The 111,217-nt window shown below is 63.8% G+C and carries 114 protein-coding genes and 1 pseudogene (2 of these 115 running past the window's edge); 58 read left to right on the top strand and 57 right to left on the bottom strand.

Annotated features, from left to right (window positions below; translation table 11 throughout):
• The 4 genes from QA645_RS13790 to QA645_RS13775 form a co-directional block, all read right to left on the bottom strand.
• Nucleotides 1-1,040, bottom strand: partial view of an AHH domain-containing protein gene (locus QA645_RS13790; RefSeq protein WP_283050822.1) — the 5' portion only. Its footprint begins 601 nt before the window's first position; the window shows 1,040 of its 1,641 coding nt (coding positions 1-1,040); its start codon is at nucleotides 1,038-1,040; its stop codon lies beyond the left edge, outside the window.
• Nucleotides 1,041-1,526: 486 nt separating this feature from the next.
• Nucleotides 1,527-2,183 (bottom strand): DUF1629 domain-containing protein, encoded by a 657-nt coding sequence (locus QA645_RS13785; protein ID WP_283050821.1) that lies wholly within the window; start codon nucleotides 2,181-2,183, stop codon nucleotides 1,527-1,529.
• A 47-nt stretch (nucleotides 2,184-2,230) separates the two neighbouring features.
• Nucleotides 2,231-3,019 (bottom strand): DUF4261 domain-containing protein, encoded by a 789-nt coding sequence (locus QA645_RS13780; protein ID WP_283050819.1) that lies wholly within the window; start codon nucleotides 3,017-3,019, stop codon nucleotides 2,231-2,233.
• Nucleotides 3,020-3,313: 294 nt separating this feature from the next.
• Nucleotides 3,314-3,505, bottom strand: coding sequence for a hypothetical protein (locus QA645_RS13775; protein WP_283050817.1), 192 nt, complete (start codon nucleotides 3,503-3,505; stop codon nucleotides 3,314-3,316).
• A 202-nt stretch (nucleotides 3,506-3,707) separates the two neighbouring features.
• On the opposite strand from QA645_RS13775, the gene QA645_RS13770 reads away from it, so the two are divergent.
• Complete coding sequence (locus QA645_RS13770) at nucleotides 3,708-3,962, top strand: DUF3551 domain-containing protein (RefSeq protein WP_256561816.1); 255 nt, start codon at nucleotides 3,708-3,710, stop codon at nucleotides 3,960-3,962.
• A 499-nt stretch (nucleotides 3,963-4,461) separates the two neighbouring features.
• Here QA645_RS13770 and QA645_RS13765 read toward each other — a convergent pair whose 3' ends face one another.
• Nucleotides 4,462-4,629, bottom strand: coding sequence for a hypothetical protein (locus tag QA645_RS13765; RefSeq protein WP_283050815.1), 168 nt, complete (start codon nucleotides 4,627-4,629; stop codon nucleotides 4,462-4,464).
• A gap of 245 nt (nucleotides 4,630-4,874) precedes the next feature.
• Here QA645_RS13765 and QA645_RS13760 point away from each other — a divergent pair, with 245 nt between their 5' ends.
• Nucleotides 4,875-5,072 carry a hypothetical protein gene (locus tag QA645_RS13760; protein WP_283050814.1) on the top strand — a complete coding sequence of 66 codons (198 nt, stop codon included), beginning with the start codon at nucleotides 4,875-4,877 and terminating at the stop codon, nucleotides 5,070-5,072.
• On the opposite strand, the gene QA645_RS13755 is transcribed toward QA645_RS13760, so the two are convergent.
• From QA645_RS13755 to QA645_RS13740, 4 genes are all read right to left on the bottom strand, one after another.
• On the bottom strand, nucleotides 5,069-5,461 hold the full coding sequence (locus QA645_RS13755; RefSeq protein WP_283050812.1) for a VOC family protein: 393 nt from the start codon (nucleotides 5,459-5,461) through the stop codon (nucleotides 5,069-5,071). The two genes, QA645_RS13760 and QA645_RS13755, sit on opposite strands and share 4 nt — an antisense overlap.
• A 330-nt stretch (nucleotides 5,462-5,791) precedes the next feature.
• Nucleotides 5,792-6,040 carry a hypothetical protein gene (locus QA645_RS13750; RefSeq protein ID WP_254132868.1) on the bottom strand — a complete coding sequence of 83 codons (249 nt, stop codon included), beginning with the start codon at nucleotides 6,038-6,040 and terminating at the stop codon, nucleotides 5,792-5,794.
• A 112-nt stretch (nucleotides 6,041-6,152) separates the two neighbouring features.
• Nucleotides 6,153-6,401: a hypothetical protein gene (locus tag QA645_RS13745; protein ID WP_254132869.1), complete on the bottom strand. Its 249-nt coding sequence runs from the start codon at nucleotides 6,399-6,401 to the stop codon at nucleotides 6,153-6,155.
• 243 nt (nucleotides 6,402-6,644) lie between these two features.
• Nucleotides 6,645-6,905, bottom strand: a complete 261-nt coding sequence (locus QA645_RS13740; protein WP_254132870.1) for a hypothetical protein — start codon at nucleotides 6,903-6,905, stop codon at nucleotides 6,645-6,647.
• Between the two features lie 216 nt (nucleotides 6,906-7,121).
• On the opposite strand from QA645_RS13740, the gene QA645_RS13735 reads away from it, so the two are divergent.
• The gene (locus QA645_RS13735) at nucleotides 7,122-7,307 is read left to right on the top strand and encodes a hypothetical protein (RefSeq protein ID WP_254132871.1); all 186 of its coding nucleotides are present in this window, start codon (nucleotides 7,122-7,124) and stop codon (nucleotides 7,305-7,307) included.
• A gap of 72 nt (nucleotides 7,308-7,379) precedes the next feature.
• Here the strand turns inward: QA645_RS13735 and QA645_RS13730 are convergent, their stop codons facing one another.
• Entirely contained in the window at nucleotides 7,380-7,553 is a 174-nt protein-coding gene (locus tag QA645_RS13730; RefSeq protein WP_254194721.1) for a DUF3606 domain-containing protein, read from the bottom strand.
• Between the two features lie 279 nt (nucleotides 7,554-7,832).
• On the opposite strand from QA645_RS13730, the gene QA645_RS13725 reads away from it, so the two are divergent.
• Together QA645_RS13725 and QA645_RS13720 are read left to right on the top strand one after the other, a co-directional pair.
• Nucleotides 7,833-8,564: a Crp/Fnr family transcriptional regulator gene (locus QA645_RS13725; protein WP_254132873.1), complete on the top strand. Its 732-nt coding sequence runs from the start codon at nucleotides 7,833-7,835 to the stop codon at nucleotides 8,562-8,564.
• Nucleotides 8,565-8,747: 183 nt separating this feature from the next.
• On the top strand, nucleotides 8,748-9,995 hold the full coding sequence (locus QA645_RS13720; protein ID WP_283050807.1) for a divalent metal cation transporter: 1,248 nt from the start codon (nucleotides 8,748-8,750) through the stop codon (nucleotides 9,993-9,995).
• A gap of 138 nt (nucleotides 9,996-10,133) precedes the next feature.
• Here the strand turns inward: QA645_RS13720 and QA645_RS13715 are convergent, their stop codons facing one another.
• The gene (locus tag QA645_RS13715; RefSeq protein ID WP_254194725.1) at nucleotides 10,134-10,319 is read right to left on the bottom strand and encodes a hypothetical protein; all 186 of its coding nucleotides are present in this window, start codon (nucleotides 10,317-10,319) and stop codon (nucleotides 10,134-10,136) included.
• Between the two features lie 172 nt (nucleotides 10,320-10,491).
• Here QA645_RS13715 and QA645_RS13710 point away from each other — a divergent pair, with 172 nt between their 5' ends.
• Nucleotides 10,492-11,706 (top strand): mandelate racemase/muconate lactonizing enzyme family protein, encoded by a 1,215-nt coding sequence (locus tag QA645_RS13710; RefSeq protein ID WP_283050805.1) that lies wholly within the window; start codon nucleotides 10,492-10,494, stop codon nucleotides 11,704-11,706.
• Nucleotides 11,707-11,709: 3 nt separating this feature from the next.
• On the opposite strand, the gene QA645_RS13705 is transcribed toward QA645_RS13710, so the two are convergent.
• The 4 genes from QA645_RS13705 to rocF form a co-directional block, all read right to left on the bottom strand.
• Nucleotides 11,710-12,006 (bottom strand): hypothetical protein, encoded by a 297-nt coding sequence (locus QA645_RS13705; RefSeq protein WP_283053181.1) that lies wholly within the window; start codon nucleotides 12,004-12,006, stop codon nucleotides 11,710-11,712.
• A 101-nt stretch (nucleotides 12,007-12,107) separates the two neighbouring features.
• Entirely contained in the window at nucleotides 12,108-12,644 is a 537-nt protein-coding gene (locus tag QA645_RS13700; RefSeq protein ID WP_283050803.1) for a cytochrome c, read from the bottom strand.
• Nucleotides 12,631-13,902, bottom strand: coding sequence for a sulfite dehydrogenase (soxC, locus tag QA645_RS13695; RefSeq protein WP_283050801.1), 1,272 nt, complete (start codon nucleotides 13,900-13,902; stop codon nucleotides 12,631-12,633). The genes QA645_RS13700 and soxC overlap by 14 nt, the downstream gene beginning before the upstream one ends.
• A 160-nt stretch (nucleotides 13,903-14,062) precedes the next feature.
• On the bottom strand, nucleotides 14,063-15,040 hold the full coding sequence (gene rocF, locus QA645_RS13690) for an arginase (protein WP_254194729.1): 978 nt from the start codon (nucleotides 15,038-15,040) through the stop codon (nucleotides 14,063-14,065).
• Nucleotides 15,041-15,283: 243 nt separating this feature from the next.
• Between rocF and QA645_RS13685 the strand changes: the two genes are divergently transcribed.
• Nucleotides 15,284-15,544, top strand: a complete 261-nt coding sequence (locus tag QA645_RS13685) for a hypothetical protein (protein WP_254132878.1) — start codon at nucleotides 15,284-15,286, stop codon at nucleotides 15,542-15,544.
• A gap of 15 nt (nucleotides 15,545-15,559) precedes the next feature.
• Here QA645_RS13685 and QA645_RS13680 read toward each other — a convergent pair whose 3' ends face one another.
• Together QA645_RS13680 and QA645_RS13675 are read right to left on the bottom strand one after the other, a co-directional pair.
• A complete protein-coding gene (locus tag QA645_RS13680; protein WP_283050799.1) occupies nucleotides 15,560-18,304 on the bottom strand; it encodes an EAL domain-containing protein in 2,745 nt (914 codons plus the stop codon).
• 65 nt (nucleotides 18,305-18,369) lie between these two features.
• Entirely contained in the window at nucleotides 18,370-19,569 is a 1,200-nt protein-coding gene (locus tag QA645_RS13675) for a FecR family protein (protein WP_283050797.1), read from the bottom strand.
• Between the two features lie 129 nt (nucleotides 19,570-19,698).
• Here QA645_RS13675 and QA645_RS13670 point away from each other — a divergent pair, with 129 nt between their 5' ends.
• The 3 genes from QA645_RS13670 (at nucleotide 19,699) to QA645_RS13660 (ending at nucleotide 22,712) form a co-directional block, all read left to right on the top strand.
• Nucleotides 19,699-21,495: a POTRA domain-containing protein gene (locus tag QA645_RS13670; protein WP_283050796.1), complete on the top strand. Its 1,797-nt coding sequence runs from the start codon at nucleotides 19,699-19,701 to the stop codon at nucleotides 21,493-21,495.
• Nucleotides 21,496-21,643: 148 nt separating this feature from the next.
• Complete coding sequence (locus tag QA645_RS13665; RefSeq protein WP_254132882.1) at nucleotides 21,644-22,474, top strand: alpha/beta fold hydrolase; 831 nt, start codon at nucleotides 21,644-21,646, stop codon at nucleotides 22,472-22,474.
• Nucleotides 22,475-22,550: 76 nt separating this feature from the next.
• Nucleotides 22,551-22,712 carry a hypothetical protein gene (locus QA645_RS13660; RefSeq protein ID WP_283050795.1) on the top strand — a complete coding sequence of 54 codons (162 nt, stop codon included), beginning with the start codon at nucleotides 22,551-22,553 and terminating at the stop codon, nucleotides 22,710-22,712.
• 212 nt (nucleotides 22,713-22,924) lie between these two features.
• Here QA645_RS13660 and QA645_RS13655 read toward each other — a convergent pair whose 3' ends face one another.
• The 3 genes from QA645_RS13655 to QA645_RS13645 all read right to left on the bottom strand — a co-directional run bounded on the left by QA645_RS13655 (nucleotide 22,925) and on the right by QA645_RS13645 (nucleotide 24,455).
• Entirely contained in the window at nucleotides 22,925-23,266 is a 342-nt protein-coding gene (locus QA645_RS13655) for a phasin (RefSeq protein WP_194481422.1), read from the bottom strand.
• 146 nt (nucleotides 23,267-23,412) lie between these two features.
• Nucleotides 23,413-23,598, bottom strand: a complete 186-nt coding sequence (locus QA645_RS13650; RefSeq protein ID WP_027531907.1) for a hypothetical protein — start codon at nucleotides 23,596-23,598, stop codon at nucleotides 23,413-23,415.
• Between the two features lie 392 nt (nucleotides 23,599-23,990).
• Entirely contained in the window at nucleotides 23,991-24,455 is a 465-nt protein-coding gene (locus tag QA645_RS13645) for a hypothetical protein (RefSeq protein ID WP_283050794.1), read from the bottom strand.
• 196 nt (nucleotides 24,456-24,651) lie between these two features.
• On the opposite strand from QA645_RS13645, the gene QA645_RS13640 reads away from it, so the two are divergent.
• Nucleotides 24,652-25,008, top strand: a complete 357-nt coding sequence (locus tag QA645_RS13640; protein WP_254132884.1) for a hypothetical protein — start codon at nucleotides 24,652-24,654, stop codon at nucleotides 25,006-25,008.
• 45 nt (nucleotides 25,009-25,053) lie between these two features.
• On the opposite strand, the gene QA645_RS13635 is transcribed toward QA645_RS13640, so the two are convergent.
• Nucleotides 25,054-25,617: a hypothetical protein gene (locus QA645_RS13635; RefSeq protein WP_283050793.1), complete on the bottom strand. Its 564-nt coding sequence runs from the start codon at nucleotides 25,615-25,617 to the stop codon at nucleotides 25,054-25,056.
• A 49-nt stretch (nucleotides 25,618-25,666) separates the two neighbouring features.
• Complete coding sequence (locus QA645_RS13630; protein ID WP_283050792.1) at nucleotides 25,667-26,200, bottom strand: GcrA family cell cycle regulator; 534 nt, start codon at nucleotides 26,198-26,200, stop codon at nucleotides 25,667-25,669.
• A gap of 163 nt (nucleotides 26,201-26,363) precedes the next feature.
• Here QA645_RS13630 and QA645_RS13625 point away from each other — a divergent pair, with 163 nt between their 5' ends.
• Entirely contained in the window at nucleotides 26,364-26,972 is a 609-nt protein-coding gene (locus QA645_RS13625) for a S24 family peptidase (protein ID WP_027531902.1), read from the top strand.
• Nucleotides 26,973-27,073: 101 nt separating this feature from the next.
• A complete protein-coding gene (locus QA645_RS13620; protein WP_148776744.1) occupies nucleotides 27,074-27,349 on the top strand; it encodes a hypothetical protein in 276 nt (91 codons plus the stop codon).
• Nucleotides 27,350-27,388: 39 nt separating this feature from the next.
• Here the strand turns inward: QA645_RS13620 and QA645_RS13615 are convergent, their stop codons facing one another.
• A complete protein-coding gene (locus QA645_RS13615; RefSeq protein WP_254194736.1) occupies nucleotides 27,389-28,363 on the bottom strand; it encodes a quinone oxidoreductase in 975 nt (324 codons plus the stop codon).
• 224 nt (nucleotides 28,364-28,587) lie between these two features.
• On the opposite strand from QA645_RS13615, the gene QA645_RS13610 reads away from it, so the two are divergent.
• The 3 genes from QA645_RS13610 to QA645_RS13600 all read left to right on the top strand — a co-directional run bounded on the left by QA645_RS13610 (nucleotide 28,588) and on the right by QA645_RS13600 (nucleotide 31,269).
• Nucleotides 28,588-28,788 carry a hypothetical protein gene (locus QA645_RS13610; protein WP_057749711.1) on the top strand — a complete coding sequence of 67 codons (201 nt, stop codon included), beginning with the start codon at nucleotides 28,588-28,590 and terminating at the stop codon, nucleotides 28,786-28,788.
• A 147-nt stretch (nucleotides 28,789-28,935) separates the two neighbouring features.
• On the top strand, nucleotides 28,936-29,883 hold the full coding sequence (locus QA645_RS13605; RefSeq protein ID WP_254132889.1) for a MoxR family ATPase: 948 nt from the start codon (nucleotides 28,936-28,938) through the stop codon (nucleotides 29,881-29,883).
• 6 nt (nucleotides 29,884-29,889) lie between these two features.
• Nucleotides 29,890-31,269 (top strand): VWA domain-containing protein, encoded by a 1,380-nt coding sequence (locus QA645_RS13600; RefSeq protein ID WP_283050791.1) that lies wholly within the window; start codon nucleotides 29,890-29,892, stop codon nucleotides 31,267-31,269.
• Between the two features lie 20 nt (nucleotides 31,270-31,289).
• On the opposite strand, the gene QA645_RS13595 is transcribed toward QA645_RS13600, so the two are convergent.
• Nucleotides 31,290-31,475 carry a hypothetical protein gene (locus QA645_RS13595; RefSeq protein WP_254132891.1) on the bottom strand — a complete coding sequence of 62 codons (186 nt, stop codon included), beginning with the start codon at nucleotides 31,473-31,475 and terminating at the stop codon, nucleotides 31,290-31,292.
• Between the two features lie 352 nt (nucleotides 31,476-31,827).
• On the opposite strand from QA645_RS13595, the gene QA645_RS13590 reads away from it, so the two are divergent.
• Nucleotides 31,828-32,049: a hypothetical protein gene (locus tag QA645_RS13590; RefSeq protein WP_283050790.1), complete on the top strand. Its 222-nt coding sequence runs from the start codon at nucleotides 31,828-31,830 to the stop codon at nucleotides 32,047-32,049.
• A gap of 9 nt (nucleotides 32,050-32,058) precedes the next feature.
• Here QA645_RS13590 and QA645_RS13585 read toward each other — a convergent pair whose 3' ends face one another.
• From QA645_RS13585 to QA645_RS13575, 3 genes are read right to left on the bottom strand one after another with little or no spacing between them, the layout of a single operon-like run.
• On the bottom strand, nucleotides 32,059-33,450 hold the full coding sequence (locus QA645_RS13585) for an NCS2 family permease (RefSeq protein WP_283050789.1): 1,392 nt from the start codon (nucleotides 33,448-33,450) through the stop codon (nucleotides 32,059-32,061).
• Between the two features lie 14 nt (nucleotides 33,451-33,464).
• Nucleotides 33,465-35,330, bottom strand: a complete 1,866-nt coding sequence (locus QA645_RS13580; RefSeq protein WP_283050788.1) for an adenine deaminase C-terminal domain-containing protein — start codon at nucleotides 35,328-35,330, stop codon at nucleotides 33,465-33,467.
• Between the two features lie 8 nt (nucleotides 35,331-35,338).
• Nucleotides 35,339-36,007: a TetR family transcriptional regulator gene (locus tag QA645_RS13575; RefSeq protein ID WP_283050787.1), complete on the bottom strand. Its 669-nt coding sequence runs from the start codon at nucleotides 36,005-36,007 to the stop codon at nucleotides 35,339-35,341.
• 231 nt (nucleotides 36,008-36,238) lie between these two features.
• Between QA645_RS13575 and QA645_RS13570 the strand changes: the two genes are divergently transcribed.
• Nucleotides 36,239-37,252, top strand: a complete 1,014-nt coding sequence (locus QA645_RS13570; protein WP_283050786.1) for a formamidase — start codon at nucleotides 36,239-36,241, stop codon at nucleotides 37,250-37,252.
• Between the two features lie 35 nt (nucleotides 37,253-37,287).
• On the opposite strand, the gene QA645_RS13565 is transcribed toward QA645_RS13570, so the two are convergent.
• Nucleotides 37,288-39,084: an MBL fold metallo-hydrolase gene (locus QA645_RS13565; RefSeq protein WP_283050785.1), complete on the bottom strand. Its 1,797-nt coding sequence runs from the start codon at nucleotides 39,082-39,084 to the stop codon at nucleotides 37,288-37,290.
• A 174-nt stretch (nucleotides 39,085-39,258) separates the two neighbouring features.
• Here QA645_RS13565 and dctA point away from each other — a divergent pair.
• Nucleotides 39,259-40,577 (top strand): annotated as a pseudogene (gene dctA, locus QA645_RS13560) (C4-dicarboxylate transporter DctA).
• 101 nt (nucleotides 40,578-40,678) lie between these two features.
• On the opposite strand, the gene QA645_RS13555 reads toward dctA, so the two are convergent.
• A complete protein-coding gene (locus tag QA645_RS13555) occupies nucleotides 40,679-42,052 on the bottom strand; it encodes a hypothetical protein (RefSeq protein ID WP_283050784.1) in 1,374 nt (457 codons plus the stop codon).
• 97 nt (nucleotides 42,053-42,149) lie between these two features.
• Nucleotides 42,150-43,409, bottom strand: coding sequence for an allantoate amidohydrolase (locus QA645_RS13550; protein ID WP_283050783.1), 1,260 nt, complete (start codon nucleotides 43,407-43,409; stop codon nucleotides 42,150-42,152).
• Nucleotides 43,410-43,811: 402 nt separating this feature from the next.
• Here QA645_RS13550 and QA645_RS13545 point away from each other — a divergent pair, with 402 nt between their 5' ends.
• From QA645_RS13545 to QA645_RS13520, 6 genes are read left to right on the top strand one after another with little or no spacing between them, the layout of a single operon-like run.
• Nucleotides 43,812-44,924, top strand: coding sequence for a BMP family ABC transporter substrate-binding protein (locus QA645_RS13545; protein WP_283050782.1), 1,113 nt, complete (start codon nucleotides 43,812-43,814; stop codon nucleotides 44,922-44,924).
• The gene (locus QA645_RS13540; RefSeq protein ID WP_283050781.1) at nucleotides 44,921-46,033 is read left to right on the top strand and encodes an ABC transporter permease; all 1,113 of its coding nucleotides are present in this window, start codon (nucleotides 44,921-44,923) and stop codon (nucleotides 46,031-46,033) included. Before QA645_RS13545 ends, QA645_RS13540 begins: the two co-directional genes overlap by 4 nt.
• Nucleotides 46,033-46,959: an ABC transporter permease gene (locus QA645_RS13535; RefSeq protein ID WP_007612833.1), complete on the top strand. Its 927-nt coding sequence runs from the start codon at nucleotides 46,033-46,035 to the stop codon at nucleotides 46,957-46,959. The genes QA645_RS13540 and QA645_RS13535 overlap by 1 nt, the downstream gene beginning before the upstream one ends.
• Nucleotides 46,960-46,970: 11 nt before the next feature.
• Entirely contained in the window at nucleotides 46,971-47,654 is a 684-nt protein-coding gene (locus tag QA645_RS13530) for an isochorismatase family cysteine hydrolase (protein WP_254132901.1), read from the top strand.
• Nucleotides 47,651-49,183, top strand: a complete 1,533-nt coding sequence (locus tag QA645_RS13525) for an ABC transporter ATP-binding protein (RefSeq protein ID WP_283050780.1) — start codon at nucleotides 47,651-47,653, stop codon at nucleotides 49,181-49,183. Before QA645_RS13530 ends, QA645_RS13525 begins: the two co-directional genes overlap by 4 nt.
• A 13-nt stretch (nucleotides 49,184-49,196) precedes the next feature.
• Nucleotides 49,197-49,676 carry a nucleoside deaminase gene (locus tag QA645_RS13520; RefSeq protein WP_283050779.1) on the top strand — a complete coding sequence of 160 codons (480 nt, stop codon included), beginning with the start codon at nucleotides 49,197-49,199 and terminating at the stop codon, nucleotides 49,674-49,676.
• A 170-nt stretch (nucleotides 49,677-49,846) separates the two neighbouring features.
• Here the strand turns inward: QA645_RS13520 and QA645_RS13515 are convergent, their stop codons facing one another.
• Nucleotides 49,847-50,953, bottom strand: coding sequence for a hypothetical protein (locus tag QA645_RS13515; protein WP_283050778.1), 1,107 nt, complete (start codon nucleotides 50,951-50,953; stop codon nucleotides 49,847-49,849).
• A 572-nt stretch (nucleotides 50,954-51,525) separates the two neighbouring features.
• Between QA645_RS13515 and QA645_RS13510 the strand changes: the two genes are divergently transcribed.
• The 4 genes from QA645_RS13510 (at nucleotide 51,526) to QA645_RS13495 (ending at nucleotide 56,232) form a co-directional block, all read left to right on the top strand.
• Nucleotides 51,526-53,097 (top strand): ABC transporter ATP-binding protein, encoded by a 1,572-nt coding sequence (locus tag QA645_RS13510; RefSeq protein WP_283050777.1) that lies wholly within the window; start codon nucleotides 51,526-51,528, stop codon nucleotides 53,095-53,097.
• Nucleotides 53,081-54,172: an ABC transporter permease gene (locus tag QA645_RS13505; protein WP_283050776.1), complete on the top strand. Its 1,092-nt coding sequence runs from the start codon at nucleotides 53,081-53,083 to the stop codon at nucleotides 54,170-54,172. The genes QA645_RS13510 and QA645_RS13505 overlap by 17 nt, the downstream gene beginning before the upstream one ends.
• Entirely contained in the window at nucleotides 54,159-55,076 is a 918-nt protein-coding gene (locus QA645_RS13500; protein ID WP_283050775.1) for an ABC transporter permease, read from the top strand. The genes QA645_RS13505 and QA645_RS13500 overlap by 14 nt, the downstream gene beginning before the upstream one ends.
• A 79-nt stretch (nucleotides 55,077-55,155) precedes the next feature.
• Nucleotides 55,156-56,232: a BMP family ABC transporter substrate-binding protein gene (locus QA645_RS13495; RefSeq protein ID WP_283050774.1), complete on the top strand. Its 1,077-nt coding sequence runs from the start codon at nucleotides 55,156-55,158 to the stop codon at nucleotides 56,230-56,232.
• Nucleotides 56,233-56,332: 100 nt separating this feature from the next.
• On the opposite strand, the gene QA645_RS13490 is transcribed toward QA645_RS13495, so the two are convergent.
• A complete protein-coding gene (locus QA645_RS13490) occupies nucleotides 56,333-57,682 on the bottom strand; it encodes an 8-oxoguanine deaminase (protein ID WP_283050773.1) in 1,350 nt (449 codons plus the stop codon).
• A gap of 153 nt (nucleotides 57,683-57,835) precedes the next feature.
• Here QA645_RS13490 and QA645_RS13485 point away from each other — a divergent pair, with 153 nt between their 5' ends.
• Together QA645_RS13485 and QA645_RS13480 are read left to right on the top strand one after the other, a co-directional pair.
• Nucleotides 57,836-58,663: an FAD binding domain-containing protein gene (locus QA645_RS13485; protein WP_283050772.1), complete on the top strand. Its 828-nt coding sequence runs from the start codon at nucleotides 57,836-57,838 to the stop codon at nucleotides 58,661-58,663.
• On the top strand, nucleotides 58,660-61,389 hold the full coding sequence (locus QA645_RS13480) for a molybdopterin cofactor-binding domain-containing protein (RefSeq protein WP_283050771.1): 2,730 nt from the start codon (nucleotides 58,660-58,662) through the stop codon (nucleotides 61,387-61,389). The genes QA645_RS13485 and QA645_RS13480 overlap by 4 nt, the downstream gene beginning before the upstream one ends.
• Here QA645_RS13480 and uraD read toward each other — a convergent pair.
• From uraD to QA645_RS13460, 4 genes are all read right to left on the bottom strand, one after another.
• The gene (gene uraD / locus QA645_RS13475) at nucleotides 61,386-62,273 is read right to left on the bottom strand and encodes a 2-oxo-4-hydroxy-4-carboxy-5-ureidoimidazoline decarboxylase (protein ID WP_283050770.1); all 888 of its coding nucleotides are present in this window, start codon (nucleotides 62,271-62,273) and stop codon (nucleotides 61,386-61,388) included. The genes QA645_RS13480 and uraD overlap by 4 nt on opposite strands.
• 7 nt (nucleotides 62,274-62,280) lie before the next feature.
• Entirely contained in the window at nucleotides 62,281-63,216 is a 936-nt protein-coding gene (gene puuE, locus QA645_RS13470) for an allantoinase PuuE (RefSeq protein WP_283050769.1), read from the bottom strand.
• On the bottom strand, nucleotides 63,217-63,630 hold the full coding sequence (locus QA645_RS13465; RefSeq protein ID WP_027531871.1) for a DUF3830 family protein: 414 nt from the start codon (nucleotides 63,628-63,630) through the stop codon (nucleotides 63,217-63,219). It abuts the gene before it with no gap.
• A 99-nt stretch (nucleotides 63,631-63,729) separates the two neighbouring features.
• Complete coding sequence (locus tag QA645_RS13460) at nucleotides 63,730-64,005, bottom strand: hypothetical protein (RefSeq protein WP_283050768.1); 276 nt, start codon at nucleotides 64,003-64,005, stop codon at nucleotides 63,730-63,732.
• A 23-nt stretch (nucleotides 64,006-64,028) separates the two neighbouring features.
• Here QA645_RS13460 and QA645_RS13455 point away from each other — a divergent pair, with 23 nt between their 5' ends.
• On the top strand, nucleotides 64,029-64,469 hold the full coding sequence (locus QA645_RS13455; RefSeq protein WP_283050767.1) for a hypothetical protein: 441 nt from the start codon (nucleotides 64,029-64,031) through the stop codon (nucleotides 64,467-64,469).
• Between the two features lie 286 nt (nucleotides 64,470-64,755).
• Here the strand turns inward: QA645_RS13455 and QA645_RS13450 are convergent, their stop codons facing one another.
• A complete protein-coding gene (locus tag QA645_RS13450; protein ID WP_283050766.1) occupies nucleotides 64,756-65,151 on the bottom strand; it encodes a hypothetical protein in 396 nt (131 codons plus the stop codon).
• A gap of 329 nt (nucleotides 65,152-65,480) precedes the next feature.
• Here QA645_RS13450 and QA645_RS13445 point away from each other — a divergent pair, with 329 nt between their 5' ends.
• Entirely contained in the window at nucleotides 65,481-66,668 is a 1,188-nt protein-coding gene (locus tag QA645_RS13445) for an MFS transporter (protein WP_283053180.1), read from the top strand.
• Nucleotides 66,669-66,672: 4 nt separating this feature from the next.
• Here QA645_RS13445 and QA645_RS13440 read toward each other — a convergent pair whose 3' ends face one another.
• The 4 genes from QA645_RS13440 to QA645_RS13425 all read right to left on the bottom strand — a co-directional run bounded on the left by QA645_RS13440 (nucleotide 66,673) and on the right by QA645_RS13425 (nucleotide 71,380).
• On the bottom strand, nucleotides 66,673-67,992 hold the full coding sequence (locus QA645_RS13440; protein WP_283050765.1) for an alpha/beta hydrolase: 1,320 nt from the start codon (nucleotides 67,990-67,992) through the stop codon (nucleotides 66,673-66,675).
• A gap of 139 nt (nucleotides 67,993-68,131) precedes the next feature.
• Nucleotides 68,132-69,919, bottom strand: a complete 1,788-nt coding sequence (locus QA645_RS13435; protein ID WP_283050763.1) for a chloride channel protein — start codon at nucleotides 69,917-69,919, stop codon at nucleotides 68,132-68,134.
• Between the two features lie 8 nt (nucleotides 69,920-69,927).
• Nucleotides 69,928-70,581 (bottom strand): class II aldolase/adducin family protein, encoded by a 654-nt coding sequence (locus QA645_RS13430; RefSeq protein WP_283050762.1) that lies wholly within the window; start codon nucleotides 70,579-70,581, stop codon nucleotides 69,928-69,930.
• A gap of 172 nt (nucleotides 70,582-70,753) precedes the next feature.
• Nucleotides 70,754-71,380, bottom strand: coding sequence for a MarC family protein (locus QA645_RS13425; RefSeq protein WP_283050761.1), 627 nt, complete (start codon nucleotides 71,378-71,380; stop codon nucleotides 70,754-70,756).
• A gap of 150 nt (nucleotides 71,381-71,530) precedes the next feature.
• Here QA645_RS13425 and QA645_RS13420 point away from each other — a divergent pair, with 150 nt between their 5' ends.
• The 4 genes from QA645_RS13420 (at nucleotide 71,531) to QA645_RS13405 (ending at nucleotide 75,233) form a co-directional block, all read left to right on the top strand.
• On the top strand, nucleotides 71,531-72,100 hold the full coding sequence (locus QA645_RS13420) for a ferritin-like domain-containing protein (RefSeq protein ID WP_283050760.1): 570 nt from the start codon (nucleotides 71,531-71,533) through the stop codon (nucleotides 72,098-72,100).
• Between the two features lie 187 nt (nucleotides 72,101-72,287).
• On the top strand, nucleotides 72,288-72,671 hold the full coding sequence (locus QA645_RS13415; protein WP_148771077.1) for an Hsp20/alpha crystallin family protein: 384 nt from the start codon (nucleotides 72,288-72,290) through the stop codon (nucleotides 72,669-72,671).
• Nucleotides 72,672-72,679: 8 nt separating this feature from the next.
• The gene (gene lon, locus QA645_RS13410; RefSeq protein ID WP_283050759.1) at nucleotides 72,680-75,073 is read left to right on the top strand and encodes an endopeptidase La; all 2,394 of its coding nucleotides are present in this window, start codon (nucleotides 72,680-72,682) and stop codon (nucleotides 75,071-75,073) included.
• A 4-nt stretch (nucleotides 75,074-75,077) separates the two neighbouring features.
• Nucleotides 75,078-75,233 carry a hypothetical protein gene (locus QA645_RS13405; protein ID WP_283050758.1) on the top strand — a complete coding sequence of 52 codons (156 nt, stop codon included), beginning with the start codon at nucleotides 75,078-75,080 and terminating at the stop codon, nucleotides 75,231-75,233.
• Nucleotides 75,234-75,310: 77 nt separating this feature from the next.
• Here QA645_RS13405 and QA645_RS13400 read toward each other — a convergent pair whose 3' ends face one another.
• The 3 genes from QA645_RS13400 to QA645_RS13390 all read right to left on the bottom strand — a co-directional run bounded on the left by QA645_RS13400 (nucleotide 75,311) and on the right by QA645_RS13390 (nucleotide 78,061).
• Nucleotides 75,311-75,613 carry an HU family DNA-binding protein gene (locus tag QA645_RS13400; RefSeq protein WP_148771079.1) on the bottom strand — a complete coding sequence of 101 codons (303 nt, stop codon included), beginning with the start codon at nucleotides 75,611-75,613 and terminating at the stop codon, nucleotides 75,311-75,313.
• A 333-nt stretch (nucleotides 75,614-75,946) separates the two neighbouring features.
• The gene (locus QA645_RS13395) at nucleotides 75,947-77,179 is read right to left on the bottom strand and encodes an acetyl-CoA C-acetyltransferase (protein WP_283050757.1); all 1,233 of its coding nucleotides are present in this window, start codon (nucleotides 77,177-77,179) and stop codon (nucleotides 75,947-75,949) included.
• 240 nt (nucleotides 77,180-77,419) lie between these two features.
• Nucleotides 77,420-78,061 (bottom strand): general secretion pathway protein GspN, encoded by a 642-nt coding sequence (locus QA645_RS13390; protein WP_283050756.1) that lies wholly within the window; start codon nucleotides 78,059-78,061, stop codon nucleotides 77,420-77,422.
• Between the two features lie 432 nt (nucleotides 78,062-78,493).
• Here QA645_RS13390 and QA645_RS13385 point away from each other — a divergent pair, with 432 nt between their 5' ends.
• Together QA645_RS13385 and QA645_RS13380 are read left to right on the top strand one after the other, a co-directional pair.
• Nucleotides 78,494-80,299, top strand: a complete 1,806-nt coding sequence (locus tag QA645_RS13385) for a multicopper oxidase domain-containing protein (protein ID WP_283050755.1) — start codon at nucleotides 78,494-78,496, stop codon at nucleotides 80,297-80,299.
• Nucleotides 80,286-82,454 carry an alkaline phosphatase family protein gene (locus tag QA645_RS13380; protein ID WP_283050754.1) on the top strand — a complete coding sequence of 723 codons (2,169 nt, stop codon included), beginning with the start codon at nucleotides 80,286-80,288 and terminating at the stop codon, nucleotides 82,452-82,454. Before QA645_RS13385 ends, QA645_RS13380 begins: the two co-directional genes overlap by 14 nt.
• Nucleotides 82,455-82,615: 161 nt before the next feature.
• Here the strand turns inward: QA645_RS13380 and QA645_RS13375 are convergent, their stop codons facing one another.
• Nucleotides 82,616-83,533, bottom strand: coding sequence for an NADP-dependent oxidoreductase (locus QA645_RS13375; protein WP_283053179.1), 918 nt, complete (start codon nucleotides 83,531-83,533; stop codon nucleotides 82,616-82,618).
• Between the two features lie 249 nt (nucleotides 83,534-83,782).
• On the opposite strand from QA645_RS13375, the gene QA645_RS13370 reads away from it, so the two are divergent.
• Nucleotides 83,783-85,186 carry a PLP-dependent aminotransferase family protein gene (locus tag QA645_RS13370; RefSeq protein WP_283050753.1) on the top strand — a complete coding sequence of 468 codons (1,404 nt, stop codon included), beginning with the start codon at nucleotides 83,783-83,785 and terminating at the stop codon, nucleotides 85,184-85,186.
• A gap of 33 nt (nucleotides 85,187-85,219) precedes the next feature.
• Here the strand turns inward: QA645_RS13370 and QA645_RS13365 are convergent, their stop codons facing one another.
• From QA645_RS13365 to QA645_RS13350, 4 genes are all read right to left on the bottom strand, one after another.
• The gene (locus QA645_RS13365) at nucleotides 85,220-86,683 is read right to left on the bottom strand and encodes a GH1 family beta-glucosidase (RefSeq protein WP_254194763.1); all 1,464 of its coding nucleotides are present in this window, start codon (nucleotides 86,681-86,683) and stop codon (nucleotides 85,220-85,222) included.
• Between the two features lie 145 nt (nucleotides 86,684-86,828).
• A complete protein-coding gene (locus QA645_RS13360) occupies nucleotides 86,829-87,236 on the bottom strand; it encodes a hypothetical protein (protein WP_283050752.1) in 408 nt (135 codons plus the stop codon).
• Between the two features lie 141 nt (nucleotides 87,237-87,377).
• Nucleotides 87,378-89,846 (bottom strand): TonB-dependent receptor, encoded by a 2,469-nt coding sequence (locus QA645_RS13355; RefSeq protein WP_283050751.1) that lies wholly within the window; start codon nucleotides 89,844-89,846, stop codon nucleotides 87,378-87,380.
• A 168-nt stretch (nucleotides 89,847-90,014) separates the two neighbouring features.
• Nucleotides 90,015-91,373, bottom strand: coding sequence for a histidine kinase (locus QA645_RS13350; protein WP_254132931.1), 1,359 nt, complete (start codon nucleotides 91,371-91,373; stop codon nucleotides 90,015-90,017).
• A 193-nt stretch (nucleotides 91,374-91,566) separates the two neighbouring features.
• On the opposite strand from QA645_RS13350, the gene QA645_RS13345 reads away from it, so the two are divergent.
• The gene (locus QA645_RS13345; RefSeq protein WP_027534106.1) at nucleotides 91,567-92,187 is read left to right on the top strand and encodes a response regulator transcription factor; all 621 of its coding nucleotides are present in this window, start codon (nucleotides 91,567-91,569) and stop codon (nucleotides 92,185-92,187) included.
• An 82-nt stretch (nucleotides 92,188-92,269) separates the two neighbouring features.
• A complete protein-coding gene (fghA, locus tag QA645_RS13340; protein ID WP_283050750.1) occupies nucleotides 92,270-93,115 on the top strand; it encodes an S-formylglutathione hydrolase in 846 nt (281 codons plus the stop codon).
• Nucleotides 93,116-93,127: 12 nt separating this feature from the next.
• On the opposite strand, the gene QA645_RS13335 is transcribed toward fghA, so the two are convergent.
• The gene (locus tag QA645_RS13335) at nucleotides 93,128-93,631 is read right to left on the bottom strand and encodes a DUF3280 domain-containing protein (RefSeq protein ID WP_283050749.1); all 504 of its coding nucleotides are present in this window, start codon (nucleotides 93,629-93,631) and stop codon (nucleotides 93,128-93,130) included.
• Between the two features lie 127 nt (nucleotides 93,632-93,758).
• Here QA645_RS13335 and QA645_RS13330 point away from each other — a divergent pair, with 127 nt between their 5' ends.
• The 6 genes from QA645_RS13330 (at nucleotide 93,759) to QA645_RS13305 (ending at nucleotide 98,612) form a co-directional block, all read left to right on the top strand.
• Nucleotides 93,759-94,940, top strand: a complete 1,182-nt coding sequence (locus QA645_RS13330; protein WP_254132935.1) for an ABC transporter substrate-binding protein — start codon at nucleotides 93,759-93,761, stop codon at nucleotides 94,938-94,940.
• Nucleotides 94,925-95,908, top strand: coding sequence for a YVTN family beta-propeller repeat protein (locus QA645_RS13325; RefSeq protein ID WP_283050747.1), 984 nt, complete (start codon nucleotides 94,925-94,927; stop codon nucleotides 95,906-95,908). The genes QA645_RS13330 and QA645_RS13325 overlap by 16 nt, the downstream gene beginning before the upstream one ends.
• Nucleotides 95,905-96,711 carry an ABC transporter ATP-binding protein gene (locus QA645_RS13320; protein ID WP_283050745.1) on the top strand — a complete coding sequence of 269 codons (807 nt, stop codon included), beginning with the start codon at nucleotides 95,905-95,907 and terminating at the stop codon, nucleotides 96,709-96,711. Before QA645_RS13325 ends, QA645_RS13320 begins: the two co-directional genes overlap by 4 nt.
• Nucleotides 96,708-97,556 carry an ABC transporter permease gene (locus QA645_RS13315; protein WP_283050744.1) on the top strand — a complete coding sequence of 283 codons (849 nt, stop codon included), beginning with the start codon at nucleotides 96,708-96,710 and terminating at the stop codon, nucleotides 97,554-97,556. The genes QA645_RS13320 and QA645_RS13315 overlap by 4 nt, the downstream gene beginning before the upstream one ends.
• A complete protein-coding gene (locus tag QA645_RS13310) occupies nucleotides 97,553-98,179 on the top strand; it encodes a hypothetical protein (protein WP_283050743.1) in 627 nt (208 codons plus the stop codon). Before QA645_RS13315 ends, QA645_RS13310 begins: the two co-directional genes overlap by 4 nt.
• A 133-nt stretch (nucleotides 98,180-98,312) precedes the next feature.
• Complete coding sequence (locus QA645_RS13305) at nucleotides 98,313-98,612, top strand: copper-binding protein (protein WP_283050741.1); 300 nt, start codon at nucleotides 98,313-98,315, stop codon at nucleotides 98,610-98,612.
• Between the two features lie 174 nt (nucleotides 98,613-98,786).
• Here QA645_RS13305 and QA645_RS13300 read toward each other — a convergent pair whose 3' ends face one another.
• Together QA645_RS13300 and QA645_RS13295 are read right to left on the bottom strand one after the other, a co-directional pair.
• Complete coding sequence (locus QA645_RS13300) at nucleotides 98,787-99,344, bottom strand: PQQ-dependent catabolism-associated CXXCW motif protein (protein WP_283050738.1); 558 nt, start codon at nucleotides 99,342-99,344, stop codon at nucleotides 98,787-98,789.
• Nucleotides 99,341-100,174, bottom strand: a complete 834-nt coding sequence (locus QA645_RS13295; RefSeq protein WP_283053178.1) for a substrate-binding domain-containing protein — start codon at nucleotides 100,172-100,174, stop codon at nucleotides 99,341-99,343. The genes QA645_RS13300 and QA645_RS13295 overlap by 4 nt, the downstream gene beginning before the upstream one ends.
• A gap of 171 nt (nucleotides 100,175-100,345) precedes the next feature.
• Here QA645_RS13295 and QA645_RS13290 point away from each other — a divergent pair, with 171 nt between their 5' ends.
• Nucleotides 100,346-101,272, top strand: a complete 927-nt coding sequence (locus tag QA645_RS13290; RefSeq protein WP_283050736.1) for a quinoprotein relay system zinc metallohydrolase 2 — start codon at nucleotides 100,346-100,348, stop codon at nucleotides 101,270-101,272.
• 76 nt (nucleotides 101,273-101,348) lie between these two features.
• On the top strand, nucleotides 101,349-102,167 hold the full coding sequence (locus tag QA645_RS13285) for a quinoprotein dehydrogenase-associated SoxYZ-like carrier (protein ID WP_283050735.1): 819 nt from the start codon (nucleotides 101,349-101,351) through the stop codon (nucleotides 102,165-102,167).
• Nucleotides 102,168-102,218: 51 nt separating this feature from the next.
• Here QA645_RS13285 and QA645_RS13280 read toward each other — a convergent pair whose 3' ends face one another.
• Complete coding sequence (locus QA645_RS13280; protein WP_254132944.1) at nucleotides 102,219-102,578, bottom strand: hypothetical protein; 360 nt, start codon at nucleotides 102,576-102,578, stop codon at nucleotides 102,219-102,221.
• An 87-nt stretch (nucleotides 102,579-102,665) separates the two neighbouring features.
• On the opposite strand from QA645_RS13280, the gene QA645_RS13275 reads away from it, so the two are divergent.
• The 5 genes from QA645_RS13275 to QA645_RS13255 are packed head-to-tail and all read left to right on the top strand — an operon-like array spanning nucleotide 102,666 to nucleotide 106,332.
• Nucleotides 102,666-103,646: an ABC transporter substrate-binding protein gene (locus tag QA645_RS13275; protein ID WP_254194776.1), complete on the top strand. Its 981-nt coding sequence runs from the start codon at nucleotides 102,666-102,668 to the stop codon at nucleotides 103,644-103,646.
• Nucleotide 103,647: 1 nt separating this feature from the next.
• Entirely contained in the window at nucleotides 103,648-104,385 is a 738-nt protein-coding gene (locus tag QA645_RS13270) for an ABC transporter permease subunit (protein WP_254132946.1), read from the top strand.
• Nucleotides 104,375-105,115 (top strand): ABC transporter ATP-binding protein, encoded by a 741-nt coding sequence (locus tag QA645_RS13265; RefSeq protein ID WP_283050731.1) that lies wholly within the window; start codon nucleotides 104,375-104,377, stop codon nucleotides 105,113-105,115. Before QA645_RS13270 ends, QA645_RS13265 begins: the two co-directional genes overlap by 11 nt.
• A 48-nt stretch (nucleotides 105,116-105,163) precedes the next feature.
• Nucleotides 105,164-105,958 (top strand): pentapeptide repeat-containing protein, encoded by a 795-nt coding sequence (locus QA645_RS13260; RefSeq protein ID WP_283050730.1) that lies wholly within the window; start codon nucleotides 105,164-105,166, stop codon nucleotides 105,956-105,958.
• Between the two features lie 26 nt (nucleotides 105,959-105,984).
• Nucleotides 105,985-106,332, top strand: coding sequence for a hypothetical protein (locus QA645_RS13255; protein WP_254132949.1), 348 nt, complete (start codon nucleotides 105,985-105,987; stop codon nucleotides 106,330-106,332).
• Nucleotides 106,333-106,464: 132 nt separating this feature from the next.
• On the opposite strand, the gene QA645_RS13250 is transcribed toward QA645_RS13255, so the two are convergent.
• The 4 genes from QA645_RS13250 to QA645_RS13235 form a co-directional block, all read right to left on the bottom strand.
• The gene (locus tag QA645_RS13250; RefSeq protein WP_188104815.1) at nucleotides 106,465-106,674 is read right to left on the bottom strand and encodes a hypothetical protein; all 210 of its coding nucleotides are present in this window, start codon (nucleotides 106,672-106,674) and stop codon (nucleotides 106,465-106,467) included.
• 105 nt (nucleotides 106,675-106,779) lie between these two features.
• Nucleotides 106,780-107,691: a hypothetical protein gene (locus QA645_RS13245; protein ID WP_283050726.1), complete on the bottom strand. Its 912-nt coding sequence runs from the start codon at nucleotides 107,689-107,691 to the stop codon at nucleotides 106,780-106,782.
• Between the two features lie 24 nt (nucleotides 107,692-107,715).
• Nucleotides 107,716-107,796, bottom strand: coding sequence for a pyrroloquinoline quinone precursor peptide PqqA (pqqA, locus tag QA645_RS13240; protein ID WP_012029362.1), 81 nt, complete (start codon nucleotides 107,794-107,796; stop codon nucleotides 107,716-107,718).
• A gap of 171 nt (nucleotides 107,797-107,967) precedes the next feature.
• A complete protein-coding gene (locus QA645_RS13235) occupies nucleotides 107,968-108,360 on the bottom strand; it encodes a calcium-binding protein (protein ID WP_254132951.1) in 393 nt (130 codons plus the stop codon).
• A gap of 333 nt (nucleotides 108,361-108,693) precedes the next feature.
• On the opposite strand from QA645_RS13235, the gene QA645_RS13230 reads away from it, so the two are divergent.
• The 3 genes in view from QA645_RS13230 to QA645_RS13220 are tightly spaced (at most 21 nt apart) and all read left to right on the top strand, a layout consistent with a single transcriptional unit that may run on beyond the window.
• A complete protein-coding gene (locus QA645_RS13230; RefSeq protein WP_283050722.1) occupies nucleotides 108,694-110,358 on the top strand; it encodes a methanol/ethanol family PQQ-dependent dehydrogenase in 1,665 nt (554 codons plus the stop codon).
• 21 nt (nucleotides 110,359-110,379) lie between these two features.
• A complete protein-coding gene (locus QA645_RS13225) occupies nucleotides 110,380-110,724 on the top strand; it encodes a cytochrome c (protein WP_283050720.1) in 345 nt (114 codons plus the stop codon).
• Nucleotides 110,721-111,217, top strand: the 5' portion of a protein-coding gene (locus tag QA645_RS13220) for a transporter substrate-binding domain-containing protein (protein WP_283050719.1). Its footprint extends 430 nt past the window's final position; the window shows 497 of its 927 coding nt (coding positions 1-497); it begins with the start codon at nucleotides 110,721-110,723; its stop codon lies off the right edge, out of view. Before QA645_RS13225 ends, QA645_RS13220 begins: the two co-directional genes overlap by 4 nt.

The following is a 111,217-nucleotide window of genomic DNA, read 5'->3' as shown; positions in this document are numbered from 1 at the left end:
CCGGAAGCGGGTCGGACGACAGTGGACGCGGTAGCTCCGGCAAGAAGAGCAGCACCGATGGCCGCAACGTCCACACCAGGTATGAGTAGTGCTCCAGCTCCAAGAACGGCTATCCCTGCCCAGAGTGCGGCATCGTCGTCAACCGGTGCTGCAGGCCCCATCACCGGCGACAGATCAGAAAGCAATCTGAGCGGTTGGCCGGTTTCAGGGTGGAATTGCAGGACCTGCGCATCCGGGGGTTTGGCCGTACTAGGTGGAAGTTGCCAGCGTCGCTGCCAATCCGGATCTGGCAGCGGAAGTCCGGGTAGTCCAAAGCTGAGACGTGGATCAATCCGGGTGAACCCTTCGGGCCGGTTCAGATCGTCGGGCGAAGGAAGAGGAGACTCAGGCAGCGCTGGAAAGTCCCTCGGATTAACGGGTGCAAACCCTGGCGTGCGAGAGACGTACGGAATGGAGTCGATTGCGGTAAACTTGGACTGCCAAGGCGTGCCCCCCAAGTCCCGGTTTCCCGCCGTTATGTCGACACCTGGATTATTTGTGATTGCGCCGCTTAGTAGTTTCTCCCTTTCGCGATTGCCCAGGATCGCAGAAAGCTTCCGCAGGTTTGGATTTCCGGTATCGATACCCCTCTGCTCACGATCCCTCATCTCCTGAACTTGATTGGGACGCGCTGCAAGGTATCCATTGTAGTCCGCTAACAACTTCTCATTAATTTCTTCTGTGTCGACACCATTTCCGGGATCGTTGGCATAGAGGTCTCCGTTTGCGAGCCCAAGCCTCATCGCGTCTTGCAGATTTCTAATTTCAGCTTGGCGACTGACGGGATCGCTGATCTTTGCGATTCGATTGAGTGTCTTTTTCACGGCATAGTACGAACCCAAGTGTCCACCAGAATGGGGAGAAATTTCCATTTGAGCGGCAAGCTGCCTACTTTGTGGCAGATAAATGAGGTTCGACGGCGCGTCGATGTCTGTACCTACAAGGGCACGGTGACCTGCGAAGCGCTTGGGAATAATGTGATGTTCCCACAGTATTGCCATTGCATTCACTCCGGAGGACGTCAGGGAAATCGCGCTAGCCCGAATCTTGTGGAGGTAGGAATTCCGCTGCGCCGCGACGTCCACGTCTGTTTCTCGGGGGCCGCCTTGACGTGATGAGCAGTCGGCTTAAGAGGCGCGAGCGAAAGGGCTCTGCGATCACCGGACCACGGGACCAAACAGATCGATTGAGCGCGACGACGGGATGTGGAGAGGAGCCGTTCCTTGGCTAGGAGTGCCGGTGGGCACTGGCGCTAAGCAACTTGAGCCGTCATTTTCGACAGTCGTTCACAAGCGTTTAAATGCCGGCTTGCCACGCATCTCAACGCAAAACGACATTCCGATAGAATTGCGCATCAAATAGAATTGCGCGTCTACAAATTCGGGACGGTCCGCTGCATGGCAGTTTGAGGTGAGACGATCAGCCCAAAGCGGCAAACGATCGTTAGCTCGCACGATCATGCTATCGATGCGCGAAGGCCCACAGAACTAGAGATGTGACGCATCCCTGAACAGGATTCCTTTAACCCCAGCCGTCTTGCAGGCATCCTTGAGCACCTGATCGCAGATGATGGTCGCATCCATATGGGCCATCCTGAAAACGTGCGCGCTCGCCACCACGTTTTCTCTAAACACAAGCTTGGCGCCACCTGGGACCAGAGTGCTGTAGTACTTCAATCCAAAATCTCGGTACATCGGATCGTCAACAATACCGACCTTCAATCGTGATCGCGTTTCGTCGACCGCATCGAGGACACGAACGACGTTGCAAAGCCAATATGGGGGTCCGGTGTAGTGCCCCTGTGGTACGCGGATGTCACACGCGACAAAGGCAAATCCGGTCGGATCGACCGCTTCGAACAGCACCTTCATTCGATCCGAGACCAGCCAATAGTAGTGAAACAGCTCCATATCCAGCGGGGCAACCCCTATCTTTTTGTCAAACAAGAAACGGGGCGGCTCAGGATAATTCGGAAATCCTTGCCCTGGAGGTGACTCAAGCACCCCGGTATCAGGGGCGAGCACGTTCGCATTTTCCATAACGAATCCCGGCCGCCCTCCGAGACGATAGTTGGGGCACATGTCGTAAAACCTGCGCTTGATCGTCTTGGACCGCTTGATCGGCTCGGACTTTTCGTCACTCATCCTCGTGCGCCCTCCTGACGACCAGAGAAACGGCATCACTACCGCTCTTAAGATGCTGTGTTCGCAGCGCAGAACAGTACAGGCAAGCCCGCAAATCGCGCGGACAACCCTAAGCGCGCCGTGATGCGCTCGTGTTCGTCCCCGCCAAAGGTGTCGCCGTCTTTAACGACTGCACCATGCTCAACCAGATAGGCGGCAAGGCCCGCAATTCTTTCGATCATCACGGGAAGCGCAAGTTTGTTGGTCTCGAATTCAATCTCGCGCCCAGCAAATGCCGATAATCCCATTGTCACGGCGCCGATCTTCGCCACCGAACGGAATGGCATGATGTCGATCCAGAGAGTAAAGGGATAGTCAGGAAACGGCGCAAAGGATTGACGCGACATCTCCATCCAAAGCTTGGCGGGTCGCGCGACTTTGGTGTCCCATACCACCGCACAGCACTCCGGCATCGTGGCGATTAACGCGCCGATCACGGCAGTCAGGAGACGAGCGACCGGTAATGGTCGCAGATTCTGTCCCAGCACCGAAACGATCAGATGACCCCGATGGCGCGCCGCCACCGTCTCGCCCTCCGGCCACGTGGCAGCCGCGCGTGACCACAGGCCGGGATCTTGCGGAATGGGTGCCGGCATCGACATCACGGCGACCATTTCGTCGCCACAGCGGATGAGCGGCGAGTTCGCAGAAGATTGCCGAATGTTCGCCGCATCGCCGCCATCCACTACTTCAGGCGCCAGTTCGGGATACCTCGCGCGAAGCGCCTTGACGACCAGCACCATGTCCGGGGTAGCTGGCTTTTCCATTAAGACAAGGGCGAGGAAAGAGTCACTCATTGGCTATCTCGTCTAAACTTGACTCGCGAACATCCAGAGGTTGAGGTATAGAACAAAACAAGAACATAGTCAATATCAGCGCGAGGCTTCAGACTCAAACGGACGAACCCAAGCCATTTCTCGCGTGCGGACCATGCGTTTAACTGCGCGGTCCGGCAGGCCTACTTCTCAAACAAAAACCCGCGGCGAATAACTCCGCGCGGGCCGATCAGCCTATCTCGATGACGTCATTCCATCAGGGTTTTGGCCCGCCGTGTCAGACCTCGTTGCGATGTCTCTGCGACCAAACCAACATCACGCCTCGTTCAATCCCGCGCCGCGCTCCACCACGGCCGCTTCGCCCTTGGCGATGAGCTCGTAGGTGTCGCCATCCTTCTGCACGTAGCCGTCGACGATGAGCCGGAGCAGCTCGTCCCGCTTGTCATCGCTGAAGGCGATGGACTGGCCGATGTCGCAGAGCACGGCGATCTGGGTGTCTGTCAGCATGGAATCCTCCCGGCTGTAGAAGAGCCGAGGCCGTCGACTTGTTCCTCGGGGACGCCAGGCCGGACTGCGGAATCAAAAAGCCCGCGGCGGATTGCTTCACGCGGGCTGAACCAAACTTGCCGATGATGTGATCCTGCCGGTGTTTTGTCCGACGTGCCAAAGCCTATATTGAAATGGATTCGCACATCCCCGGAGTCACATCATGCGCGCGCTTCCCACTCTCCTGTTGATCGGGATCACAATGGCTGTGGCCGCTCCGGCCTCAGCGCAACGGTTCGCCGGCAATGCTCCGGTGTGCCTGCAGAGGTGGCAGTGGGGCGGCTCCAGCTACATCACGTGCCAGTACAATACGTGGGACGAATGTCGCGCGACCGCTTCGGGTCTTTCCGCCATGTGCCTGCAGAACCCTTATGTGCCGCAGCCGCCGTATCCGGAGCGCGGTCCGCGTTATCGATAGGGTCTTCCGACTGTAATCGTCGTGTCAGATTCATCGATTTAACTCTCGCCGCCGGTCCCATGCCGCGCGTGGACCGGTTGGAATGGGAATGGGGGCCTTGGCGCATGCAAGCGACGCCGGGGCCCTTTTTGATTACTCCCGAATAACCCTCTCGAAAAACGATCAAATCATCCGAGACCCTGCGGGAACAGGCCTGTCGGCACAGCATCCGATGACATGAAACAGGCCGCCAAACAGCCCTACCCGGGTCCGCCGATGAGCTTGTCAAAGCCCACCAAAGCGCCAAAGGCGATCCCGGTGACGACAATAAAGGCGGCAAAATACCAGATGCGGCTCATACGGGCATAACCCGCACGCAGCCGAATGGTTCTGGGGAGCAAGCTCTCCGCCCGTCTGGTGGTCTAGGCCGAGGTTCGGACGGAGAGCTGCGCGCCGGGCCCCCGTCGCATGACAATGCTAGGAACGTGCCATGACAGTCATATGAAAATGTCGGCGCAGCCTAGTGGACGTTGATCTTGTCCAGAGGAAGCCGAAGTTCGGCCGCGCGCTCCGCCTGATCCCTCTTGCGGAACTCGGTTTCGGTCTGTTCGAACCTGGCAAATTCCTTCTGCGCTGCCTCCAGGAGGCGATTGCGCCGGTCTGAATCACGCTGCGTGCTTTCCGACATGATCAGACTCCCCAAGCTACTCACAGGACCTGTCCCAGATAGACTGGACACCGCGAAAAAGGTTCGACGGAGATGGCGGATTTATGACGGCGCTCTATTGACTCATATGCCTCACGGCAGCGGAGGATGCGTCCCGCGCAGGCTGATCAAACTCTTCCGATGATGGCATTGTGCCGGTGTTTTGCCCGACGTGTCAAACGAACGAAGCCACACGGCCCGCGTTGACCGGTTCGAAAGGATCGGCCATGACATCAAAGCTGACACAAAAAACCTCACGCGACATGCCGGGACCCGAGCCGCGCAACGACAGCGAACGCGACACGCAAAAGGCGATCATCGAAGATGCCGACAAGACCGACGGCAACGACCGCGATCTCGTTCACGGCGACGGCGGCACCCTCGACATGCCGACGAAGCCCGGCGATCTCTCGCGGGACGATTAGCGTGTCGCCTCTGTCCGCGTCCGTGCGCGGAGACGGGTCGGCCAACCGACACGGACCAGCGTCTCGTCCGGATCGGAGAGCGCGAATTCGTACATTCCCCACGGCTTGTCTTCGGGTGATTGCCGGAATTCGCGCGCGGCAGCGTCGACGTCCTCAAGGTAGAGATAGAGCCCGAACGGATTCCTGCCCGGCGTGAGCCATCCCTCGACCGCGTCCGTCAGATGCAGATACCCGCCCTTCGCGTTCGCGAGCATGCGATAGGTATCGGGCTCTCCCAGAGCCGGCCTTTCGCTGTCCGGGCGCACAAAGCCCAGCCGATTGTAGAACCGCTCCGACGCATCGAGGTCATTGCACGGCAGGATCGCGATCAAGGCTCCGGAAGGGCTCATCCGTGCACTCCAAGTCAAACACTTCAAGTCAAACCGGCAAAATCACCGGCCATTCCAGAACCCGTTTTATCGCTTCGCGTCTGCCTGCGCAAAAAAGCCCGCAGCGGATTTCTCCACGCGGGCCGAACTCTTTCGATGATGCGGTTGTGCCGGTGTTTTGCCCGACGTGTCAACGCGACCGGACGGCCCCGGCGCGGACGGGGGGCTCGGGCGCCGGAGCCGCCATTCCAGGCCGGTCGATCGGCGGGAAGACCGGCCACATAACAAATTCGCGTCCGGAACCGAAAGTTCCCGGCGAAGGCACTATGATTTTAAGGACGCGACAATCGCTCACGCCGCGTGCGACATCGCCGCCGCGCGCCCTTCCCGTTCCTGCAGCATGGCGATCGAGGCGCGCAGATTGTCCCTGCGCGACCGCAAGGCCTGGGCCAGCATCGAATAGGTGGGACTGCGGGGGTCGGCATTGCCGGCGTTGCGCTCCTCCTCGGCAATGTCGCTGTCGAGCATCTGGATCCGCCAGCGCAGATCGGAGATCAGAGCGTGGAGCGCGGTCGCTTCGAAACGGGACGTTGACTGCATGGGATCGCCTCAATCTGAAACGGCTCGATGGGCCGGGCCGTGATGAAGACGTCATGCAGCAAGAGCGATGCCAGCTCATCCTGAGGGGAACCGGAGCAAGAGCTAGAGCCTCTCACTCCTCCTTCAGCTTCCGCTCGATGTAAGCATCCACCGTCTCGGCGAATGAGCGCTGCACGCCGACCGAGGTGACATGCAGCTCGAGCGCGTCCTGCTGGAGCGCGCGCAGGCCGCGGCTGCGCGCGCTGACCGGCGCCATCGCGACATAATCGTCGATGGCGCTCATCGCGAGCGGAATGCCCTTCGGGTCTCCTCGCGCGATCAGCAGCCGCAGAAAGCTCAGGCAATCGGCCAGGCCCGGCATGGGTCGTCTCTCAGCCTTGCTGCGATTTCGACTTCGGCTTCCTGACGGGCTGGGTATGGGTGCCGAACAGTGCCAGCAGCAACGCGACTTCTTCCTTCGAACCGACCTGGATCATGATGATCTCCTTTTCGCTCCGTTGGTCGGACCCAACGGCTCAGGCGTTCAGGACGATCTGGTTTCAGGAATGTTTCAGTTCTGTTTCGTCCTCAGGACCGGCCGCATCGCGCAAGACCGACGCGCGCGTCAGACGTTCGGCTGCCACCCGATAATCGCACCGACGAGGCAGAGCAGCGCGCCGAAGGCCGTGCCGACCATCTGCATCCAGTACCGGATCGGCATGGTGTCGCGGTAAAACTCCTGCCGCGACCAGCGCGACCAGTCCCACCAATCATCGCTGACGAACAGGATCTTCCGCTCGACATAGCCGTACCAGGCCTTGCGGGCGCAATAGATGCTGATCCCGATTGCAGCGAAGCGATAAAGGAGATCGAGCGCGGGGTTCATGCAAGCATCCGTTCGGCAGGCCGGGCCCAGAAGCCCTGGCCACAGCTCCGCCTGTCTTGGTGTCGCCGACGAGGATGCAGGTTCAATCGCAGCCATCGCCGGGCACAGGTTTTACCGGACGGGTCAAATTTTAATCGAATGCTTGGAAGCGGATTCGGCGGAACGAAATGTCTTCGCGCCATGCTGGCACACACGCGCCCCGAGGAGAGATGTGCGATGTATTACGTCGCCGCCGCATTGCTGGGACTGTCAGGACTGTTCTATTCCGCGAGCCATCACGAGCTCGGCCAGTTCGGCGCGAACGTGTGCAGCTATGGCGGCCCCTTCTGCGACAATCCGGTGGTTGTCTTCACCGGTGCCGCGCTCGCCGCCGCCTGGGGCATGTTCGTCAGCATCAAGTAGGCGTCCATCGCGGCCGGACCTGGTGATCGCAACCTGGTGATCGCCTGCGCCCCGCCTGACCGGCGGGCCTGCTCAGGTCGCCAGCTCCTTGCGGACGGCTGCGGCCGAATTGCCGACCTTGTCGACGGCCCGCTGCAGCTTCTCCCTGGAGACGCCGAGCGCGTGGGTCCAGTACTTGACCTCCCAGGCCTCGTGCATGTTGATCTTGCTGCGGTCCGGCTGCTCGCGCTTCGTCAGATGGTCCATCGCCACGTCCTCCCTCGCACAGAAGAACGCCACCCGGCACCCGCCGTTCCGAAACGGATCGGCGGCGCGGGGGCATCGCGCGCCGGGGATCGGGATGACCCGTCGCGCACACCGAGAGGTCTGCCGCGCTTAACATTTGTTGTGTTTGCGCCTTTCGCTAACTCCTCGTCCACAATGTTGAGAAGCCGGTCCGGCGTCACTTAACCTTTGTTGTCAACAGCACGGCGGGGTCTGTGCTTTTTGGCCATCACGCGTCCAGGCGCGTGGGGGTGAAGAGACGTGACAAGCGACAATATCTGGGCGCCGCTGTTTCAGCGCCTGAAGACGACGACCGGGGCAGACGACAAGGACCTGCAAGCTTTCGCGGCGCTGCCGTTCACGCTGCGTCACTATCGCGAAAACCAGACGGTGCTGCGCGACGGCGAACAGCCGAACGAATGCTGCCTGATCGCCGTCGGCTTCTGCGCCCGCTCCAAGACCATCGCGGACGGAAGGCGCCAGATCCTGTCGATCCACATTCCCGGCGACCTGCCCAACCTGCAAAACCTGCACTTTCCGACCGCCGACCATGATCTGATCGCGCTGTCCGATTGCACGCTGGCCTTCATCGCCCACAAGGCGCTGAACGACCTCATCGGCGCGCGGCCCGGCGTCGGCGTCATGTTCTGGCGCGACACGCTGGTGGATGCCGCGGTGTCCCGGGAATGGATCGTCAATGTGGGTCAACGCTCGACCCACAACCGGCTTGCGCATCTGATCGTCGAGTTGCGCGAGCGGCTGCGCCTGATCGGCCGCGTGATCGACAACACCTTCGCAATCCCGCTGACGCAGGAGCAATTCGGCGAAGCCATGGGCGTGACCAGCGTTCACACCAACCGCATCCTGCGCGAGCTGCGCATCGACGGCGTTCTGGAGCTTCAGCGCGGCACGGTGCGGATTCTCAACGAGCACAAGCTTCAGGAGCTCGCCCAGTTCGACGGCCGCTATCTGCATCTGTCGCCGTCGTCCTAGATCGGCCGACCGTCGGAGAGCGGCCACGGCCACGGCATGTCGCTGGCCCGCCCAGGAACTTTCCGGCTATGATCGCGCTTAGGCCTTGAATTCGCAATTTCCGGAAGGTCAGCCCTGTCGAACCGATCGCAACATCACCCCACCAAGCACGAGCGCACCGACGCGCCGGCGAAGTCCGCTCCGATGCTGCTGCAGCGGCTCGGTCCCGGGCTCATCACCGGCGCGGCCGACGACGATCCGTCGGGCATCGCCACCTATTCGCAGGCCGGCGCGCAATTCGGCTACGGGCTGCTCTGGACGATATTCCTGACCCTGCCGTTCATGATCGCGATCCAGCTCGTCAGCGCGCAGATCGGCCGGGTCACCGGCAAGGGGTTGGCCGCCAACGTGCTGCAGATCGCACCGCGCTGGATCGTGATGGGGCTCGTGGCGCTGCTCGTCGTCGCCAACACCTTCAACATCGCCGCCGACATCGCGGCGATGGCGGAGGCGCTTTCGCTGGTCATCGGCGGGCTAAATCACGAGCACGCGCTGATCTTCGCGGCCGGATCGACCCTGCTCCAGGTGTTCGTGCCATATCGACGCTATTCGCCGGTGCTGAAATTCCTGACGCTGACGCTGTTCGCCTATGTCGCCACCGCCTTCACCGTGAACATCCCGTGGAGCACGGCGCTGCTTGCCACGGTGTGGCCGAAGGCGACCGTCAACGCCGATTATCTCATGATGGTGGTCGCGGTCCTCGGCACCACCATCAGCCCCTATCTCTTCTTCTGGCAGGCCTCCCAGGAGGTCGAGGAGATGAACCAGGGCACGCGCGACAAACCGCTGCGTGACCTGCCGAACGGCGGCGATCCCGAGATCGCGCGCATCAGGGCCGACACCACCGTCGGCATGCTGCTGTCGAACGGCATCGCCTTTTTCATCATCCTGACCACGGCTTCGGTGTTGAACGCCAACGGCGTCACCAACATCAATTCGGCGACGGAGGCGGCCGAGGCGCTGCGGCCGCTCGCCGGCAACTTCACCTTCGCGCTGTTCGCGCTCGGCATCATCGGCACGGGCCTGCTGGCGATCCCGGTGCTGGCGGGCTCGGCGGCTTACGGCGTTGCGGAAATCTTCGGCTGGCGTGCCACGCTGGAGGCAAAGCCGGAGAAGGCGGTGGGCTTCTACACCATCATCGCAGCCGCGACCGTGATCGGCTTCGGCCTCGGCTTTACCGGCATCAGCGCAATCCACATGCTGGTGTGGAGCGCTGTGCTCAACGGCATCGTCGCCGTCCCGATCATGGCCATGATGATGTTGATCGTCTCGAACGGGGCCATCATGGGGCGGTTCAAGGCCCGGTCCTGGCTCATTGCGCTCGGTTGGCTCGGCACCGCGCTGATGGCGCTGGCCGTCCTCGCCCTGCTCGGCTCGTCCGCGATCGGTTAGAGCGGCGACAGCGCCGCCGAAATCTGCGACGCGATGACGAAGGCCGCGAACACGGCCGGCACGCTGATGAACCGCAAGAACTGGTCGACCGAAAGCATTGTTGTCTCCCCCAAGACAAGGCGCCCTCGCACGTGCGCGCTACTCCACCCCTTGCGCGACGTGCTGATCGGCTGTCAGCAACCGATCGGAAACGGCGGCTCCGCTGATCGTGAGGAGCGCCAGAACCGAAATCATGGCCAAGAACTGCATGCCCCCTTGATCGGTTCCGATTGTGGCCAAAAACGTCTGGGCTTGGCGCAATTTCGGGACGATCCAGAGAAACATTCATGATCACCCGGAATCCCCGGGCTTTCCGCCACACCGCCGAAAAACGACACCCGGCCAAGCGCTTGCAGGCTTCACGGCCGTCGGTCGTTAGCCTAACAATTGTGGCTGGGCCCGAGCTTGCGCCCGGACCACAAAACCAACAACGCCCGGCCGGGCGACAGGGAGCGACATGACAAAATCATCAAAAGCAACAAGTCTCGAAATCCTCGCTTGCGACGCCGGCTGGAGAAACTACCACTTCGTCAAGGTGACGACGGAAGACGGCATCGTCGGCTGGAGCGAGTTCGACGAAGGCTTTGGCTCGCCCGGCGTGGGCGCTGCGATCCAGCGCCTGTCCGCCCGCGTCATCGGCCAGAATGTCGTTCAGCACGAGCGCATCTTCGCCGAACTGTTTGCCGCCACCCGACCCGCGGCCGGCGGTGTCGTGGCACAAGCGCTCGGCGCCATCGAGAATGCATTGCTCGATGCCAAAGCGAAATGCCTGGGCGTCCCCTGCTACGAACTCCTTGGCGGCAAGATCCGCGACCGTGTTCGGGTCTATTGGTCGCATTGCGCGACCTGGCGGATCAATCATCCGTTCTGGTACAAGCCGCCGATCGAAAATCTCGACGGCGTCAAGGCGATGGGCCGCGAGGTGCGCGAGAAGAAGTTCACCGCGCTCAAGACCAACATCTTCTCCTATGACGACGGCAAACCGACCGGCTGGCGGCCCGGCTTCGGCTCGCCCTTTGCACCCGAGATCAATGTCGACCGCAAGATCCTGCGCGATTTGCGTACGCATCTGGAAGCGATCCGCGACGGCGCGGGCCCCGACGTCGACATCCTGCTCGACTGCAACTTCAACGCCAAGACCGAAGGCTATTTGAAGATCCTGCGCACAATCGCCGACTTCGACATGTTCTGGATCGAGATCGACAGCTTCAACCCGCAAGCCCTCGGCTTTATCCGCAGGCAGAGTCCGCATCCGATCTCGTCCTGCGAGACGCTATTGGGCCTGCGCGAATTCCTGCCCTATTTCCACGAGCAGGCGATGGACGTGGCGATCATCGACACACCCTGGAACGGCGTGTGGCAATCGATGAAAATCGCCTCAGCCGCGGAAGCCTTTGAGGTCAACGTCGCGCCGCATAATTTCTACGGCCATCTCTGCTCGATGATGAACGCGCATTTCTGCGCGGCGGTGCCGAACCTGCGCATCATGGAGATCGACATCGACCGCCTCGCCTGGGACCGCGAGCTATTCACGCATGAGCCGGAGATCCAGAACGGTCACCTGATCATTCCGGACCGTCCGGGCTGGGGTACCGAGCCGAATGAGGAAGCCTTGCGCGCTCATCCGCCAAAGACGACAGGCGGGCTCCTCAGCTACGGCCGCAAGAGCTGACGCTCACGGCGTTACAGGATTGACGGTCGGGGACGTCTTCGGCCCCGGCCGCTCCGGCTCGACCGGCGATTTTGGCTCGGTCGGAAGCACCTTGGCGCCCGCCGCGTGAGCGGCTTCACCCGTGGTCGCATACATTGCGACATGAGCCGGCTGCGTCTTGGCACGGCTCCACGGCCCATGGTCGACGACCAACATCGCAGCAATCGTCAAGGCGGCCACAATCATCGCGATCACGCCGGGATGGCGAAGCGCTGAGGACATGGAGTTTGCGAAGCGGTCAGTTGTCATCGAAAGACCCATCATTTTCCTCTCGCAGGTTAATTCAAATGCGGCCCACGAGTTCCGCGCCAGACTTAAGCAAGTTCCGAGCCAATCCCCGGAACTCGACCGTATCGCTTCGTTCACTTTACGTCGGGGCGCGCGTCACCAACGAACTTGTCGCGGTTCGGCATTTTGATCGCCGCGAGCGATTTGGCATCGAGCGTCGCATCCGCGCCGACCAATCCATTCAAGTTCAGGATGTAGGCTGACACTGCGTACACGTCTTCATTGCTCAGTGATTGCGGCGCATTCTGCGGCATGGCGCGACGGATGTAGTCGAACAAGGTCGGCGCATAAGGCCAGAAGCTTCCGACAGTGCGGATAGCCTTGGCGGTCGCGATTGTGCCCTGCCCGCCGACAAGGCGATCGCCGATGCCGCCCTCGCCCTTGTCGCCATGGCACGACGCACATTGCTGGGCGAACACCTCGCGCCCATGACTGACCGAACCGCTCCCTGTCGGAAGATTGCTGCCATCGCGCCCGACATCGATATTCCAGCCCACGATCTCGGCCGCCGTCGCCGGCCGCCCGATGCCATAACTCTGCGCCCGCGCGGCGCTCGCCGAAGCGCCGAGCAACATCGCGAGGACCACGCCGCAGATCTCACGCCAGCGCATTGGTCACCTCCCCGTCGGCAGCGACACGCCAGGGCCAGATCGCGTTGTTGTGGTAGAAATAACTCTCGCCACGTACCGCAAGCAGCTCGGCGAGCGTCGGCTGCACATAGCCGGTCTCGTCGATCGCACGGCTCTGGATCACCGCGGGCTTGCCGTCCCATTGCCATGGCAGGCGGAAGCGCGTGAGGGCTCGGGTCAGCACCGGCTCTTGCAATTGCGCGTCTTGCCAGCTCTTCCCATCATCGACGGACACCTCGACCCGCATGATCTTGCCATGGCCGCTCCAGGCGATGCCGGTGATTTCGTGGAAGCCGGGTGCGTTGAGACGCTGACTGCCCGAGGGACGCGTGATGATGGACTTCGCCTCCATGTAGAAGGAAAACTCGCGTGCCGTACCATCTGGTAGGAGATCGGTGTACTTTGAGGTCTCCTCGCGCGAATAAGCGGGCTCGGCCGTCACGTGCAGGCGCCTCAACCACTTCACATTCATATTGCCTTCAAAACCCGGCAGGAGCAGCCGCAACGGATAGCCCTGCTGCGGGCGAAGCCGCTCGCCGTTCTGGCTATAGACGAGCATGGCATCCTCAAGACACTTCTCAATCGGAATGCTGCGGGTCAGCGCGGCGGCGTCCGCGCCTTCGGCGATGATCCATTTGGCTTCCGGCTTCAGCCCGGCCTCCTGGAGCACCAGCTTCAGGCTGACACCGGTCCATTCGGCACAGCTCAGCAGGCCGACGAGGTCTGACGCTGTCTTGCCGTAAGGCTTGGTGTAACCGGGATTGCCCGAGCACTCGAGAAAGTGGATACGCGACTCCGACGGGAAGCGCCGCAGATCGTCCATGGTGAAGATCAAAGGCCTTTCGACGAGGCCGTGCAGCATCAGTCGGTGCTGCGCCGGGTCGATGGTGGGAACACCGCCGTGATGACGCTCGTAGAACAGGCCGTTCGGCGTGATAATGCCGTCGAGTTCCTGCAGCGGCGTCCGGCCGGACGCGGAGATGTACTGTTTGAGGCTCTTCGAGATGTTCTTGACGACGCCCTTCTCGAAGGGTGACGGGGCTCCGTAGGGCTGGCTGCCCATCGGCTCACCCGGCGCTTTCATCCAATCCGGAACGTTGGGCGGAAGATTTTCGCTCTCCGCGGCGGCTGATGCACCGGCTCCCAGGACGACGCCACCAGCCACGGCACCACTCCCTTTCAGGAAGCGACGACGTGTGGTCGTTGCGGATTCGTCGCTCGTGTCGATCGTGCTGCTCATAGCGGACCCTCGGATGAAGCTCGGCCCGCATGAAACCTTTCGCGACGCGCATTTGCAATTCGCGTGCATTTCAAAAACAGGCGATTTCGATCGGGACTGACCTAAATCCGCCAGCTACGACAGCAGTTCCATTCTTTGCGATGCACAAACGGCTCGCGCGTCACTCACCGGGCGCGATTGCGTTACTGGGGGTCGGCCGATCTGTGATCTGCTGGCCGAACAGGCTGCCGATCAGTTCGACCGCGGTGCGTGCCGTGCGGCCGCGCTCGTCCAGAAACGGATTGAGCTCGACGATGTCGACCGATCCCACCACGCCGGAATCGTGCAGCAACTCCATGATCAGATGCGCCTCGCGATAGGTTGCCCCTCCCGGCACCGTGGTGCCGACCCCCGGTGCGACGCAAGGGTCGAGAAAATCGACATCGAAGCTGACATGCAGCACGCCGTTGCTCGCCTTGACGCGTTCGATGACGCGCCGGATCAGCACTGCGACGCCGAACTCGTCGATCTGGCGCATATCGACAACCCTGATCCGGCGTGCACGCATCAGCTCCTTTTCGAGCTTGTCGATTGAACGCGCGCCGAACAGGTCGAGCCGGTCCGGATCAATCGAGGCGCGCGGATCGTCGCCGAGCAGGCCGTCGAGCCCGGCCTCACCGCACAGGAACGCCGCCGACATTCCATGCATATTGGCTGTGATCGTCGTCTCCGGCGTATTGTAATCGGCATGGGCGTCGAGCCAGAGCACGAACAGTTCACGGCCGCGCTCCTGCCAATATCGGGCCATGGCATTGACCGACCCCATCGACAGCGTGTGATCGCCCCCGAGAAAGATCGGCAGGGCACCGGTTTGTGCGATCTCATAGCCGCGACGACTGAGTGTGCGCGTCCAGCGCTGGATTTCGCGATAGTGATTGGCCTTCTCCGGCGGCCTGTCCGCGAGATCCCCGACCTCGGCGACGGAGAGATCGCCGTAATCGACGACCTCGAAATCCAGGCTTTCAAGCAACGTTGCAAGGCCCGCAGTCCGCAGCGCCGCAGGACCCATCAAGGTGCCGCGCTGTGAAGCGCCCATATCGATGGGCGCGCCCAGCAACGCGATGCGCCGGGCTCGATCCGTGCTGGTTCGATCGGTCACGGCAATCTCCTGAGATCAGCAAGGCTGCACCAGCGTAGCAGAGATTCGCATCCGTCGTTTCACGGGGGGAGCCGGAACAAATTCCCGCCCGCCGCATTTTCCCTGCAAGGCCGGCACCCGCCGTTCAAAACGGCGCCTGTCGCGGATAGCCAAAGGTCTTCGGGCCCGCTGTTCAAAACGAGCGCACGCGCGGATAGCCAAAGGTGCCGGCCTCAGTTTCGTCGTCTGGTCTGGAGATCGTACTTGAGCACGGACATACCGCAGCCCAATCCTCAGCCAGGCATGGCCGAGCGCGCCATCGATGCGGCGACCGACGTGTCCCACACCATCGGCGAGGTTGCAGGAGGTTTGCGTGCCGCCGTCGATCGCCTCACCTACGCGATCGATGAAGCGCGAAAGCCCGGACGGCCGCTCGCGACAGTCGCGGCGATCACGCGCGAAGCCCCCTTAGCCAGCCTGTTTGTCGCGTTCCTCTTTGGCGTGGCGGTTGCGCGCCGGCGCTAGGATCAAAACAGGCACTCAGGCCGCGCTGACCGTTTCCAGCCGGTTCACCAAAAATTGCTTCTCGAACGCGTCTGCTGGCATCGGACGGCCGAAGAAGTAGCCCTGCCCCTCCTCGCAGCCCATGCTGACGAGGAAATCCGCCGTCGCGCGATTCTCGATGCCTTCGGCAACAACGGTCAGACCGAGTTGCCTGCTGAGGCCGATGGTCGAGCCGACGATCGCCGCGTCGTCGGAATCCGCGAGCAGATCGAGCACGAACGAGCGGTCGATCTTGAGGCCATCGAGCGGAAACTTCTTCAGGTAGCTCAGGCTTGCATAGCCTGTTCCGAAATCGTCGAACAGAATGCGGACGCCGAGCTGCTGGATCCGCTTGAAGATGTCGAGCACCCGGCCCTCGTCATGCAGCAGGATGTCCTCGGTGACCTCGATCTCGAGCAGCGAGGGGGTCAGCCCCGTCGCTTTGAGCAGCTCCGCGACTGAATGCGCGAGATCACCGGAGTCGAGCTGCGACGGCGAGAGGTTGATTGCGACGCGGACGGCGTTGCCCGACAGCTCCCACGCACGCGCCTGCCGGCCGGCCGTCTCCATCACCCAGTTCGCGATCCGCTCGGACAACGCCGAGGTGTTGACCACCGGCATGAACTCACCAGGCGAGACATAGCCGCGCACCGGGTGCCGCCAACGGATCAGCGCTTCGGCCCCAATCAGGCCACCGTCTATCAGACGAACCTGAGGTTGGTAGAACAACTCGAATTCGCCGCGGTCGGCGGCAAGCGCCAGTTCGCTCTCAAGCGTCAGCCGGCTCTCCAGCTCCTGCCTGATCGCGTTTTCGAAGATCACATGGCTGCCACGCCGGGTCGCCTTGGCGCGGCTCAGCGCCAGATGGCCGTTGCTCAGGAGATCGTCCGCGCTCTGTCCACCCTCCGGATAGACGGCGACGCCGACGCTGATCTTGACGCGGTGCTGGCGCGAGCCCGTCACAAGCGGCGCCTCGAACGCGCGCGCAATCCGCTCGGCAAACGCGGCAATCGGCTCGTCGCTCGCCGCGCAATCCAGCGCCATCGCAAACTCGTCGCCACTGAGCCGGGCGACCACCGCCCTGCCGTCGGCCTCAGTCCGCAGGCGCTCGGCGACCGCCCGCAGCACGAGATCGCCGATCGCGTGTCCAAGCATGTCGTTGATCTGCTGAAAGCCATCGAGGCCCAGCACGAGCAGCGCGACCTCGGAGGACCGCCGCTGCGCCACGGTAAGCAGGCTCGCAAGCTTGGTGTGGAGCGTATTGCGGTTGGCAAGACCGGTCAGCGCGTCATACTCGGCGAGATATCTGACACGTTCGGCCTCCCGCTTGCGCACGGAGATGTCGCGGAGGATCGCGCCATACTGGAAGCCCTCCGTCCCCTGCCAGCCCGAGAAACTCGCCTCGACCGGGAAGGTTTCGCCATTCTTGCGCCGGCCCTCGAACTCGACGACCACGGCTCCGCCGGGGACCAGAAGCGCCTGGCGCGCAGCGTCGCGTATGGCGAAGGTTTTCGAGCCGTCCTCTGTCGGCATCGCGCAAAGCGTCTCGAACGGGCGACCGATCATCTCGGTTGGCATGTAGCCGAAGATGGCACTCGCGCCGGGATTCCAGACCGTGATCCGGTGATCTTCGTCGGTGCAGACCAGACCATCGCCGAGCGACATCGCGATGCGATGAAAGCGGCTTTCGGCGATGCGGCCCAGCAGGCTACGGAAATCGATCTCGTCCAGCGCGATCGCCGTCAGATAGGCGACGATCGCGATGTGGAACAGAGACGTGTCGATGACGAGCGGCCAACGTTCCTGCACAAGCGCCGCAGTCAATTCGATGCCGGCTCCGGCTGCGACCAGGATCGCGACGCGGACACCCGGTGCGACACGGCGCCATGAGTACATCATCAACAGGCAGATCAGGCCCAGGCCCATGATCATGCCGGCATTGGACGTCCAGCGCAGCATGCGGTTCTGAAGGACCGATTCGGTCGCCAACGCCTGCAGGACAGGCCCCGCAACGATGCGGCCATTCGGGACGCTGAACCGGTCGCCCAGCTCCAGTGCCGTGGCACCGACGATGACCTTCTTGTCCCTCAGCTTGTCGAGCGCTGCCGCATCTCCTCGCAGCACGTCGACATAGGACACGATCGGAATGGAAGCAGCACGAATGCTGAAGTCGATCAGGAAGGGTGGCCGGCGATTGGCGTCCTGACCGGCCAGCACGACGGCCATCGACGGCATCTGCGCGTCGCCCAGCTTCTCGCCGACCGGATAGCGGCGGACGAGGCCATCGGATTCGACCGCGACATTGACGACGGCCGGCCACGACTGGTTGCTGAACGGCTTCAGCGGACGATTGACGTGAGCCGCACCACCATTGGGTGTCGGCTGCTTGAAGGACGGCAGGATCGTCGAGCCGCCGACTTCCCGAAGCGCGGTGAGAAAGGCGTCGTCGGAGGCCGAATCCGACGGCGTGCTGAAATCGATGTCAAAAGCGACATCCTGCGCACCGGCGGCTTCGAGCCTGTGCAGGAGGTCGGCGTGCAGGCTGCGCGGCCAGGGCCACACGCCGATCCGATCGATCGAGGGCGCATCGATGGCGACCACGACCACGTTGCCGCTGGCCGCCCGCGACTCCCAGGCGAAGCGAAGGTCGGTGAGCGCGTTGCGGAGCGAGCCGTGCCAACCCGTGGACAGCACGACCGCCAGCGCGATCACGACAAGGATATGTGGTCGATAGCGTTTCACCTTGCTCCCCCGCACTGGCGACGCTCGCCGCCAAGTGCCCCCCGCATTATTCCGACAGCACGGCCCTAGTGATGCTTGTACCAACCGTAGTGGTTGCCGTTGTTGCCGCTGTTACCGTTTCCATTGCCGTTGTTGCCGTTGCCGCTATTTCCGTTGCCGGTCGCACCGCTCACACCACTTATGGTTCCCGAGACGCTGTCGGTCGCGTCCTTGGTCGACTGGGCGATGGGCGCCACTGTCGTCGTTGGACTCGAAGCTGTTGATGCCGCGGTAGAAGCGGAGGCACTGCTGCTCACGCTGACGGCCGTCACGGTTGTGCTATTGGCGGCTGTAGTCGTCGTGCTCGACTTGCTGTCGCTCCACACCGTGTCGGTGCTGGCGTTCGCGTTACGCACCCGCCCCGGCGCGACGGTGTCGTGGGCGAGCCCGTGCGTAACCTTGTGGAAGTTCAGCTTGACCTCGCCGAGCGAGCTCGAGATGCGCACCACGCCGGCCTTGGGCGCGCGGGTCTCGTTTGCCTGGCGCGATTGCGCTGGTACGCCGGCTGTCCTGGTGCCCTTGTCGATCGCACCAAGCGCATGGATCGCATGGCCGTTCGCCGCATTGCGCGGCACCGAGAGGCCCGACTTCGGCACGGGAATGCGCTCGATCGTGGAAGCGCGAGGCTTGCCTTGCTCGATCGGATTGAGCGTGCCGGAACCGCTGAGGCTGAGACCGGGCTTGCCGTGCTCGAAGGCGGTGGCCACTTGCCCCGGCATGACCTGGGCGATCTGGCCAGTCTTGAAATCGGAGACTTCAACCTGGCCGCGGAGCACGCCAACCTTGGTGCTGTCGGCGCCCACCGTGACGCTGAAATGCGTGCCCTTGACCACCGCGGCGAGATACGGCGTCTCGACTTCGAAATGCTTGACGTTGCGCTTCTCGACCTCCAGCAGGATCGAACCCGCCTGCTGGATGATGGTGGTCGAAAGCCCATCCTTCTTTTCGGCCGGCACGCCGACCACCGAGTTGGGCGAGATCAAGATCGTCTCTTCACCACGCACGAGCAGCACGCGTCCGTTGCGCCCGGTGCGAATGGTATCGCCCGGTTTCAGGGTCTCCTGCTGATTCAATGACACCTGCTGGGCGCCGCTGGTCGCGAGCCAGACCTCGCCCGACGACTTGCTCACCGACCAGACGCCGTCGTCCGCAGCGGACGCACCAAACGCAGTTCCCAGGATCAGCGCTGCCATCACGGCGCACTGCATTCCAATTCGGACGAACATGATGACCCTCAGCCTGAGTAACTGCGAGCCTGATGCGTATCCGAGATCACTCAAGATTGGCTTAGCGGGAACCCGCGACTCCGGGGGCCGCATTAACCAATCGTTGACCATAAAAACCTATGAAAAATCATGTGGCTACTGAATTCTTACCGGCGCCTGGAGACCTCTCCGTCAAACTACGGAGAACGGTCCGCGCTTGGCGCGGCTGGACGGTATCTTGCTGCCGTGCTGGCACTGCTCGGACCGACGCTTGCGGGAAATCCTCACGCGTTCGCGCAGCAGGCGAACCAGCCGGGGTTCGATCCGCGCCAGCCAGAGAAGTATTTTGAAAACCAAACCGAGCAGGAATCTCTGAGCCGGCCTCCGGTGAAGTTACCCTCGGTCGGCCAGCCCAATACCGGCGGCGACACCAAGCCACAATTTGTCCTGCGCGGCATCAACGTCAGCGGCGCCCATGTCATCCCTCAGGATCGCATAGCCGCCCTCTATCAGCCCTATCTTGGCAAGAAGGTCTCGCAAGCCGACCTCGCTGCGATCGCCGGCGCAATCAGCGATCTCTACCGTGCCGACGGCTTCCATCTCAGCCGGGCGATCGTGCCACCGCAGGACATCGCCGATGGCCGCGTCCGGATCCAGGTGATCGAAGGCGCCATCGTGCAAGCCGATCTGAAGGGTGACGGCGCCGAGCAGTTCGGCGTGAGGCCAATGCTCGGGCCGGTCCTGGCCGAGCAGCCGTCGCGGCTGTCAACGCTCGAACGCCAGCTCTTCCTCATCAACGGCAGGCCGGGCGTGCGGATCACCGATACCGCACTGGAGGAGATCGGTGGCGCGACCGGTCGTTTCCGCCTCACCGTCTATCTGAAAACCTGGCACGTCTTCACGTCGTTCGGCCTGGACAATCTCGGCTCGTCGTCGGTCGGCCCATGGCAGACCTACGCTACGGGCGCTTTCAACTCCTATCTCACGCCGGGCGACACGCTCGCGGTCAACCTGTCGACCATTGCCAACGATCCGCGCGAGCTCGGCTTTGCGCGACTGTCCTATGACGCGCCAGTCGGCGTCGACGGCGTGCGCCTCGGCGCCTCCGTCCTCTACAGCGCAGTCCGGCCGGGAGATGCGCGCCGTCTCGACAGCGACATCACCACGACCGAGGCTTTCGAGGTACGTGCGAGCACCGTGCCCTTCATGTCGCAATCGTCCGGACTGACGCTGACCATGGCCGGGACTTTCAGCAACGTATCGGAGCACGATCTCTACGGCCCCTGGTACAACGACCACATCAGGACCGCGAGCCTCACGGCCGATTACCGCCTCCAGGATCGCTTCGGCGGCACCAACTACACGACGATGACCTTCCGCCAGGGCCTCGACGTCTTCGGCGCTTCGCATTTCGACGACGATCTGTTGTCGCGCGACGGCGCGTCCTCGAATTTCTCGGTGCTGAATGTCTGGTTCACGCGCTACCAGACTCTCACTGACGCCTGGTCACTCAAACTGTCTGCGGCGAGCCAGACCGCATCGCGACCATTGTTTACCTCGCAGCAGTTCTATCTCGGCGGCGCAGCCTTCGGCCGCGGCTACGGTGCGGCCGAGATCAGCGGCGATAATGGCCTTGCCGGCTCGCTCGAAGTTCGCTTCGACCAGAAGCTCAACTACCGCTATTGGAGCGGCTACCAGCTCTACGCTTTCGGCGACGCCGGCGCAGTCTGGAACCACGGCTACCGTCTGAGCGACGGCCTTGCGCTGACATCGGCCGGTGCCGGCATACGGTTCTTCCTGCCGCAGGATTTCCAGGCAGATCTGGGCGTCGCCGTGCCACTGAGCTATCGGGCGCCCGACAATGAGCGGCGCAGCGCGCGCTTCCTGTTCACCCTGTCGAGCGCGTTCCGGCTTTGCCCCGAACGCGGCAGGCCGAACTGCCTCTAATCTTGCGCCCCGGCGACGCCGGCACGCGGGCCGTTTTGGGGCCCCTTCTCGCAGACTTGCCTAAATTTAATCCCGTAATGTGCTCACGATTTCTCGATCTGGGCGTTTTCAATGGCCATGTTCAGTCAAAAGTGATTGAGACGGAACAATGAAAAGGGTTTTTGCAATTCTGGCTTTTCTGTGCGTCCTTGCGGCGGGCCAGTATGTCGTCGTCAGCAAATTCGCGATCCGTCACGAGATGCTGTCCTTGTTCGACGCCACGCGTCAGCGGCCGATCTCGGTCGAAATCGCGGTGCGGCGCGATTACGAGACCAAGGCCAATCTCGGGCTTTGGAAGCTTCCGGTCGCCATCATCAGCAACGGCAACACGGTCAAGGCCACCGAATATTCGTTCCTCGCCAACGTGCTTGCCGCGCGCGGCTATCTCGTTGCCAGCATCCAGCAGGATCTGCCGAGCGATCCGCCCCTGATGACCCGTGTCGGCCAGCAATATGTCGGCCGGCGCGAGGTCTATATGCGTTGCGAGGCCAACATCCTCTACGTGCTGACCACGTTGAAGGGGCGGCAGGAGAACGCTGACTACGATCACATCACGCTGGTCGGTCACTCCAACGGCGGCGACGTCTCGATGTATGTCGCACAGCAGCATCCCGAGTTGGTGTCGAAAGTGATCACGCTCGACAATCTCAGGGTGCCCTTCGTGCTCAACGACCGCATGAAGATCCTGTCATTCCGCTCCAAGGATCCGCATTTCCAGACTGACCCCGGCGTGCTGCCGACGCCGGAGGAAGCCAAGGCGCGCGGCATCGACATCATCCACACCGGTGCGCAGCATACCGAGATGAGCGATCGCGGGCCCGACTCGGTCAAGGAGAAGATCCAGGCGACGCTCGATCGCTTCCTGCGCGACAGCGCCAGCAGCGCGCTCGCGCCGGCCGATACGACCTCCCCGATGATCATGAATCCCGGCGACTACTAATCGGGATCCTTTGCGGCAGATCAACGCAGTTCCATGCCGGCCGCGATAGCAGGGCGGTACAGCATGGGAGAGGCAATTGTCGCACCATCTCGAAAGGCTTGATACGGCGAGGCTTGGCCTGCCCCCGGCGCGGTCGCCCGGGCTCGTACGACATATCTACCGCTCGACCCGCAAGCTGCTGCGGTCGATCATCGGCCGCATCGACCTCTCGCAATTTCCGGGATCGTGCTGCGGCTGAGTTTTGCGCGGAACGCGGCAACAAGCCCTTGAAATGCAAATCCCTGCCGGAAGAACCGACAGGGATCAGCAGAAAGGATGACGGACGGCGAATGAGGTTCATCCGGTGGCCCATCATGGACCTGCACCGGAATTGAAATGCGCAGCGCGTCCCTGCGCAAGATCAATTTGTAAGCACACGCGCGTGGCGCGAGAAATCAGAACTTTCCCTTGTCAGGACTTGCCCTTGCCGGGCTGCATGAAGTTGCCGGTCATCTGGCGCATGTGATCGCCGGCATTGGTGAACTGGCTTCGCAGGAACTCGGACTGGATTCGCATCGCTTCCTGAAGGTCGGTTGCGTGAACCAGCTTACGAGCGTGTTCGAATGCCGCTTTCATGTTCTGCTCGGTGAAGGCGAGCGCCTGCTTGGATACGTCCGCGCTTGCTCCGGGAACGGACGACATCGATTTGGTGGCGGCATCGAAAAACATGCCGAATGCCTTCTCGGCCTGGTCGATGGTCTTCTCAGCCAGGTCGCGCAGTTCGGCCGGAACTTCGAGCTTCGGTTCGATCATGGTCGCACTCCTCCCTCTTTTTCCTGACTGATTATCACATTTGCCGCACCGCCTTCCAGCGGCCAAGCGCCGGCGACGGACGCCATCTGGCGGTCCGTTTTCCGGCCTGAAAGGTGGACAAAGCGTGATTTCGGCCCGTGGCCGGCTCAAGACAGCGGATGTTCGGGGATGGTTTCGTCGGTGACGAGGTCTTCGACGAGCTTGATGACCTCAAAGCGCTGCCGGGGAGCGAGCTTGAGAAAGGCGCGCAGCAGGCGGAGACTTTCGACGGTACCGTTCGCGGGGGCGCCGAGCTTGAGATGCAGTTCAGCCGCGAAATTGAGGTTTTTCATCTCGCACCTATCACAGGATTCGGCCCTTCGGTGTCGGGCATCGGGAGCCCGGTCGAGAACCGTATGCCGTTACCGAACATCATGGCGACGGCGAACTCTAGGTCGGAACACCCCAGCAGATTGACATGCTGAGCTGCATATCTGGAGAGACTCGGCCCGACCCGAGAAGTTGTAATTATGGCAAGGAACAACCCCTCGAGCAAGCCAAACCGTTGGGCTTAGCGATGCTTCGTCGGCATCGTGGCACGGCAATTCCGGATAACAGGAATACGCGCTGCCGTCACCCACCTGCGTCAAGAAGCAGCAATCAGTCACCACACGGCCCCGATCGCTGTCAATTAGACCTGCGTTTCATCTTGTTTCCCGTGTGAACCGCGATTGGCAGCCACGGACTAACGCTTCTTGAGCGTATACACGTAATCGTTGAGCCCGATTTCGGCGGTTGTATCGTCCACGAAATGAACGTCGATCTCGCAGCCGGTCTCGAGCGTCCTGATATGAGCCGCGGTGAAGCCGAGCGAAACGGCAAGGGCCTTGGGATCCACCTTCTTGTCGGCGCGCTGCATCTCGTCGAATGCGCCCTGGAAGAGCATTTCGGGACCGTAGTCCATCACCTTGTACTGTGGCTTGGCGCAGGCAAATGGACGCGGACCGGAGATCTCCCTGGCCTTCAGGACCACCGTCTTGCCCATCAGCCGCGTGCGCTCGGCATCGTCTGGCTTGCGGTGCGGATCGGCCCATGGTGCGACCACGGCCGTCGTCAGCGTCCAGCTGCCGATATAGAAGGGATCGGCGGCCACGGCAGGGCCAGCCATCGCGATCGATGCGAGCAGACAAATCGTGCGGGTGAATTTCATCCAACGAGTCCCCTTGATCTCCTGGCTTGGACTCGCCGCCCCGCGTCGGGGTTCATCGCTCCCGATATTTCTCGCTCCATGAACCGTTGTTCAAGATCGTACGACCAAGCGATTGCGAAACGGCCACGCAGATCACGGGCGCCATGGCTGATGGACTGTCTGATTCGGGCGCGCGTCAGCACCAAAGGACGACGGCATGCTTTCTCGCTGCGATCTCATCAAGGGCGCCGCGGTTGCGCTTCTCACACTCTCGACACAGGGCGCATGGGCGCAGGAGACCAAGATGAACCTTTTCAAGATCGTCACCATCAAGGACGAGATCATCATCGGGCTGTCGCCCGAGGAGCTTCAGGCGCTCGGCGGCAATGACGCGAGCGCGATTGCGCACGCGTTGGCGCAAAAGGGCGACCTCACCGTCTGGCAGTACAACGTGCATCGCGGACAGAACGGAGAGATGCAGCAGGCGCCCACTGCCAAGATCGGCCTGCTGGCCAACGCCTCGCTCCGTGTCGAGCCCTACACCACGCCCTACCAGATCATGCCGCATCCGTAAGGAGAGACGGAAGAACGCCGGCGGCGCAAGCCGCCGGCGGCCACTTCAGCGGCGCCGCGCCGATGCGTTGGTGGCAAAGCCGTAGATCAGCGCCAGCCGGTCGAGACATTCGCGAAAACGCCGTGCAAAATAGTCGTTCCAGCGCTGGGTGCGGACGGCGCGTCGCTGTCCGATCTGATCCATCGTCAAACCAAGCACCAGCACGTCATGCACCAGCGCGGCGCCGTCGGTGCCGAGCTCGCGCTCGACCCGGTTCAGCCGCAATACGGCTTGACGCTGGCTCTCGGTGATGGGCTCGCGGGAGCGCGTGCCGTCGACATGTTCGCGGGTCGGATCCATGGCCTGAGGGCCCCGCTCCGCCCTCTCCCAGTCGCTCTGGTAGGCGCGGCCACCCCGATATTGCGCCTCGTCGATCTGGTGATGCGAGTGCAGCCGGCCGAGCGGATCGTTGCGGATCGACCGGACCGCCACGATCTTGTCGTCCTGATCGAGCGCCAGGGGATTGTCGACCTTGACCTCCGCCAATTCTGCATTGAACGGCAGGTCGCGCGACCGGCGGTCGTGGAGCCCGGTCAATTTGTAGGACATGTTGCGTCTGGCACGTGCCACTCGGAGACTCCTTGCGAATTAAGATCAGAAGGAATGCTGGCCGCGCCGGTCAGGCGGTGGAGACCAGCCTCAGCACGACGGCACCGGCGGTACGGCCGGACACTGCTCCGGGACCGCGGGTCAGGTGCGCATGCGGCGCGCAATAGCTCGAACCAGGCTGACGCGGGTGACCGCAGAAGCTGATCTCCTCTCCCTCCCCGTCACCACCATAGGGATAGCGGCAATCGCCTCGCTCGAGCTCGAGCAGCGTGATCAGTCGCGGCTGGACACCGACGCAGCGCAGTTTGACCGGATTGGCCGGTCTTAATGCTGAAGGCGGCGGCAGGTTCAGGCCGGGTATTGCAACACGAGGCGGCGAGAGCGGACCGGGCTCGCCCGGCAAGGACGGTACGATCGATGGACTCGTCATCCGTTCGGGCTCGGCGAGCCCAAGCCGCTTGGCACGACCGATCACCGCATTGCGCGTGTAAACTGTTCCAAACCTTGCGTTAATCTCCCTTCCGATCTCCGCATATGACAGTCCCTTGAAAAAATAGTCGCGAAGCGCGTCGGAATGCTCCGACGACCAGTGGCCCGGTTCCATGCTGCTGTCCTGTGATGCGCCCCGATCGCACGATCCTGAGGCGGAACGCACATTCCGTTATTCCGAAGACAAAGTCAAGCGCGAATTCTGATATTCATAATTGCATCAATTCCGAATTTCGGATTACAAGAGGCGGAGCCAATCGGCAATCGAGGGAATCACCATGTTGGACGTTGCGATGATCGAGCGGGGCCTGGAGAAGACGGGCAAGAGCAAGGGCGGGCTGGCCGCGGCAATGGGCGTTCGCCCGGGCGCGGTGTCGGAGATCCTCGGTGGCGAACGCCTGGTGAAGGCCTCTGAAATCATTCCGATCATGGAATATCTTGAGCTCAATCTCGCGCCGATCATGGGGCGCGTCGGTGCCGGCGCCGTGATCGAGCCAGATGTCGAGCAGGTGCCGCCGGAGGGGCTCGGCGATATCGCGCTGCCGTTCCCGATCATGGAAGAGACCGTGGCCTTCGAGATCGTCGGAGATTCGATGCTGCCCAAATACGAAAGCGGCGACGTGATCGTGGTCTACAAGGACCAGCGTCATCCACTGTCGAGCTTTTACGGCGAAGAGGCCGTGGTCCGGCTCAAGACCGGTGAACGCTATTTGAAGACCATCGAACGCGGGAAATCTCCCTCCGTCGTCAATCTCAACAGCTTCAACGCCAAGCCGATCGTCGGCGTCAAGCTCGACTGGGTCGGAGAGATCTGCCTCTCGATGCCCAAGGGCCAGCTCGAACGGCTGCGCGCGAAGTCGGCCCGCCCCCGCAAGAAGGGGCGATAGGCGAGAATTTCCGATTTTTGGAAATTGACCTTGACTTAATTCCGTTTTTCGGAAATAATCTGCCGCGCCCTCGACGATTGGGGGTGCGGCAGGATCGCTTCATGCAGTATTTCGTCGTGATGATCGACTACGGGCGGCGCGGTCGCGAGGCGATCGTCGACCCCGAGATCACAAGACGCGAGGTCATCTCCCGCGTCACTTCCGGCGAATACCAGAACATCTCGTTCATCCACGAAATCGCAGAGAATTCGGTCGAGGACGTCACCGAGGCCATCCTGGCCGAGGCTGCCCTTCCCCAGATCCCGCCTGAAGATGTCGACCTCCAGGCCATCCGCCACGATCACGCCCGCGACCTGCGCAAGCACGAGAAAGCGTGACGCAGGCCCAGGCGGCTTGCGCCACGATTGCGTTGGAGATCACACCGTCAGAACGGTCGATCCCGTGGTCTTGCGCGCGGCGAGATCGGCGTGCGCCTTGGCAGCATCCTTCAACGGATAGGTCTGGCGCACCTCGATCTTGACCGCCCCGGACTTGACGACGTCGAACAGCTCGTTCGCCATCGCGACCAGATTCTCGCGCTTGGCGGCGTAAGTGAACAGCGTCGGGCGGGTGACGTAGAGCGAGCCCTTCTGCGCGAGCAGGCCGAGATTGAGCGGCTCGACCGCACCGGAGGACGCACCGAACAGCGCGGCAACGCCGAGCGGCGCGAGGCAATCCAGCGACTTCAGGAACGTGTCCTTGCCGACGGAATCATAAACCACCGGCACCTTCTTGCCGCCGGTGATCTCGTCGACGCGCTTCACGAAATCCTCGCGCGTGTAGATGATGACGTGGTCACAGCCGTGCGCCTTGGCGAGCTTTGCCTTCTCGTCGCTGCTGACGGTGCCGATCACGGTCGCGCCGAGATGTTTTGCCCACTGGCTCAGGATCAGCCCGACACCGCCGGCCGCCGCATGCAGCAAAATGGTGTCGCCAGCCTTCACGCGATAGGTCTGCCGGATCAGATACTGCGTCGTCAGCCCCTTCAGCATCATTGCGGCCGCCGTCTTGTCGTCGACACCGTCAGGCAGCTTCAACAGCCGGTCGGCCGGGATCAGCCGCGCCTCGGAATAGGCGCCGAGCGGTGATGCACCATAGGCGACCCGATCGCCCGGCTTCAGATCGGTGACACCTGGCCCGACCTCCTCGACAACGCCCGCGGCCTCACTGCCGAGCCCGCTCGGTAATGGCGCCGGATAGACACCCGAGCGGTTGTAGATGTCGACGAAGTTGAGACCAACGGCAGTGTGGCGGATGCGCGCCTCGCCCTGGCCGGGCTTGCCGACATTGACCTCCTCCCAAACCAGGACTTCCGGACCGCCGGTCTTGTGAAAGCGAATGGCATGCGTCATGGGCGTTGCTCCCTTATCGTTGCAGTGAAGGTGCGAGAACCGGATCGGCCTGTGAAATAGGCATTTGGTCCGCCCGTTACAGTACAGAGACGTAACAAGAATGTCACAGCGAACGACAAACGCTCGCCGTTCCGCCTCTGTTCGAAAGAGTTGATGACGGCATCGACGCAACCGGCAGTAGCCTTTGCGCGGGGTTTGGTGGTCGCCTGCGAAGGAGAGCCAAGATGCCAGCCTATGTACAGCATCATCAGGACATCGAAATCGCGCCTGTGATTTGCCCGACATGCATGGGGTTCCTGCCGATGTACGTGCGCGAGGTCGAGCCGCACTGGAGCCTCGCCAAGATCGACTTCGTCTACGAGTGCGCCGATTGCGGCGCTGAGGTCCGGCAGACCATCCGCAAGCCGGAGCTGCTGCGGCACTGACCGCACCGTCGATCGCCCCTTAAGTATTTGCGCTGAACGGAAAAAGCGGCCGTCGGCGCGGATCAGGCCCGTCCCAAACGAGGCTTGTTCTTTGCCGGGAACGCAGGCAGAACAAGCCTCAAGCAAGACCTTTGGGAGCGCCCTTTCGTGGCTGAACAGAAGGCCTCGACCTCGATCGAGGCAGTGGAGAGCGGCCTCGCCGCGCAAGGCTATATCGCGAGCCGGCAGATCGCGACCGCCGTCTATTTGTCGCAACAGATCGAAAAGCCGATCCTGGTCGAGGGCCCTGCGGGCGTCGGCAAGACCGAGCTCGCCAAGGCAATCGCCGCCTGGCGCGGCATGAAGATGATCCGCCTGCAGTGCTACGAAGGCCTCGACGAGGCCAAGGCGCTCTATGAGTGGAAATACGCCAAGCAGCTGCTCTACACGCAAATCCTCAAGGACAAGCTCGGCGAGGTCCTTGGCGGCGCGCAGACGCTGCACGCCGCGCTCGAACAGCTTCATGATTTTGGCGACGTGTTCTTCTCCAAGGAATTCGTCGAGCCGCGTCCTTTGCTCCAGGCACTGGAGCAACCGGGCGGCTGCGTGCTGCTGATCGATGAGATCGACAAGTCGGATGCCGAGTTCGAATCGCTGCTACTGGAAATCCTCTCGGACTTTCAGGTCACGATCCCCGAACTCGGCACCGTCTCGGCGATCACGCCGCCGACGGTGATCCTCACCTCCAACAGCGAGCGCGATCTCGGCGACGCCTTGAAGCGGCGCTGCCTGCACCTGCATATTGGCTTCCCCGAGCAGCGGCTGGAAGAGCGCATCGTCGAGAGCCGTGTCCCCGGCATCTCGCAGACGCTGCGCCGGCAGATGGTCGGCTTCATCCACGAAATCCGTTCGCTGGATTTGAAGAAGCTGCCCTCGGTGAGCGAGACGATCGACTGGGCCCGCGTGCTCGTGTTGCTGCAGGCCACCGAGCTCGACACCGAGATCGTCAAGGACACCCTCAACGTGCTCCTGAAATACGAGGCCGACATCGAGGCAGCTCACCCGCAGATCACGACCTTCATTGCCAAGGCGACCCGGTCCAACGTCTTCGGTTGACGCCCGATGCGCGAGAACCTTCATCGTTTCTTTCGAGCTGCGCGGGGGGCGGGCGTCCACGTCTCGCCCGCCGAAAGCATCGATGCGATGCGCGCCGTCGCGCAAGTCGGTCTCACCGACCGCGCCATCCTGCGCGACGCGCTACTCCTGACGCTCGCCAAGTCGCAAGACGAGAAGCTCGCGCTCGGCGACTGCTTTGATCTGTTCTTCAGCCAGCCCGAGCCTCGACAGGATCAACCCGAGGCCGACGACAGCGACGACGCTTCGCAAGACCCGGATCAATCGCCGTCCGCAAGCTCGGCCAGCGACGCGGGCGAAGGACAGCCTCCGGAAGGATTGGGCCCGCTTGCACAGATGCTGATGTCGCAGGATCGCAATGCGATCTCAGCTGCGATCGCCAGCGCCGCGGGTGCAGCCTCGCTCTCCGACATCCGCTACTCCACCCAGCGCGGCATCTTCTCCAGCCGTATCCTCGATGCCATGGGCCTTCAACGCCTGCGCGACGATCTCGACGAGCTGACCGCGACGAACCCGGCGCTCGCCGAACGCCTGCGCGCCGCGCTCGATGGCTTGCGCGAGGCGGTGCGTGATACCGTCTCGCAAGGGCTTGCGCTCTATGCCCGCGAAGAAGCCGAAAATCTCCGCAACGAGATCCTGCGCAACGCGCCGCTGGCCCGCATCGAGCGGCGTCAGGTCGCGGAGATGCGGGCGCTCATCCGCCAGATTGCGCGCCGCCTGCGTGAGCGCTACTCCAAGCCGCGTAAGCGCCAGCGCCGTGGCCATCTCGATGTCCGCCGCACGCTGCGCCGCAACGCCGCCTGGGGCGGCGTACCGTTCCTGACCGCGTGGAAACGCAAGCACCGCGATCGGCCAAAGATAGTGGCGATCTGCGACGTCTCCGGCTCGGTGGCTCAGGTCTCGGACTTCTTCCTGCTCCTGATCCACTCGCTGCACGAAGTCGTGGACGACGTCCACTCCTTCGCATTCTCGTCACATCTGATCGAGGTCAGCGAAATCCTGGAGAAGAAGTCGCCCGAAGAGGCGATGGCGGAGATCATGTCGAAGGTCGGCTTCGGCTCGTCGGACTACGGCTCTTCGCTGGTCGACTTCGAGCACGACTTCATGAGCACGCTGACGCCGCAGACCACGGTGATCGTGCTCGGCGATGCCCGCAGCAACAACCTCGACCCGCGTGCCGACATCCTGCGCCGCATCTCCGAACGCTCGAAACGACTGGTCTGGCTCAACCCCGAAGGACGGCTCGCCTGGGGCTTTGGCGATTCCGAGATGCCGCGCTATGCGACCTTTTGCAGCGTGGTGCGGCAATGCGCCACCGCGCAGCAGCTCGAGCGCGCAGTCTCGGATATCGTTGCGACTTACCAGTAAGTCCTCAGTTCAGGCCGACGTCAGCTTCGCGCAAGCTCGACGTGGTGAACGGCATTGCACTCGCGAAAGTGATGGGCAATTTCGTCGAGTGCGCGCTGTTCCCATTCCTGCGCTTGCGTCAGCCAGAAAACCCGGCGCTCAAAATCGAGCGCGGCGCGCTCACGGCACAGGGATTCCTGACTGCGAATTTCCACCAGCCTGTTCATGCACTCACACTCCTTGTCGTGTGAAGCCATTCCCTAGGAATCAGCGTAGCAGAGTCACGAACCCAGCGTCTCACCATTTCTGTGCATAACGCGACGCAGAATGAGACAGCAACGCTTCCCGTGCACTGCGGCCGTCGCAGCGCAACATCAAATGAAGATCATCAATTAGTGATAGGCGACCGGGACGATAATCGTGTCCGAGCGATCTTAACTATTGTGGCGCAACAGACTGCGGCAATTCGTGAAGAGAAGTTCTAAACAGCGCACCGAATTCCCGACTCATTGTCGTCGCATGGTTTTCATGCAGCGCCGCTAACAGGGGCGCACGAACGTGACTATCGCTTGAGGCAACATGAACGACGATTTCGAACTCGATCTTTCGCCGGATCAATGGGCAGCCCTGCGCACACTTCGTAACCCCGTAGCGAACAATCGCCTCGCGAAGGCCTATCTCCTCCACAGCCTCGTCAAGCTTGGTCTCGTTGTCATTGATGACGGCGTGCCCGCCATGACCCCCATCGGACGCAAGGTGCTGGTGCGCGGATCGTGCCGGCTGCTGGACCTCGCGGCCTGACGACCCGCGTCAGAAGATCTGTGCGATCACGATCGCGTATGCGACGAACACGACCCCGAGCCCCCACACCATCGCCGGAATCTGCGACCGGCGACCGACCGCCACTTCGAGAGCGATGTAGCTCAGCGTCCCCAGCGCCATTCCGTTGATGAGGTTATTGGTCAGCACGGTGATCAGCAGCGTCAGCACGATCGGAACCGCGTTGGCCAGATCGGTCATGTCGATGCGGGCAAGTCCCTGCATCATGAGCACGCCGACGAGCACCAGCGCGGGCGCGGTCGCTTGCGCCGGGATGATGACGAAGATCGGCCAGAAGAACAACGCAAGGAAGAAGAATCCCGCGACGGTCAACGAGGTCAGGCCGGTGCGACCGCCGGCCTGCACGCCGGTGATGGATTCGATATAGGCCGTGACGACGGAGGTCCCGAGCAGCGGCCCGACGATTGAAGCCGTCGCATCCGTCGCGAATGCGGCGGTGGCATTCGGGATCGAGCCGTCCGGCTTGCGCAAATTAGCGGCCCCTGTCACGCCGATCAGCGTGCCGAGCGTCGAGAAGAATTCGGCGCACAGGAAATAGAACAGCAGCGGCAGCGCGACGACGAAATGGCTGAAGAGATAGCCGATGTCGAGCGCCATGAAGGTGCTGGTCGGCCAGCGCGGCCATGCCATGATGGCCGATGGCACTGACGTCACCATCTTGCCGTTGGCGCCTGGAACGAAAAAGCCGATCAGGGTGAGCACCGCAATCGACAGAATCAGCGCAGCCGGCACCCGGCGCACCACCAGCACCGGCGTGAGCAGGAGACCGAACAGCGTCAGCAGCACCGGCGGGCTGCGCAGGGAGCCCATGGCGATGTAAGTCGACGGATTCTGGACCACGAATCCGGCGCCCCGTAGCGCAATGAAGACGATGAGGGTACCGACCGCCGCCTGGATGCCGATCTTCAGCGCTTCCGGCACGTCCTTGGCGACTTTCTCACGCAGCTTCGACAGGCTGAGAATCAGGAACAGCACGCCGGTGAAGGCGACCATGGCGAGTGCGCCCTGCCAGGGCATTCCCATCTGCTTGACGATGACATAGGTGAAGATGACGTTCGAGCCCATCGCGGGCGCCACCGCAAGCGGCAGATTGGCCCACAGCCCCATCATCACCGAGCCGACGATCGCGGCGAGCGCCGTGGCGCTGACGAGATCGGCACGGTCCATCCCGGCGTTGGACATGATCGCGGGATTCACCGCGATGATATAGGCCATCGCCGCGAACGTCGTCGCGCCGGCCATCACCTCGCGGCCGACGCTGGTGCCACGCTCGGTGAGGCCAAAAGCACGATCAAGCAGCCCCGAGGCTGCGGGTGGTACTGGCTCCGCGGGAGCGGCTTGCGGCTTCGTCATGTCGTCCATCCCCAGTCCTCCCCCTACCAAACCACCGGATGCGCTTCGCCGGTCTGCACGTTGATGAATCCAAGCGGCGCCTGCTCGCACGGTGCCACCAGCACCCAACTCCAGGGCGCGCAGGTCAGCGTCGCAAACATGAGCCTCTCCGGAAATCCCGGATACCAGCGCGGCCGGAACGTCGGCTCGTACATCCAGTCGACCTTGCGACCTTCCGCATAAAGCGCCTGCATCTCGGCATCGAGTGCTTGCGCCGAACGACAGCTCATCAGCCCGCCGACCTCGAAGCGCACCGTGGCGACGAGTTCGCCCTCGCGCACCAGCGCCCAGCCGCCCTGAAGCTCGATCAGCGCGTTGACCGCCTTTGCCATCGCCGCATCGGACGAGCCGACCACCCAGATATTGTGCTTGTCGTGCGCCACCGAGCAGGCAACGGCCGTCTCCGGCGTGCGCGGGCCACAGCCGCGCCAGAACATCTTTGCGACACGCCCATCGCCGGAAAACCGATCGACGATGGCGAATTTAGTGATGGCCTCGCTCTCGTCGCGCTGTACCGCCCCGTCACGCACCGGCAGTTCGAGGGTGTAGAATTCGGGATGCCAATGGAAGGGACGGATCACCGCCGCGTTCATCGTGGTACGGCCCGGCTCGGCCGGCAGTTCGAAATCCTGAGGTTTGATCGAGCGCTTGATGTTGACCGTCTTGGTGGCCCAATCCGGCCACTGGATTTCGGGCACCTGCCCGAGATAGCGCTTGCCCTCGGAGACCTGCGCGCCATCGGCCCACACTTCGGCGATCGTAAGCTTGGTGACGTCCGAGAGCAGCACGACATCGCCGAAACGTCCTGGAGCCAGGCTCCCGACGAACGGCGTGATGCGCATATGCCGCGCCGGGTTGATGGTGAGACACTGGATTGCGATCTCGGGCGCGAGACCCGCCTCGATCGCGACCCGCGCATTGTGATCGCTGGCGCCGAGCTCGAGCGTGTGGCTGGCGCTGCGGTCATCCGTCGTGAATGCGATCTGCGACCAATCCTGCAGGCCCTTCGCAAGCAGCCATTTCACGATCTCATCCATCGCGTAGACGCGCAGCTCGACGAACAGGCCGCGGGTGAGCTTGTCCCAGGTCTCCTCCGGCGTCTGCACTTCGTGATCGGAGGCGAGCCCCGCCGCGGCAAAGGCATTGATGGAAGGCAGGTCCCGTAAGCCGGACGCGTGGCCCTCGACGACGCCGCGCGCCGCGAACGTCGCCTCGATCATGCCCCAGAGCCGCTTGTAGGAGGGATTGTCGGGATTCCACACGGCCGGCCAGTCCATGACCTCGTCGAGACCGGTGACCATCAGGCTTTCGGCCATGAAGCCCGCCTGCTCATCGCGGCCATACCAGCCGCCGCCCCATTCGTAGGCCGTGGGTGGCACCGCCGAGCCCGGCTGCGGGAAGATTTTGAGCGGCGAGCCGCGGCGGCGCGCCTCGAACCAGAACTCGAGATTGCGGGCGCCGTTGACGTTGGAGAACTCGTGGCTCGCCTCGCAGGTCCAGGTATTGCCGTGCGGCAGCACCAGCGCCGCCTCCCATTCCGGCGTCAGATGCGAGCTCTCGATGTGCTTGTGCACCTCGCCGAAGCCGGGGACCGCCGCAAGATCCGGCCGATGCACGCGCTCGCGGACCTCGCCGGGATAGCTACCGGCCGGCCCGACCCAGGCGATGCGCCGGCCCTTGAAGACGATCTCCTGATCCTCGCTCCAGGTGCGGCTGTGCACGTCGAGCAACCTGCCGACCCGCAAGGAGCGATCGGCCGGGCGACGGCCGAGCGCCGTCAGCACGAGGTCCTGACGGATGCGAACCTCGTCGGGGGCGTTGATCAGGAGGTCGTCGGGAATCGCATTCATGGCCTGCCTCACTCTGCAGCGGTGTTTTCGCGCGCCGGGGTTCGCTTGCGCGGCGATTTGCCGACCTTGCCGCTGCGCGCCGCGGCGGCGTCGCGCTGACGGACATCGTTCAAAAGGGTCGTGAGCGCCCACTCGACCGTGTCGGCGACCTCCGCGCTGGACATGCCAAAGTCCTCGCGCATCGCGTTCCAGGCCAGCACGTTGTTGAGGTAGGAGGCGAGCGCCTCCGCCTGTCGGACCTCCTTTGCGGGGAGATGCCGCACCAGCGGCGCCATCGCCTTGCGATGCTGGTCAATCAGATGCCGTCGGAAACCGGCGCGCACCCGGCGGCCCGCCCGCGTCATCGCGATGGCGCGCGCCAGATGCGGGTGACGGTCGAACCGCTTGCACAGCTTGCGGAAAATATCCGGCAGCTCGTCGGGCGAGGTGAAAGGAATGTAGCTGAAGACGTTGTCCTCGATCCACTCGCCGGCCGCCGCAAACAGCTCGGCGCGGGTCTTGAAGTGCCGATAGATGGTTCGCTCGGCCACCTTTGCCCGCTTGGCGACCGCGGCCATTGAGATGTCGTCGGCCGCCTCATCCTCCAGCGTCTCGACGAAGGCCGCGACGATGCGCTGTCGCGTCATCTCGGCATATTCGTCGCGAAGGCTGGCGATATGTCGCTTTGCTGTACTCATGTCATAAGTCTGACATCAGGCGGATTGGAGGGTCAAGCCGAGACTTGAGGCACGCCGCGCCGCGACAATGGGCGCCTGCACGCTCCGGGGCGGCGACCCAGGCGAGCACGGCTATCGCCTGCCGCCTGAAAAATGGACTTTTGCGCGTCGTCAAAATCGGATTTGCTCGGCCGAGAACTGCGCGCAACGGCGTCGCGCGGACGGCAAGGGAGCCGACGGAGGGAGCTGATCATGAACGGGCTTGGCGGGCTGAACAAATCGCCTGAGGGTGTGGTCATCGGGCTGGTGCAATTGCAGTTGCCAACCGTCGTGACCAAGGCCGATCTCGCCAGGCAGACCGAGCGTATCGTCTGGATGGTCGGCAAGGCCCGCCGCAATCTTTCCACCATGGATCTGGTGGTGTTCCCCGAATACTCGCTGCACGGCCTCTCGATGGACACCAATCCCGAGATCATGTGCCGGCTCGATGGGCCGGAGGTCGCGGCATTCAAGAAGGCCTGCATCGACAACAAGATCTGGGGCTGCTTCTCCATCATGGAGTTCAACCCGCACGGCAATCCCTACAATTCCGGCCTGATCATCGACGACCACGGCGAGATCAAGCTCTATTACCGCAAGCTTCATCCCTGGATTCCGGTCGAGCCGTGGGAGCCCGGCGATATCGGCATTCCCGTGATCGAAGGCCCGAACGGCGCCAAGATCGCACTCATCATCTGTCACGACGGCATGTTCCCGGAGATGGCGCGGGAATGCGCCTACAAGGGCGCGGAGATCATGATCCGCACCGCCGGCTACACCGCGCCGATCCGCAATTCCTGGCGCTTCACCAACCAGGCCAATTCGTTCCAGAACCTCATGGTCACCGCCAATGTCTGCATGTGCGGTTCGGATGGCTCGTTCGATTCCATGGGCGAAGGCATGATCGTCAATTTCGACGGCAGCGTGCTGGCGCACGGCACCACCGGCCGTGCCGACGAGATCATCACTGCCGAGGTGCGCCCCGACCTCGTACGCGAAGCCCGCATCAACTGGGGTGTCGAGAACAACATCTACCAGCTCTGGCACCGTGGCTATGTCGCGGTGAAGGGTGGCGCGATGGACTGCCCCTACACCTTCATGCAGGACATGGTCGCGGGCACCTACCGGCTGCCATGGGAAGACCAGGTCAAGGTCACCGACGGCACCTCCTGCGGCTTCCCGGCACCGACACGGATGTTCGGAAAGACGGCAAGGGCTGCCGAATAAAGGTCTGCGCCCGAGAGGCGGCAGCAAACGAATTGCTACGCAAACCGCTTAACTTTGGAGTCGATCGCGCGGATTTCATCCGCGGCGATCCCCGCCAGATCCTTTAACTGCGCCAGCTGATCCTCGGACATGTCCCGCGGGCGGGTGTCAAGCAAGCAGAGCGTACCGATACAGGTCCCGTCGGCCAGATTTAACGGATAGCCGGCGTAAAACCTGATCCGCGGCCCGCCACGCACCAGTGGATTGTCGGCAACGCGGTCATCCCGGAGAGCATCGGACACGATGACCGGCTCCCGATGATAGACGACGTGGGCGCAGAAGGAGACGTCGCGAGGATTCTCTTGCACAGCAACCCCTCGCCGGGACTTGAACCATTGACGGTTCTCGTCGATGAAAGTGATGGTTGCCATCGGCACGTTGAACAGAGCCACCGCAAGGCGCGTAATCCGATCGAACCGTTCCTCCGGCGGGCTGTCGAGAAGTCCAAGTTCGCGCATTGACGCCAGCCTTTTCTCCTCATCCTCCGGCACCGGTGCCCGTACCCAGCGACAGGCTTCCCGCAGAACCCACGCGCGCATCTTCGTGCGCGCATAGCTCTCCGTGAACGGCGTGATGAGCCAGTCTTTGACGCCATCCTCGGTATCCTCATCTCCGGCAATCGCTACAACCGGGAGGTTGTCGTCGTTCATCCCGCGGATCGCCTCGCAAATGCCCCGACTGTCTCGAGCTGCATCGCGGTCGATAATTGCCAGTGACGGCGGGTCCCTGGAGATGATCGCTTGCGCGGCCTCGGCGCTTGCGCAGAAATTGGCACGAAGGCCTTCGGCGCGCGCTGCGTCTGTGAGCGCCGTGGCAATCTTGGGATCGGTCACGCTGATGAGTATTGAGCGTTGGACCAGTGCCGGCTCCAGGGGCGTCAGGGCGCTGAATTCCTCGCCAGCCACGTGCGGCGCACGGGCGTCTGACGGCTCCAGGGAAATGACCTCCCCTTCAGCCGACGCTGAGACAACGAGCGCCGATCCGTCAGCGCGCAGATCAGCTCTCAGCTTTTCGACGATGCGCTCGACTGCGTCATCGTTTCGGATCGGGTCGTGATGTGCCAATGCAACACGCTTCACATGGGCCCGCTGCGCCAATTTGACAACGAACTCACCGGTGCTGTGGCCCCAGCCGACTTTCGAGGGATACTCCGCCGCGGTGTATTGCGCATCGTGGATCAGCAGATCCGCGCCTTCGATGAAATCGGCATGCCGCTGATCCAGAGCGGAAAACTCCCCATTCCCGTCGGCAAGGGCGCGGGAGAATGGCTCATGGTCACAGCAGTACACGACCGTGACGCCGTCGGCCTCCAGGCGATAGCCCAAAGTCAGGGCAGGATGGTTCAAATACTGCGTGGTCACCTTGACGTCGTCGATCTCGAAGGTGCCCTCCACCAGGTCGTGATAGCGGATCGTTGCGCCAAACTCGTCGGTGGTGACCGGAAAATACGTGTGCTGCATCTGTCCTGCGAGCGTCTCCCGCAGTGATTGGTTGAGCCCCTTCGGTCCGTAGATGTCCCATTTGGTTCCTGGCACGAAGAACGGGACAAAGAACGGAACGCCTTGAATGTGATCCCAATGCGTATGGCTGATCAGGATATGGCCGGCGAGATTCTTGACGCCTCCGGACATCAGCTTGAGGCCCAGGCCGTGGAGACCCGTCCCGCAATCGATGATCACGAGCGTCCCACGCGCCGTCCTGACCTCGACGCAGAGCGTGTTGCCCCCATAGCGGATGGTGGTGGGTCCAGGCTTTGGTATCGAACCGCGTGTGCCCCAAAACTGAACTTGCATCAGTTCCTCCGAGCCATCGTACCTGGAGCGGTATCCTATCGGTTCTGCCGCTCGACGGGACCAAAATCGGCGTACCGGCGGCAGGATCGGCCGGTCGCCAGCGCCAAATCGTGACAATCTGGCACGGTTGTTGCTCCTTTGTGACGTTCTGAACGCCAAAACGGGGGAGTCATCATGTCGACCATTGCCGCGGCCCCGGCCGCAGAGCGCAAGCCACTTTACGCCTCGCTGTTCGTCCAGGTGCTGGCGGCGCTGATCCTGGGCATCATCCTCGGCGTGGTCGCCCCGGACTTCGCCATCAGCCTCAAGATCCTCAGCGACGCCTTCCTGAAATTGATCTCGATGATCGTGGCGCCGATCGTGTTCTGCGTCGTCGTGCACGGCATTGCCGGCGCCGGCGATCTCAAGAAAGTCGGCCGCGTCGGCGTCAAGGCGCTGTTGTATTTCGAAGCGATGACGACGGTGGCGCTCGTGGTTGGCCTTATCCTGGCCTACGTCTTCGGCCCCGGCCACGGCATGAATATCGATCCTTCGACACTCGATGCCAAGGCGCTCAGCACCTATGCCGATAACGCCCACAAGCTGCAGGGCGCGGGCATCGGCTCTTTCCTGATGAACGTGATCCCGACCACTTCGTTCGACGCGTTGTCGCGCAACGACGTGCTCCAGGTGCTGTTCTTCGCCGTGTTGTTCGGCGTCGGCCTCGCGCTGGTCGGCGGCGAGAAGGGCGCGCTCGTGACCTCGATGATCGACGCGGCCTCGACGGTGCTGTTCCGCGTGATGGGGCTCATCGTTCGCGTTGCCCCGCTTGGCGTGCTCGGTGCGGTCGCCTATACCGTCGGTAAATATGGCGTCGGCTCGCTGAAACAGCTCGTCTCGCTGGTCATGCTGTTCTACGTCTCGGTCGGCATCTTCGTGCTGGGCGTGCTCGGTGGCGTCATGGCGCTCGCCGGCATCAACATCCTCAAATTCCTCGCCTACCTGCGCGAAGAGCTGATGATCGTGCTCGCGACCGCCTCCTCCGACGCCGTGCTGCCGCAGATCATGAAGAAGCTGGAGCGGATGGGCGTGAAGGATTCCGTGGTCGGTCTCGTCATTCCGACCGGCTATTCCTTCAACCTCGACGCCTTCTCGATCTACCTGACGCTTGCCGTCGTCTTCATCGCGCAGGCCACGAACACGCCGCTGTCCTTTGGCGATCTCCTGCTGGTCCTGGGTGTCTCCCTGATCACGTCAAAAGGTGCGCACGGCGTACCGGCTCGGCGATCGTGATCCTCGCTGCCACGCTGAATGCGGTGCCGAGCATTCCCGCGATCGGCCTCGTGCTGGTGCTGTCGGTCGACTGGTTCATCGGCATGGCCCGCGCAGTCGGGAACCTCATCGGCAATTGCGTGGCGACGGTCGTCGTGGCCGCCTGGGAAGGTGACCTCGATCGCGCCAAGGCGGCCAAGGTTCTCGAGGGTGGCGAGCTCGTGGATGTGACGGCGGGCTAGAGCATGATCCGGAAAAGTGCGCAGCGGTTTTCCGAAAAGATCATGCTCAAACAATAACCCAGGCGCGATGACGATTCGTCTCATCGCGCTTTGTCCGCAGGTCAGTCATTCCACTGGAGGAGCGGCGTTCCATACGCCCTCCTCCAGACCGACAGGAAGCGTGGAAACCAGGAATGGGCGACCGCGCCCTTGTAGGCCCAGGTGCGGTATTTCAGGCCCTGCTCGGAGATCAGCTCCTGATAGCCACCGTGGACTTCGGTCGCGGTGCGAATGTCCTTCAATATCCCTTGCGCGCAGGCGCGGTAGGTCTCGCTGCCTGAGGCCTCGTCGAAGTCCAGCATGCGATCCGCGAACTCAACGTTGAACGTCGGCCAGGACGAGCGCCCCTGATAGGCCGGCGCCGCGATCTTGTGAATCATCTTGTTGCGCGGATTATCCGCCGACACCAGGAAGTGGAATGTGCTCGGAATGCGGAAGCGCGGCTCGGCAATGATCAAATCCGTCGTGGCCGCAAACGAGGCGCGCTCGCGCGCATCGTTCATGTCCCAGAAGCCGCGATGCACGCCGACGAAATCCAGCGCGACCAGGGACACCGGCGTGCCCGCCGGTCCATCCAGCGAATGCCTGATATAGCCGTCCTTGCCGAACAGGCGGAGCAGGTCCCGCTTATACTGCCTGAGGTCGCGCCCGAGCAGGCGCTTCAGCTCGTTCTCGTCGACCACACCGAGCTGCACGCCCCACACGAAGGTCGTGTAGACGCAGGCATTGGTGACAAAACGCCGGCGCTCGGCGCGCGTGTCCGTTGCCGCAGAGCGAGGCCCGCTGGCGTCGCACAGCAAATATCGGACGCCGTCAACGTCGAACGGCTCGAGCTCGCCCGCGAGCTTCAGGATCGCGCGCTTCAGATCGCCGCCGTATTCGGCCAGCAACAGCCGACCGGCATGCGCGCATTGCGACATCGCCAGATAGGACGACGCCCGCTCCTCGGCGGAGAGCATCTGCTGGAGACCGGCGAGAATGCCGAGCAGCGTATCCGAAGGACGCGAGAAATAGTTCACGCCGAGATACCGGCCGCGTCCCGCTGGAACGATGGTCGTCGTGACGACGTCGGCGCGAACCGCCTCCAGCAACAGGCGCACGCTCTTTTCGAGCAGCCGCGCCCGGCGCACCGCGTCCTGCGCATCCATGATGGTCTCGGGGTCGAGAACGTCGGGATAGAACCAGGCGAAGTCGCGCGGGTAGTAGGCGGAGGCGTGCGGCGCGCCCGTGACGAGGAACGCCTCGGTCACCGAAAAGGCGCTGTCCATCGAGTGCCGGTAAAGGTCCTCGATCGCCGACAAGGAATGATGCGACTGTCTCAGGAAACGATCACCGAGAAAATTGACCGCCTGAAGCGCATTGGCGACAAAGGTCGCGGCCATGCCCTGGTAAAACCGGTTCTCTCGATGGGCTGGAAAGGAAATATCGCTGTTCATTCGCTTACGTCGGCTGATGTCTGGTGATCCCGCGGCTGGGCAGTCGCTATTTTAGCCCTGTCTGATTCGTATCTCTACCCGGTGACTTGCGGGGGCCTTAGCCCTCCCGCGGCCTGAAATTCTCGATCACCCGCAGCAGCACCCGCGCGCCGGCGTCGACGTCCGCGAGCTCGACATGCTCGTCCGGATGATGGCTGATGCCGCCGCGGCAGCGGACGAAGATCATGCCGACATCGGCAATATCGATCATCGCCATGCCGTCGTGCCCTGCTCCGCTCGGCAGTTCGAAGGCGGAAAAACCTTCGGCGGCGATGGCGTGCGCGATCTGATCCTTCAGCCAGGGCGCACACGGTGCGGTGCGGTTCTCATGGGTGACGTCGAGCTGAAGCGCCAGTTGCCGGCGCTTTGCGATGGCCTCGATCTGCCGGACGACGTCGGCGACCGCGCGCTTGCGATGCATATCGGTCGGCGCGCGCATGTCGATGGTGAACGATACGTCGCCCGGAATGACATTGGTCGCGCCGGGCCTCGCCTGGATATAGCCGACGGTGCCGACCAGGCCGGCCTCGTCGGTCCGGCAAAACTGCTCGATCGCGCCAATGCATTCGGCCGCGCCACTGAGGGCGTCACGGCGCAGTGCCATGGGCACGGTGCCGGCGTGGCCTGCCATTCCGGTGAGCCGAGCCGCCAGCCGCGTGGCGCCCGCAATCGCAGTGACGACACCGACGGGGAGATTCTGCGCTTCGAGCACCGGCCCCTGCTCGATGTGCAGTTCGACATAGGCCAGCAGCTCGCGCCGGGCGCGCGCCGCCGCGCCGATATGGTCGGGGTCGAGGCCAAATTTGACGAGTGCTTCGCGGATCGATACGCCGTCGCGGTCGCGCGTGTTCAAGACGCTCTCGTCGAAAGTGCCGGCGACTGCGCGGCTACCAAGCAGCGTCGAGGCGAAGCGCACGCCCTCCTCGTCGGCAAAGCCGACCACCTCGAGCGCAAACGGCAGGCGCTCGCCACGGCGGTTGAGCTCGGCGACGCAGGCAATCGCCGTGATCACACCAAGTGGTCCGTCCCATTTGCCGGCGTCACGCACCGTGTCGTAATGCGAGCCGAGCATCAGACAGGGTGCTCCCGGCCGCTCGCCTTCGTAGCGGCCGCAGACATTGCCGATCGCATCGAGATGGGCGCTCATGCCGGCCTCGCGCATCCAGCCGAGGATGAGGTCCGAAGCCGCGCGCAGTTCCTCGGTGAGATAGATGCGGGTGAGCTTGCCGTCTTCTTCCGAGATCGCCGCGAGCTCGTTGATCCGACGCACGATCTCCTCGCCGAGCGATGCATTTTGAACGGCGGTCACGGCAGCCATCTCGATCAAGCTTTCATTCTGGAGACCGCGCGGGCGGTCGCAACCCTAACCGATACAAGTTCGGTGCCAGCGAATTCAGGCAGCCGGCGCACTTCAAGCCAGCGCGTGGTTAGCATGAATGCGGGTGATCGGCCGACCGTCCCAGTCCCATCATGCGCACGTGAGAGCCGGTTAAGGCTGCTTAACTACCTTGCATACAATCAGAAGATACTGCCCATAATTTAATCTGCTGATTTCCTGATCAGGACTCCAACTTCGATTATATCTGATATTTTTCAATATCTTACGAGGAAATGCCCGCTCCGCAGCCTCTGGCACGAAGCTTGCGACATCCTATCCCGGGCTCCGCCAGACCGGCGCGGCCGCGAGATTAAGGCGGTTCATCCGCCAAGGGAGCAACCAATGGACTTTGGCAGGATTTCACGACGGCATTTGTTGCAGGGCGGTGCCGCCCTCACCCTCGGCGCGGCGACCGGCGCCCGTCCGGCCTTCGCGGCCGACACGACCATCGGCTTCATCTATGTCGGCTCGCGCGATGACTACGGCTACAACCAGGCGCACGCGCAAGGCGCTGCGGCGCTGAAGAAGATTCCCGGCCTCAAGGTGGTCGAGGAAGAGAAGGTGCCGGAGACCGACGCTGTCGAGAAGACGATCGAGTCCATGATCAACCTCGACGGCGCCACGCTGATCTTCCCAACCTCGTTCGGCTACTACAATCCGCACATGATCAAGATGGCTGCCAAGTACCCGAAGCTGCGCTTCGAGCACTGCGGCGGCTTGTGGAGCGACAAGGACCCGAAGAACGCCGGCAGCTATTTCGGCTATATCGACGAAGCCCAGTACATCTCCGGCATCGTCGCGGGCCTGACGTCGAAGAGCGGCAAACTCGGCTTCGTCGCAGCCAAGCCGATTCCCCAGGTGCTGCGCAACATCAACGCCTTTGCGCTGGGCGCCAAGTCCGTCAATCCGAAGGCCACCACGCAGGTGATCTTCACCGGGGACTGGTCGATGCCGGTCAAGGAGGCCGAAGCCACCAACAGCCTGATCGACCAGGGTGTGGACGTGCTGACCTGCCACGTCGACGGCCCCAAGACCATGGTCGAGAACGCGGCGCGACGCGGCGCCTTCGTCTGCGGCTATCACACCAACCAGTCGGCGCTGGCGCCCAAGGCCTATCTCACTGGCGCCGAGTGGAACTGGGAAGCGCTCTATCCGAAGTTCGTCAAGATGATCGCCGCCGGCGAAGGCATCCCGAATTTCTACCGCGGCGGCCTGAAGGAAGAGATCGTGAAGGTCTCGGCCTATGGCGAGGCCGTCTCGGCCGAGGCGCGCAAGGCGGCAGACGAAGCCAAGGCCAAATTCCTGTCCGCGGACGGGTTTGCCATCTTCAAGGGCGGCCTCGTCGACAACAAGGGCAAGACGGTGATCGCGGCCGGCACCGATCGCGGCCAGAAGGATCCCGAACTCGAGAAGATGGACTATCTCGTCGAGGGCGTGATCGGAGCGACTTCGTGACAGCGGAAGCAGCGGATTCCGCCGAGGCGGTCGGGGCAGTTGTCCCGGCCGCCAAGCCGGGGTTTCTCCAACGCCACGGCGGCACGATCGAATATGTCCTGATCCCGGGCGCGGCGCTCGCCGGCGCGCTCGTGGTGTTCGGCATCTTCGTCATGCTGTTCGGCAAGAACCCGCTCGACCTCTATTTCTACATGTATTACGGCGCCTTCGGCACCTGGTTCTCCTGGCAGAACACGCTGACGCGTGCAGCGCCCCTTATCCTCACCGCGCTCTGTACGGCGCTGCCGGCGCAACTCGGCATGGTCATCATCGGCGGTGAAGGCGCATTGCTGATCGGCGCGCTGTCGGCGACGAGCGCCGCGCTGTTGCTTCAGGGCATGCCCCCGCTCGTCGTGCAGATTGCCATGGTCATAGCCGGCGTCATCGGCGGTGGATTGTGGATCATGCTGGCCGGCGCGCTTCGGCAGTATCGCGGCGTCAACGAGACGATCTCGAGCCTGCTGCTCGTCTACATCGCGCTCGCCATCCTCAATCACCTCGTCGAAGGCATGATGCGGGATCCCGCGAGCCTCAACAAGCCGTCGACACGCGAGATCGGCGCCGCCAACATGATCGGCACGATCCCCGGCACCGACGTGCATTGGGGGCTCGTCTTCGGCCTGATCGCCGCGGTCGCCGCCTACATCCTGATCTATCACACCGTGTTCGGCTTCGCCGCGCGGGTTGCCGGCGGCAACATCCGCGCCGCCAAGATCGTCGGCCTCGGCGTCAGCAAGCTGATCCTGACCATCTGCTTCCTCGCCGGCGGCGCCGCTGGTCTTGCCGGCATGGTCGAGGTTGCCGCCGTGCAAGGCCGCACCAACGCCAATCTCGCGGCAGGCTATGGCTTCACCGGCATTCTGGTTGCCTTCCTCGCCCGACAAAATCCGCTTGCGATCATTCCTGTCGCGATCCTGCTCGGCGGCATCAGCGCCAGCGGCGGTCTGTTGCAGCGCCGCCTCGGACTGCCGGACGCGTCCGTGCTGGTGCTCCAGGGCATCATCTTCGTCTTCGTGCTCGCCAGCGATGCGCTCTACGGCCGCATCGGTTTCCTGAAAGGCAAGTCCTGATGGCAGACGGATCGATCGGACTCTGGACCGTCCCGCTCGCCGTGCTCGGTGGCGCCATCCGTGTGTCGACACCGTTCCTGTTCGTAAGCCTGGGTGAGTGCATCACAGAGCGCTCGGGGCGCATCAATCTTGGCCTTGAAGGCACGCTGGTGATGGGCGCGATGAGCGCCTACGGCATCTCCTATCTCACGGGCTCGCCATGGTTAGGGGTGCTCGCCGCCGGCATCACCGGCGCGCTTCTCGGTGCGCTACATGCCGGCATCTGTTCGTTGCCTCGCGTCAACGACGTTGCGGTCGGCATCGCCCTGATGCTGTTCGGCACCGGCCTCGCCTTCTATCTCGGCAAGCCGCTGATCGAGCCGACCGCGCCAAGGCTGCCCGCGATTGATTTCGGCTGGTGGAGCGACATCCCGCAGGTGCGCGCCGCGCTCCGCGTCAACGTCCTGTTCCTGATCGGCGTCGCGCTGGCACCGATCCTCTATTGGGCCTTCCGCACCACGCGGTGGGGCCTTCTCATCCGCACCGCCGGCGAGAGTTCGGATGCTGCGCGCGCGATGGGCCATTCCGTGCTGCTGATCCGCCTGCGGGCCACCATGGTCGGCGGCTTCCTCGCCGGCATCGGCGGCTCGTTCCTGTCGCTGTTCTATCCCGGGAGTTGGAACGAAGGCCTCTCCTCCGGCCAGGGCATCACCGCCGTGGCGCTCGTGATCTTCGCGCGCTGGGATCCCCTGCTCTGCCTGTGGGCCTCGCTCGCCTTCGGCGGCGCGGCGGCGCTCGGACCGGCGCTGCAATCGGTCGGGGTCACCTCCGGCTATCACCTCTTCAACGCCGCGCCCTACATCCTGACGCTGGCGATCATGATCATCACCTGCTCGCCGAAACGCACGCTGACCGGAGCCCCGGCCGAATTGTCGATCACCCGCTAGAGAGCCCAATCATGCCCGAGCGCTATCTCAAGTCCGAGCCCTACGCCTGGCCCTACAATGGCGATCTCCGCCCGCAGAACACCGCGCTCATCATCATCGACATGCAGACCGATTTCTGCGGCGTCGGCGGCTATGTCGACAAGATGGGCTATGATCTCTCGCTGACACGAGCGCCGATCGAGCCGATCAAGAGGCTGCTCACAGCTATGCGCGCCCAAGGCTTTCACATCATTCATACCCGCGAGGGCCACCGCCCCGATCTCTCGGATCTTCCCGCCAACAAGCGCTGGCGCTCACGCCAGATCGGCGCCGGCATCGGTGATCCCGGCCCGTGCGGCCGCATCCTGGTGCGCGGCGAGCCCGGCTGGGACATTATCGAGGAGCTCGCGCCGCTGCCCGGCGAGCCCATCATCGACAAGCCCGGCAAGGGCTCGTTCTGCGCCACCGATCTGGAGCTGATCCTGCGCGTGCGTGGCATCGAGAACATCGTTCTCACCGGCATCACCACCGATGTCTGTGTCCACACCACCATGCGCGAGGCCAATGACCGCGGCTTCGAATGCGTTCTGCTGCACGATTGCTGTGGCGCGACCGACAAGAGCAACCACGATCACGCGCTGAAGATGATCAAGATGCAGGGCGGCGTGTTCGGCGCCGTCTCGACGTCGGATGCCTTCATCGGAGCGATTTCGTGATCATCGGCGAGCCGCCTCCGCTTGTCGGCGCCTTCGGCGTCGACGCCATCGCTATGACCATGCGCTTCGGCGATTTCCTGGCACTGGACAATGTCGAATTGAAAGTGCGGCCCGGATCGTTCCACGCGCTGCTCGGCGAGAACGGCGCCGGCAAATCGACGCTCGTCAAATGCATCATGGGCTATTACCACGCGACCGAAGGCGACATCCTCGTCGGCGGCCGCGAGCAGGCGATCGCCAATCCGAAGGATGCTCACGCGCTCGGCCTCGGCATGGTCTATCAGCATTTTACGCTGGTCCCGGCCATGACGGTCGCCGAAAACCTCGTGCTGGCGCGCGACGACGTGCCGGCGGTGGTGAACTGGGCGAAGGAGATGAAGGAACTCGAAACGTTCCTCGCGCGCATGCCCTTCAGGGTGCCGCTCTCTGCAAAAGTCTCCGACATCTCGGCCGGCGAGCGGCAGAAATGCGAGATCCTGAAGCAGCTCTATCTGAAGCGTCGCTTCCTGATCCTGGATGAGCCGACCTCGGTGCTGACGCCGGCGGAAGCCGACGAGGTGCTCGGCATGCTCCGCGACATGGTCGTCAAGGGCGAGCTGACCATTTTGATGATCACGCACAAATTCCGCGAGGTCATGGCCTTCGCCGACGAGGTCACGATCCTGCGCCGCGGCAAGCTTGCTGGCGCCGGCAAGGTTTCCGAGCTGACACCGGATACGATGGCGCGCACCATGATCGGCGCCGAGGAGCTGACCGTGCAACCACCGCGAACCGGCGAAGCCGGCAAGCCGCGCCTGGAGCTCGAAAAGCTTCGCGCGCTCGACGATGCCGGCGCCACGGCGGTGCACGACGTCACCCTCACGGTGCGCGCCGGCGAAATCGTCGGCATCGCCGGCGTCTCCGGCAATGGCCAGCGCCAGCTGGTCGAAGTCCTGGCCGGCCAGCGCGAAGCGGAGGGCGGCGAAATCCGCGTCGCAGGCGATCCCTATCATGCCAGCCGCGAGGAGATGCGGCGCCACAAGATGTCGCTTCTGCCCGAGGAGCCGCTGAAGAACGCCTGCGTCGGCGGTATGAGCGTCGCCGACAACATCGCCTTCCGCGAGTTCGACCGGGCGCCCTTCGCGAGCGGCGGCTGGTGGCTCAATCGCGGCGCCTTCCGCGACGACGCGAAGAAGAAGATCGGCCAGTACAAGATCAAGACCCGCACCCCGGATACCCCGATCTCGGCGCTCTCGGGCGGCAACGTGCAGCGCGCCGTGCTCGCCCGCGAACTCGGCAGCGCGGTAGAGGTGCTGATCGCGGCCAATCCCTGCTTCGGCCTCGACTTCGCGGCCGTGGCGCAGATCCACGCCGAGATCATGGCCGCGCGCAACCGCGGCGCCGCGGTGCTGCTGGTCAGCGAGGATCTCGACGAATTGCTCGAATTGTCCGACCGGCTGGTGGTGATGTTCCACGGCGAATTCGTGTATGAAGCACGGACCAGCGAAGCCGATCTCACCGAGGTCGGCCGGCACATGGCGGGGCATTGAACGCGGAGGCGCAATGAACGGCGAGCGCGACGAGCACTTTTTGCGTCTGTCGTTCGCGGTCGCCCGCCGATCCCTTACCCATGGCAACCATCCCTTCGGCTGCATTGTCGTCGATGCCGACGGCAAGGTGCTGATCGAGACCGAGAACGGCTACATGCCGGACCACGACGGCACCGCGCATGCAGAGCGCCTCGCCGCCACGCAAGCATGCCGCACGCTTGGCCGCGAGGTGCTGGGGACGGCCACGCTCTATTCCTCCGCCGAACCCTGTGCGATGTGCGCCGGCGCGATCTACTGGGCCGGGATCGGCCGCGTGGTCTACGGGCTCAGCGAGCACCGCCTGCGCGGCGTCACCGGCAATCATCCGGAGAACCCGACGCTCGACCTGCCCTGTCGCGAGGTGTTCGCGAGCGGCCAGCGGCCGACCGAGGTCGTGGGACCGCTACTCGAAGACGAAGCCGAAGCCCTGCACGACGGCGTGTGGACGAAGTAGGTATCCAGCAATCAGTATCGTAGGGTGGGCAAAGGCGCCCTTGCGCCGTGCCCACCATCTAGAAGTCGCGGGCACGCTTCGTTTTGCCCACCCTACGGCAGCGTCGCTCACCGCAAACACGAATGGCGCCACGCATCCCTGCGCGGCGCCATCCGGAGATCGTCGTCCAATCAGAACTTCACAGTGATACCACCGTAAACCGTGGACTCGGTGCAGCTCTTGGTGCTCTGGCCGGTGGCGGCGACCGTGCAGACGCCGGGCATCGCATTGTGGTCGAGGCCGAACTTGTTCTGCCAATAGCGATAGGCGACCCAGAGATCGACGAAGTGCGAGTACTTGTCACCCCAAGCCGCCTTCGAGGCGTCGAAGGTCAGACGGATCGGTTCGCTGTTGAGCTCGGTCTTGGACGCGGTCGAGAACCGGCCGATGCCCGAGAGCGCAGGGAGTCCATTGGAGTCGCCCTTCGGGCCGTACCAGCCGGCGCGGCCGCTGATCGACCAGAACTGCATGTTCGGCGGCAGGAAACCCAGATCCATGTAGTAGTTGACTTCGACGGCCCAGGTCGGGTTGTAGCTGACATTGCCGTCGGAGTTACAGGTCACGCCGGGCGTACCCGCGCCGAACAGACCGCACTGCGTGAAGGAGTTGTGGTTCGAGAACTCCCAGTACATCAACGGAGCGACGTTGATATAGCCCTTGTAGGGAAGGTCGAAGGCGAACTGGAGACCGGCGACGACGTCACGCTTGGCGGGCGCGAGGAAGGTGTTCTCGCTGTTGGCGTCCATACCCACTTCGAACGAGATGTTGTGCAGCGGACCCATGGTGAAGGTCTTAGTGTTGAACAGCTCGTTCCAGCCCAAGGTCGAGCGGAACAGGCCGTAGATCTCGGTGGCACCAGCGCAATTGCTGGCGGTGCCGTTGATGTTCACGCCAGGTGCCGTACAGGGCGAGGCCGGGTCATTGTGACCCGACTTGAACATCGAGATCGTGAAGAAGTTGGTGCCGTAGGCCCAGAGGTCGAAATGAGTGAAGGAGTAGACCTGCTTGGCGGTGGTGCCGTTGATGCTGCCGTCGGGGCGAACGCTCCACATGCCGGGATCGGTGCCCTTGGGCATCCAGGAGAACGACACGCGGTTATCGATCACCAGGAAGAACGGGAGGTCAGCCGCCTTCTTCGGCGCCTTGACCTGCATATCCGCCGCGTGAGCCAAGCCACCGATGGCCAGCGTAGCAAGTGACAGCGCCGTTGCTGCAATTGCCTTGAAACGAAACGACATCGTGAATACCCCCAAGTTTGGACACGTAAAGATGAATGTCCCTTGGGTGCGACACTTGCGCTGAAGTCCTGAGGTGAGAAGCCTCAACTTTTTTCAAGGCATGCCGCTTGTTTCGGCAGCGCACCGCGCTTCACTGTGGAATTTTGCAGAGTTAGATGCTGCACCGTCGGCGGCCGTCGACAACGTCTTGCCGAACATTCCCGTCTGATTCTGTTTGGCTTTTGCGTCGACGCGACAACCCGAGCGCGACTGTCGAAGACGCCTGTCGTGGTCACGGCGGAATGCATACGAGCGCTGGCGCGACTTTGCTCAACTTCACGTCAAGCCTGCATAGCGGGTTCCGATTTGGCTTGTACCGTCACAAATTTGCAACAGCCGCCATGCGCGGCGCGCGACCGCAAGAGCCGTGCAAGGGGCCGTCGGTGACGTCCGACGGCTGAAAACGGCCGCGACTCACGCGGACGGCCGCCTGCCGAAGCGTTAAGCAAGGGATGACGCTTTTTCACACCTTACGCGGCGGTTCAAACTAGCCCACTATTGAGGCACTTCATCCCATGCAAGCGCATCAGCGAATGTTAGATCCGACGCCTAACGGCCTGCATTCCGGCGAGTCCCCGTTGCTTCAAACGGTGGGGCTCACCAAACGCTATGGGGATTTCCTCGCCAACGATTCCATCGACATCGACATCTGGCCGAAGGAAATCCACGCGCTGCTCGGCGAGAACGGTGCCGGCAAGTCGACACTGGTGAAGGCGATCTATGGGCTGATCCAGCCCTCTGCCGGTGAGATCCGATGGCAGGGCGATCGAATCGTGCTGTCCGGCCCGTCGGAAGCGCGCAGCCGCGGCATCGGTATGGTGTTCCAGCACTTTTCGCTGTTCGACAATCTCACCGTCGCCGAGAACGTCGCGCTTGGCCTCGACGGCAAGGAATCCTTCAAGGACATGTCGGCGCGGCTGGAACAGGTGTCGAGGACCTATGGCCTGCCGCTCGATCCCAGGCGCGAGGTCTGGCAGCTCTCCGTCGGTGAACGCCAGCGCATCGAGATCGTTCGCGCGCTGATGCAGGACCCGAAATTCCTGATCCTGGACGAGCCGACCGCGGTGTTGACCCCGCAGGAGGCCGACCAGCTCTTCATCGTGCTGGAGCGGCTCAAGGCCGAAGGCCGCGCCATCCTCTACATCAGCCACAAGCTCGAGGAGGTGAAGCGGCTCTGCGATACGGCCACGATCCTGCGCGGCGGCAAGAAGATCCAGACCTGCAATCCCCGGCTCGAGACCGCAGCATCGCTCGCACGCATGATGGTCGGCGGCGAGATCAAGGAGGTGAAGGCGCCCGCAGGCCGGCAGACGACGATACCGCGGCTGGTCGTCAACGACCTCTCGCTTGCGCCGGACGAGGCACATGGTGTGCGGCTCGAGCATATCTCTTTCGAACTGAAGGGCGGCGAAATCCTCGGCATCGCCGGCGTTGCCGGAAACGGCCAGGACGAGTTGTTCGCAGCACTGTCCGGCGAGCGGCTGTCGAAGGATCCCGGCACGGTGGTGATCGAAGGCATCGCCGCCGGCCACCTCTCGATCACCAAGCGGCGCAAGCTCGGCGCCGCTTTCGTGCCCGAAGAGCGGCTCGGCCACGGCACCGCGCCGCGCATGAAGCTGTCGGAGAATGCGCTCCTGACAGGACACGCCGCCAGCGGCATGGTCAATCACGGCTTCATCGACACCGCGGCCACACTGAAGACCGTCGACAAGGCGACCGAAACCTTCGACGTGCGCAAGGCCAAGCGCGATCCGGAAGCGGCATCCCTCTCCGGCGGAAACCTGCAAAAATTTATCGTCGGCCGCGAGATCCTGCGCAACCCGGCGGTGCTGGTCGTGAGCCAGCCGACCTGGGGCGTCGACGCGGGTGCTGCCGCCGTCATCCGCCAGGCGTTGCTGGATCTCGCGAGCGCAGGCGCCGCGGTGCTGGTGACCAGCCAGGATCTCGACGAACTCGCCGAGATCGCCGACCGCATCGCCGTCATGTTCCACGGCCGACTGTCGGAACCGCTCGCCACGCGCGACGCGACGCGCGAAAAGCTCGGCCTGTTGATGGGCGGCAGCAGCCTGGAGCCGAAGGAGGCCGCGCATGCAGTTGGTGCTTGAGAAGCGCGCCGAGCGCTCCAACGCGATCGCGCTGGTCTCCCCGCTCATCGCGATCGGCCTGACCATCGTGACCATGACCATCCTGTTCGCGATCCTCGGCAAGAATCCGCTGCTCGCCCTGCAAGCCTATTTCATCGCGCCCCTGACTGACGGCTATTCGCTGCAGGAGATCGCGGTGAAGGCGACACCTTTGGTGATGATCGCGATCGGGTTGTCGCTCTGCTATCTCGCCAACGCTTGGAACATCGGCGCCGAAGGGCAATTCCTGATCGGCGCCGTTGCCGGAAGCTGGATCGCAGTGAAGACGCAGGGCACCGACGCCGGTGCATGGGTTCTGCCGGCGATGCTCGTGCTCGCCGCAGCCGCGGGCGCGCTCTATGCGCTGATCCCGGCGATCTGCAAGGTGAAGTTCGGCGCCAGTGAAATCCTCACCAGCCTGATGCTGGTCTATGTCGCCGACCTCCTGCTGGACTATCTCGTCCGCGGCCCCTGGCGCGATCCGAACGGCTTCAACTTCCCGACCACGGCCGAGTTCGATCCTGTCGCGACAGTGCCGCTGCTGATCGAAGGTGGCCGGCTGCATCTCGGCTCGATCATCGCGCTGCTGGTCGTTGCGGCGGCTGCGATCCTGCTCGGGCGCACCATCAAGGGGTTCGAGATTCGCGTCGTCGGTGCCGCGCCGCGCGCGGCACGGTTCGGCGGCTTCTACGCCAACCAGCTGATCATCCTGACCTTCGCGGTGTCGGGTGCGCTGGCGGGCCTTGCAGGTATCATCGAGGTCGCCGGCCCCGTCGGCCATTTGCAGCCCGGCATCTCGCCCGGCTACGGTTTCACCGCGATCATCGTCGCCTTCCTCGGCCGACTGAATCCGATTGGAATATTAATTGCAGGCCTTTTTCTCGCACTGACCTTTATCGGCGGCGAGCAGGCGCAGATCGCAATGAAGATCCCGTTGGACGTCACCAAGGTCTTTCAGGGCATCCTGCTGTTCTACGTGCTCGCCTGCGATTCCCTCATTCTCTACCGCTTCAAGCTGGTCTTCCCGAACCGTCAGGTGACCCGTGGAGCTGGTTGAAGCCATCATCCTGTCGGTGCTCGCTGCATCGACACCACTGTTGATCGCGGCGACCGGCGAGCTCGTCACCGAACGCGCCGGCGTGCTCAACCTTGGCGTCGAGGGCATGATGATTGTCGGTGCCGCTTGCGGCTTTGGCGGCGCGTGGCTCACCGGATCAATCTTCATCGGTGCCCTGTTCGGCATCATCGCGGGAACATTGATGTCGCTGATCTTCGCGCTGATGGCGCTCAGGCTTGCCGTCAATCAGGTCGCGACCGGCCTCGCACTGACCATTCTCGGCGTTGGTCTCTCCGGCCTGATCGGGGCCGGATTCGTCGGCGAGCGCATCACTCCGGCCGCGCATCTTTATATTCCCGGCCTCACCGACATTCCGCTGGTCGGCCGCGTACTGTTCGGCGAAGACGCCTTCGTCTATTTCTCGATCGCACTCATTATCGGCGTCTGGTGGTTCCTTTATCGCACGCGCGCGGGATTGATTCTCCGTGCCTGCGGCGACAACCACGTCTCCGCACATGCGCTCGGCTATCCCGTGCTGCGCATCCGCACCCTCGCCGTGATGTTCGGTGGGGCCTGCGCCGGGCTTGCAGGCGCCTATCTGCCGCTCGCCTACACGCCGTTCTTCATTCCCGGCATGACGGCGGGCCGCGGCTGGATCGCGCTGGCGCTGGTCGTGTTCGCATCCTGGCGCCCGGGCCGGCTGGTGGTCGGCGCCTATCTGTTCGGCGCGGTGACGATCCTGCAACTGCATGCGCAAGGCTGGGGTGTCGGCATTCCCTCGCAATTCATGTCGGCGCTGCCTTACCTCGCGACCGTCATCGTGCTGGTTCTGCTCTCCCGCGCGCGCTCCGGTGGCTCGACTGCACCGGCCGCGCTCGGCACCGTGTTCGTGCCTGACCGCTAGTGTGTTCATTTCCGCGGCGTGCGCGATGGGGCGCACACGTCGCGGATCGTGGCTTTCCCCTGATGTTTGGAGATTGATGATGAGGAAATCACTTCTTGCGCTGGCTGCCGGCCTTCTGCTTGCCGGGAGCGTCGGCGCAGCCTCCGCCGCCGACAGGCTGAAAGTCGGCTTCATTTACCTCGGCCCGATCGGCGATCTCGGCTGGACCTATCAGCACGAGCTCGCTCGCCAGGCGCTGGTGAAGGAGCTCGGCGACAAGATCGAGACCACCTATCTCGAAAACGTGCCCGAGGGTCCCGACGCCGAGCGCGCCATCGAGCAGCTGGTCCGCGCCGGCAACAAGCTGATCTTCACGACGTCGTTCGGCTACATGGACCCGACGCTGAAGGTCGCCAAGAAATATCCGAACGTGCATTTCGAGCACGCCACCGGCTACAAGCGCGACAAGAACATGTCGACCTATTCGTCGAAATGGTACCAGGGCCGCTACATCCAGGGCCTGATCGCGGCCAAGATGTCGAAGTCCGGCGTGCTCGGCTATATCGGCTCGTTCCCGATTCCGGAGGTCGTCTCCGGCATCAACGCCACGATGATCGCGGCGCAGACCATCAACCCGAACATCAAGGTCAAGATCATCTGGGCCAACACCTGGTTCGATCCGGGCAAGGAGGCCGACGCCGCCAAGGCGCTGATCGACCAGGGTGCCGACGTCATCATGCAGCACACGGATTCGCCTGCAGCGATGCAGATCGCCAGCGAACGCGGCAAGTTCGCCTTCGGCCAGGACTCCGAGATGATCAAGTTCGGGCCCAAGACCCAGCTGACCTCGATCCTCGACACCTGGGGCCCCTACTACATCGAACGCGTCAAGGCCGAGCTCGACGGCACCTGGAAGTCCGAGGACAGCTGGGGCGGTCTCGACAGCCACATGTTCGCGATGGCGCCGTATACCAACATGCCTGACGACGTGAAAAAGATGGCCGAGGATGCCCAGGCCGCAATCACCGCGGGCAAGCTGCATCCGTTCAAGTGCCCGGTCGTTGGGCAGGACGGCAAGGAGATCGAGTGCAAGGGCGGCGCCAATCTCGCGGACGGCCAGATCCTCGGCATGAATTTCTACGTCAAGGGCATCGACGACAAGCTACCGGGCAAGTAGCACGCTTCTTGCATTGGCTAAAACACCTGCTCCTCCCGGAGGAGGTTCGGAGGGGGTGGCCAGAAGCACCCGGCACTTGTGGTCGCCCCCTCCTTCTATTTCACCCCGCGTGCATCGCCCGCGCCGCGGAACTATGCCGGCGGATGAGGTCCGGGACGTCCAGTCCCGGGATCGCGCCGTCGACCACGGCCCAATTCCCCGCCACCATCACCCGATCGGCCCGATGAGCCCCGCACAGCACCAGTGCAGCCAGGGCATCGCCGTGGCCGGAAAAGCGCAGCTCGTCCAGCCTGAACAGAGCGAGGTCGGCGGCTTTGCCGACCGCGATCTCGCCGAGCTCCGGCCGACCGACGCACGCGGCCGAGCCCTTGGTGGCCCAGCGCAGCGCATCCTTGTGGCTGACCTTGGTCACGCCGTAGCGCGCCCGCTGCAGCAGAAAGGCGGCACGCACCTCCTGCATCAGATTGGATCCGTCGTTGGACGCCGAGCCGTCCACGCCGAGCCCGATCCCGACACCGGCCTCTTCCATCTCGCACACCGGGCAGCAGCCGGAGGCCAGCAACTGATTGCTGCACGCGCAATGGCTGATGGTGGTCTTCGCCTTGCCGAGGCGCTTCATCTCGTCGGCGTTGAAAAAGATGCCGTGAGCGAGCCAGGTCCGCGCATTGAGCCAGCCGCATTGCTCGAGATAGTCGAGCGGACGACAGCCATACATCTGCTGGCAGAATCTGTTCTCGTCCTCGGTCTCGGCGAGGTGGGTGTGCAGGCGCACGTCGAGCTTGTCGGCAAGGTCGGCGGTGGCGCGCATCAGCGAGGTCGTCACCGAGAACGGCGAGCAAGGTGCCAGCGCAATCTGCACCATCGCATCCGCACCGCGCTGGTGATGCTTTGCCACGACGCGCGCGCTGTCGGCGAGGATCGTGTCCTCGTCCTGCACGACGCTATCCGGCGGCAGGCCGCCATCGCGCTGCGACAGGTTCATCGAGCCACGCGTCAGCAGCACGCGCATGCCGAGCCGTTTGGCGACGCCGACCTCGATGTCGACGGACTCTTCAAGCCCTGCCGGGAAGACGTAGTGATGATCGGTCGTGGTGGTACAGCCCGAGAGCAGGAGTTCGGACATCGCAACGGTGACGCCGAGTTCGAGTCGCTCCGGCGTCAGCTTCGCCCACACCGGATAGAGCGCCTGCAGCCAGGGAAACAGCTCGCGGTCCATCGCCGCCGGCAGCGCCCGCGTCAATGTCTGATAAAAATGATGATGGGTGTTGATGAGGCCCGGCAGCACGACGTGCTCGCGCGCATCGAACACCCCGACATCGGCAGTTGCCGGTGTTCCGCCAGCCGGCACCAGTTCAACGATACGGCCATCCTTAACGACGATGCCGCCTGCGGCGCCGTCGGCGAGGATGGCCAGGGGATCCCTGATCCAGATCGGCTTTGCGTCGCTCATGAACCTGTTTCTCCTCGCCGTCGTTAACGAATAGCCTGCAAGGCAGAGGCCATCCCGAAGGCGTTATTGCTGCGACTTGTTGTTGCCACTTGGCGCTGGTCTTGCAAGACTTTCCCTTGGACAAATTCACCCGGCGCAGGCGTCGTTGCAGCCATGGACTTGAATACCATCACAGCGGTCGCCCATCCGCAAACGCGCGGCGACTTGCCCGTTTGGACGCCAGGCGATGCTTGGCTCGCGGGCGGCACCTGGCTGTTCTCGGAGCCGCAAGTCCACCTCACGCGACTGATCGATCTCACCGACCTGAAATGGCCGGCGCTGGCGATCACTGAGAGCCATCTCGCCATCGCCGCCACCTGCACCATCTCGCAACTCGATGCGCTCCCCTGCCCCGCCGACTGGCTCGCGGCACCGCTGATTAGCCAATGCTGCCGCGCGTTTCTCGCCTCCTTCAAAATCTGGAAGACGGCGACCGTGGGCGGCAATCTCTGCATGTCGCTGCCGGCAGGGCCGATGATCTCGCTCACCGCTGCACTCGACGGCGTTTGCACGATCTGGAAAGCCGGCGGCGGCGAGCAGAGGATTCCCGTCGCCGAATTCGTCACGGGCAATCAGCGCAACCGCCTGTCGCCGGGCGACCTGCTGCGGCAGATCGACATTCCGCTTGCTGCATTGAAACGCCGCTCCGCGTTTCGCCAGATCTCGCTCGCGCTGGTCGGCCGCTCCGCGGCCCTTCTGATCGGGAGCCTCGATGGCGCCGGCGCACTGAAGCTGACCGTGACCGCATCGACCGTGCGCCCCGTCCTGTTGTCGTTTCCAAAGCCGCCCGACGCGGCCGCGCTTCGCACAGCGATCAGCGAGGAGATCACCGACGATCTCTATCACACCGACATTCATGGCAAGCCGCTCTGGCGCAAGCACATGACGCTGCGGCTCGCAGAGGAAATCCGCGCCGAACTCCTGGGTGCAACGCCGCCATGAGCGTCGAGGTCAATGGCGCGAAATTCCTCCAAGTGCCGCGCGCCGGCCAGTGCCTGCGCACGTTCTTGCGCGAGCTCGGTCATTTCGGGGTGAAAAAGGGCTGCGACGCCGGCGATTGCGGCGCCTGCACCGTGCTGCTCGACGGCGAGCCCGTGCATAGCTGCCTGATCCCCGCGTTTCGCGCGGAAGGCCGTTCGGTCACCACCATCGAAGGTCTCGGCGGCGAACATGGCACGCACCCGATGCAGCAGGCCTTCCTCGACGCGCAGGGGTTCCAGTGCGGCTTTTGCACCGCCGGCATGATCCTGACCTGCGCCTCGCTGAACCAGGCACAGCGCACCGACCTCGGCGCTGCGCTGAAGGGCAACATCTGCCGCTGCACCGGCTATCGCTCGATCGAGGATGCGATCGACGGCAAGACCAATGTCGAGGACAGCGTCGAGGCCGGCGGCGCATTCGGCCGCAGCCTGCCGGCGCCCGCGGGCCCGGACGTCGTCCGCGGCAAGGCGCGCTACACGTTCGACACAGAGGTCGACGGCCTGCTGCACATCAAGCTGCTGCGCTCGCCGCACGCGCACGCACGGATCGTCGCAATCGACAGATCGGTAGCGATGACGGTGCCTGGCGTGCACGCGATCCTCACGCACGAGGATGCACCGTCGGTGCTGATCTCGACGGCGCGGCACGAGAAGGACTGGATGGACCCCGAGGATACCCGCATCCTCGACGACGTCGTCCGCTTCATCGGCCAGAAGGTTGCCGCCGTAGTCGCCGAGAGTGAGGGGGCTGCCGAGGAGGCCTGCCGTCGGCTGAATGTCGATTACGAGATCTTGCCTGCGCTGATCGACCCTGAACAGGCGATGATGCCGGGCGCGCCTCTCGTTCATCCCGATCGCACCACGGCGAACCGGGTCGCTGATGCCCAGCGCAATCTCGTCGCGGAGACGCATGGCGAGTTCGGCGATGTCGCTTCCGCCCTCGCCACATCCGCAGTGACCTACGAGGCCACCTTTCACAGCCACCGCGTGCAGCACGCGGCGCTGGAGACCCATGGCGGCCTCGCCTGGCTCGACGATGCAGGCGTCCTCAACGTTCGCACCTCGACACAGGTGCCGTTTCTGACCCGGCGCGCGCTGTCGGACATCTTCCAGCTTCCCATGGACAAGGTCCGCGTGTTCTGCGAGCGCGTCGGTGGCGGTTTTGGAAGCAAGCAGGAGATGCTTGTCGAGGATATCCTGGCACTCGCCGCGCTGAAAACGGGACGACCCGTCAAGCTCGAGCTCACCCGCGAGGAGCAGTTCATCGCGACCTCGACACGGCATCCGATGCGGGTCCACATCAAGGCCGGCGCCGATGCCGACGGCAAGCTCACCGCGCTGCAGCTCGACGTGCTCTCCAACACCGGGGCTTACGGCAATCACGGCCCCTCCGTGATGTTCCACGCGGTGTCGGAATCCATTGCGGTTTACAACTGCCCGAACAAGCGCGTCGACGGTCACGTCGTCTATACAAATACGGTGCCCGCCGGCGCGTTTCGCGGCTATGGCTTGCCGCAGACCGTGATCGCGGTGGAAGCCGCGATCGACGAGCTCGCCAGGCAGCTTGGCATCAGCCCTTACGACATGCGCCGCCGCAACATCGTCAGGCCCGGCGATCCCATGCTGTCGCCGCCCGAATCCGAATATCACGACGTGCTCTACGGCTCCTACGGGCTCGATCAATGCATCGACCTCGTCGAGCGCGCCATGCGGGCCGATGGCCCGCAGCCCGAGTTGTCGGCGGACTGGCTGACCGGCGACGGCGTCGCGCTGACCATGATCGACACGGTGCCGCCCGCCGGCCACATCGCTGACGCCATGATCGCACTGAACCACGATGGCGGCTTCGATCTCACCGTGGGCACTGCCGAGTTCGGCAACGGCACCAGCACCGTGCACCGGCAGATCGCCGCGACAATTCTCGCAACCACCGTCGACAGGATCCGCCTGCGCCAGTCCGATACCGCCCACGGCGGCCACGACACCGGCGCCTATGGCAGCACCGGCACGTTCGTGGCCGGCAAGGCGACGCAAGCCGCGGCCGTGCAGCTTGCGACCGAATTGAAGGCGGTCGCTGCCAACGCGTGGCTTTGCGACGCCGGGACCTGCACCCTCGAAGGTGAGTTCGTCGTCAGCGGCGTACGGCGAATGTCCTTTGCCGAACTGGCGAAGTTTTCGCGCGAAGCCGGTCGTCCTCTCACAGCGCAGGGCAATTCAGGCGGAACGCCGCGCTCGGTCGGCTTCAACGTGCAGGGCTTTCGCATCGCCGTGAACAAGGGCACCGGTGAGATCAGGATTCTCAGGAGCGTGCAGGCGGCTGATGCGGGCGTCGTCGCCAATCCCATGCAGTGCCGCGGCCAGGTCGAGGGCGGCGTTGCGCAGGCCCTCGGCGCAGCGCTCTACGAGGAGATGGTGATCGACGCGAACGGCCGTGTCACCAATCCCAAGTTCCGCGATTACCATCTGCCGTCCTTCGCGGACGTCCCACGCACGGAAGTGTTGTTCGCCGAGACGTCCGACACGATCGGGCCGTTAGGGGCGAAGTCGATGAGCGAGAGCCCGTACAATCCGGTCGCCGCCGCGCTCGGCAATGCGATTGCCGATGCCACGGGCATCCGCTTCACCGCACCGCCGTTCAAGCCGGACCGGCTGTTTCCGGCGCTACACGACAAGTTCGGCGACGACTAGCTCCCGCGATACGTCGAATAGCTCCAGGGTGTCACCAGCAGTGGCACGTGGTAGTGCGCCTCCGGCTCGCTGATCGCGAAGCGCAGCGGGATCTCGTCGAGGAACGGCGGATCTGACAGCGGCACGTTGCGCTCGGCGTAATATGTGGCGACGCGGAAGCGGAGCTCGTAACGGCCGATCGGCAGCGGGCGACCGCCGATCAGCGGTTGATCGGTACGGCCATCCGCATTGGTGACCGTGCGCGCGATGACGCGGCTCTCGCCGAGCGCAGCGAGCTCGACGAGCTCGACCGGAATGCCCGGCGCGGGCTTGCCGGCGTGATTGTCCAGCACGTGGGTCGAGAGCCGGCCGTGCACCTTCAGCTTGTCGTCGGCGACGACGAGCTGATCGAGCCGCAGCGCCGAGATGCGGCCGATCTCCTCGATCGCGCGGCGCGTCTCGGTCTTGGCAATGTTGCGCAGGCGCACCTCGAAGTCGCTCAGCACCGAATCCTTGGTGTGACGGCGCACGCAGACGATGTAGGGGATGCCGAATTTCTCGCGATAGGCGTTGTTGACGCGCTCGAACGCGGCGTACTCCGCCTCCGACAGCCGGTCGAGGCCGGCGCTGTTCTGCTCACTGGTCGATTCCGCCGTCAGGCCCGCCGCGCGCTGGGTCTTGTTGGCGAGATCGGGATGCGCACGGATCAGTGCCAGTTGCACATCGGGTTCGGCGGCCTGTATCGCCGAAATCAGTGCTGCATGCAGCTGGTTGACGCCGGCAAACGGCCGCTGCGCTGCGAGCTGCTCGGCGATCCAGGGCGAATATTCGACGACGTTGGCGAGCGCGGCGACGAAGTCGGCCTTGCTTGCGGCGTTGAGGTCGGCGAGCGAGATTTGCGCCATCGTGACTTTACCCGATCCCGAACGCATCGGCGGCAAGATGCGCATGCTTGTCGTGCCAATGCTGCGCGATCTGCAGCCGCGTCGGCACCCAGACGCGCTCGTGCTTGCCGATATAATCGAGAAAGCGGATCAGGCCAGCAGCGCGACCGGGCCGGCCGGCGAGACGGCAGTGCAGGCCGACCGACATCATCTTCGGCGCGGTCTCGCCTTCGGCATAGAGCACGTCGAACGCATCTTTGAGATAGGTGTAGAACTGCTCGCCTTCGGCAAACCCTTGCGGGTTGATGAAACGCATGTCGTTGGCATCGAGCGTATAGGGAATGATGAGCTGCTTGCCGTTCGCGCCCTTGACCCAATAGGGCAGATCATCGGCATAGGAATCGCAGAGATAGAGGAAGCCGCCCTCTTCCATCAGCAGCCGATTGGTGTTGATCGAGGAGCGCCCGGTGTACCAGCCGAGCGGACGCGCTCCAGTGGCCTCGGTATGGACGCGGATCGACTCGGCAATCTCGGCGCGCTCCTGCGCTTCCGTCATGTCCTTGTGCTCGATCCATTTCAGGCTGTGGCTCGCGATGTCCCAGCCGGACTCCGTCATGGCAGCTACGATTTCCGGATTGCGCTTCAGCGCCGTGGCGACACCGAACACGGTGGTCGGCCACTTCCGCTCGCTGAACATCCGCCACAGCCGCCAGAAGCCGGCGCGCGAACCATATTCGAACATGGATTCGATATTGGCGTGGCGCTGGCCGGGCCAGGGCTGCGCGCCCAGCACGTCGGACAGGAACGCTTCCGATGCACGGTCTCCGTGCAAAATGTTGTTCTCGCCGCCTTCCTCGAAATTGACGACGAACTGCACCGCGACCCGCGCGTTACCGGGCCATTGCGGATGCGGCGGATTGCGGCCGTAACCGCGGAGATCGCGCGGGTAGCTGCTATCAGTCACTCAGACTTCCTCGAAGCGGATCGGCAGCGCGCCCTTCCACAGCACGCTCTTGCCCAGCGTCGCCAGGTTCTCGAGGCCCGAGGTCACCGTGATGAAGTGATTGCCGGCGAGCTGGCCCATCTTGCTGGCGAAGTGGACGCCGCCATAGGCCATCAGGATCTCGGTTTCGCTGATGCCGCCGGGATAGAGGATGATCTGGCCCGGCGCGGGATAGCTGGTGTGGTTCTCGTAGCCGACGCCGAAGTCGAGATCGCCGAGCGGCATCCAGACGCCTTCGCCGCTCCAGCGCACATGGATGATGTGGCTCTCGAACGGCAGCGCCTTGCGGAACGCCGCGACGGTCTTGGGCGCCGCCTGCTCCTCGAAGCGGGCGTCGAAGGTGAAATCGCCTGCGCGGATAACGAGTTTGCTCATCTCATCTCTCTGGATCGGGGGCCAAGGGATCGGAGGCCCACGGGGAACCTGCAAGCAAAGAGCATTCCGGCGGGCTTCGCGCAAGTGGCGCCGAGCCCCTCACCTGCGGTCGTAAGACCAGCCGAACAGTCCGCTCCGCCGCACCTCCGGCTCGGGCTCCGCAGCCGGTGCGGGAGCCTCCTTCAGTTCCGCCTGCGGCGGCGGCGCGGGCGCCGGCAGGTTCTCGCATTTTATGGAATAGACCAGCTTGCCGTCGGCCGTGCGCCCGATCGGCGCGCAGGGGTCGGGATGCGCCGCCGAGGTTTTCGGAGTCAATTTGACCTGCGCCGCAGCCGGCGCCGCGATCAACAGCAGGATCAGCAGATATTTCGACATCGTTGTCGGGCCTTAAACCGTCATTGACCCCATTCAACCGGATTGCGCGGGTCAAGTCCATCGGGCCCGGTGGGGCGATTGCCGAATATTTAGCCTGGACCAAAAAACTTGCTCGCCCCTTCGTGAAAGCGGCGCGACCGATCGTGAAGCCAGCGCTGCTGATGCCGGGCGGCCCGCATCGCCATGTGAGGCGTGACGACGATGACACTTCTGACAACCGGGACGTCGTCACGGGAGAAACAACCATGGAAAAGACTTCCACGATTCTCAGCGCCGCTCTGATCGCTGCCGTCACCGTCCAGACCGCTGCGGCGAGCGACCGCCATCATGTCCGCAAGGCGCAACCTGCCCCCATCAGCCAATCGGCGCGCGACTCCAACGCAGCGATGTGGCCATCGCAACCAACGGCCCCCGACTGGTCGCGCTACGCCAACGGCGCAATGTCGGCGCCGGCGGGACGGTGATGGTGGAGGCGTAGAGCGGCTGCAACGCGCAGTGCCGTAGGGTGGGCAACGGCGCGAAGCGCCGTGCCCACGATTCCGGTGATGAAACGCAAAATGCGTGGGCACGCTTCCGCCCTCGCTCTTCGAGCTACGGCGGACAAGTCGCTTTGCCCATCCTGCCCGCACCTCTCGTGCCGACGCTGCCGCGTCCACTGCAAGCCCGGCTCGCGATCAGTGACAACGTACGATCGCCCCTTACCGGCGAAGGTTGACAGGCCGTGCAGGTGTTTTGCCCGTTGGGCAACCGTCAGTACGGATTGTAGTAGCGTGGCCCGCCATCGTAGCCGTAGCCCGGCCCATAATAGCCCGGGCCGCCACCATAATAGCGCGGGCCGCCATAGTAATAATTGTCGTAGTAGTCCTGGCGCCGGCTCTCGGCGATCGCGCCTCCGATCAGGCCGGCCGCGGCGCCCATGAAGGCAAGGCCGGCGGCGCTCGGTCCGCGCCGATAATAGCGGTGACGTCGCGCGGCGCTGAAATCGGTGGCGTTGGATGAGCCCTGACCTGCCGCAGCCGAGGCTTTGGCCGCTGTGGAGGACGCAGCGGCCGACGGCGATACGGACGCCGCGACCAGGGCGAGAGTGGCGAATGCGGCGAGCGCAGTGCTGCGGCCGACCTTCGAATTCACGGACTTGTCACTCATCTGAACGTCCTCTGTTCGCGCCCAAAAAAGAGATATGGAAACAATAGATAATGCGCAAAGCACTGAAATGGTTTCGTGATCGCGGCAATCTGCCACGCTTTGAACGATTGTAAACTGAACCGCCCAATCCAGCTTGCTCCATTCAACCTGAGCGGATAATGAACAGGCGCGCCGTTTTTCGGCTGCCGTAAGCGTTCACGTGAACCAACGCATCAACCGACGCCGTCGGAATCGATGCCATTTTTTGGGTTCAACGTGACTGACGCGTCCTGCCATGAATGCCTATTCCCTTGGATCAAGCTTCCACATTTTCGTCTTCACCGGTCGCGCTGTCGCGACACCCACCACTGCTGCTCTATATCGCCTCGCGCACCCTGTCGGAATTCTCCTATCAGGTCGCCACGGTCGCCGTGGGCTGGCAGATCTATGCGCTGACCGGCAGCGCCTTCTATCTCGGCCTCGCCGGTCTGGTGCAGTTCATTCCGAGCGCGCTGCTCGTGTTCGTCGCCGGACACGCTGCCGACCGCTACGACCGCCGCCGCATTGTCCAGCTCTGCGAGCTGACACAGGGCCTGGCAGCCGGCTACCTCGCCATGCGACTGCTCACGGGGACGTTGATCGCGCCCGAGATCTTCATCGTACTCGGCGTCTTCGGACTGTGCGGCGCCTTTGAGGCTCCGGCCTCGTCGGCGCTGCTGCCGGCTGTTGCACCTGACGGCATGCTGCAACGCGCGACTGCACTGTCGACCGGCACCTGGCAGGTCGCGACCATCGGCGGCCCGGCCGTTGGCGGCCTGGCCTATGCATTGTCGCCGAGCGCGCCGTTCACGCTGATGGCAGTGCTGTCCCTGATCGCCTGCGGCCTCAGCGGTCTGATCCGTGTCGAGCGAACGGCGTCTTCCGAGCACGAAAGCATCGACGGACTCTTCGCCGGCCTTCATTTCGTGCGCAACAACCCGGCGATCCTCGGCACGATCTCGCTCGACCTGTTTGCGGTCCTGCTCGGCGGCGCCACCGCGCTGCTGCCGATCTATGCCAAGGACATCTTGCAGGCCGGTCCCTGGGCGCTCGGCGTGATGCGCGCAGCGCCCGCGGTCGGCGCGCTCTGCATGACCGCGGTGATCGCACGCCATCCGATCGCTCGGCGCGCAGGTCTACGAATGTTCCAGGCGGTGATCGCCTTCGGGCTCGCGACCATCGTGTTCGCGCTGTCGCGCAACATCTGGCTCTCGGTGATCGCGCTCGCCGCGATGGGTGCGGCCGACACCATCAGTGTCGTCGTCCGTGTCGCGCTGGTGCAGCTGGCGACGCCCGATGCGATGCGCGGCCGCGTCGGCGCCGTCAACTTCCTGTTCATCAACGCCTCCAACCAGCTTGGCGAATTCGAGAGCGGCATGGCGGCGGCGCTGCTCGGCGCGATGCCGGCCGCCGCGCTCGGCGGCCTCGGCACCATCGCGATCGCGCTGCTCTGGATGAAGCTGTTTCCGGTGCTGCGCGAGGTGGACAAGCTGGAGTGAATTTCTAGGCTCTGTAGCTCCAGTACTTTCGGAGCGCATCGCCTGAGGCCTGGAGGTCGAAGCGCTGGTCGGGCGCGAGCTGCTGCACGATCAGATTGAACATGTCGTTGAGGATCGAACGCTTCTCGCCGAAATAGGAGTGATGCAGGCCGACCAGGCTGGTGTCGACCAGCGACGCATCGATCGTATCGATGCCGTCGACCACCGTCAGGGCATCGCCGGCCTCGCCTGCCCGGGGATAGCCGTGCACGAATTTCGAGGCCAGCAACGCCACATCGCGGGACGAGGCATAGAGCGTGACACGCGCCGCGCAACCCTTGAATTTCGCGGCGAGCTGGACGAAGCGATCGCGGTCGATGTCGGGCGCGGCGAAGATGATCTGGCCGAGCTTTGCGGCGCCGGCCGGCAACTGCCAGGAGGTGACGCGTTCGAGCGTGTTGATGACCGCGCGATTGCCCATGCTGTGGGCGATGATGTGAACCTTGCCGGCCCCGACCTCGCCAAGCACGAGTTGGAGGAACGCCTCGAAATGATCGCGCGACCAGTCGATCGTGCTCTCGTCCACGGTGTATTTCTTGGTGTCGGCCGCCGACGCCCAGCTGTACAGCAGCGTCCGGCCTGCAAATTTCAGATCGACTGCAAGCTGCCCGGCCCGCCGCGCCGCATCGTCGAACGTCACGTTGTAGCCGTGCACGAAGATCAGGACGTCATGCTCGCTCGCAGCGGCAAGCGAGTCCTTCAGGCTCGTGACGAAGGCATCCCGGCCAAGCGCGGCGACAGTTTTGAGAATCACGTGCTTTTCGGGATTGGCCGAGAGTTCGAGACGCCACCAGCTCGGGCTGGTGAGTTCGCCGAGGTCGCGGCCGCGCGTGGGCACGCTGACCTCTGCGACGCCCAGGGACAGCGTGCCTCGCGCGCCGCCGAAATAATGCGCCGGCGTGTCGTCGCCTCTGGCGCGATCGGTGCCGTAGAAGACGGGGATGGTGACGACGCCGGTTGTCTCATCCGTGGTCGGCCGGACGGTATCAAGGACGACGGGCGGCGACACGCGGCCGCGACGGGTCACGGTCTCCCTGGTGGCAACGGGCGCTGCCATGTCTGCCATCACGCGTTCGACGAGTTCCATCGCCGGGGGTTCGGCGAGCAGCCGCACGACCAAGAGATCGAGCGACTGGCGAAGCTTGGCCGGATCCTCGCCCTGGCCGGCGCGCGCGGCGAGCTCCTGCAATTCCTCGCCGTAAGCGGGCCATTTGTCGCCCAGCAGATCCTTCAACCGGGGCCCGAGTTCGAGCAAAGCAAGCAACAGGCGAAGCGTGTCCGACATCGCACGTCCCTCGTCGCTGAATGCGGCCAAGGCACTGGCCCGGCCGTCCATCCCTAGCCTAGAGGTTGTGAACGATCTGGCAAGTCCGCTGCGCGTGCCAGCGTCAACTTGCCATCCTGATCTGTCTGGGGCGCGCGCTTTATGACAACGCGCCCAGCACGCCGCGCGTGGCCTTGTCGATCTCCTCGACATAGCGGCGGCGGGCGAAGGTCTCGGTCAGGAAACCGACCACCTTGCGGCTGTCGGTGGAATCGACCACCGCCAGCATTTCGGCTTCCGCCTCGTCGAACACCGCCATCGCGCTCTTCACGTTCATCTCCGGGATCAGCACGATCTCGGTCAGGCGCGCGAGCTCGATGACCTGGATGTCGTCGGCGATGGTGTCGAGATCGCTGGAGAACAAATCGGGCAGCAGCACGAGGCCGACATATTCGTCAGCATTGTTGACGATGACGATGCCGGGCCGCGATCCCAAGGCGAACTCCCGGCGCGTCGCGGCGATCGTGGTGCTCGACGGCACCTTGCCGACGTCGGAGCGCATCAGCCGCTCGACGGTGAGGTTGCGCAGCCAGCCGACGTCGTTGGCGCTGCGGATGGTCTCGCCGCGCAGATGCAAGCGCCAGGTCGAGAACGAGTGGCCGAACATGAAGCGCACGCAGATCGAGGTGACGATGCAACCGGCCAGCACCACGGCGGTGACGTCGACATTGCGGGTCATCTCGAGCACGAGGAACGACATGGTCAGGGGACCGCCGACGATGGCGACGCCGAGCGTCGCCATGCCGGTCAGCATCGCCACCAGCGGATTGATCACGAAGTTCGGACTGATCAACAGCAGCACCGCCGAGAAAAACTTCCCGATCAGGCTGCCGACGAACAGCGAGGCGAAAAAGAGCCCGCCACGGAAACCTGATGCCAGCGAGATCAGGCAGGCCGTCACCTTCAGCGCGATGATGATCGCGATCAGGCCGATCGTCATCTCGTGGAAGAGGTCGAGCACCATGGCGCCGTGGCCCGCCGCCAGCACCTGCGGCGTGACGATGGCGAAACCGCCGACGATGAGGCCGCCGATCACCGGGCGCAGCCAGACCGGCAGCCATTTGAACAGCCGTTCGAACATCGAGGACGAGCGCATCACGGCGATGCCGACGCCGCTGGTGACGAGCGCAAGCCCGATCAGCGCCAGATATTGCTCGACGCCGACGGCGCTGACCTTCGGGATTTCGAGGGAGTAAGGCGCGCCACCGAGCCATTGCGCGGTCAGCGCGCCGGCGAGCGAGGCTGCCAGGATGGGGGCCGCGCTGCCGACCGAATAGACGCCGACGATCAGCTCGCAGGCGTAGAAGGCGCCGGTGATCGGCGCGCCGAAGGCCGCCGCGATCGCCGCCGCCGCGCCGCAGCCCACGATCAGGCGCAAATCGTTGCGCCGGAGATTAAAGAATTTGCCAAACAGCGAGGCGATGCCCGAGCCGATCTGGGTGTAGCCGGCCTCGAGTCCGACCGAGGCACCGCAGCCGTTCGAGATCAAGGTCTGGCTCGACACCACCACGCTGTCGCGCATCGACAGATTGCCGCCGCGCAGCGCATTGGCCTCGATCGGGTCGACCGCGCTGGAGATCTTCCACCGCCGCCGCCACCATTCCATGATGCCGAGCACGAGGCCGCCAAGCGCCGGCGCGATCATCGCCGCCCAGGGGTTGATATAGGTGTTGGCGGAGAGGCGCACGTCGATCGGGATGCCGTAGATCACGACATGGGCGATCTGCGCGATCTCGGCCATCAGCGTCACGATCGCGCCGGCCAGCGTGCCGATCACGAGCGCCAGCGGGATCAAATAGAACTCGTTGCTGCGCAAAAGGGCGCGCAGCCGGACCATGGTGCGGTTCGTCCCCTTGCCGTCGACGATATGCCTGATCCGCGCGAACACCAGCCGCCCTACCCGTCCGACACGCCGTAGCCGGCCATGCGCTGGCGGACCCGCTCGATTTCGGCGCTCGACAGCAGCGGCGGTTTGCCGATCTGGAGACAGCCGTGATATTGCCGCGCCAGCGTCTCGACCTCGACGGCGAGCCACATCGCCTTGTCGAGCGTCTTGCCGACCGCGATCATGCCGTGATGGTCAAGCAGGCAGGCGAGCCGGCCGACGAGCGCGCGCACCGCGTGCTCGGACAGCTCTGCCGTACCGAAAGTGGCATAGGGCGCGCAGCGGATGTTGTCGCCGCCGGCGGCCGCGATCATGTAGTGCACGGGCGGGATGTCCAGGCCCATGATCGCCAGGATGGTGCAATAGGTCGGATGGGCGTGCACGACGGCGTTGACGTCGGCGCGCGCCTTCAGGATGTCCAGATGGAAGCGCCACTCGCTGGACGGCTTCTGGCCGGGGGCATGCGAGCCGTCCTTCGCCATGAAGACGATCTGGTCCGGCGTCATGGTGTCGTAGGGCAGGCTCGTGGGCGTGATCAGCAGCCCCTCCCCGTGTCGCAGGCTGATATTGCCTGACGTGCCCTGGTTGATGCCGAGCGCATTCATGCGGCGGCAGGCGTCGATGATGGCCTGTCTCTTGTCGAGCTCGTCCGCTGTCATCGACATCCCGATTTCATCTCGACCTTCTTGGCGATGGGCGCTTCTTGAGAGGGGAAGTACGTCAAAGCAATGTGGCAGTGCAAGCGAAAGCGGACCTGTTCAGGCGCCGTCTTGCCGGCGGACCAGCCACATCATGAATTAGATCGTAAAATCAACAGATTAACAGATTACCGCAGCCCTATGACAGGCTGGCCCGGACGGCCGCAATCCCGTTGATCACGAACTGCACCGAATAGGCCGCGAGCAGCATGCCGAGCACGCGTGACAGCACGGCATTACCGGTGCGCCCCAGCGTCCGCGCGATCAGGTGAGCCGAGATGAAGCAGAACATGCAGATCAGGCAAACGGCGAGGACGACCGCGATTATGATCGCAAGCCTCGGCCCATAGCCGGCATTGCCCGTCAGCAGCAGCGTGGTCGCGATCGCGCCGGGGCCGGCCATCATGGGAATGGCCAGCGGAAACACCGCGACATCGGAGGCGTGCTCCGCGGTCGCCTTGTCGGCCTCCCGCGCCTCGCGATGCGGCCGGTCGCCGAAGATCATCTGGTAGGACACGCCGAACAGCAGCAGCCCGCCCGCGATCTGGAACGCGGGGATGCCGATCCCGAGCTGGCGCAGCAGCCAATTTCCGACGAGCGCAATCACGACCAGGATCGAGGCCGCGATGAAGGGCGCGCGCAACGCCACCGTCCGCTTGATCTTGTCGGGCATGCCCCCGGTCGCAGCCAGAAACGCCGGCGCAAGGCCGACGGGATCGACCACCAGCAACAGCGTCACGAAGGCGGACAGGGCGAAGTCGAGCATGGGCTGGGCGTCTCGGGCGAGCGTGGTTGTCGCAGCCAGCCATAGCGGCTCGCGGGAGCCTTCGCGAGGAACATTTGCCGATCCCGGTTCTTGATCGCGTGAGGATTGAGGAAGGGCATGCCTTCCCGTGTCACCTCATGAGGAGGATCCATGGCTAAGAAAGCAAAGAAACGTGCATCTAGGAAAAAGACCGCATCGCGGCGCCCGCGTCAGGCGCCTAAGATGCTCAGCGACCTGTTTCTGGAAACGCTGAAAGACATTTATTTCGCCGAGAACAAGATCATCAAGACGCTGCCGAAGATGGCCAAGGCCGCCCATTCGAAGGACCTTGCCGCCGCCTTCAACAAGCATCTGCGGGAGACGCAGGGCCAGGTCAAACGGCTCGAGCAGATCTTCAAGATGCTGGACAAGCCGGCGCGCGGCAAGCCGTGTGAGGCGATCAACGGCATCACCGAGGAGGGCGCCGAGATCATGAAGGATTTCAAGAACGCCCCTGCCCTCGACGCCGGCCTGCTCGCCGCGGCGCAGGCTGTCGAGCATTACGAGATCTCCCGTTACGGCACGCTGCGCACCTGGGCCGAGGAGCTCGGCATGCCCGAGGCGGCAAGGCTCCTCCAGGATACGCTGGACGAGGAAGAGGCCACCGACCACACCCTGACCGAGCTTGCCACGTCGGTCATCAACCTCAAAGCGGAGGCCGAGTACCGCGAAGCCGCCTGATTCCGACCATTCCGCCTAATTGTTGCCTCCGGCGCCGCGGAACATCTCCGCGGCGTCGATGCGTCTGAGCGCAAGGGCCTCGTCTCGATCGAGGGCCAGACGTGCCGCAAACGCGCGATGCTGGAATTTGCGGGAACCATCACCATATCCCCGTTTTCCAACCGCAGCGCCTTTCCCGAGTTTTGCCATGCAACCCAAAAATCCCTTCGACTGGATGCTGTCCGAAGCCCTGGACCAGCTGACCCGCGGCGAACGGCTGCGCCAGCAGTTCGGCCGTCAGGAAGCCTGCTGGGAGCCGCCGATCGACGTGCTCGAGACCGAGCATGAGCTTTTGATCCTGGTCGCGCTTCCCGGCGTCAATCCGGACAATGTCGAGACGGTGATCCAGGACGGCGTGCTTATCATCTCCGGCCAGCGCACGCTGCCGCCAGAGCTTCGCAACGCCCGCATCCACCGCCTCGAACTGCCGCAGGGGCGCTTCGAGCGCCGCATCGCATTGCCCCTTGGCCGCTACGCCATCAGCCGCTTCGTGATGGACGGCTGCGTCGCACTGCGCCTCGCCAAATCCTGAGGTCGATCATGGCCACCGAACAGATGAATACCGCACAGACCAATCCAGACGTGAAGATCCCCGACGACGCGCTGATCATCATCCCCGTGCGCGAGATGGTGCTCTTCCCCGGCGCCATCGCGCCGATCGCGATCGCGCGGCCGAAGTCCGTCGCCGCCGCGCAGCAGGCGCTGCGTGAGCAGCGGCCGATCGGCATCGTCCTGCAGCGCAGCCCCGAGACCGACGAGCCCGGCCCGGACGATCTCTACAAGGTCGCGACCATCGCCAACATCGTGCGCTACATCACCGCGCCCGACGGCACGCATCACATCGTCTGCCAGGGCGTGCAGCGCGCGCGCATCATCGACTTCCTGCCGGGGACGCCGTTCCTGGCTGCGCGCTTCCAGCAGATTCCGGAGCCGACCACGTCCTCGGCTGAGATCGAGGCGCGGGCGCTGAACCTGCAGCGCCAGGCGATCGAGGCCGTCGAGCTGCTGCCGCAGGCGCCGCCAGAGCTGGTCGCGATGTTCCAGAGCACCACCGCGCCCGGCGCGCTGGCCGATCTGGCGACCTCGTTCATGGACATCAAGCCGCAAGACAAGCAGGAGGTGCTGGAGACCATCGACCTCGCTTTGCGCGTCGAGAAGGTGTCGAAGCATCTGGCCGAGCGGCTGGAGGTGCTGCGCATCAGCAATGAGATCGGCCAGAAGACCAAAGCCTCTTTCGACGAGCGGCAGCGCGAGGCGATCCTGCGCGAGCAGATGGCGACCATTCAACGCCAGCTGGGCGAAGGCGACGGCAAGGCCGCCGAGGTCGCCGAGCTGACGGCTGCCATCGCCAAGGCCAACATGCCGCCGGAAGCGGATGCGCACGCCAAGAAGGAGCTGCGCCGCTACGAGCGCATGCCCGAGGCCGCCGGTGAATCCGGCATGGTCCGCACCTATCTCGACTGGCTGATCGAGCTGCCGTGGGCGCTGCCCGCGGAGAAGCCGATCGATATCAAGGAAGCGCGTCGCATCCTGGATGCCGATCATTTCGGCCTGGAGAAGATCAAGGGCCGGATCATCGAATATTTGGCGGTGCGCAAGCTCGCGCCGCAGGGCAAGGCGCCGATCCTGTGCTTCGTCGGTCCGCCCGGCGTCGGCAAGACCTCGCTCGGCCAGTCCATCGCGCGCGCGATGGATCGCCCCTTCGTGCGCGTCAGCCTCGGCGGCGTGCATGACGAGGCCGAGATCCGCGGCCACCGGCGCACCTATATCGGTGCGCTGCCCGGCAACATCATCCAGGGCATCAAGAAGGCGGGCGCACGCAATTGCGTCATGATGCTGGACGAGATCGACAAGATGGGCCGTGGCGTGCAGGGCGATCCCTCTGCCGCCATGCTGGAGGTGCTCGACCCCGAGCAGAACGGGACGTTCCGAGACAATTACCTGGGCGTGCCCTTCGACCTGTCGCGCGTGGTATTCATCGCGACGGCCAACATGCTGGACCAGATTCCGGGTCCGCTGCTGGACCGCATGGAGCTGATCAGCCTCGCCGGCTATACCGAGGAAGAGAAGCTGGAGATCGCCAAGCGTTATCTGGTGCGGCGGCAGCTGGAGGCCAACGGCTTGACGGCCGAGCAGGCCGAGATCGAGCCGGAGGCGCTGAAGCTGGTCGTCAAGGGTTACACCCGCGAGGCCGGCGTGCGTAACCTCGAGCGCGAGATCGGCAAGGTGTTCCGCCATGCTGCGGTGCAGGTTGCCGAAGGCACGGCTGCGAAGGTCGTGGTGACGCCGAACGACATCGGCACCGTGCTCGGTCAGCCGCGCTTCGAAGGCGAGATCGCGCAGCGCACCAGCATCCCGGGCGTGGCCACCGGCCTTGCCTGGACGCCGGTCGGCGGCGACATCCTGTTCATCGAGGCCTCGCGCGTGCCCGGCCGCGGCGGGATGATCCTGACCGGCCAGCTCGGTGACGTCATGCGCGAGAGCGTGCAGGCGGCGATGACGCTGGTGAAGAGCAAGGCGTCGCAGCTCGGCATCGATCCCCAGGTGTTCGAGAAGAACGACATCCACGTTCACGTTCCGGCGGGTGCGACCCCGAAGGACGGACCGAGCGCGGGCGTGGCGATGTTCACGGCGCTGACGTCACTGCTCACCAACCGCACGGTGCGGAGCGACACGGCGATGACCGGCGAGATCTCGCTGCGCGGACTGGTGCTGCCGGTCGGCGGCATCAAGGAGAAGGTGGTGGCTGCGGCCGCCGCCGGATTGAAGCGAGTGATGCTGCCGGCGCGCAACAAGCGGGATTACGACGACATCCCGAAGAGCGCGCGGGACAAGCTCGAATTCATCTGGCTGGAGCGCGTCGACGAAGCCATCGCCGCGGCGCTCGAGCCGGCGGAAGCCCAAGTCGATGCTAAGATCGAAGCGGCGGAGTGATGCGATGAAGAAACTGCTGGAAGAAGCGAAGCGATCGCGGAAGACGCAGCGGCTGCGCCAGCTGCTCGATCGTGCCATCGGCCGGGTGCGCGATGCGCTCGCCGGACCCGAGCCGCGGCTTCAGCCGGTCCCGGTCCGGGCCAGGCGCCGCAAGGGCTGAACCCCTCCGCTTCAGCCCTCGCGGTCACTTAACTCAAAACCAAAAGGCCCCCTCTCTTCGAGGGGGCCTTTGCGTTATCAGGCCACGGCGTCCTTGGCGGCCTTGACCGGGCGGGCGCGGACGATCTTCCGGGCCGGCTTGGCCTTGAACATCATCTCTTCACCCGTGAACGGGTTGGTGCCCTTGCGCGCCTTGGTCGCGGGCTTCTTGATGACCACGAACTTGGCGAAGCCCGGCACCAGGAACAGGCCGTTCTTCTTGAGCTCCTTGTGGCCGACGTCCGTCAGCGTCTCCATGACGCTCTTGACGTCGCGCTTGGAAAGCTCGGTGGCGGTCGCGATCTTTTCGATCAGCTGCGATTTGGAAAGTTGGGTCGGCATCGTGTCTCCTCTGATTCGTTGCCGGTTGCATATTAGACCAACCGGCGAAGGCCTATAGCCTTCTGCACAGTTTTGTCGCGGTTTTACGGGCTTTTTTGGCCCCCTGAGGCAAAAAACCCTGCATTTTAGCGGCTTCCTGCGCGGAAGGCGCCTCGGGCAGCGGTTTTTGCCTTGTTTCAAAGGCCCGCAAGCAGCCTTGCTAAAGCTGATTCGATGCTTTCGACAAGCGACGACCGGCATCTTTGTAGGATGCCGGTCGCATTTCACCCTAGAAAATAAGGCTGGATCGCTGTCGTGCGGCGTTTTTCCCTGCTTTTTACGGGTCGCAGCGCACTAGACGCGCTCGATGATGACGGCAGGCGCCATGCCTCCCGCGGCGCACATGGTGACGAGACCGCGCTTGAGGTCGCGCCGTTCGAGCTCGTCGAGCACGGTGCCGATCAGGATCGAGCCGGTCGCGCCGATGGGATGGCCGAGCGCGATCGAGCCGCCATTGACGTTGACCTTGGCGCGGTCGAGCTTGAGATCGCGGATATATTTTTCCGCAACGACCGCAAAGGCCTCGTTGATCTCGAAGAGATCAATGTCGTCGATGGTGAGCCCGGCCTTCGCCAGCACCTTGCGCGTCGCCGGCACCGGCGCGTTCAGCATCAGGGTCGGCGAGTCCCCCATGTTCGCCATCGCCACCACGCGGGCGCGGGCTTTGAGACCATGCGCCTTGGCATAGGACGGTGACGCCAGCAGGATCGCGGCGGCGCCATCGACGACGCCGGACGAGTTGCCGGCATGATGCATGAAGTCGATGTCGAGGTCCGGATATTTCTGCAGGATCAGGCCGCGATAGGTCGTGCCCTTGTCGTCCAGCGCATAGTCGGCGACCTCCGGGAATGCGGGCTTGAGGGCTGCGAGACCTTCCATCGTGGTCTGCGGCCGCGGATATTCCTCGTGGTCGAGTGCGAGGCTGCCGTCCTCGCGATGCACGGGCACCAGGCTCTTCTTGAAGTGGCCGCCGGCAATCGCCTGCGCCGCACGCTTCTGGCTTTCGAGGCCGAGCGCATCGACGTCCTGCCGCGTGATGCCTTCCAGCGTCGCAATCGCATCGGCGCAGACGCCCTGGTGCGACTGTGGATGCCGCGCACGCAAGCGCAGATTGCCGGAGTCCATCATCATGGGACCGCCGCCGCGGCGTCCCTCCATCGACATCATCTCGCATCCGCCGGCGATGACGAGATCTTCCGCGCCCGCCATGATCGAGGATGCCGCCATGTTGACGCTGGTGATGCCGGAGCCGCAGAAGCGATCGAGCGTCACCGCGCTGGCGCGCACGTCATAGCCGGCATCGAGCGCCGACATGCGGCCGAGATCGCCGCCTTGCGTTGCGACCTGCGCGCTGCAGCCCCAGACGATGTCGTCGACATCGGCGGTGTTGATGCCGGTGCGGTTCGCCAGCGCACGCAGCACGGTGGCGCCGAGCTGCTGCGGGTGAATGCCGGAGAGTGCTCCCTTGCCGGCCTTGCCGACACCGCGCGGGGTGCGGCAGGCATCGATGATCAGCGCGTCGGTCATGGGCGTTGTCCTCTTGTTCTTGACTGTTGAGGACGGTTTTGAATCAGGGGGACAACGGAGTCAATCGGCGCGCCGCGCACCCGCTTCCCACCCCTCCGCAAAAAACGCGAAAACAACCCCATGCAAAGTAGGGATTGGGGTGCCGGGTGCGACCTCGCCTATTCGTAGAGCAATTGACACGTCGGGCAAAACGGGAGCAGCAATCTATGATCGCCAGAATATCAGCCGCCACCCGATCGGCTAACGATGGACGTGCGGCCGCCTGGGTTCATCGGTCGGCGACGCCACAGCCGCGACTTCAACGCGCGGCGCCATCGGCGCAGCCGTTCCGGGCTCCGGAAAATTCAGCACGACGGTCTGCTGGTCGCGCACGAACGTCGCCTCGCGGCCCTGCACCGCGCGCAATCTCCAGCCCTGATAGTCGTCGCCTGTTCTCAGCCGCACGGCAGCCTTGGAGGTCTGGTCGACGAAAATGCCGAGGCTTCGGTCGTCGCCGATAACGGTGCCGACCAGCGAAAGCGGTGGAGGATGCGCTTCCTGCGCCGGCTTCGGCGGCGGCGGCTTCGCGACCGCGACCTCGGTCACCGCGACCGGCGGCGGCCGTCGCGACGGCGAAAATACCGGACGCTCGCGCGTGCCGCTGAGGATCTCAAACGGGACCTCCCACAGCGGATTGCCTCTTCGCGCGGGCCCACCCGGCTGCTCGGCGGGCGTGCGCGGCGCCCAAACGGAAGCCGCGATGGAATCCCCGAGCGGTGTTGCGGCGAGATCACCGACGCCACGCGCGGCTTCGTCACTGAAATTATCCGCGGTCAGCGCCGCATGTGGTGCAAGCACGCAGAGCGTGGAGACCAGGAACAGATACCATGTCAGTTTCGCCACGGTTGTCCACTCCGCCATCCAGTGCGCTCGTTGTTGCATGCGACGTGACCCTGATCAAGCAGATCGACCAAGCCAACACCGCATGCAAGCGCCGACGACTCTCGCGCAAGACACACGACGTCGTCGGACGTTGCTCGCGATGCCTTTCGTCTTCGTCGCCGGCACAGCCCTGATCGTCGTCGCCTGCCAGGTGTGAGTTCCATCGCCTGCGATCGTGCCTGTCATCGTCGTGTAAACAACCTGTCAGAGAGCGGGTGCTACACAACTACCCGCGTCGATACGACGCAGCAATTGTCATCTCTCCGTCATTCCTCAGCGAAGCGGGATCCGGGTCTGTCCATGATTGATTCCGAAGCGCGATCACGTGGTTGGCTTGGTCGGATCGCGCGGAATCAATCGACTCGACGATGGCCGATCGGCGTGTTCGCTGTCGTGTCCTGGTTCGCAATGCTGGGGCTCGGAGCGATCGGCTTCGTGGCTTTGCTCGGAACCAGCGGGTTTACTCAGCCCTCACAACCACAACGCGAAGCCTGTCAGCGGCCGACATCCGGCAGCGCCATACAGGAACCGCAGGACCTTCGCAGCCACGACGGGATCCTGCAGGTCGAGCTTTCCATTCACAACAGCAAGCAGCCGGACGGCTCGACCCGTTACTGCTACCTGACGCCCGATGGCGAGATGTCGCCGACATTGCGGGTCCAGCCGGGCGATCTGCTGATCGTGCGCTTCAAGAATGACCTGACCGAGCTTGCGCCGGCACGCCCGGCCGCGGATCAGCCGCAAGCACTGCCGTTCCCCGCGCCATTGTGTGTGTCGAAAAGGATCTCGGATCCGTGCGGCAGCGACGCCATGCGAGCGACATCGGCCAATCTGCACTTTCACGGGCTGACGGCGCCGCCGGTATGTCATCAGGACGATGTGCTGAAGACCTCGATCCAGCCGGAGGATCCGCCCTTCGAATACCGGTTGCGCATTCCCGCCGACGAGCCGCCCGGAGTCTATTGGTATCACCCGCATATTCACGGCTTCAGCAAGGCCCAGGTGCTCGGCGGGGCGTCGGGCGCGCTGATCATCGAGGGCGTCGAGCGGGCTGCTCCGGAACTGGCTGGCCTCCCCGAGCGGGTGCTGGTGATCCGCGACCTCGACCTTTTGAACCCCGACGCACCGCCCGCAAAATCCGAGCCGATCGTCCCGAAAAATCAGCTCGACAGTGACGGTGACACCACCAACAACGGCACCGGCTTCGGCAGGCCGGCGAAAGACCTGTCCGTCAACTTCGTGCCGGTGCCTTATCCCGATTATCCGCCGGCATCGCTCAAGATGAAGCCGGGCGAGCGACAGCTCTGGCGCGTTCTCAACGCCTCGGCGATCACCTATCTGAATCTCGCCGTCGTGTTCCGGCGCGCGCCGCAGCCGCTCGGCATCGTCGCCATCGATGGCGTGCCGGTCCATTTCAACGGCAGCCCGGCACCTTCGGTCGAATGGGTCAATCGCATCGGCGTGCCGCCCGGCTCCCGCGTCGAGTTCATCGTCGAAGGTCCGCCGCTCGGCGTACCGGCGCTCTTGGTGACGCGAACGGTCGATACCGGGCCGGCCGGTGAGAACGATCCGAACCGCGCGCTCCTGTCGATCACGGCCGCGGACGATGCACCCGAACCGCAATCGAGGCTGCCGGCAAATCCGCAACCACTGCCATCAGCCGTTCGCTCCTGGATCGGAGACGTTACGCCGGCGCGCGTCAGGAAACTGTACTTCTCCGAGCAGCCGACCAATCCGGACGACCCCAACAGCCCCGTGACGTTCTACATCACCGTGGATGGCGAAAAGCCAAAGCCGTTCGATGCGGGTTCGGACATTGCGGACATCGTCGTCAGGCAAGGCGACGTCGAGGACTGGATCATCGAGAACCGGTCGACGGAATTGCACGACTTCCACACCCATCAGCTTCACTTCGAGCTGCGCGAATGGTCGGGCATGCAGGTCAACGAGCCGTTCGTGCGCGATACCGTCAACGTCCCCTATTACAACGGCCGCATGCTGCAATATCCGAGCGTGCGGCTGCGCATGGATTTTCGCGACCCGAACATCGTCGGCACCTTCGTCTACCACTGCCACCTCCTCGAGCATGAGGACAACGGCATGATGGGACGCATCCGCGTCGAGGCTGCCAACACCGCCGTTTCCACCGAGTCGTCAGGTCAACTACTACCCAAGGGAGCGCAGAATGAGCCTAAATAGACGCAAGTCACGTTTGCTGAACAGTTGCCGCATCGGACTGAGTGCACTGGCGATGGGGCAATTCTGCCTAAGTCCGGTGCTTGCGGGCGGTGCGCCGTCCCCCGCCGATCACTACACGCGGTCACCGATCAAGCACGTCATCGTCATCATCGGCGAGAACCGCAGTTTCGACCACGTGTTCGCCACTTACGTGCCGAAGGATCGCCGGCACACCATCGACAATTTGCTCTCCAGAGGCATCATCAAGCTCGACGCCAACAAGAATGCGGTCCCCGGCCCCAACTTCGAGCAAGCGCATCAGCTGGCGGCAAAGGACATCGGTTCAAAGGACGCGTTCCTGCTGAGCCCGCCGAAGCAGACTTTCCCCAACGACCAGCTGCCGGCTCCGCTGGTCGGCGGACCCAAGGTGTCCTACATCCCCAACCAGTGCGGCAACACGCCGATCGCGCAATGCCAGGCGAGCCTGACGCTCGCGCAGCAAACGGAAACCGGCCTGGACCCGAACTACTATTCTTCACTGCTGACCGGCGGCACCGGCCAGACCTCGAAGACGCCGGACCAGCGCATCACCGCCGTCAACACCCTGCCGGCCGGCCCGTTTCAGCTGACCAACGGCAACACGTTCCTCTACGAGAGCTACGCAGCAAGCCCGGTGCATCGCTTCTACCAGATGTGGCAGCAATTGAATTGCGGTAAGGGCTCCGCCAGCCGGGACAATCCCTCGGGCTGCACCGGCAATTTGTTCGCCTGGGTCGAAGTGACCGTGGGTGCCGGCGCCAACGGCGCTGCGCAGCCGGAGACCTTCAGCACCCAATATGCGCCGGATGCAGTGACGACGGGAGAAGGTTCGACCGCGCTCGGCTTCTACAACGTGCAAAAGGGTGACGCGCCCTATTTCACGAGCCTGGCGGACAAGTACGCGATGAGCGACAACTTCCACCAATCCGTCAACGGCGGCACCGGCGCCAACCACATCATGTTCGGCCATGCCGACGCGCTCTGGTTCAGCACGCCCGACGGCAAGCCGGCGGCTCCGCCGAACGGCGTGCAGGTCTTCGGCGGCACCCCCGATGCCGGCGTCGTCCATATGATCGAGAACCCCAATCCGGCGTCCGACACCAACAACTGGTACACCGAGGACGGTTACGGCAATAGCTTCAACTCGGGCTATCCGCCTCCGTTCTCCGTCTCGCCCGCCTCGGGCGGCGGATCGTACAGCGACTGCTCCGATCCCACCCAGCCCGGCGTCAAGCCGATCCGGGATTACCTGCAGTCACTGCCGCGCCCGATTGATCCCCACTGCGAGCCCGGCCACTATTACCTGCTGAACAACTACAATCCCGGCTGGTTCGGCAACGGCAAGAACGCCTACGTCGACCATAATCCGTCGAATACGCCGTTCACCATTCCGCCGTCGTCGACCCGCAGCATCGGCGACCTCCTCAACGACAAGAATATTTCCTGGAAGTATTACGGCGACCAGTGGGACAACTACGTCGACGATCCGTACCAGCTCAATTGGGGTGCGACGGGTCCGACCGCGGATGAATACTGCAACATCTGCAATCCGTTCCAGTACGACACGTCCATCATGTCGCATCCGGACCAGGTTGCAGAGCACCTGCACGACTCGACGAAACTGTACGCAGATATTTCCGCTCGTACCCTGCCTGCAGTCTCGATCGTCAAGCCGAGCGGCTTCGTCGATGGCCACCCGGCGTCCTCCAAGCTCGATCTGTTCGAAGGCTTCACCAAGAAGATCGTCGACCAGATCCAGGCCTCGCCCTACGCGCACGACACCGCCATCTTTATCACCTTCGACGAAGGCGGCGGCTATTACGACTCGGGCTACGTGCAGCCGCTCGACTTCTTCGGTGACGGCACCCGCATTCCGCTGATCGTGGTGTCACCGCTCGTCAAGCCAGGCCATATCTCGCACCACTACGCCGATCACGTCTCGATCGTCAAATTCATCGAGCGCAACTGGCAGCTGCCGACGATCACGCATCGCAGCCGCGACAACTTCCCGAACCCGGTCGCCGAGTTCGGCAATCCCTACGTTCCCCTCAACAGCCCGGCGATCAGCGATCTCTTCGACTTCTTCGAGTTCGCGGAGCACGGAGAGCCTGGATTCCCCGGCTTCCCGGGGCATTAATCAGCCGGATCCCAAACCGGATATCGAATGATGACGGCCGCCCTTCACGGGCGGCCGTTGCCTTTTGGAGATCAACGAACCGGTCGACGGCAACGGGGATGCGGGGGAGGGATCACGCTCCCGCAGCCGGCGGGCTGCGTGCATCAATGGGCGTGCGTCGCTCAGGGACGAACGCGGATGATCGTCTTCCCCTTGCGTCGCTCCGTCGGGTTCAAGGCGGCGACGGCATCGTCGAGGGTCGAAACGTTGCCGATGTTCGTCCGCAGTCGTCCGTCTCGCACGCGCTGGACGATCTCACTCAGTTGGGCTCGATCGGACTCGACGACGAAGTCGACCACGAGGCCGTCGACTGGCCGCGCCTCGGCCGGCCCGACGATGGACACCAGCGTTCCTCCGGTTCGGATCAGGTCTGCGGAGCGCTTCCCGATGTTGCCGCCGATGCCATCGAGCACCAGATCGACTCCGCCGACGTCCTCCAGGGTGTCGTTATCGAGGTCGACGAACTCCTTCGCGCCAAAGTCGAGCACCGTCTGACGGTCAGCGGCGCGTCCGGTGCCGATGACGTGGGCGCCGAACTCTCGTGCGAGCTGCGTCACCATCGAACCGACAGCGCCCGCCGCACCGTGCACGAGTACGCTCTGCCCCGCCTGAAGGCGGCCGTGCTGGAACAGTCCTTGCCACGCGGTAAGGCCCGAGATTGGCAGACTCGCGCCCACCGTGAAGTCGACGTCGCCCGGAAGCGGCGCGAGGTTGCGCGCCTCCATAGCGACATACTCCGCCAGGGTACCGTCGCGATACCAGTCGGCGAGGCCGAACACTCGCTGTCCCACCGACAGTCCCGTCGTGCCGTAGCCGAGGGCGGTGACCACTCCGGCCAGCTCGTGCCCAGGGATCGACGGTGTTCGATCACGGTCGAGGCGATCGGTCCAGGTTGAGGGCCACTCCAGCTCGGTCGGGACGAATCCCGACGCATGAACCTGAATGATGACGTCGTTTATCGCGGCTTGCGGCTCGGGCCGCTTCACCAGCTTCATCCCGGCGGTTCCCGCTGCCTGCTCAGTTACGACGATTGCCTTCATCATCATTTTGTCCTCGGTCGTTTGTCTCTTTGGGCTCGGGAGTGTGGACGCTCCGGCTATCGACAAAGTGTCATCCATTGTGGAACTCCTTTTCTCGGCGTCTGCAATCTGCGCTGTGTGCTTTGACCGGGGTTCCCACCAAGCCTGATGGATCGGGATCGCTCCGGTCGCGGGTGTTGGCGGATAGATGCACTGCGGCTGATCGTAGAACAGTCCCAAGATTGTCGATTTTGGCTGTACCATCGTGCGATGGCCGTCCTCCCCATCCAACTCGATCGTGCCAAAAGGACTCCGCTGACCGCCCAGATTTATTCGGCGATCCGAGAGGGCATCGAGAACGGACGGCTCGCCTCGGGAGCGCGGTTGCCTTCTTGGCAGGATCTGGCCGCCCAGCTCGGCGTCTCCCGCGGCACCGTGCGTGTGGCTTACGAGCGTCTCATCGCGGAGCAATTCGCGATTGGTCTCGGACCGGCGGGAACGCGTGTAGCCGCGCGGCAGTCCCGATCCTCGATACCCGATCGACCGCCGGAAAGCCCGCTTCTGCGGGACCTCCTCTACGAGTACGGAAACGCGCCTCTGCCATTTCAGATGGGGGTGCCCGCTCAAGACGCTTTCCCGTTCAAGCTGTGGTCACGCATTCTCACTCGCGAGACCCGGCGGGCCGCGGCGGCGCCGGTGACGTATCCGGATCCGCGCGGCGATCCGGAGCTGCGAAAAGAGGTCGCGGCTTATTTGGGGCTGGCCCGCGGCCTCCAGTGCAATCCCGCTCAGGTGCTCATTACAGGTGGATTCTCCGGTGCGCTCGGTCTGGCGATCCGAGGACTTCAGCTTGGAGGGATGGGAGCCTGGATCGAGGATCCAGGCTTTCCGCTCACGCGCACCGCACTCGGCCTGACCGGCATGGCTGTGACAGCTGTCCCGGTCGATGCGGAAGGACTGGATGTTGCCGCCGGTGCGCAGATCGCCGCTGGAGCGAAATTAGCAGTTGTGACACCAGGCCAGCAGGCGCCGCTCGGCATGACGATGTCGCTGCCGCGGCGGCTTGCATTGCTCGACTGGGCTCGGCGCAACGACGCCTGGATCGTCGAGGACGATTACCTGAGCGAACTGCAGCTGAACGGGCGGGCGGCTCCGGCTCTTGCATCTCTCGATCATGGAGGACGGGTGCTGCACATAGGCAGTTTCAGCAAAACGATCAGCCCGGCGCTCCGCCTGGGTTTCATGGTGGTGCCGCCGGAACTGAGCCGTCGGTTCGCTGAGTTCGCTACTTCCCTGGCGCCGGCGCCGGCTGCAGGCATGCAGCGCGCCGTGGCCGAATTCCTGCGGGACGGTCACTATCTTCGCCATCTGCGGCGCATGAAGCGACTTTACGCCGATCGACGGGAGGCTCTGCTTCGTTGCCTGGAAGAAATGGCGCCAGACTCGATAAAGGTGCAGGAGACTGCCGGTCTTGCGGTGGTGATCTTGCTTCCCAAGTCCGCGTCAGACGTGGACATCGCTTCACGTGCGCTGGAGTTCGGCCTCGCGCCGCGTCCGATGTCAGCATGGTACATGCAACCTCCCCGGCAGCAGGGACTATTGCTCTGCGTGACCAACCTCAATGAACGGCAGCTGCCGGCGGACTGTCGTCGACTGTTGGAATTGGCGCGATAGCACTCATGGAAGCAAGCCAGCGAGGACGAAGAGCTAAGCCCCCGCCGCGTTGTTTGCGATCACGTTGCGGTAAAAGCTCGCGCTGAGCTTTGGCGTGCGCACCTGGGTGTCGAAATTGACGTGATAGAGCCCGAAGCGCTTGTTGAGCCCAAACACCCATTCGAAATTGTCCATCAGGCTCCAGAGGAAGTAGCCGCGCACCGGCACGCCCTCGGTGGTGGCGCGCTGGAGCTGGGCGAGATAATTGCGCAGATACATGATGCGGTCGGTGTCGTAGATCTTGCCGTCCTGCATCACCTGGTCGTCGCCGGACGTGCCATTCTCGCTGATATAGATCGCATCCGTCTTCCAGATATTTGCAGCCAGCTTCGGCACCCAGTAGATCGTCTCGGGGCCGACGCGCAGCCAGTTCGAATTCATGTGCGGAAAGTCTTTCGGGACCGGCAGCGGCATGAAGCCTGCCCCCTGGTCGGAGGCGACGATGTAGTGCTGCGGCGCGTAGATGTTGAGGCCGAGGAAATCGACCGGCGACGAGATGATCTTCAGCTCGGCGTCGGTGTATTTCGGTGCATCGGCCCCGGCGTAGTTGAGGAACGCCTCGGTGTATCGGCCCGTCATGATGACGTTGAGATAACCGGCGTTCAGCTCCCGCAACGCAATCTCGGCGGCACGGACGTTCGCGGGCGTATCGATCGCCGGAATACAAGCATCGATGTTTTCGGCCGGCCCGACGCGCGTGCCGCGGCGACCATGAGCGCGCACCGCCTGCACGGCGAGCCCATGCGCGAGCGCGCTGTTGTGCCGGATCTGGTTCACCTCGGCCTGCGGCAGGGTCAGGCCCGGCGCATCGATGCCGACGCCGTAACCAAAATAGACGAAGCGGCCGCTCTCGTTCAGCGTGAAGACATTCTTGACGCGATCGGTCAGGTGCTCGGCGACATAGGCGGCGTAATCGCCAAAGATCTTGCAGGTCTCGGTCGAGCGCCAGCCGCCAAAACGGTCCTGCAGCGATTGCGGCAGGTCCCAGTGATAGAGCGTCAGCCACGGCTCGATGCCGTTCTTCAGGAGTTCGTCGACCAGGCGATTGTAGAAGTCGAGCCCCTTCGGGTTCGGCTTGCCGTCTCCGTCTGGAAACACCCGCGGCCAGGCCACCGAGAAGCGATAGGCCTTGCAGCCGAGCTCCTTGATGAGCGCGATATCGTCCTTGTAGCGGTGATAGTGCTCGTTGGCGCGGTCGCCGGTGGTGCCGTCCTCGATCTTGCCGGGGAGGCGGACGAACTTGTCCCAGATCGAGGCCCCTCGCCCGTCCTCCTCGACCGCACCCTCGACCTGATAGGACGAGGTCGCCGTGCCCCAGAGGAAATTCTGCGGAAAGCCGCCGGCGCTGCGCGACACCACTGCGGACATGGCGTCGGCGCGTTCCAGCGGAGCGGTCATGCCGGCTGCGGACAACCCCGCGATTTTCGCGAACTGGCGACGCGAGACCTTGTCCGACATTGATGCTGTGCCCCGAAATGATTGATGCGGCGGCACAATGACGGGACGCAGGCGATTTGAAAAGCGCCCGCACGAGGTTCGAGGATGCAGAATTGCCCGGCCCCGGGGCGCGACATGTCGATGCAGGCGGCGGACTCCGCTGCGATCAGCGGGAGCGTTTCGGCAGCTTGGGCAACTTGTCGGGATTGAACGTCGGGACCTGCCCGGCTCGTTCGGGGACCGCCGCCGGCTGTTCCGTCAGGATGAGCGTTCCCTGGAGGACAACGCCTCCTGCCTGCCCGGCCGTCGCCGTGTAGGTCGCGATCTTGTCGGGGCACGTGCCCTCGATGGCCAGCGTCAGTTCATCATAGACGCCGAAGACGGTGACACGTCCTTCGGTATGACGCTTCGTCGACACGGTCGCGGTGAAGCGATCGCCATCGAGCTCCAGGGAACCGTGATACGTCATCAGGCTGTCGCGGCCCCAGATCTGGCCATCCGCGACATGGACGATGCCGGTGCCCTGGTCGAGCGGCGTCTTGTACCACGCTGCGTAGGTACCGTCCTTCAGCATGGGAGCAGTCTCCCTTGGTCTATCCGTGCCAATCATCCGCACGGTCAGCACTAAGGAACGGTTAATCACGCGGCCCGTGTCATTCCGGGCTCCAACGAACGAGACGCGGCGTTGGGCGGGCAGAAGCTTCCCCAACCCGCCTCAGAACGTCACCCGAGCTCCCGCGTAGAACGCGCGCGGCCGCGCCGGGCTCAGCGAACGGGGGTCATTGAAATTGTTGCCGCCATTCGCAAAGTTCGGCAGCGCGGTGGTATCGAAGAAGGTGCCGTAGGTCGAGTAGCGGTTGTCAAAGACGTTGTCGACCTTGCCGTAGATCTGGAAGTTCTTGGTGATCTGGTAGGACGTGTGCAGGTTGAACACGGCGTAGCTCGGCAGCTTGGTCTCGAGATTGGCTTCGTCGCCGACATAATACTGGCTCGAGACCCAGAGTGCGTCGCCGCCGATTTTCCAGGCATCGGTGAGGGCGTATTCGATACCGGCCTTGATGCGATGGCGCGGGATGGCCGGGATCTGGTTGCCGGGCACAATCGATATGATGCCGCCGTTGGCGACGGCTGTCGGACTGTTGGAGGCGACGTCGAGTGCATCGAGGAAGCGGGCGTCGACGAAGGCATAGCTCGCGTGGAACTGAACCTCGTTGGACTTGAGGCTGATCTCGGCCTCCAGGCCCTGCCGGCGCGTCGAGCCGACGTTCTGGAAGAAGCCGAAGCCCTGCAGCCCCGCGATCGGCAGCGCCAGGATGTCATCATAGTTGGTCGCGCGGAATCCGCCGATCTTCCAGCCGAGCTGGCCGATGGTCAGATCCTTGGTGCCGCGGAAACCGGCTTCGACGGTCTTGGACACCACCTGCTTCAGATCGGGATCGGAGACGAGAAACGCCGCGATCAGGCAGGGATTGTTCGGATCGGCGCAGCCGAGTTCGAGCGGCGTCGGCACGCGGTTGGCTTCCGAATAGCCGGCATAGGCGGTCAGCTCCGGCGTGATCTTGTAGGTGCCGCCGATCACCGGATTGAAACGGTTGTAGGTGTGGTCGCCGTTCAGGGCGGTGCCGAGCTGATCCTCCAGCGTGACACGGGCGGCATTGAAGCGGCCGCCGCCGGTGATCGCGAAGGCGTCCGTCACGTTGAACGTGTCGAGCGCGTAGAGACCCTGATACTGGTTGACGGTACGCAGCGACACCGGACCGATCGAGGTCGGGTTGCCCGACTGTCCCAGAAAGATGCCGTTGCCTGTGACGACGTAGTTCTCGCCGATCGTCCCGAGCTCGGAGCTCGCGTCGAAATGGGTCACGCTGGCGTCGTAGCTCGCGCCGAGCACGAGACGGTTCTCGTGCCCGAACAGCCTGTCGCTGTTGGTCGCCTGGCCGGAGATGCCAAACGAAGTCGAACGCGTCGTGGTGCGATCGATCTCGCCGAGCACCGCTCCGGCCGCGAAGGGATTGGCGAGCTGGACGCCGTTCAGGCCGAAGGCGGGTGTGGAGTCGTCGCCGAAGCACAGCGTTGTCGGATCGGCGCCGCAGGGTTGAGCGTCGGTCGGGTTGCCGTCCTGGGTCTTCTGGTTGAAGCCGCGCACATGCGCCGTGCCTTCGAAGGTCCAGGTCGGCGTCGCCTCGACCTTACCGGTTAAATTGACGTAGCCGACCTTGTTGGTGTTGGTCTGCGGCGTGGTGTACGTCGCGCCCCAATAGTTTTGGAGCAATTCAATCGGCACGGTGCTAGGGCCGGCCAGATGATTGTCGGCGACGCCCATGTTGACGTGGAATTCGTTGCCCTCGAAGCGGTAGCCGACGTCGCCGTAGAAACGACGAATGTCCGAGGATGAGAAATTGCGGAAGCCGTTGTCATGCGCGCCTTCCAGCGCGCCATAGACCGCCCAGTTGTTGTCGATCTTCTTGCCCCACTGCGCGGAGCCTTGGATGCGGCCGAACGAGCCGCCCATGACGTCGATCTCGGCGCCCTGATAGGTAAAGCCGTCCTTCATCAGCAGGTTGACGGCGCCGCCGAGCGCGTTGAGGCCGAAAGCGGGATTGTTGGTGACGATCGTCGCCGAGCGGATCGCCGCGGTCGGGATCGCGTCCCAGTTCACGGTGTCGGAGAACGCTTCGTTGATGCGCACGCCGTTCTGATAGACCGCAAGCCCCTGCGGCGTGCCGGCCAGCGGCGAGGCGACATAGCCGCGAAACTCGATGTTCGGCTGAAATGGGTTGCCGGTGACTTCGGTGAGATTGACGCCCGGGACATATTGCTGAAGCGCATCGCCGATGTTCAGCGAGCCCGTGCGCTTGATCTGGGACGGATCGACGGCGCTGACGCTCGCCGGGATCTTGTCGACATCGATGCTGCCGGAGGCACCAGGTGAGGTCGGGTAGACGTAGATCCTGGGTGCCGTGGGCTTGCCGACGCTCGCAGCCGTGCGCGCGACCGGCCGCGACGGCGCTCGCCGTGCAGCTGGCGGCGGCGCCACCACCTCCACCGCGGGCAGGTTCTGAACGTTGGTCTCCTCGTCCTGCGCCGCGCGCGCGCTCGTTCCGAAACAGAGTCCGGACACCAGCCCGGTCGAAACCGAGGCCATCAGCAGAATTCGCGTGTGTCCCAGCTTGCGCATTCCCATTGTCCCACCCGTAACCCTCGGCTGTTTTTCGCCGTTTGGTTACGACGAGTGTATTCGGCGGCGGCTCGGGCACCAGCCACAAAAGGTCGCGCACAATCCGCACCCGTTTTCCCGACAAAATCGGGAATTATTCCCGATCGGGACTTTTCCCGACTTGACCGGGCGCGATCAGGCCGCCGCGGTCGGAACCAGCGCCTCCACGGTGACGCCGCCCTCGCCCGACGCCACGTTGAGCGTGCCGCCCAGCGCCAGAATGCGCTCGCGCATGCCGACGAGGCCGAAGCCGAGTTTTTGGCCGGGCTCCATGCCGCGGCCGTTATCGCTGACCCGCACCCGGGCGCAGGAGCGGCCGTCGCGGCCCGGCTGCTCCGCCGGCTCGATCACCACGTTGATCGCGGTCGCGCCGGCGTGGCGGAACGCGTTGGTGAGCGCCTCCTGCACCACGCGATAAATCGTCAGGTCCGCGGTCTCGCCCGTCACGCCCAGCGCCGGCGAGATCGTGGTTTCGATGGTCACCTCGGGATGGGATTCCCGCCACAGCCGCGACAGCGATTCCAGCGCCTTGCCGAGGCCGAGCTCAGCGAGGCCGACCGGCCTCAGGCGCTCCAGCACGCGACGGGTGAACTGCTGCAGCGCGTTGATCTGCTCAAGCAGCGCGCCGCCGTGTTTTCGCACGGCCTCCGCGCTCGGCGCGCGTCCATCGGCGAGCTTGGCCAGCGCGCTGGCATGCGCGCGCAGCGAGAACAGATACGGCCCGAACTCGTCATGCAGCTCGCGCGCGATCTCCTTGCGCTCGACGTCCTGGAGCGACACCGCGCGCTCGGCAAGCCGCCGCTTGTCCTCGACCGCCTCGCCGAGCGTCGCCGCGAGATGATTGAGCTTGGTGCAGATCGCAGCGAGCTCGGGCGCGCCACCGGGCGCCGCGCGCGCGTCGTAACGGCCGTCCTCGAGCTCGCCCATCGTCTGCGTCAATGACTGGAGCGGTGCGAGCGCCCGGCCGACCACATTCATCATCACCAGGAACAGCACCAGCGCGATGACCGAACCGACCTCGAGCTGCGTCACGATGGCGTCCCAGATCTCGGCGATCTCGTCATTGGGATGCGAGGTAATCACCAGCGAGCCGGGCTTGCCATGCACCGAGACCGGCACGCTGACGGCGGTCTGCTCGGGGTGAACGAGGCTGACGAACCAGGCGGGCGGCCCGGAGGTGTCGTCATCGGTCTCCGTGCGAGGCGGCGTCAGCGGGTTCCCGCCGGCGTCCCGGAGCGCAATGCTGACATGGCGGAGCCGATTGAGGTCACGCGCGATCTGGTTCAGCCTGGCATCGGGATCCGGCGCCTCGTTGAGATCGGCAACGATCATCTCGATGAATTCGCGCGCCAGCCGGATCACGCTCTGGTCCTCGGCCTGCACGCGCGGCCCCGCCTCCGCGACCTGGCGGCCGATGTTGACGGCGAGCCCGAGCGCAAGCAGCAGCGCCAGCAGGAGGTTGATGCGCCCGCGCAAGGATAGATTTTGCCACATTGCTCTCGCCCGCCCCACGAAGGGTCGCTCACACCTGTCCGATAGCGTTGACAGAGACGAAGCGCCCGATATCTAATCGGAAGCGTACAGCAATCCCGGCCGGGTTGCATGACCCGACATGAGGCGCACGTCTCGCCTCGTCCGGCATCATGCGGCACGAAAAAAGAGTCCGGTGCTGTCGCGGGGAACGCCTATGCGCATTCTGATCGTCGACGATCATCCCATTGTCGCCTCCGGCTGCCGCGCCGTGCTGGCCGACGAAGGCGAGATCGAGATTTTGGAGGCCGCCGACGCCGAGGACGGCGAATGCGTCTTCATCGTCGAGCGCCCCGACCTCTGCGTGATCGACATCAACCTGCCGACCGTCTCCGGCTTCGAGCTCGCGCGCCGCATCCTCGAGCGCGCGGCCGATGCCCGCATCATCATGTTCAGCATGAACGACGACCCGGCCTTCGCCGCGCGCGCCATCGAGTGCGGCGCCAAGGGCTACGTCTCCAAGACCGGCGACCCCGATGATCTCGTCGAGGCGATCCGCACCGTCGGCGGCGGCGGCACTTATCTGCCGAGCGCGATCGCGCGCAGCATCGCCTTCGCAGGGCCGACGCTGGCGCAAAGCCCGCTGTCGAAGCTGAACGCGCGCGAGATGGAGATTTTGCGGCTGCTCAGCGCTGGAAAGAGCCTGTCCGAGATCGCCTGGCTGGTGCAATCGTCCTACAAGACGGTCGCCAACACCTCCTCGATCATGCGCCAGAAGCTCGGGGTGAAGACCTCGGTCGAGCTGGTGCGGCTGGCGATCGACAGCGGCGTGGCCTGACCCAGGGTTTGCGCGCGCCGCAAATTTCGGTCACACAAGCATTGCATTCTTGATGTGGTGAGATACCACGGAGCACAATTGCATGACGATCCAGACTGTCTCGACCAACACTTCCTATGGCGGCGTGCAGGGCGTGTATCGCCATGCGAGCCAGGCGACCGGAACCGACATGGTGTTCTCGGTCTATATTCCGCCGCATGCCGACGGCGCCAAGCTGCCCGTGGTCTGGTATCTCTCCGGCCTCACCTGCACCCATGCCAACGTCACCGAGAAGGGCGAATTCCGCAAAGCCTGCGCCGAGCTCGGCCTGATCTTCGTCGCCCCCGACACCTCACCACGCGGGCCCGACGTGCCGGGCGATGCCAACAACGCCTATGATTTCGGCTTGGGCGCCGGCTTCTATGTTGATGCCACGGAAGCGCCGTTCGCGCGCAATTATCGCATGTGGAGCTATGTCACCGACGAGCTGCCCAAATTGGTATCGGGAAATTTTCCCGTCGATGCCAAGCGGCAGTCGATCATGGGCCATTCCATGGGCGGCCATGGCGCGCTGACCGTGGCGCTGCGCAACCCGCACCGCTATCGCGCCGCCAGCGCCTTCGCCCCGATCGTGGCGCCGTCGCAGGTGCCGTGGGGGATCAAGGCGCTCACCGGCTATCTCGGGCCGAACAAGGAGGCCTGGCGCAGCCACGACACGGTGGCGCTGATCGAGGACGGCGCGAAATATTCAGGCTTCCTGGTCGACGTCGGCGAGGCCGACAATTTCCTGAAAGAGCAGCTCAAGCCGGAGCTGCTGCAGGCGGCCTGCAACAAGGCCAACATCCCGCTGACGCTGCGGCGCCAGCCGGGCTATGACCACAGCTATTATTTCATCTCGACGTTCATGACCGACCATCTGCACTGGCACGCGGAGCGATTGAAGGGGTGAGTTCTCTCACCCCTACTCCGGCTTGCCGTAGTTCGGCGCCAGCAGGCGGTTGCGGATCAGATAGCTCATCGTGCGCGACCAGGATTCGTCGGTGTTGCCGCGCATGTCGGCGCTGGCGGCCGTGATCATCTTGCCGGTGTTCACGTCGCGCAGATAGATGTTGAGGTTAATGATCAGGTTCGAAACCTTCTGCACCATGCCGGTGATCTCGAGGTCGGCACCCAACTGACCGGCCAGCTTGAGGTCGCAGTCACCGCAGGCCTGCAGATTGGCGTGATGCGCGGCATCCCTGATCGGCGCGATATCAAGCATCTGGAACCGGCCTGACTCAGCCAGTTCCTTGCGCAGCTGGTCGCTGATATGCGCAAGCCGCGCCTCTTCCGGCCTGGAGCCGTAGAACTCGCCGGGCAGGCTGGTGTCAATCAGCTCGAAATCGAACACGACGAGCTTCGGCGGATCGGCGGCTGCCTGCGATCCCATCAGCAGCAAAGCCGCGAAACATATCAGCGCTCGCATGATCGTGATTCCGCCTGTGGTGTCGCGACGACCAAATGCGGGGTTGCAAGCCCGGCCAAATCGGTCATGCTTCAAGAGAGACAATTCTCCACCGGCGGTCAAGCCGGGGAGAACGTCAGGAGGAAGCATGATCCGATGGTTGCTCGGCCCGATCGGCCTGTGTCTGGCAGCGATGCAAGCGCTCGCGGCCGACCCGGTCACGATCGGCGTCGGCTATCTCGGCGTCGCCGGCACCAGATCGACGCTCTCGCTGGTCGAGCAGCCCGCGGACAATGACGGCGTCGCCGGCGCGAAGCTCGCGATCGAGGACAACAACACCACCGGGAAATTCCTCAACCAGCGCTTCACGCTGGAAGAGCGCCGCATCAAGGAAGGCGAGGACGTGGTCCAGGCCGCGACCGCGCTTGCCGAGCACAACGGCTTTGTCATCACCGACCTTCCGGCCGATGCGCTGTTGAAGGTCGCCGACGCCCTGCGCGACCGCGGCACGCTGCTGTTCAACGCCGGCGCGATCGACGAGCGGCTGCGCGAGGCCGATTGCCGCGCCAACGTGATCCACAGCGCGCCCACGCGCTCGATGCTGGCCGATGCGCTCGGCCAGTATCTGGTGTGGAAGCGATGGCCGCGCTGGCTGCTGGTGGTCGGCTCGCATGACGAGGACAAGCTCTACGCCGATGCGCTCCGTCGGGCCGCCACGCGGTTCGGCGCCAAGATCGTGCAGGAGCGCACCTTCGAAGACACCGGCGGCGCGCGCCGCACGGATAGCGGCGTCACGTTGATCCAGCGGCAGATGCCGGTGTTCACGCAACAGGCGCCCGCCTATGACGTGCTGGTCGCCGCCGACGAGAGCGAGGTGTTCGCGGCCTATCTGCCCTACCGCACCTGGGATCCCCGCCCCGTCGCGGGCTCGGCTGGCCTCGTGCCGCGCAGCTGGGACGCCGCGCAGGACCAGTGGGGCGCGACGCAGATGCAGAACCGCTTCATGAAGCTGAACTCACGCCGCATGACCGCGCTCGACATGCAGGCCTGGACGGCCGTGCGCATGATCGGCGAGGCCACCTCGCGCACCAATTCGGGCGACGTCAAGAAGGTCACCGATTTCATCAAGGGGCCGGACTTCTCCGTCGCCGCCTTCAAGGGCACCAAGCTGACGCTGCGCGACTGGAATCTCCAGCTCCGCCAGCCGATCCTGCTGGTCGACGGCCGCATGGTGGTATCGGTGTCGCCGCAGGAAGGGTTTCTGCACCAGGTCTCCGAGCTCGACACGCTCGGCTACGATCGTCCGGAGAGCAAATGCAAGCTGAAATGAGGACACGGATGTTGCGCGTGGGACTGCTGTCCGGACTGGTGCTGGCGGCCGCGCCCGCGCATGCCTTCGTCGCCTATGTCTCGAACGAGAAGAGCAACACGGTGTCGGTGATCGACACCGACAGCTGGACGGTGACCAAGACCATCAAGGTCGGCCAGCGTCCGCGCGGCATCGAGTTCACCCGCGACGGCAAGTTCGTGATGGTCGCGGTCGGCGACGACGACACCATCCAGGTGATCGATGCCAAGACGCAGGCCATTGTCGACACCCTGCCCTCCGGACCCGACCCGGAATTATTCACCCAGGATGCCGCCGGCAAGACACTCTATGTCGCCAACGAGAACGACAACACGGTCACCGTGATCGATCTGGAGAAGCGCACACGCCTCGGCGATATCCAGGTCGGCGTCGAGCCCGAGGGCATGACCATCAGCCCCGACGGCAAGACTTTGATCAACACGTCTGAGACGACCAACATGGCGCATTTCATCGACACGTCGTCGCGCCAGATCGTCGCCAACGTGCTGGTGGATGCGCGGCCGCGCTTTGCCGAGTTCAAACACGACTCGTCCGAATTGTGGGTGTCGTCCGAGATCGGCGGCACCGTGTCGATCGTCGATCCCCAAAAGCACGAGGTGATCGGCAAGGTCAATTTCGAGATTCCGGGCTTGAGGAAGGAGGCGATCCAGCCTGTCGGCATCGGCATGACCAAGGACGACAAGACCGCCTTCGTCGCGCTCGGCCCCGCCAACCGTATAGCCGTGGTCGATGTCGCCACGCGCAAGGTGACGAAATATCTGCTGGTCGGCCAGCGTGTCTGGCACATGGCGTTCACGCCGGACGAAAAATATCTGCTCACCACCAATGGCGTGTCGAACGACGTTTCCGTCATCGACGTTGCCGCGCAAAAGGTGATCAAGACCATTCAGGTGGGCGAACTGCCCTGGGGCATCACGATCGCACCATGACCAGCCCTGCTCCCATCGCCGAACCTCGCGAGACGCCACGGCCCGATCCCGCCACGGTGCCGGCGCTGTCGATCGACGGCGTCAGCCATTCCTACGGCCCGCGCCGGGCGCTGATGAACGTGTCCTTCAACGTGCAGCCGGCGAGTTTCACCGCCCTGCTCGGCCTCAACGGCGCCGGCAAGAGCACGCTGTTCTCGCTGATCACGCGGCTGTTCGGTATCCAGACCGGCCGCGTCGGCATTTTCGGCCATGACATCAGCCGTTCACCCGGCGAGGCGCTGCGGCTGCTCGGTGTCGTGTTCCAGCCGCGCACGCTCGATCTCGATCTGTCGCTGACGCAGAACCTGCTCTATCACGCCGCGCTCCACGGCATCAGCCGTCGCGAGGCGGCCGCGCGCAGCGCCGAGCTGCTCGCGCGCATTGGCCTCTCGGACCGCGCCGGCAGCAAGGTGCGCGATCTCTCCGGCGGGCAGATGCGTCGGCTGGAGATCGCACGCGCACTGTTGCACCGGCCGCGGCTGTTGCTGCTGGACGAGCCGACCGTCGGGCTCGACGTCAAGGCGCGCGCCGACATCATCAGCCATGTCCGCCAGCTCGTGACCGAGCAAGGCATCGGCGTGCTCTGGGCCACCCATCTGTTCGACGAGATCATGGCCGGCGACGACCTCGTGGTGCTGCACCAGGGCAAGGTGCTGGCGCAGGGGCCGATGAGCCGCGTCATCACCGAGGCCGGCGCGCAGGACGTCAACACCGCCTTCATGCGCCTGACCGGCGCGCAAGTGATGCCGGGAGGCGGCGCATGAGCAGCATCACAACGCGCGACGCGCCGCGCGGCTTCTCGGCCTCCGAGTACATGACCTGCCTGACCGGCATCGTCTGGCGCGAGGGCCTGCGCTTCCTGCATCAGCGCGAGCGTTTCGTCTCGGCGCTGGTGCGGCCCCTGGTGTGGCTGTTCATCTTCGCCGCCGGCTTCCGCCAGGTGCTCGGCATCTCCATCATCCCGCCTTACGAGACCTACATCCTCTACGAGGTCTTCATCGCGCCGGGGCTGATGGCGATGATCCAGCTGTTCAACGGCATGCAGTCCTCGCTCTCGATGGTCTATGACCGCGAGATGGGCAATATGCGCACGCTGCTGGTGAGCCCGCTGCCGCGCGGCTTCCTGCTGTTCTGCAAGCTTCTCGCCGGCACCGCGGTGTCGCTGCTCCAGGTCTATGCCTTCCTGATCATCGCCTGGTTCTGGGACATCACGCCTCCCCCGATCGGCTATCTCACCGTGTTGCCGGCGCTGATCCTGTCCGGGCTGATGCTCGGCTCGCTCGGCATGCTGATCTCCTCCGGCATCAAGCAGCTCGAGAACTTTGCCGGTGTCATGAACTTCGTGATCTTCCCGATGTTCTTTGCCTCTTCCGCGCTCTACCCGCTCTGGCGGGTGCAGGAGGGCAGCCCCTATCTCTATTACGTCTGCCAGGCCAATCCGTTCACCCATGCGGTCGAGCTGATCCGGTTTGCGCTGTATGGGCAGATCAACTGGATCTCGCTCGCCGTGGTCGCCGGCTGTACAATCGTCTTCATGATCGCCGCGATCTATGCCTATGATCCCTCGCGCGGGCTGGCACGGCGCGGGCCCGCGGGAGGCGAAGGATGACGGTTCGAACACTTGCTCGGACACTTGCCATGGCAGCGCTTGCGTTTGCGGTCTCGACCGCCGCCGCGCGCGCAGCCGATCCGCGCTATCCCGACTGGCCCTGCTCGCAGGCCAAGGTGCCCGAGATCTCGCTTGCGGCTGTCTGGGCCGGTCCTGCGCTCGACGACGCCGCGAGCAAGTGGAAGGACGACAGCAAGGTCAGCGCCCTGGTCTCGAAGCTTGCGGCGCGCAAGACGCCGCTGGATGACGCCGAAAAGTCGGTGAAGGAATTCTTGAGCGGCTCCGCGGCCGACAAGACCGCCAACGCAAAACTGCTGTTCGCCGGCCTGTTCGACACGCTGAACGCCCAGCGTTCCCAGGTCATGAGCGGGCTCGAACGCGTCAGCCGCAAGCAGCGCGAGGCCGCCGACAAGATCCGCGACGAGACCATCCAGCTCCAGGCGCTGCAGGACGCGACGCCGCGCGACGACACCAAGGTCGACGCGATGAGCAACCAGCTGATCTGGGAAACCCGCATTTTCGAGGATCGCCGCAAGGTGGTGCGCTTCGTCTGCGAGGTTCCGACCACGATCGACCAGCGCCTGTTCGCGCTCGGCCGCGTTATCCAGCAGGAAATGGAATAGCGTCAGTCCCTCTGACGGCTTTGATAAAAGTTCCCGCGATATCAACGCGATCATTCATGTTTGCCGCGCTATCTGCCGGAACCAAATCGTTCTAGGATGGCTTGTCCTGTGAATCCAGTAACGGGAGGCCTCGATGGGAACAGCAAAATTCATCCTCGCAGGTGCTGCAGCCATCACCGTGCTCGCATCCCCCGCCTTTGCTGACGACATGACCGGAATGGTCACCAGCATCAATCGGCTCAACAACACGATCTCGATCCAGCAGATGCAGAAGGGCACGGTCGGCGGCAGCGCCGGCGGCGCGGGCGCGCTCCAGCAGTACAAGGCCAAGGACGCCGCGATGCTGGATTCCGTCCATGCCGGCGATCGGGTGACATATTCCGCGACCGACGCGGATGGCACGGGCACGCTGACGAAGCTGCAGAAGCAGTAGGGCTTGCCTTCACCTCTCCCCGCTTGCGGGGAGAGGTCGGATCGCACTTGCGATCCGGGTGAGGGGGTACAGGTCTCACGACGATGTCGCGCGTGGAGAGAGGCCCCTCACCCCAACCCTCTCCCCGTAAGAACGGGGCGAGGGAGCGCACCTGCGCTCGCTGACGCCCTTCATTCACTGCTCCGGCCGCGGCTCCGGCTGTGCCTCCTCCGTCGGCAGATTCGCGCGCTCCCAGCCGTCGGTACCATCAGGGTACCAGGCGACATTTGAGTAGCCGTAAGCCAGCGCACGCTTGGCGGCGTTCCAGGACATCCAGCAATCGGCGAGGCAATAGATCACGAGCAGCGCGGCCTTGTTGCCGTGCGAGGCTTGCGCAAGACCGCGCTGAAGATAGTCGTCCATCGCCGACGGCAGCGCGCCGTAGCCTGTGTCGGGCAGCCAGACGCTACCGGGAATGTTTTTCCGCGGCGCATCCCGCCACACCGTGCCCGCAGGCAGGTTCTTCGGCTTCGGCGCGCGCGGCAGCACGTCGATGAAGGCACCGCTCTTCGCACGCCAGATCGTCTCGGTCTCCGCCGTCGTCAGCACGCGCGCGCCTTGCAGCGTCGCCGGCACCGGCGCGCGGTAATTGTCGGTGCGATAGCCCTCGGGCTCGAACGGCTCCTGCTGCTGCGCCAAAGCCGGCCCCGCCAGCATGGCGGCGACGAGCGCAGCGGCAAGAGGTCGCCTCATGGCGCCTTCTTGGCCGCCTCCACACCGAGCGGCTTGTCGTTTTCATCCAGCAGCGGCACGCCGAAGTCGAGCAGGATCTTGTTGATCTCGCCCTGGTTCTCCTGAATCAGCTTGTTGAGCTGACGCTTCCAGTTCTGATCGGCGGCGCGCACGCCCATGCCGATGCGATAGACCAGTTTGGGGCCGGTGGTTTCCTTCACCAGCGGCGTCACGTGGAGCGAGCCGGCCTTCTTGGCGTAGTACCCCGCCATCGGTCCCCACAACACGCCGGCGTCGATCTTGCCGGCAGCGAGATCGTCGATCATGGCCTGCGCCGAATTGTCGTAGCGCGTGTCGATCATCAACGGATAGGGTTTTGCGTCGCCCATCAGCCCTGCGATGGCCATATTGGTCGCAGGCGGCGTGCCGGCGACGATGCCGACATGCTTGCCTTTCAGCTTCGGGTCTTCGAGCGTGTCGACGTCCTCCAGCCCGCTGCCCGCTTTCGCAACCAGCGCATACGACGTGCGATAATAGGGATTGGTGCCCTGCACGAGGTCGTCGCCTTGCGGGAAGCCCATGATGACATCGCAGCGATGCGCACCCAGCGTCATGCGCACGAAGCCCGTGGCCTGCGGGAAGAAGACGTAGTCGAGCTTCTTCTGAAGCTTGTCCGCGAACAGCTCCGCGAGCTTGTTCTCGATGCCCTCGCCCTTCTCGTTGGAGAACGGCAGATTGCGCGGATCGGCGCAGACGCGCAGCACTTTGGGGTCGACCAGCTCGAACGAGAGGTCACCACTATCGGTCGTCTGCGCGCGAGCGATGTCGCCGATCGCACACGACACCGCCATCACACACAGTGAAATCAACCAGCGACGATGTCGTCCGGCCTCCATCGCGCTTCCTCCTCATTTCATTCGAATGCTATCCATGCAACGCAGGACGCACCATGTTCTGCCAAACTTCGCGTTGGCTTGTTGTGCTGCAGTGCAATGCGGCAAACCCTGAACTGAGGCGGAAACGTGTCGCATCTCACGTCAAAGATCGCAGCCCTGTCCCTGCTGGGACTTGCGACGCTAGCACGCGCCGGGGCGGCCGAATTGCCTGTGAGCGAAGTTGCACCGGGAATCTTCGTGCACTCCGGGACCATCGCCCTGATGACCCGCGGGAACGAGGGCGACATCGCCAATGTCGGCTTCATCGTCGGCGAGGCTGCGGTGGCCGTGATCGATACCGGCGGCAGCCTTCGTGAAGGCGAAGCGCTGCTGGCCGCGGTGCGGGCCCGTACCAGCAAGCCGATCCGCTACGTCATCAATACCCACGGCCATCCCGACCATGTCTTCGGCAATGCGGCCTTTGTGGCGGAGGGAACCAGCTTCGTCGGCCACAGCAAGCTGCCCCAGGCACTGGCCACGCGCGGGCCGTATTACCTCGATAATTTTCGGCGCATCATGGGCGATGAGCTGATCGATCCCGTGAAGATCGTGCCCCCCACTGAGCTGGTTCGGGACACCATGACGCTCGATCTCGGATCGCGCCGGCTGACCTTGCGCGCCTGGCCGACCGCGCACAGCGACAACGACCTGACGGTGTTCGACGAGACGACTAGGACCCTGTTCGCAGGCGATCTGGTCTTCCTCCGCCACATCCCGGTGATGGATGGCAGCATCCGCGGCTGGCTCGCCCTGCTGAAGGAGCTGGACGCCGTTCCGGCGGTTCGCGTCGTCCCCGGTCACGGCCCTGTGAGCGACTGGCCTGCCGCGCTCTCGGATGAACGGCGTTATCTCTCGACGCTGCTGTCGGACGTCCGTGCCTCGAACAAGAAGGGCGAGCCGATCCGGACCGCGGCCGAGAAGGCCGCGGCCACCGAGCGGTCGCATTGGGAACTGTTCGACGACTACAACGCCCGCAACGCAACCGCAGCATTTTCTGAAATTGAATGGGAGTAGCGGCCGCGCTACCCTTATCCGATAATTGCGTCGTCCGCACAGGAGATCAGCTTCGCTGACTCCGAGGAACCTGACCATGATGGGATGCACACGCCGCCTGCCGCTGATCGCCGCGTTGCTCGGCATCGCCTTCGCGCTGCCTGCGAGCGCCGAGGAGGCCTACGATCCCTGGCCTGGCCTGGTGCAGGATATCTTCAGCAACCGTCCGATGAACGACGGCAACGATGTCATCGCCATCGAAATGCCCTATCGCGCCGAGGACGCGGCGATCGTGCCGGTGACCCTGCGCAGCAAGCTGTCACCGGGCGATGCGCGCCGCATCCGATCGATCACGCTGGTGATCGACCGCAACCCGGCGCCGATGGCCGCGAAATTCGAGCTTGGCGCGGATGCCAATGTCACCGAGATCTCCACGCGCGTGCGTGTCAATAATTACACCGACGTTCATGCGGTGGCGGAGCTGAGCGACGGCCAGCTCTACGTCTCCAAGACCTATGTGAAGGCGTCGGGCGGTTGCTCGGCCCCGGCGGGGAAGAACGCGGAGGAAGCCCAGAACCGCCTCGGCCAGATGCGCTACCGGCAGTTCGCGCGCGAGGAGGCGCCGGCGAGCCGCATCCGCGAGGCCCAGATCATGATCGGCCATCCCAACAATTCCGGCCTGCAGATGGATCAGGTCACGCAGCTCTACATTCCCGCCTTCTTCATCAACCAGCTGAAGCTGACGCAGGACGACAGCCCCGTACTGTCGATGGAAGGCGGCATCTCGATCTCGGAAGATCCCAATCTGCGCTTCACCTACGTGTCCAATGGCGCGAAGCGATTCCGCGCGGAAGCCAAGGACACGGACGGGCACGTGTTCCGCAACGAGTGGGACGTGGAGAAGCCGGGGACGTGAGGCGAGGACCACCCTCCCCTGGAGGGGGAGGGTGAGACACAGCGACACAAATCAAAAACACCTCACCTCGGCCTCGGCCTGGGCCCGCCGCAAATCATTCACGGCCGAATTCGCCTGCTCTGATGTCCGGAACTGGGTGCCGAGATTGCCGCGAACCTGGGACATGCTGAGCGCGGTCTCGGCGGTGACATAGCGTTCGTAGCTGACAATCGAGGCGACCACGTCGATCGAGCAGGAGCATTGCTCGATCGCCTGCCGCGTCTCACCATTGGCTTTCATGCAGCCATAGACATATTCCGCGCGCGCCGACGTCGGATAATCATTGGCCTCCTCGGCCCGCACCGTGCAGACGGTCGCCGCGAGCACGACCATAGCGGCGACAATCGGTCGTACCTGTCCCGCAAAACTCATGAGTGTCCTCCCGCTGGTTGCGATGGAAGCTATGCTATGCCTATTGTCCTGAAAAGCACCCTATCCGAGGAAATGGCTCACAAGGTGATGAGAGTTTTGGCACGAATATTGGCGCTCGCAACGACGTTGGCGCTGACGCTGGGTACGGCGGCCCATGCCGCCGACACCATCCGCCTGGCGGTGCAGAAGACCGGAACGTTCTCCTGGGAACTGGCCACCATCCGCGAGGCCGGGCTCGACAAGGAGGCCAATCTGGCGCTGGAAGTCACCGAGCTTGCGAGCCCCGAGGCCGGCAAGATCGCGCTGCGCGCCGGCAATGCCGACATCATGCTGTCGGACTGGCTGTGGGTGTCGCGCGAGCGCGCGCTCGGCGCCAAGCTCACCTTCTATCCCTATTCCAGCGCGCTCGGCGCAGTGATGGTGCCCGCGGCATCACCGATCAAGACGCTTGGCGATCTGAAGGGCCGCAAGCTCGCCGTCGGCGGCGGTCCCCTCGACAAGAGCTGGCTGCTGCTGCAGGCACGGATGAAGCAGGACGGCATCGACCTGAAGTCGGATGCGACGATCGCCTATGGCGCGCCGCCTTTGATCGCCGCCAAGGCGCTCGACGGCGAGATGGATGCGAGCCTGAATTTCTGGAATTTCTGCGCCCAGCTCGAGGCCAAGGGTTTTCGGCGCCTCGCCGGCATCGAAGAGATTTTGCCGAAGCTCGGCGCCAAGGGCGCGGTCTCTGCCGTCGGCTATGTCTTCGACGAGGGCTGGGCCGCGAGCCACCGCGACGCCGTGGCGCGTTTCATCGCCATGACCCGCAAGGCCAAGCAGTTGCTGGTGACCTCGGATGCGGCCTGGGACAAGATCGCCCCGCTCACCGGCGCGAGCGATCCGGCCATGCTCAAGACCTACCGCGACCGCTATCGTGACGGCATTCCACGCCGGAACATCAGCGATGAGGAAGCGGACGCGCGCGTGCTCTATCGCGTGCTGGCCGAGATCGGCGGCCGCGAGCTGGTCGGTCCGGCGGCCGAGCTCGATCCGGGCACGTTCTATCACGCCGTCCCCGGAGACTGAGGTGCTGCGCCTTCTCTCGTTCGCCCTGTTTCTCGCGATCTGGTGGACCGCCGCACTGTTCGTCGGAGGCGCAAAGCTGCCCTCCCCGCCCGCCGTGCTCAATGTCATTGTCGCGGAAGCGTCGAGCGGCGCGCTGTTCCTGCATCTCGGTGCGACGCTGGCGCGCGTGGCGCTCGCCTTCGTGCTGGCGATGTCGCTCGGCAGCGCGATCGGCTATCTGATGGGCCGAGTCAAGCTCGCCGACCGGCTCGGCGATCCCTGGCTGATCCTGCTGTTGAACCTGCCGGCGCTGGTGGTGATCGTGCTTGCCTATATCTGGGCCGGGCTCACCGAGACCGCCGCGATCGCAGCGATTGCCATCAACAAGCTGCCGACTGCGGTCGTCACCTTGCGCGAGGGCACCCGCGCGCTCGACCGTTCGCTGGACGAGATGGCGATGGTCTTCGCGATGCCGCGCTGGCGCGCGTTCCGCCACGTCGTGCTGCCGCAGCTTGCGCCCTATATCGCGGCCTCCGCCCGCTCCGGCCTGTCGCTGGTGTGGAAGATCGTGCTGGTCGCCGAACTGCTGGGACGGCCGAACGGCGTCGGCTTCGAGATCGGCGTTGCCTTCCAGCTGTTCGACACGCCGCGCCTGCTGGCCTATTCCCTGACATTTGCCGCGGTCGTGCTCGTGATCGAGACGGCGCTGGTACAACCGTTCGAGGCCCGCGCAACGCGGTGGCGGCCCCGTGCGGCTTGAGGTCGAGATCACAGGCAAGACTTTCAAAAGTGCCGCGGGCGGAACGCACGAGGTGCTGGCACCCGTTAAATTCGCGCTGCAGTCCGGCGAGGTCGGCGTGCTGATCGGCCCCTCAGGCTGCGGCAAGAGCACGATGCTGCGCATCATCCTCGGGCTCGATCGCGATTTCGACGGCCATGTCGCGCGCCCGCCGGAGGTGCGGATCGGCATGGTGTTCCAGGAGCCGCGCCTGCTGCCGTGGCGATCGGTCGAGCAGAACGTGCGATTGGCAGCACCCGATGTTGCCGACGCCAAGCTGTCGGAGCTGTTCAAGATCCTGGAGCTGGAGGCGCACCGCAGCCACTTCCCGGGCGAACTGTCGCTGGGCCTCGCCCGCCGCGTCGCGCTCGCGCGCGCCTTCGCGGTCGAGCCCGACCTGCTCGTGCTCGACGAGCCGCTCGCCTCGCTCGACGACGCGCTCGCCGGCCGCCTGCGCGACGAGATCGCGACACTGGTGGCGAGCCGCTCCGTGATGACGCTGCTCGTCACCCACAGCCTCGACGATGCCATCCGTCTCGGCGACCGCCTGTTCTTCCTGTCGCCGCGCCCGGCGCGCATCGTGCAGGAGGTGCCGATTGCCATCCCGCGCGCCGAACGCGGCGAAGCCGAGATTGCGGCGATCAGGGCGGGGCTTGCGCTGCGCATCCAGGCGGAACAAGGCGACGAACGCGCCGGGCGGGATGTCTCATAGGCAATCGCGCGAGGCGCGTGCTAGGTTGGGTCGCAGCGGAGTCTTCTGATGAAGCGAACGATCGCCCTGACGGCGCTTGGCCTCGCTCTGCTCGCACCAACATCGCGCGCGCAGGACATGATGCGGGACCTCGATCTGACGTCGCCTGCAATGGTCTCCGCCGAGATGAGCCGGCAGGAGGTCGAGGCGACGCTTGCCAATGCGAGCGCCGGCGCGCCCGCCGATTTGACCGGCAAGCGACTATCGGGGCTCGATCTCAGTGGTCTCGACCTAACCAAGGCCATCCTCCGCGCGGCACGGCTCAACAAGACGAAACTCGCCGGCGCCCGGCTTGACGGTGCGGTCCTCGATCAGGCGTGGCTGTTGGATGCGGATCTCACGGGCGCGAGCCTGAAGGGGGCCAATCTGTTCGCCTCACAGATGGCACGCGCTCGCCTCGACGGCGCCGATCTGACCGGTGCGCGCATTGCGGCCGATCTCAGCGGCGCGAGCCTGGTCGGCGCGTCGATTGCGGATGCGCATCTCGGTGCCGACATGCGCAACCAGTCGATGGGACTGATGCGCGCCGTGCTGCGATCTTCCAATCTGGCGCGGTTGAACGCGCGCAACGCCGACCTGTCCCGGGTTGACCTCGAATTTGCTTCCCTCAAGGGGGCCGACCTGACCGGCGCGTCGCTCAGGAACGCTCAGCTCGGCGGCGCCGACCTGACCGGCACGACCATCATCGACGCCGATTTCGACGGCGCCGATCTCGCCTCCGCCAGGCTGATTGCGCCGATCGGCCTTGACCGGGCCAAGAATTTCGACAAGGCAAAGAACCGTGAGCGCCTGATCAGGGAATAGCGGCGCGTTATTGGGAGGACTGGCTGATGCGTTGGTGTCTCGTTTTGATCGCGGTGTTGGCGTGTGCCGGCGAGGCCGCCGCGCAGACCAAGGGCAAAGGCATCCGGCTCTGGAATTTGACCAGCGAGACGATCTCCGGCTTCCAGCTCGCACCTAGCGGCAAGACAGATTGGGGCCCGAACCAGTGCCTGAACGACAAGGACAAGGAGGTCGACCACGACGAGCGGCTGCGCATCACCGGCGTCGAGCCCGGCCGCTACGACGCCAAGGTCAGCTATCCCAATTCACGGCAGTGCGTGGTCCGTGACATCGAGATCAAGGCCGATGCGGTGTTCTCGATTGCGGATAAGGATTTGAAGGACTGCACGAAGTAGCTCCTGCTCCTCATCCTGAGGAGCCGCGCAGCGGCATCTCGAAGGATGAAAGGCCCGGCTGCAGCAGCGGGGCCTGCACGGTTCGAGACGCGCGTTCCGCGCTCCTCACCATGAGGAGCTTAGAGTAGCGCGTCAGGCCTTGTCGTTCGGGTGCGGATATTCGCAACGCCAGCGCACGGCCTGCCACTTCGGATGCTCACCGACCCATTGCGCGATATAGGGCGGTGCGGCCATCGAGCATTGCGCCGGCGAACCGCCAAAGTTGAACACCAGATGCTGCTCCTCGCAGGTCGCAGGCGAGAGCACCGCACACACAGTCACCACCAGGTCGATCGGATTCATGCCGGGATCCTTGCGCGAGAGCACTTCAGACTAGCACAAAGGGATACGTCCCGAAGAGCCGGAAGTTTCAATCCGGCGTGAGGAGCAGGCGGGGAACCCGCTTTGCTAGAAGTTGATCCCGAACACCACCCGCGCCTGGTGCCGTTCGAAATTGACGAGATCGAGATTGGCCCCGGATCCGGCCGGTCGGCCCCAGGCCTGCATGCTCCAGCTCAAGGTGAGCCGCGATTGCTCGGAGAGCTGGAAATAGGCGGTCGGTCCGACGAACAGGGCTTGTCCTGAGAACTCGCCAAGGCCGATACCTTCATACTGGCGGAAGTAGCGCATCTCGCCGCCGAGCAGGAAATTCGGCCGCACGCGCACCATGCCGGCGACGGCGGCACCGATGGTGGAGCTCTTCTCGGACAGCCCGCTCACCTCGAACCGCGCCCATTCGGGCTGGTAGATCAAATTGAGCGCGCCGATGACAAAATTCGGGATCAGCTCGCGATCGAAGGCGAGCGTGAAGTCGGTGCCGTACATCCGTCCCTTGGCGCCGCTGACCTCATCGATGCGATCGCCATGGGTCTCGGCGGCGATCGTCATCCCGAATGGCGCCTTCTCGCGATCGAGCAGACGATAACGCAGGTCGAGCGAGAGGCCCTGGAAATTGAACTGGCGGCGGTCATCGATATCGGGGACGCCGGTGATGTCGTGCAGCGTCGCGGTGCCGCCGACCTCGACGCGAAAATTGGGCAACGGCACGATTTCGATCTCGACCTCCTGGCCGAGGGCGCGATAGGTGCCGCCGCCCTTGCCGAAGCGTCCCGTCGTCTGGGTCTGGAATTCGCGCTCGCCGGGATTGCCGACATCACTGCCGATCATGAAGCCAAAGATATGCTCGGTATCGAAGCCCTCTTCGGCCCTGGCGCACATTGGCAGAAGCGTGAGCGTGAGCGTGCACGCGATCGCCGTCCGGATTGTGTGAGCTCCAATGCGCATCACGAACACTACCACGGCTTCGATGGCCCACGCCATCAAAGCCGCGGCAGGTCGTCAGTCTTACTTGCGCGCAGCGCAGGCGTACATGTTGATTTCCATGCCGACCGGCACTTCCACGATCTTCGGAGCTTTCCAGGCCATTCGGGGTCTCCCCAGGGATTGAGCGCGACATCGCGCCGGGCAAAACCTAGGGCTGCGTCAGTCACGGCGCAAGCCTGGAATCGGACCACGAACACAGCGAACTGTCGCGCGGGACGCGCACAGTTCACTCTCGGGCAAACCGCCTTCGCTCCCAGTCAAGCGCGGCTGTGCTCAACGCAACAAGCGCAGCAATGCGCGGCCGGCGCGCGAGTTCAGCTCCTTCGCATCCAGCGTTCCATCCTTGTCGGGATTCGCCGCGTTGAAGCGCTGCTCCACAACTGCAAGATATTCATCGAGCGTCAGCGTGCCATCGTGATCGGGGTCGGCGGCGGCGAGTTCTTTCGCCGTTAACCGTCCGCGCAATTCGCGCATGTCGAGCGTCCCGTCATGATCGGGATCGAGCTTTGCGAACAGCGCGGCGGCGGCCTTCTTCACCTCGGCCAGATCGAGCGTGCCGTCATTGTCGGTGTCGAACATCTTGACCGCGCCGCCGGATGCCGACCAGGCCGGACCGGAGAGCACGGCGAACGTGAGCGCAAGCGCAACTGAGCGACGCGATATCATTTTGACCTCCCTCATCATGAGCCCCGATTCGCGCAGGCTCGCGACAACATAAGTCCGCAAGCCGGCCGCGGTTCAAGCCGAATTGCCATGGTCACCGCGACGAAACCGGCGCCGCGCTGAAATTCTCGCGCTGCGTCAATCTTCGCGCCGTGGAAATTGATGCAGCGCATTCGCGCAAGACGAGCAGAATTCTTCGAAGATTACCGCATCAAGCCTGGCATCTGGCGTCCAAACTATCGGCAGCGCGCGTTCGACTTTCGTATTGACGGGTTTTGCTTTCGGGCGGAGTGTTGCAATCGCAGCGTCAAAAGGCGCGCATATTGGGAGGAACGGATGAAACGCTTTGCGATGGCCGCGAGCCTCGTCATATCCGCATGCTCGGTTGCGAGCGCACAAACGACCGATCAGTTGGTCAAGGGCGCAACCGATACGTCGAACGTTCTGAACTACGGGATGGGCTACAATCTGCAGCGCTTCTCGACGCTGAACCAGATCAACAAGGACACCGTCAAGAACCTCGTCCCGGTCTGGAATTATTCCTTCAACGACGATCGCAGCGAGGAATCGCAGCCGCTGGTGTACCAGGGCGTGATCTACGTGACCTCCCACAACGCGACCATGGCGGTCGACGCCAAGACCGGCAAGCAGATCTGGAAATCCAAGATCGAATATCCGGCGGAGACGCCGCGCATCGTCTGCTGCGGCATCATCAATCGCGGTGCCGCCCTGTTCGACGGCAAGCTGTTCCGCACCACGCTCGACGCCAACGTGATCGCGATCGACGCCAAGGACGGCAAGGAGCTGTGGCGGCAGAAGGCGGCCGACATCAAGGAAGGCTATTCGATGACGGTGGCGCCGCTGGTCGCGGACGGTGTCGTCATCACCGGTATCTCCGGCGCCGAATTCGGCACCCGCGGCTTCATCGATGGCTGGGATCCGGCAACGGGCAAGCATCTCTGGCGCACCAATTCGATCCCCTCACCGGACGAGCCCGGCGGCGACACCTGGAAGGGCGACACCTGGAAGCTCGGCGGCGGCTCGACCTGGATCACGGGCTCCTATGATCCCGAGCTGAACACGGTCTATTGGGGCATCGGCAATCCCGGCCCGTTCAACGCGGCCGTGCGGCCCGGCGACAATCTCTACACCTGCTCCGTGCTGGCGATGGATCCCAAGACCGGCAAGATCAAGTGGCACTACCAGTTCTCGCCGAACAATCCGTTCGACTATGACTCGGTGGCCGAAATGGTCCTCGCCGACATGAACGTCGAGGGCAAGCCGACCAAGGTGCTGATGGATGCCAACCGCAACGGCTTCTTCTACGTGCTCGATCGCACCAACGGAAAAGTGCTCGCGGCCAATCCTTACGTGAAGGTGAATTGGGCAACCGGCGTCGATCTGAAGACCGGCCGTCCGATCGAGACCGACGTCGTCAAGGATGCGCGCGACGGCAAGAAGGTCACCATCTATCCGTCGATCCTCGGCGGCAAGAACTGGGAGCCGATGTCGTTCAACCCGCAGACCGGCCTCGCCTACGCCAACACGCTCGCCTTCGGCGGCAGGTACAAGTCGGAGCCGGCCACCTTCAAGCAGGGTGAATTTTATCTCGGCATGGACCTGACCGATCCCTGGGAATGGGGTGACGGCGCGCGCGGCCATCTGAAGGCGATCGATCCGATGACCGGCAAGGCGAAGTGGGAGGCGGCAAGCGATATCCCGCGCTTCTCCGGCGTCCTGTCGACTGCGGGCGGCGTCGTGTTCACGGGCGCGCTGACCGGCGAGTTCGAGGCCTTCGATGCCGACAGCGGCAAGAAGCTCTGGCAGTTCCAGACCGGCTCCGGCATCGAGGGACAGCCGGTGACCTGGCAGCAGGACGGCGTGCAGTACATCGCCGTCACCAGCGGCTATGGCGGCGTCTACTCGCTGTTCTCCGGCGACGAGCGGCTGGCCCAGGTGCCGCCGGGCGGCTCGCTCTGGGTCTTTGCGGTGAAGCAGTAACGGCAAGACACGTTGAGAGACATGGCTCACAGGACGGTGGCGATCCTCGCCACCGTCGCGGTGCTGACGGTCGCGCTTGCGGCGACCGTTCGTGCCGCGGATGATTCGAACGGCAATCCGGTGCAGGCGCAGATCGACCACGGCAAGTCGACCTATGCCGAAAAATGCTCGCACTGCCACGGCCCCAACATGATGAATTCCGGCACCGTCACGCCGGACCTGCGCGCCTTTCCCGACGACAGGACGCGCTTCGTCACCACCGTGAAGAACGGCAAGAACAACAAGATGCCGCCCTGGGGCGACATCCTCAACGATGACGAGATCGGCGATCTCTGGGCCTTCATCTCGAGCCGGAGGAAGCCATGAGAGGTCGGCTGGCAGCACTCGGTCTCGTCGCGACGCTTGCGGCTTCGACAACGGTGGCGTGGGCGGCAGATCCCCTCAGTGTCTGCCTTGACAAGGACCGGCCGCCGCTCTCGGCGCATCACCGCGGCAAGCCGGACTCGGGCTTCGACGTGCTGCTGGCGCAGGCGATCGCGGACCGGATGGGGCGCCCGCTCAGGATCCAGTGGTTCGAGAGCAAGCTGGATGAAGATTCGAGCCCGCAGCTCGAAACCAATGCGCTGCTGTCCGACGGCCGTTGCTCGCTGGTCGGCGGCTACGCGCTGACAACGGATTCCCTCGTCAAGCCCGGCGTGCCGACGGCGCGCCTACCGGATTTCGCAGGCGCCACGCGCGATGACCGGCGCCGCCGCGTCTCGCTCGGCGAACTTGCTCCGACCCGGCCTTACGTCTATTCGCCGATGACGGTGGTGCTCGGGCCGAAGGCGCGCGACCGCAAGATCAACGATATCGGCGA

Source organism: Bradyrhizobium sp. CIAT3101 (assembly GCF_029714945.1).
In the GTDB taxonomy this organism is placed as follows: Bacteria; Pseudomonadota; Alphaproteobacteria; order Rhizobiales; family Xanthobacteraceae; genus Bradyrhizobium.
This window is presented reverse-complemented; position numbering and strand designations above follow the sequence as displayed.

Coding starts and splice junctions, on each gene's coding strand:
- QA645_RS13785 (WP_283050821.1), bottom strand. CDS start 2,183: ATGAGTGACGAAAAGTCCGAGCCGATCAAGCGGTCCAAGACGATCAAG.
- QA645_RS13780 (WP_283050819.1), bottom strand. CDS start 3,019: ATGAGTGACTCTTTCCTCGCCCTTGTCTTAATGGAAAAGCCAGCTACC.
- QA645_RS13775 (WP_283050817.1), bottom strand. CDS start 3,505: ATGCTGACAGACACCCAGATCGCCGTGCTCTGCGACATCGGCCAGTCC.
- QA645_RS13770 (WP_256561816.1), top strand. CDS start 3,708: ATGCGCGCGCTTCCCACTCTCCTGTTGATCGGGATCACAATGGCTGTG.
- QA645_RS13765 (WP_283050815.1), bottom strand. CDS start 4,629: ATGTCGGAAAGCACGCAGCGTGATTCAGACCGGCGCAATCGCCTCCTG.
- QA645_RS13760 (WP_283050814.1), top strand. CDS start 4,875: ATGACATCAAAGCTGACACAAAAAACCTCACGCGACATGCCGGGACCC.
- QA645_RS13755 (WP_283050812.1), bottom strand. CDS start 5,461: ATGAGCCCTTCCGGAGCCTTGATCGCGATCCTGCCGTGCAATGACCTC.
- QA645_RS13750 (WP_254132868.1), bottom strand. CDS start 6,040: ATGCAGTCAACGTCCCGTTTCGAAGCGACCGCGCTCCACGCTCTGATC.
- QA645_RS13745 (WP_254132869.1), bottom strand. CDS start 6,401: ATGCCGGGCCTGGCCGATTGCCTGAGCTTTCTGCGGCTGCTGATCGCG.
- QA645_RS13740 (WP_254132870.1), bottom strand. CDS start 6,905: ATGAACCCCGCGCTCGATCTCCTTTATCGCTTCGCTGCAATCGGGATC.
- QA645_RS13735 (WP_254132871.1), top strand. CDS start 7,122: ATGTATTACGTCGCCGCCGCATTGCTGGGACTGTCAGGACTGTTCTAT.
- QA645_RS13730 (WP_254194721.1), bottom strand. CDS start 7,553: ATGGACCATCTGACGAAGCGCGAGCAGCCGGACCGCAGCAAGATCAAC.
- QA645_RS13720 (WP_283050807.1), top strand. CDS start 8,748: ATGCTGCTGCAGCGGCTCGGTCCCGGGCTCATCACCGGCGCGGCCGAC.
- QA645_RS13715 (WP_254194725.1), bottom strand. CDS start 10,319: ATGTTTCTCTGGATCGTCCCGAAATTGCGCCAAGCCCAGACGTTTTTG.
- QA645_RS13710 (WP_283050805.1), top strand. CDS start 10,492: ATGACAAAATCATCAAAAGCAACAAGTCTCGAAATCCTCGCTTGCGAC.
- QA645_RS13705 (WP_283053181.1), bottom strand. CDS start 12,006: ATGGGTCTTTCGATGACAACTGACCGCTTCGCAAACTCCATGTCCTCA.
- QA645_RS13700 (WP_283050803.1), bottom strand. CDS start 12,644: ATGCGCTGGCGTGAGATCTGCGGCGTGGTCCTCGCGATGTTGCTCGGC.
- soxC (WP_283050801.1), bottom strand. CDS start 13,902: ATGAGCAGCACGATCGACACGAGCGACGAATCCGCAACGACCACACGT.
- QA645_RS13675 (WP_283050797.1), bottom strand. CDS start 19,569: ATGTTCGTCCGAATTGGAATGCAGTGCGCCGTGATGGCAGCGCTGATC.
- QA645_RS13670 (WP_283050796.1), top strand. CDS start 19,699: ATGTGGCTACTGAATTCTTACCGGCGCCTGGAGACCTCTCCGTCAAAC.
- QA645_RS13665 (WP_254132882.1), top strand. CDS start 21,644: ATGAAAAGGGTTTTTGCAATTCTGGCTTTTCTGTGCGTCCTTGCGGCG.
- QA645_RS13655 (WP_194481422.1), bottom strand. CDS start 23,266: ATGATCGAACCGAAGCTCGAAGTTCCGGCCGAACTGCGCGACCTGGCT.
- QA645_RS13650 (WP_027531907.1), bottom strand. CDS start 23,598: ATGAAAAACCTCAATTTCGCGGCTGAACTGCATCTCAAGCTCGGCGCC.
- QA645_RS13645 (WP_283050794.1), bottom strand. CDS start 24,455: ATGAAATTCACCCGCACGATTTGTCTGCTCGCATCGATCGCGATGGCT.
- QA645_RS13640 (WP_254132884.1), top strand. CDS start 24,652: ATGCTTTCTCGCTGCGATCTCATCAAGGGCGCCGCGGTTGCGCTTCTC.
- QA645_RS13630 (WP_283050792.1), bottom strand. CDS start 26,200: ATGGAACCGGGCCACTGGTCGTCGGAGCATTCCGACGCGCTTCGCGAC.
- QA645_RS13625 (WP_027531902.1), top strand. CDS start 26,364: ATGTTGGACGTTGCGATGATCGAGCGGGGCCTGGAGAAGACGGGCAAG.
- QA645_RS13620 (WP_148776744.1), top strand. CDS start 27,074: ATGCAGTATTTCGTCGTGATGATCGACTACGGGCGGCGCGGTCGCGAG.
- QA645_RS13615 (WP_254194736.1), bottom strand. CDS start 28,363: ATGACGCATGCCATTCGCTTTCACAAGACCGGCGGTCCGGAAGTCCTG.
- QA645_RS13610 (WP_057749711.1), top strand. CDS start 28,588: ATGCCAGCCTATGTACAGCATCATCAGGACATCGAAATCGCGCCTGTG.
- QA645_RS13600 (WP_283050791.1), top strand. CDS start 29,890: ATGCGCGAGAACCTTCATCGTTTCTTTCGAGCTGCGCGGGGGGCGGGC.
- QA645_RS13595 (WP_254132891.1), bottom strand. CDS start 31,475: ATGAACAGGCTGGTGGAAATTCGCAGTCAGGAATCCCTGTGCCGTGAG.
- QA645_RS13590 (WP_283050790.1), top strand. CDS start 31,828: ATGAACGACGATTTCGAACTCGATCTTTCGCCGGATCAATGGGCAGCC.
- QA645_RS13585 (WP_283050789.1), bottom strand. CDS start 33,450: ATGGACGACATGACGAAGCCGCAAGCCGCTCCCGCGGAGCCAGTACCA.
- QA645_RS13580 (WP_283050788.1), bottom strand. CDS start 35,330: ATGAATGCGATTCCCGACGACCTCCTGATCAACGCCCCCGACGAGGTT.
- QA645_RS13575 (WP_283050787.1), bottom strand. CDS start 36,007: ATGAGTACAGCAAAGCGACATATCGCCAGCCTTCGCGACGAATATGCC.
- QA645_RS13570 (WP_283050786.1), top strand. CDS start 36,239: ATGAACGGGCTTGGCGGGCTGAACAAATCGCCTGAGGGTGTGGTCATC.
- QA645_RS13565 (WP_283050785.1), bottom strand. CDS start 39,084: ATGCAAGTTCAGTTTTGGGGCACACGCGGTTCGATACCAAAGCCTGGA.
- QA645_RS13555 (WP_283050784.1), bottom strand. CDS start 42,052: ATGAACAGCGATATTTCCTTTCCAGCCCATCGAGAGAACCGGTTTTAC.
- QA645_RS13550 (WP_283050783.1), bottom strand. CDS start 43,409: ATGGCTGCCGTGACCGCCGTTCAAAATGCATCGCTCGGCGAGGAGATC.
- QA645_RS13545 (WP_283050782.1), top strand. CDS start 43,812: ATGGACTTTGGCAGGATTTCACGACGGCATTTGTTGCAGGGCGGTGCC.
- QA645_RS13535 (WP_007612833.1), top strand. CDS start 46,033: ATGGCAGACGGATCGATCGGACTCTGGACCGTCCCGCTCGCCGTGCTC.
- QA645_RS13530 (WP_254132901.1), top strand. CDS start 46,971: ATGCCCGAGCGCTATCTCAAGTCCGAGCCCTACGCCTGGCCCTACAAT.
- QA645_RS13520 (WP_283050779.1), top strand. CDS start 49,197: ATGAACGGCGAGCGCGACGAGCACTTTTTGCGTCTGTCGTTCGCGGTC.
- QA645_RS13515 (WP_283050778.1), bottom strand. CDS start 50,953: ATGTCGTTTCGTTTCAAGGCAATTGCAGCAACGGCGCTGTCACTTGCT.
- QA645_RS13510 (WP_283050777.1), top strand. CDS start 51,526: ATGTTAGATCCGACGCCTAACGGCCTGCATTCCGGCGAGTCCCCGTTG.
- QA645_RS13505 (WP_283050776.1), top strand. CDS start 53,081: ATGCAGTTGGTGCTTGAGAAGCGCGCCGAGCGCTCCAACGCGATCGCG.
- QA645_RS13495 (WP_283050774.1), top strand. CDS start 55,156: ATGAGGAAATCACTTCTTGCGCTGGCTGCCGGCCTTCTGCTTGCCGGG.
- QA645_RS13490 (WP_283050773.1), bottom strand. CDS start 57,682: ATGAGCGACGCAAAGCCGATCTGGATCAGGGATCCCCTGGCCATCCTC.
- QA645_RS13485 (WP_283050772.1), top strand. CDS start 57,836: ATGGACTTGAATACCATCACAGCGGTCGCCCATCCGCAAACGCGCGGC.
- QA645_RS13480 (WP_283050771.1), top strand. CDS start 58,660: ATGAGCGTCGAGGTCAATGGCGCGAAATTCCTCCAAGTGCCGCGCGCC.
- uraD (WP_283050770.1), bottom strand. CDS start 62,273: ATGGCGCAAATCTCGCTCGCCGACCTCAACGCCGCAAGCAAGGCCGAC.
- QA645_RS13465 (WP_027531871.1), bottom strand. CDS start 63,630: ATGAGCAAACTCGTTATCCGCGCAGGCGATTTCACCTTCGACGCCCGC.
- QA645_RS13460 (WP_283050768.1), bottom strand. CDS start 64,005: ATGTCGAAATATCTGCTGATCCTGCTGTTGATCGCGGCGCCGGCTGCG.
- QA645_RS13450 (WP_283050766.1), bottom strand. CDS start 65,151: ATGAGTGACAAGTCCGTGAATTCGAAGGTCGGCCGCAGCACTGCGCTC.
- QA645_RS13440 (WP_283050765.1), bottom strand. CDS start 67,992: ATGTCGGACACGCTTCGCCTGTTGCTTGCTTTGCTCGAACTCGGGCCC.
- QA645_RS13430 (WP_283050762.1), bottom strand. CDS start 70,581: ATGTCGATGACAGCGGACGAGCTCGACAAGAGACAGGCCATCATCGAC.
- QA645_RS13425 (WP_283050761.1), bottom strand. CDS start 71,380: ATGCTCGACTTCGCCCTGTCCGCCTTCGTGACGCTGTTGCTGGTGGTC.
- QA645_RS13420 (WP_283050760.1), top strand. CDS start 71,531: ATGGCTAAGAAAGCAAAGAAACGTGCATCTAGGAAAAAGACCGCATCG.
- QA645_RS13415 (WP_148771077.1), top strand. CDS start 72,288: ATGCAACCCAAAAATCCCTTCGACTGGATGCTGTCCGAAGCCCTGGAC.
- lon (WP_283050759.1), top strand. CDS start 72,680: ATGGCCACCGAACAGATGAATACCGCACAGACCAATCCAGACGTGAAG.
- QA645_RS13405 (WP_283050758.1), top strand. CDS start 75,078: ATGAAGAAACTGCTGGAAGAAGCGAAGCGATCGCGGAAGACGCAGCGG.
- QA645_RS13400 (WP_148771079.1), bottom strand. CDS start 75,613: ATGCCGACCCAACTTTCCAAATCGCAGCTGATCGAAAAGATCGCGACC.
- QA645_RS13395 (WP_283050757.1), bottom strand. CDS start 77,179: ATGACCGACGCGCTGATCATCGATGCCTGCCGCACCCCGCGCGGTGTC.
- QA645_RS13380 (WP_283050754.1), top strand. CDS start 80,286: ATGAGCCTAAATAGACGCAAGTCACGTTTGCTGAACAGTTGCCGCATC.
- QA645_RS13375 (WP_283053179.1), bottom strand. CDS start 83,533: ATGAAGGCAATCGTCGTAACTGAGCAGGCAGCGGGAACCGCCGGGATG.
- QA645_RS13370 (WP_283050753.1), top strand. CDS start 83,783: ATGGCCGTCCTCCCCATCCAACTCGATCGTGCCAAAAGGACTCCGCTG.
- QA645_RS13365 (WP_254194763.1), bottom strand. CDS start 86,683: ATGTCGGACAAGGTCTCGCGTCGCCAGTTCGCGAAAATCGCGGGGTTG.
- QA645_RS13360 (WP_283050752.1), bottom strand. CDS start 87,236: ATGCTGAAGGACGGTACCTACGCAGCGTGGTACAAGACGCCGCTCGAC.
- QA645_RS13355 (WP_283050751.1), bottom strand. CDS start 89,846: ATGGGAATGCGCAAGCTGGGACACACGCGAATTCTGCTGATGGCCTCG.
- QA645_RS13350 (WP_254132931.1), bottom strand. CDS start 91,373: ATGTGGCAAAATCTATCCTTGCGCGGGCGCATCAACCTCCTGCTGGCG.
- QA645_RS13345 (WP_027534106.1), top strand. CDS start 91,567: ATGCGCATTCTGATCGTCGACGATCATCCCATTGTCGCCTCCGGCTGC.
- fghA (WP_283050750.1), top strand. CDS start 92,270: ATGACGATCCAGACTGTCTCGACCAACACTTCCTATGGCGGCGTGCAG.
- QA645_RS13335 (WP_283050749.1), bottom strand. CDS start 93,631: ATGCGAGCGCTGATATGTTTCGCGGCTTTGCTGCTGATGGGATCGCAG.
- QA645_RS13330 (WP_254132935.1), top strand. CDS start 93,759: ATGATCCGATGGTTGCTCGGCCCGATCGGCCTGTGTCTGGCAGCGATG.
- QA645_RS13325 (WP_283050747.1), top strand. CDS start 94,925: ATGCAAGCTGAAATGAGGACACGGATGTTGCGCGTGGGACTGCTGTCC.
- QA645_RS13320 (WP_283050745.1), top strand. CDS start 95,905: ATGACCAGCCCTGCTCCCATCGCCGAACCTCGCGAGACGCCACGGCCC.
- QA645_RS13315 (WP_283050744.1), top strand. CDS start 96,708: ATGAGCAGCATCACAACGCGCGACGCGCCGCGCGGCTTCTCGGCCTCC.
- QA645_RS13310 (WP_283050743.1), top strand. CDS start 97,553: ATGACGGTTCGAACACTTGCTCGGACACTTGCCATGGCAGCGCTTGCG.
- QA645_RS13305 (WP_283050741.1), top strand. CDS start 98,313: ATGGGAACAGCAAAATTCATCCTCGCAGGTGCTGCAGCCATCACCGTG.
- QA645_RS13300 (WP_283050738.1), bottom strand. CDS start 99,344: ATGAGGCGACCTCTTGCCGCTGCGCTCGTCGCCGCCATGCTGGCGGGG.
- QA645_RS13295 (WP_283053178.1), bottom strand. CDS start 100,174: ATGGCGGTGTCGTGTGCGATCGGCGACATCGCTCGCGCGCAGACGACC.
- QA645_RS13285 (WP_283050735.1), top strand. CDS start 101,349: ATGATGGGATGCACACGCCGCCTGCCGCTGATCGCCGCGTTGCTCGGC.
- QA645_RS13280 (WP_254132944.1), bottom strand. CDS start 102,578: ATGAGTTTTGCGGGACAGGTACGACCGATTGTCGCCGCTATGGTCGTG.
- QA645_RS13275 (WP_254194776.1), top strand. CDS start 102,666: ATGAGAGTTTTGGCACGAATATTGGCGCTCGCAACGACGTTGGCGCTG.
- QA645_RS13260 (WP_283050730.1), top strand. CDS start 105,164: ATGAAGCGAACGATCGCCCTGACGGCGCTTGGCCTCGCTCTGCTCGCA.
- QA645_RS13255 (WP_254132949.1), top strand. CDS start 105,985: ATGCGTTGGTGTCTCGTTTTGATCGCGGTGTTGGCGTGTGCCGGCGAG.
- QA645_RS13250 (WP_188104815.1), bottom strand. CDS start 106,674: ATGAATCCGATCGACCTGGTGGTGACTGTGTGTGCGGTGCTCTCGCCT.
- QA645_RS13245 (WP_283050726.1), bottom strand. CDS start 107,691: ATGGCGTGGGCCATCGAAGCCGTGGTAGTGTTCGTGATGCGCATTGGA.
- pqqA (WP_012029362.1), bottom strand. CDS start 107,796: ATGGCCTGGAAAGCTCCGAAGATCGTGGAAGTGCCGGTCGGCATGGAA.
- QA645_RS13235 (WP_254132951.1), bottom strand. CDS start 108,360: ATGATATCGCGTCGCTCAGTTGCGCTTGCGCTCACGTTCGCCGTGCTC.
- QA645_RS13230 (WP_283050722.1), top strand. CDS start 108,694: ATGAAACGCTTTGCGATGGCCGCGAGCCTCGTCATATCCGCATGCTCG.
- QA645_RS13225 (WP_283050720.1), top strand. CDS start 110,380: ATGGCTCACAGGACGGTGGCGATCCTCGCCACCGTCGCGGTGCTGACG.